This window comes from Rhizobacter sp. SG703 (genome assembly GCF_012275445.1).
GTDB lineage: Bacteria > Pseudomonadota > Gammaproteobacteria > Burkholderiales > Burkholderiaceae_C > Rhizobacter.
In genome coordinates, this window is the sequence record NZ_JAAZQK010000014.1 from 54,908 (window position 1) to 164,587 (window position 109,680).

The 109,680-nt window shown below is 69.4% G+C and carries 117 protein-coding genes, 1 tRNA gene, 1 pseudogene and 1 riboswitch (2 of these 120 only partly in view); of the genes and pseudogenes, 67 read left to right on the plus strand and 52 right to left on the minus strand.

Features of this window, described 5'->3' with window-relative positions:
• Positions 1-24, minus strand: the beginning of a protein-coding gene (locus FHT26_RS25520) for a class I SAM-dependent rRNA methyltransferase (RefSeq protein WP_168562916.1). Its footprint begins 1,158 nt before the window's first position; only the first 24 of its 1,182 coding nucleotides appear in the window; its start codon is at positions 22-24; the stop codon falls past the left edge of the window.
• 150 nt (positions 25-174) lie between these two features.
• On the opposite strand from FHT26_RS25520, the gene FHT26_RS25525 reads away from it, so the two are divergent.
• The gene (locus FHT26_RS25525; protein ID WP_168562917.1) at positions 175-1,704 is read left to right on the plus strand and encodes a hypothetical protein; all 1,530 of its coding nucleotides are present in this window, start codon (positions 175-177) and stop codon (positions 1,702-1,704) included.
• Here the strand turns inward: FHT26_RS25525 and FHT26_RS25530 are convergent, their stop codons facing one another.
• The 3 genes from FHT26_RS25530 to dapF are packed head-to-tail and all read right to left on the minus strand — an operon-like array spanning position 1,705 to position 4,221.
• Positions 1,705-2,646 carry a tyrosine recombinase XerC gene (locus FHT26_RS25530; protein WP_168562918.1) on the minus strand — a complete coding sequence of 314 codons (942 nt, stop codon included), beginning with the start codon at positions 2,644-2,646 and terminating at the stop codon, positions 1,705-1,707.
• A gap of 11 nt (positions 2,647-2,657) precedes the next feature.
• Positions 2,658-3,335: a DUF484 family protein gene (locus FHT26_RS25535; RefSeq protein ID WP_168562919.1), complete on the minus strand. Its 678-nt coding sequence runs from the start codon at positions 3,333-3,335 to the stop codon at positions 2,658-2,660.
• A gap of 19 nt (positions 3,336-3,354) precedes the next feature.
• Positions 3,355-4,221, minus strand: coding sequence for a diaminopimelate epimerase (gene dapF, locus FHT26_RS25540; RefSeq protein WP_168562920.1), 867 nt, complete (start codon positions 4,219-4,221; stop codon positions 3,355-3,357).
• Between the two features lie 194 nt (positions 4,222-4,415).
• Here dapF and FHT26_RS25545 point away from each other — a divergent pair, with 194 nt between their 5' ends.
• Both FHT26_RS25545 and FHT26_RS25550 read left to right on the plus strand, forming a co-directional pair.
• Positions 4,416-4,649, plus strand: coding sequence for a hypothetical protein (locus FHT26_RS25545; RefSeq protein WP_168562921.1), 234 nt, complete (start codon positions 4,416-4,418; stop codon positions 4,647-4,649).
• Positions 4,643-5,233 carry a DUF6630 family protein gene (locus FHT26_RS25550; protein WP_168562922.1) on the plus strand — a complete coding sequence of 197 codons (591 nt, stop codon included), beginning with the start codon at positions 4,643-4,645 and terminating at the stop codon, positions 5,231-5,233. Before FHT26_RS25545 ends, FHT26_RS25550 begins: the two co-directional genes overlap by 7 nt.
• 37 nt (positions 5,234-5,270) lie before the next feature.
• Here FHT26_RS25550 and FHT26_RS25555 read toward each other — a convergent pair whose 3' ends face one another.
• Together FHT26_RS25555 and FHT26_RS25560 are read right to left on the minus strand one after the other, a co-directional pair.
• Entirely contained in the window at positions 5,271-6,149 is an 879-nt protein-coding gene (locus FHT26_RS25555; RefSeq protein WP_168562923.1) for a lysophospholipid acyltransferase family protein, read from the minus strand.
• A 2-nt stretch (positions 6,150-6,151) separates the two neighbouring features.
• The gene (locus FHT26_RS25560; protein WP_168562924.1) at positions 6,152-7,015 is read right to left on the minus strand and encodes a lysophospholipid acyltransferase family protein; all 864 of its coding nucleotides are present in this window, start codon (positions 7,013-7,015) and stop codon (positions 6,152-6,154) included.
• Between the two features lie 133 nt (positions 7,016-7,148).
• Here FHT26_RS25560 and metK point away from each other — a divergent pair, with 133 nt between their 5' ends.
• The 3 genes from metK (at position 7,149) to FHT26_RS25575 (ending at position 10,674) form a co-directional block, all read left to right on the plus strand.
• Positions 7,149-8,330 carry a methionine adenosyltransferase gene (gene metK / locus FHT26_RS25565; protein WP_168562925.1) on the plus strand — a complete coding sequence of 394 codons (1,182 nt, stop codon included), beginning with the start codon at positions 7,149-7,151 and terminating at the stop codon, positions 8,328-8,330.
• Positions 8,331-8,476: 146 nt separating this feature from the next.
• Positions 8,477-9,478: a GGDEF domain-containing response regulator gene (locus FHT26_RS25570; RefSeq protein WP_168562926.1), complete on the plus strand. Its 1,002-nt coding sequence runs from the start codon at positions 8,477-8,479 to the stop codon at positions 9,476-9,478.
• Between the two features lie 92 nt (positions 9,479-9,570).
• On the plus strand, positions 9,571-10,674 hold the full coding sequence (locus FHT26_RS25575) for a DNA glycosylase AlkZ-like family protein (protein WP_168562927.1): 1,104 nt from the start codon (positions 9,571-9,573) through the stop codon (positions 10,672-10,674).
• Here FHT26_RS25575 and FHT26_RS25580 read toward each other — a convergent pair.
• On the minus strand, positions 10,660-11,838 hold the full coding sequence (locus tag FHT26_RS25580; protein ID WP_168562928.1) for a YbfB/YjiJ family MFS transporter: 1,179 nt from the start codon (positions 11,836-11,838) through the stop codon (positions 10,660-10,662). The genes FHT26_RS25575 and FHT26_RS25580 overlap by 15 nt on opposite strands.
• 102 nt (positions 11,839-11,940) lie before the next feature.
• On the opposite strand from FHT26_RS25580, the gene FHT26_RS25585 reads away from it, so the two are divergent.
• Complete coding sequence (locus FHT26_RS25585; RefSeq protein WP_168562929.1) at positions 11,941-12,741, plus strand: transglutaminase-like domain-containing protein; 801 nt, start codon at positions 11,941-11,943, stop codon at positions 12,739-12,741.
• Here the strand turns inward: FHT26_RS25585 and FHT26_RS25590 are convergent, their stop codons facing one another.
• Positions 12,742-13,677 (minus strand): AraC family transcriptional regulator, encoded by a 936-nt coding sequence (locus tag FHT26_RS25590; protein WP_168562930.1) that lies wholly within the window; start codon positions 13,675-13,677, stop codon positions 12,742-12,744.
• A gap of 201 nt (positions 13,678-13,878) precedes the next feature.
• Between FHT26_RS25590 and FHT26_RS25595 the strand changes: the two genes are divergently transcribed.
• A complete protein-coding gene (locus tag FHT26_RS25595; RefSeq protein ID WP_168562931.1) occupies positions 13,879-14,916 on the plus strand; it encodes an aldo/keto reductase in 1,038 nt (345 codons plus the stop codon).
• 208 nt (positions 14,917-15,124) lie between these two features.
• Positions 15,125-15,799, plus strand: coding sequence for a hypothetical protein (locus FHT26_RS25600; protein WP_168562932.1), 675 nt, complete (start codon positions 15,125-15,127; stop codon positions 15,797-15,799).
• On the opposite strand, the gene FHT26_RS25605 is transcribed toward FHT26_RS25600, so the two are convergent.
• Positions 15,754-16,560, minus strand: coding sequence for an HAD-IIB family hydrolase (locus tag FHT26_RS25605; protein WP_168562933.1), 807 nt, complete (start codon positions 16,558-16,560; stop codon positions 15,754-15,756). The genes FHT26_RS25600 and FHT26_RS25605 overlap by 46 nt on opposite strands.
• A 95-nt stretch (positions 16,561-16,655) precedes the next feature.
• Positions 16,656-16,740, plus strand: a riboswitch (S-adenosyl-L-homocysteine riboswitch).
• Between the two features lie 75 nt (positions 16,741-16,815).
• On the opposite strand from FHT26_RS25605, the gene ahcY reads away from it, so the two are divergent.
• From ahcY to metF, 3 genes are all read left to right on the plus strand, one after another.
• On the plus strand, positions 16,816-18,243 hold the full coding sequence (ahcY, locus tag FHT26_RS25610; protein WP_168562934.1) for an adenosylhomocysteinase: 1,428 nt from the start codon (positions 16,816-16,818) through the stop codon (positions 18,241-18,243).
• Between the two features lie 168 nt (positions 18,244-18,411).
• Entirely contained in the window at positions 18,412-19,182 is a 771-nt protein-coding gene (locus FHT26_RS25615) for a TlyA family RNA methyltransferase (protein WP_168562935.1), read from the plus strand.
• On the plus strand, positions 19,179-20,006 hold the full coding sequence (gene metF / locus FHT26_RS25620) for a methylenetetrahydrofolate reductase [NAD(P)H] (protein WP_168562936.1): 828 nt from the start codon (positions 19,179-19,181) through the stop codon (positions 20,004-20,006). The genes FHT26_RS25615 and metF overlap by 4 nt, the downstream gene beginning before the upstream one ends.
• Here metF and FHT26_RS25625 read toward each other — a convergent pair whose 3' ends face one another.
• A complete protein-coding gene (locus tag FHT26_RS25625; RefSeq protein WP_168562937.1) occupies positions 20,007-20,588 on the minus strand; it encodes a 5-formyltetrahydrofolate cyclo-ligase in 582 nt (193 codons plus the stop codon).
• Between the two features lie 56 nt (positions 20,589-20,644).
• On the opposite strand from FHT26_RS25625, the gene FHT26_RS25630 reads away from it, so the two are divergent.
• A complete protein-coding gene (locus FHT26_RS25630; protein ID WP_168562938.1) occupies positions 20,645-21,094 on the plus strand; it encodes a TfoX/Sxy family protein in 450 nt (149 codons plus the stop codon).
• Here FHT26_RS25630 and FHT26_RS25635 read toward each other — a convergent pair.
• Positions 21,036-21,404 (minus strand): DUF2917 domain-containing protein, encoded by a 369-nt coding sequence (locus FHT26_RS25635; protein WP_246868108.1) that lies wholly within the window; start codon positions 21,402-21,404, stop codon positions 21,036-21,038. The two genes, FHT26_RS25630 and FHT26_RS25635, sit on opposite strands and share 59 nt — an antisense overlap.
• A 92-nt stretch (positions 21,405-21,496) precedes the next feature.
• Between FHT26_RS25635 and FHT26_RS25640 the strand changes: the two genes are divergently transcribed.
• Entirely contained in the window at positions 21,497-22,531 is a 1,035-nt protein-coding gene (locus FHT26_RS25640; RefSeq protein WP_168562939.1) for a LysR family transcriptional regulator, read from the plus strand.
• Here FHT26_RS25640 and FHT26_RS25645 read toward each other — a convergent pair.
• Positions 22,497-23,099 (minus strand): 5-formyltetrahydrofolate cyclo-ligase, encoded by a 603-nt coding sequence (locus tag FHT26_RS25645; protein ID WP_168562940.1) that lies wholly within the window; start codon positions 23,097-23,099, stop codon positions 22,497-22,499. The two genes, FHT26_RS25640 and FHT26_RS25645, sit on opposite strands and share 35 nt — an antisense overlap.
• Here FHT26_RS25645 and FHT26_RS25650 point away from each other — a divergent pair.
• The 4 genes from FHT26_RS25650 (at position 23,092) to FHT26_RS25665 (ending at position 28,183) form a co-directional block, all read left to right on the plus strand.
• Positions 23,092-25,137 carry a transglycosylase SLT domain-containing protein gene (locus tag FHT26_RS25650; RefSeq protein WP_349238224.1) on the plus strand — a complete coding sequence of 682 codons (2,046 nt, stop codon included), beginning with the start codon at positions 23,092-23,094 and terminating at the stop codon, positions 25,135-25,137. The two genes, FHT26_RS25645 and FHT26_RS25650, sit on opposite strands and share 8 nt — an antisense overlap.
• A gap of 4 nt (positions 25,138-25,141) precedes the next feature.
• Positions 25,142-26,095: a complex I NDUFA9 subunit family protein gene (locus FHT26_RS25655; RefSeq protein WP_168562941.1), complete on the plus strand. Its 954-nt coding sequence runs from the start codon at positions 25,142-25,144 to the stop codon at positions 26,093-26,095.
• Positions 26,096-26,215: 120 nt separating this feature from the next.
• Complete coding sequence (locus FHT26_RS25660; protein WP_168562942.1) at positions 26,216-26,896, plus strand: glutathione S-transferase family protein; 681 nt, start codon at positions 26,216-26,218, stop codon at positions 26,894-26,896.
• Positions 26,897-26,932: 36 nt separating this feature from the next.
• Entirely contained in the window at positions 26,933-28,183 is a 1,251-nt protein-coding gene (locus FHT26_RS25665; RefSeq protein ID WP_168562943.1) for a multifunctional CCA addition/repair protein, read from the plus strand.
• Positions 28,184-28,195: 12 nt separating this feature from the next.
• Here the strand turns inward: FHT26_RS25665 and FHT26_RS30425 are convergent, their stop codons facing one another.
• The 4 genes from FHT26_RS30425 to FHT26_RS25680 all read right to left on the minus strand — a co-directional run bounded on the left by FHT26_RS30425 (position 28,196) and on the right by FHT26_RS25680 (position 30,007).
• The gene (locus tag FHT26_RS30425; protein ID WP_282597206.1) at positions 28,196-28,321 is read right to left on the minus strand and encodes a hypothetical protein; all 126 of its coding nucleotides are present in this window, start codon (positions 28,319-28,321) and stop codon (positions 28,196-28,198) included.
• Between the two features lie 58 nt (positions 28,322-28,379).
• A complete protein-coding gene (locus tag FHT26_RS25670; protein ID WP_168562944.1) occupies positions 28,380-28,574 on the minus strand; it encodes a hypothetical protein in 195 nt (64 codons plus the stop codon).
• Between the two features lie 104 nt (positions 28,575-28,678).
• Entirely contained in the window at positions 28,679-28,876 is a 198-nt protein-coding gene (locus FHT26_RS25675; protein WP_168562945.1) for a DUF2905 family protein, read from the minus strand.
• Positions 28,877-28,888: 12 nt separating this feature from the next.
• The gene (locus FHT26_RS25680) at positions 28,889-30,007 is read right to left on the minus strand and encodes a class I SAM-dependent methyltransferase (protein ID WP_168562946.1); all 1,119 of its coding nucleotides are present in this window, start codon (positions 30,005-30,007) and stop codon (positions 28,889-28,891) included.
• A gap of 19 nt (positions 30,008-30,026) precedes the next feature.
• On the opposite strand from FHT26_RS25680, the gene FHT26_RS25685 reads away from it, so the two are divergent.
• From FHT26_RS25685 to FHT26_RS25700, 4 genes are read left to right on the plus strand one after another with little or no spacing between them, the layout of a single operon-like run.
• Positions 30,027-30,806 carry an SDR family oxidoreductase gene (locus tag FHT26_RS25685; protein WP_168562947.1) on the plus strand — a complete coding sequence of 260 codons (780 nt, stop codon included), beginning with the start codon at positions 30,027-30,029 and terminating at the stop codon, positions 30,804-30,806.
• 1 nt (position 30,807) lies between these two features.
• Positions 30,808-31,206: a dihydroneopterin aldolase gene (locus FHT26_RS25690; protein ID WP_168562948.1), complete on the plus strand. Its 399-nt coding sequence runs from the start codon at positions 30,808-30,810 to the stop codon at positions 31,204-31,206.
• Positions 31,206-32,129: a tRNA 2-thiocytidine(32) synthetase TtcA gene (ttcA, locus tag FHT26_RS25695; RefSeq protein WP_168562949.1), complete on the plus strand. Its 924-nt coding sequence runs from the start codon at positions 31,206-31,208 to the stop codon at positions 32,127-32,129. Before FHT26_RS25690 ends, ttcA begins: the two co-directional genes overlap by 1 nt.
• Positions 32,130-32,146: 17 nt before the next feature.
• The gene (locus FHT26_RS25700; protein WP_168562950.1) at positions 32,147-32,767 is read left to right on the plus strand and encodes a DUF4136 domain-containing protein; all 621 of its coding nucleotides are present in this window, start codon (positions 32,147-32,149) and stop codon (positions 32,765-32,767) included.
• 52 nt (positions 32,768-32,819) lie between these two features.
• On the opposite strand, the gene FHT26_RS25705 is transcribed toward FHT26_RS25700, so the two are convergent.
• Positions 32,820-33,698 carry a DUF6279 family lipoprotein gene (locus FHT26_RS25705; protein ID WP_168562951.1) on the minus strand — a complete coding sequence of 293 codons (879 nt, stop codon included), beginning with the start codon at positions 33,696-33,698 and terminating at the stop codon, positions 32,820-32,822.
• Here FHT26_RS25705 and glmU point away from each other — a divergent pair.
• Positions 33,697-35,070 (plus strand): bifunctional UDP-N-acetylglucosamine diphosphorylase/glucosamine-1-phosphate N-acetyltransferase GlmU, encoded by a 1,374-nt coding sequence (gene glmU, locus FHT26_RS25710; protein WP_168562952.1) that lies wholly within the window; start codon positions 33,697-33,699, stop codon positions 35,068-35,070. The genes FHT26_RS25705 and glmU overlap by 2 nt on opposite strands.
• Positions 35,071-35,119: 49 nt before the next feature.
• On the opposite strand, the gene FHT26_RS25715 is transcribed toward glmU, so the two are convergent.
• From FHT26_RS25715 to tsaB, 5 genes are all read right to left on the minus strand, one after another.
• Positions 35,120-37,099 (minus strand): acyltransferase family protein, encoded by a 1,980-nt coding sequence (locus tag FHT26_RS25715; protein ID WP_168562953.1) that lies wholly within the window; start codon positions 37,097-37,099, stop codon positions 35,120-35,122.
• Positions 37,100-37,315: 216 nt separating this feature from the next.
• Entirely contained in the window at positions 37,316-39,724 is a 2,409-nt protein-coding gene (locus tag FHT26_RS25720) for a putative bifunctional diguanylate cyclase/phosphodiesterase (RefSeq protein ID WP_168562954.1), read from the minus strand.
• Positions 39,725-39,726: 2 nt separating this feature from the next.
• Positions 39,727-40,530, minus strand: a complete 804-nt coding sequence (locus FHT26_RS25725) for a uracil-DNA glycosylase (RefSeq protein ID WP_168562955.1) — start codon at positions 40,528-40,530, stop codon at positions 39,727-39,729.
• The gene (rimI, locus tag FHT26_RS25730) at positions 40,517-41,026 is read right to left on the minus strand and encodes a ribosomal protein S18-alanine N-acetyltransferase (RefSeq protein WP_168562956.1); all 510 of its coding nucleotides are present in this window, start codon (positions 41,024-41,026) and stop codon (positions 40,517-40,519) included. The genes FHT26_RS25725 and rimI overlap by 14 nt, the downstream gene beginning before the upstream one ends.
• Entirely contained in the window at positions 41,023-41,742 is a 720-nt protein-coding gene (tsaB, locus tag FHT26_RS25735) for a tRNA (adenosine(37)-N6)-threonylcarbamoyltransferase complex dimerization subunit type 1 TsaB (RefSeq protein ID WP_168562957.1), read from the minus strand. Before tsaB ends, rimI begins: the two co-directional genes overlap by 4 nt.
• 75 nt (positions 41,743-41,817) lie before the next feature.
• Between tsaB and dacB the strand changes: the two genes are divergently transcribed.
• Complete coding sequence (dacB, locus tag FHT26_RS25740) at positions 41,818-43,215, plus strand: D-alanyl-D-alanine carboxypeptidase/D-alanyl-D-alanine endopeptidase (RefSeq protein WP_246868109.1); 1,398 nt, start codon at positions 41,818-41,820, stop codon at positions 43,213-43,215.
• A 76-nt stretch (positions 43,216-43,291) separates the two neighbouring features.
• Here the strand turns inward: dacB and FHT26_RS25745 are convergent, their stop codons facing one another.
• From FHT26_RS25745 to purE, 6 genes are all read right to left on the minus strand, one after another.
• Positions 43,292-43,963 (minus strand): OmpW/AlkL family protein, encoded by a 672-nt coding sequence (locus FHT26_RS25745; RefSeq protein ID WP_168562959.1) that lies wholly within the window; start codon positions 43,961-43,963, stop codon positions 43,292-43,294.
• A 38-nt stretch (positions 43,964-44,001) separates the two neighbouring features.
• Complete coding sequence (locus tag FHT26_RS25750; protein WP_168562960.1) at positions 44,002-45,081, minus strand: SGNH/GDSL hydrolase family protein; 1,080 nt, start codon at positions 45,079-45,081, stop codon at positions 44,002-44,004.
• A 293-nt stretch (positions 45,082-45,374) separates the two neighbouring features.
• On the minus strand, positions 45,375-46,376 hold the full coding sequence (locus tag FHT26_RS25755) for an SGNH/GDSL hydrolase family protein (protein WP_168562961.1): 1,002 nt from the start codon (positions 46,374-46,376) through the stop codon (positions 45,375-45,377).
• Positions 46,377-46,426: 50 nt separating this feature from the next.
• Complete coding sequence (locus FHT26_RS25760; protein ID WP_168562962.1) at positions 46,427-47,425, minus strand: L-threonylcarbamoyladenylate synthase; 999 nt, start codon at positions 47,423-47,425, stop codon at positions 46,427-46,429.
• 31 nt (positions 47,426-47,456) lie between these two features.
• A complete protein-coding gene (locus tag FHT26_RS25765) occupies positions 47,457-48,632 on the minus strand; it encodes a 5-(carboxyamino)imidazole ribonucleotide synthase (protein ID WP_168562963.1) in 1,176 nt (391 codons plus the stop codon).
• Positions 48,629-49,093 (minus strand): 5-(carboxyamino)imidazole ribonucleotide mutase, encoded by a 465-nt coding sequence (gene purE / locus FHT26_RS25770; RefSeq protein ID WP_168563044.1) that lies wholly within the window; start codon positions 49,091-49,093, stop codon positions 48,629-48,631. Before purE ends, FHT26_RS25765 begins: the two co-directional genes overlap by 4 nt.
• Positions 49,094-49,221: 128 nt before the next feature.
• Here purE and FHT26_RS25775 point away from each other — a divergent pair, with 128 nt between their 5' ends.
• Positions 49,222-50,163 (plus strand): tetratricopeptide repeat protein, encoded by a 942-nt coding sequence (locus FHT26_RS25775; protein WP_168562964.1) that lies wholly within the window; start codon positions 49,222-49,224, stop codon positions 50,161-50,163.
• Between the two features lie 105 nt (positions 50,164-50,268).
• Here the strand turns inward: FHT26_RS25775 and FHT26_RS25780 are convergent, their stop codons facing one another.
• From FHT26_RS25780 to fba, 3 genes are all read right to left on the minus strand, one after another.
• Complete coding sequence (locus FHT26_RS25780) at positions 50,269-51,378, minus strand: tetratricopeptide repeat protein (RefSeq protein ID WP_168562965.1); 1,110 nt, start codon at positions 51,376-51,378, stop codon at positions 50,269-50,271.
• 5 nt (positions 51,379-51,383) lie between these two features.
• Positions 51,384-52,289: a phosphoribosylaminoimidazolesuccinocarboxamide synthase gene (locus FHT26_RS25785; protein WP_168562966.1), complete on the minus strand. Its 906-nt coding sequence runs from the start codon at positions 52,287-52,289 to the stop codon at positions 51,384-51,386.
• 101 nt (positions 52,290-52,390) lie between these two features.
• Entirely contained in the window at positions 52,391-53,455 is a 1,065-nt protein-coding gene (gene fba / locus FHT26_RS25790) for a class II fructose-bisphosphate aldolase (RefSeq protein ID WP_168562967.1), read from the minus strand.
• A gap of 283 nt (positions 53,456-53,738) precedes the next feature.
• Here fba and FHT26_RS25795 point away from each other — a divergent pair, with 283 nt between their 5' ends.
• Complete coding sequence (locus FHT26_RS25795) at positions 53,739-54,761, plus strand: ATP-binding protein (RefSeq protein WP_168562968.1); 1,023 nt, start codon at positions 53,739-53,741, stop codon at positions 54,759-54,761.
• A gap of 90 nt (positions 54,762-54,851) precedes the next feature.
• On the opposite strand, the gene FHT26_RS25800 is transcribed toward FHT26_RS25795, so the two are convergent.
• The 9 genes from FHT26_RS25800 to def all read right to left on the minus strand — a co-directional run bounded on the left by FHT26_RS25800 (position 54,852) and on the right by def (position 62,992).
• Complete coding sequence (locus tag FHT26_RS25800; RefSeq protein ID WP_168562969.1) at positions 54,852-56,057, minus strand: threonine ammonia-lyase; 1,206 nt, start codon at positions 56,055-56,057, stop codon at positions 54,852-54,854.
• 19 nt (positions 56,058-56,076) lie between these two features.
• A complete protein-coding gene (pyk, locus tag FHT26_RS25805; protein ID WP_168562970.1) occupies positions 56,077-57,507 on the minus strand; it encodes a pyruvate kinase in 1,431 nt (476 codons plus the stop codon).
• A 97-nt stretch (positions 57,508-57,604) separates the two neighbouring features.
• Entirely contained in the window at positions 57,605-58,798 is a 1,194-nt protein-coding gene (locus tag FHT26_RS25810; RefSeq protein WP_168562971.1) for a phosphoglycerate kinase, read from the minus strand.
• Between the two features lie 116 nt (positions 58,799-58,914).
• Positions 58,915-59,244 (minus strand): AzlD domain-containing protein, encoded by a 330-nt coding sequence (locus FHT26_RS25815; protein ID WP_168562972.1) that lies wholly within the window; start codon positions 59,242-59,244, stop codon positions 58,915-58,917.
• Positions 59,241-60,005, minus strand: coding sequence for an AzlC family ABC transporter permease (locus FHT26_RS25820; protein ID WP_168562973.1), 765 nt, complete (start codon positions 60,003-60,005; stop codon positions 59,241-59,243). Before FHT26_RS25820 ends, FHT26_RS25815 begins: the two co-directional genes overlap by 4 nt.
• A gap of 35 nt (positions 60,006-60,040) precedes the next feature.
• The gene (locus tag FHT26_RS30645; protein WP_168562974.1) at positions 60,041-60,502 is read right to left on the minus strand and encodes a hypothetical protein; all 462 of its coding nucleotides are present in this window, start codon (positions 60,500-60,502) and stop codon (positions 60,041-60,043) included.
• A 112-nt stretch (positions 60,503-60,614) separates the two neighbouring features.
• Entirely contained in the window at positions 60,615-61,460 is an 846-nt protein-coding gene (gene htpX, locus FHT26_RS25830; protein ID WP_168562975.1) for a zinc metalloprotease HtpX, read from the minus strand.
• Positions 61,461-61,514: 54 nt separating this feature from the next.
• Positions 61,515-62,471, minus strand: coding sequence for a methionyl-tRNA formyltransferase (gene fmt / locus FHT26_RS25835; RefSeq protein WP_168562976.1), 957 nt, complete (start codon positions 62,469-62,471; stop codon positions 61,515-61,517).
• An 8-nt stretch (positions 62,472-62,479) separates the two neighbouring features.
• Positions 62,480-62,992, minus strand: coding sequence for a peptide deformylase (gene def / locus FHT26_RS25840; protein ID WP_056805243.1), 513 nt, complete (start codon positions 62,990-62,992; stop codon positions 62,480-62,482).
• Positions 62,993-63,200: 208 nt separating this feature from the next.
• Here def and FHT26_RS25845 point away from each other — a divergent pair, with 208 nt between their 5' ends.
• The 3 genes from FHT26_RS25845 to FHT26_RS25855 all read left to right on the plus strand — a co-directional run bounded on the left by FHT26_RS25845 (position 63,201) and on the right by FHT26_RS25855 (position 66,099).
• Positions 63,201-64,370 (plus strand): LysM peptidoglycan-binding domain-containing protein, encoded by a 1,170-nt coding sequence (locus FHT26_RS25845; RefSeq protein WP_168562977.1) that lies wholly within the window; start codon positions 63,201-63,203, stop codon positions 64,368-64,370.
• Positions 64,371-64,437: 67 nt separating this feature from the next.
• Positions 64,438-65,583 carry a DNA-processing protein DprA gene (dprA, locus tag FHT26_RS25850; RefSeq protein ID WP_168562978.1) on the plus strand — a complete coding sequence of 382 codons (1,146 nt, stop codon included), beginning with the start codon at positions 64,438-64,440 and terminating at the stop codon, positions 65,581-65,583.
• A gap of 63 nt (positions 65,584-65,646) precedes the next feature.
• The gene (locus FHT26_RS25855) at positions 65,647-66,099 is read left to right on the plus strand and encodes a Smg family protein (RefSeq protein WP_056805253.1); all 453 of its coding nucleotides are present in this window, start codon (positions 65,647-65,649) and stop codon (positions 66,097-66,099) included.
• A 73-nt stretch (positions 66,100-66,172) separates the two neighbouring features.
• On the opposite strand, the gene FHT26_RS25860 is transcribed toward FHT26_RS25855, so the two are convergent.
• From FHT26_RS25860 to yajC, 4 genes are read right to left on the minus strand one after another with little or no spacing between them, the layout of a single operon-like run.
• Positions 66,173-68,452 (minus strand): DUF1631 family protein, encoded by a 2,280-nt coding sequence (locus FHT26_RS25860; RefSeq protein WP_168562979.1) that lies wholly within the window; start codon positions 68,450-68,452, stop codon positions 66,173-66,175.
• Positions 68,453-68,492: 40 nt separating this feature from the next.
• Positions 68,493-69,524, minus strand: a complete 1,032-nt coding sequence (secF, locus tag FHT26_RS25865; protein WP_168562980.1) for a protein translocase subunit SecF — start codon at positions 69,522-69,524, stop codon at positions 68,493-68,495.
• A 32-nt stretch (positions 69,525-69,556) separates the two neighbouring features.
• Positions 69,557-71,449, minus strand: a complete 1,893-nt coding sequence (secD, locus tag FHT26_RS25870; protein ID WP_168562981.1) for a protein translocase subunit SecD — start codon at positions 71,447-71,449, stop codon at positions 69,557-69,559.
• Between the two features lie 12 nt (positions 71,450-71,461).
• Positions 71,462-71,794 (minus strand): preprotein translocase subunit YajC, encoded by a 333-nt coding sequence (gene yajC / locus FHT26_RS25875; RefSeq protein WP_056805266.1) that lies wholly within the window; start codon positions 71,792-71,794, stop codon positions 71,462-71,464.
• A 332-nt stretch (positions 71,795-72,126) separates the two neighbouring features.
• Here yajC and rplN point away from each other — a divergent pair, with 332 nt between their 5' ends.
• The 27 genes and pseudogenes from rplN to FHT26_RS26005 all read left to right on the plus strand — a co-directional run bounded on the left by rplN (position 72,127) and on the right by FHT26_RS26005 (position 87,993).
• On the plus strand, positions 72,127-72,495 hold the full coding sequence (gene rplN / locus FHT26_RS25880; RefSeq protein ID WP_011831006.1) for a 50S ribosomal protein L14: 369 nt from the start codon (positions 72,127-72,129) through the stop codon (positions 72,493-72,495).
• A 25-nt stretch (positions 72,496-72,520) separates the two neighbouring features.
• The gene (gene rplX, locus FHT26_RS25885; protein ID WP_056805269.1) at positions 72,521-72,838 is read left to right on the plus strand and encodes a 50S ribosomal protein L24; all 318 of its coding nucleotides are present in this window, start codon (positions 72,521-72,523) and stop codon (positions 72,836-72,838) included.
• Between the two features lie 10 nt (positions 72,839-72,848).
• Complete coding sequence (rplE, locus tag FHT26_RS25890; RefSeq protein WP_168562982.1) at positions 72,849-73,388, plus strand: 50S ribosomal protein L5; 540 nt, start codon at positions 72,849-72,851, stop codon at positions 73,386-73,388.
• Positions 73,389-73,396: 8 nt separating this feature from the next.
• Positions 73,397-73,702 carry a 30S ribosomal protein S14 gene (gene rpsN, locus FHT26_RS25895; RefSeq protein ID WP_168562983.1) on the plus strand — a complete coding sequence of 102 codons (306 nt, stop codon included), beginning with the start codon at positions 73,397-73,399 and terminating at the stop codon, positions 73,700-73,702.
• Positions 73,703-73,729: 27 nt separating this feature from the next.
• Positions 73,730-74,125 (plus strand): 30S ribosomal protein S8, encoded by a 396-nt coding sequence (gene rpsH, locus FHT26_RS25900; RefSeq protein WP_056805276.1) that lies wholly within the window; start codon positions 73,730-73,732, stop codon positions 74,123-74,125.
• Positions 74,126-74,140: 15 nt separating this feature from the next.
• Positions 74,141-74,674 carry a 50S ribosomal protein L6 gene (rplF, locus tag FHT26_RS25905; protein ID WP_168562984.1) on the plus strand — a complete coding sequence of 178 codons (534 nt, stop codon included), beginning with the start codon at positions 74,141-74,143 and terminating at the stop codon, positions 74,672-74,674.
• A gap of 12 nt (positions 74,675-74,686) precedes the next feature.
• A complete protein-coding gene (gene rplR, locus FHT26_RS25910) occupies positions 74,687-75,052 on the plus strand; it encodes a 50S ribosomal protein L18 (protein WP_168562985.1) in 366 nt (121 codons plus the stop codon).
• 14 nt (positions 75,053-75,066) lie between these two features.
• Positions 75,067-75,585 (plus strand): 30S ribosomal protein S5, encoded by a 519-nt coding sequence (gene rpsE / locus FHT26_RS25915; protein WP_056805286.1) that lies wholly within the window; start codon positions 75,067-75,069, stop codon positions 75,583-75,585.
• Between the two features lie 20 nt (positions 75,586-75,605).
• The gene (rpmD, locus tag FHT26_RS25920) at positions 75,606-75,788 is read left to right on the plus strand and encodes a 50S ribosomal protein L30 (RefSeq protein WP_047507678.1); all 183 of its coding nucleotides are present in this window, start codon (positions 75,606-75,608) and stop codon (positions 75,786-75,788) included.
• Between the two features lie 14 nt (positions 75,789-75,802).
• On the plus strand, positions 75,803-76,234 hold the full coding sequence (gene rplO, locus FHT26_RS25925; protein ID WP_168562986.1) for a 50S ribosomal protein L15: 432 nt from the start codon (positions 75,803-75,805) through the stop codon (positions 76,232-76,234).
• A 44-nt stretch (positions 76,235-76,278) separates the two neighbouring features.
• A complete protein-coding gene (gene secY, locus FHT26_RS25930; RefSeq protein WP_168562987.1) occupies positions 76,279-77,589 on the plus strand; it encodes a preprotein translocase subunit SecY in 1,311 nt (436 codons plus the stop codon).
• Positions 77,590-77,631: 42 nt separating this feature from the next.
• On the plus strand, positions 77,632-77,850 hold the full coding sequence (gene infA / locus FHT26_RS25935) for a translation initiation factor IF-1 (RefSeq protein WP_047489367.1): 219 nt from the start codon (positions 77,632-77,634) through the stop codon (positions 77,848-77,850).
• Between the two features lie 59 nt (positions 77,851-77,909).
• Positions 77,910-78,023: a 50S ribosomal protein L36 gene (rpmJ, locus tag FHT26_RS25940; RefSeq protein ID WP_011830995.1), complete on the plus strand. Its 114-nt coding sequence runs from the start codon at positions 77,910-77,912 to the stop codon at positions 78,021-78,023.
• 36 nt (positions 78,024-78,059) lie between these two features.
• Complete coding sequence (gene rpsM, locus FHT26_RS25945; RefSeq protein WP_056805297.1) at positions 78,060-78,425, plus strand: 30S ribosomal protein S13; 366 nt, start codon at positions 78,060-78,062, stop codon at positions 78,423-78,425.
• A gap of 17 nt (positions 78,426-78,442) precedes the next feature.
• On the plus strand, positions 78,443-78,844 hold the full coding sequence (gene rpsK, locus FHT26_RS25950) for a 30S ribosomal protein S11 (RefSeq protein ID WP_168562988.1): 402 nt from the start codon (positions 78,443-78,445) through the stop codon (positions 78,842-78,844).
• 162 nt (positions 78,845-79,006) lie between these two features.
• Positions 79,007-79,630 (plus strand): 30S ribosomal protein S4, encoded by a 624-nt coding sequence (gene rpsD / locus FHT26_RS25955; RefSeq protein ID WP_056805461.1) that lies wholly within the window; start codon positions 79,007-79,009, stop codon positions 79,628-79,630.
• Positions 79,631-79,796: 166 nt separating this feature from the next.
• Positions 79,797-80,783, plus strand: a complete 987-nt coding sequence (locus FHT26_RS25960) for a DNA-directed RNA polymerase subunit alpha (RefSeq protein ID WP_056805299.1) — start codon at positions 79,797-79,799, stop codon at positions 80,781-80,783.
• Positions 80,784-80,855: 72 nt separating this feature from the next.
• Positions 80,856-81,245, plus strand: a complete 390-nt coding sequence (gene rplQ / locus FHT26_RS25965) for a 50S ribosomal protein L17 (protein ID WP_056805302.1) — start codon at positions 80,856-80,858, stop codon at positions 81,243-81,245.
• Between the two features lie 186 nt (positions 81,246-81,431).
• Positions 81,432-81,794 (plus strand): annotated as a pseudogene (locus FHT26_RS30650) (ATP-binding cassette domain-containing protein); the annotation flags it as partial.
• A 150-nt stretch (positions 81,795-81,944) separates the two neighbouring features.
• On the plus strand, positions 81,945-82,277 hold the full coding sequence (locus tag FHT26_RS30655; protein ID WP_490362812.1) for an ATP-binding cassette domain-containing protein: 333 nt from the start codon (positions 81,945-81,947) through the stop codon (positions 82,275-82,277).
• 32 nt (positions 82,278-82,309) lie between these two features.
• On the plus strand, positions 82,310-83,095 hold the full coding sequence (locus tag FHT26_RS25975; RefSeq protein ID WP_168562990.1) for an ABC transporter permease: 786 nt from the start codon (positions 82,310-82,312) through the stop codon (positions 83,093-83,095).
• Positions 83,096-83,134: 39 nt separating this feature from the next.
• Positions 83,135-85,027, plus strand: a complete 1,893-nt coding sequence (dsbD, locus tag FHT26_RS25980; protein ID WP_246868110.1) for a protein-disulfide reductase DsbD — start codon at positions 83,135-83,137, stop codon at positions 85,025-85,027.
• Positions 85,028-85,072: 45 nt separating this feature from the next.
• A tRNA-Met gene (locus FHT26_RS25985) sits at positions 85,073-85,149 on the plus strand.
• Positions 85,150-85,303: 154 nt separating this feature from the next.
• A complete protein-coding gene (locus FHT26_RS25990; protein WP_168562991.1) occupies positions 85,304-86,410 on the plus strand; it encodes a 6-carboxytetrahydropterin synthase in 1,107 nt (368 codons plus the stop codon).
• Between the two features lie 19 nt (positions 86,411-86,429).
• Positions 86,430-87,065, plus strand: coding sequence for a 7-carboxy-7-deazaguanine synthase (queE, locus tag FHT26_RS25995; RefSeq protein WP_168562992.1), 636 nt, complete (start codon positions 86,430-86,432; stop codon positions 87,063-87,065).
• 14 nt (positions 87,066-87,079) lie between these two features.
• Positions 87,080-87,625: a methylated-DNA--[protein]-cysteine S-methyltransferase gene (locus FHT26_RS26000; RefSeq protein WP_168562993.1), complete on the plus strand. Its 546-nt coding sequence runs from the start codon at positions 87,080-87,082 to the stop codon at positions 87,623-87,625.
• A gap of 38 nt (positions 87,626-87,663) precedes the next feature.
• Complete coding sequence (locus FHT26_RS26005; protein ID WP_168562994.1) at positions 87,664-87,993, plus strand: hypothetical protein; 330 nt, start codon at positions 87,664-87,666, stop codon at positions 87,991-87,993.
• A gap of 20 nt (positions 87,994-88,013) precedes the next feature.
• Here FHT26_RS26005 and FHT26_RS26010 read toward each other — a convergent pair whose 3' ends face one another.
• The 8 genes from FHT26_RS26010 to FHT26_RS26045 form a co-directional block, all read right to left on the minus strand.
• Complete coding sequence (locus tag FHT26_RS26010; protein WP_168562995.1) at positions 88,014-89,102, minus strand: hypothetical protein; 1,089 nt, start codon at positions 89,100-89,102, stop codon at positions 88,014-88,016.
• Between the two features lie 326 nt (positions 89,103-89,428).
• Positions 89,429-90,142 carry an ABC transporter ATP-binding protein gene (locus tag FHT26_RS26015; protein ID WP_168562996.1) on the minus strand — a complete coding sequence of 238 codons (714 nt, stop codon included), beginning with the start codon at positions 90,140-90,142 and terminating at the stop codon, positions 89,429-89,431.
• Positions 90,139-90,888 carry an ABC transporter ATP-binding protein gene (locus tag FHT26_RS26020; protein ID WP_168562997.1) on the minus strand — a complete coding sequence of 250 codons (750 nt, stop codon included), beginning with the start codon at positions 90,886-90,888 and terminating at the stop codon, positions 90,139-90,141. The genes FHT26_RS26015 and FHT26_RS26020 overlap by 4 nt, the downstream gene beginning before the upstream one ends.
• A complete protein-coding gene (locus FHT26_RS26025) occupies positions 90,885-91,853 on the minus strand; it encodes a branched-chain amino acid ABC transporter permease (RefSeq protein WP_168562998.1) in 969 nt (322 codons plus the stop codon). Before FHT26_RS26025 ends, FHT26_RS26020 begins: the two co-directional genes overlap by 4 nt.
• Positions 91,853-92,725 (minus strand): ABC transporter permease subunit, encoded by an 873-nt coding sequence (locus tag FHT26_RS26030; RefSeq protein WP_168562999.1) that lies wholly within the window; start codon positions 92,723-92,725, stop codon positions 91,853-91,855. The genes FHT26_RS26025 and FHT26_RS26030 overlap by 1 nt, the downstream gene beginning before the upstream one ends.
• 1 nt (position 92,726) lies before the next feature.
• Positions 92,727-93,848, minus strand: a complete 1,122-nt coding sequence (locus FHT26_RS26035; RefSeq protein WP_246868114.1) for an ABC transporter substrate-binding protein — start codon at positions 93,846-93,848, stop codon at positions 92,727-92,729.
• Between the two features lie 82 nt (positions 93,849-93,930).
• Entirely contained in the window at positions 93,931-94,746 is an 816-nt protein-coding gene (locus tag FHT26_RS26040) for an alpha/beta fold hydrolase (RefSeq protein WP_168563001.1), read from the minus strand.
• Between the two features lie 3 nt (positions 94,747-94,749).
• Positions 94,750-96,327 (minus strand): benzoate-CoA ligase family protein, encoded by a 1,578-nt coding sequence (locus FHT26_RS26045; protein ID WP_168563002.1) that lies wholly within the window; start codon positions 96,325-96,327, stop codon positions 94,750-94,752.
• Positions 96,328-96,659: 332 nt separating this feature from the next.
• Here FHT26_RS26045 and FHT26_RS26050 point away from each other — a divergent pair, with 332 nt between their 5' ends.
• From FHT26_RS26050 to FHT26_RS26100, 11 genes are all read left to right on the plus strand, one after another.
• Positions 96,660-97,565, plus strand: coding sequence for a helix-turn-helix transcriptional regulator (locus FHT26_RS26050; RefSeq protein WP_168563046.1), 906 nt, complete (start codon positions 96,660-96,662; stop codon positions 97,563-97,565).
• 75 nt (positions 97,566-97,640) lie between these two features.
• Complete coding sequence (gene boxC / locus FHT26_RS26055) at positions 97,641-99,323, plus strand: 2,3-epoxybenzoyl-CoA dihydrolase (protein ID WP_168563003.1); 1,683 nt, start codon at positions 97,641-97,643, stop codon at positions 99,321-99,323.
• 2 nt (positions 99,324-99,325) lie between these two features.
• A complete protein-coding gene (boxB, locus tag FHT26_RS26060) occupies positions 99,326-100,753 on the plus strand; it encodes a benzoyl-CoA 2,3-epoxidase subunit BoxB (protein WP_168563004.1) in 1,428 nt (475 codons plus the stop codon).
• A gap of 1 nt (position 100,754) precedes the next feature.
• Entirely contained in the window at positions 100,755-101,987 is a 1,233-nt protein-coding gene (gene boxA / locus FHT26_RS26065; RefSeq protein ID WP_168563005.1) for a benzoyl-CoA 2,3-epoxidase subunit BoxA, read from the plus strand.
• Between the two features lie 141 nt (positions 101,988-102,128).
• Positions 102,129-102,902: a crotonase/enoyl-CoA hydratase family protein gene (locus FHT26_RS26070; RefSeq protein WP_168563006.1), complete on the plus strand. Its 774-nt coding sequence runs from the start codon at positions 102,129-102,131 to the stop codon at positions 102,900-102,902.
• Positions 102,899-104,755, plus strand: coding sequence for a feruloyl-CoA synthase (locus FHT26_RS26075; RefSeq protein WP_168563007.1), 1,857 nt, complete (start codon positions 102,899-102,901; stop codon positions 104,753-104,755). The genes FHT26_RS26070 and FHT26_RS26075 overlap by 4 nt, the downstream gene beginning before the upstream one ends.
• A complete protein-coding gene (locus tag FHT26_RS26080; RefSeq protein ID WP_168563008.1) occupies positions 104,752-105,204 on the plus strand; it encodes an acyl-CoA thioesterase in 453 nt (150 codons plus the stop codon). The genes FHT26_RS26075 and FHT26_RS26080 overlap by 4 nt, the downstream gene beginning before the upstream one ends.
• Positions 105,201-106,340, plus strand: coding sequence for an ABC transporter substrate-binding protein (locus tag FHT26_RS26085; RefSeq protein ID WP_168563009.1), 1,140 nt, complete (start codon positions 105,201-105,203; stop codon positions 106,338-106,340). Before FHT26_RS26080 ends, FHT26_RS26085 begins: the two co-directional genes overlap by 4 nt.
• 20 nt (positions 106,341-106,360) lie before the next feature.
• Positions 106,361-107,398: a branched-chain amino acid ABC transporter permease gene (locus FHT26_RS26090; protein ID WP_168563010.1), complete on the plus strand. Its 1,038-nt coding sequence runs from the start codon at positions 106,361-106,363 to the stop codon at positions 107,396-107,398.
• Positions 107,388-109,154 (plus strand): branched-chain amino acid ABC transporter ATP-binding protein/permease, encoded by a 1,767-nt coding sequence (locus FHT26_RS26095; protein WP_168563011.1) that lies wholly within the window; start codon positions 107,388-107,390, stop codon positions 109,152-109,154. The genes FHT26_RS26090 and FHT26_RS26095 overlap by 11 nt, the downstream gene beginning before the upstream one ends.
• A gap of 2 nt (positions 109,155-109,156) precedes the next feature.
• Positions 109,157-109,680 carry the 5' portion of an ABC transporter ATP-binding protein gene (locus FHT26_RS26100; protein ID WP_168563012.1) on the plus strand. Its footprint extends 316 nt past the window's final position, so only the first 524 of its 840 coding nucleotides appear in the window; its start codon is at positions 109,157-109,159; its stop codon lies beyond the right edge, outside the window.

Genomic DNA, 109,680 nt, shown 5'->3' on the forward strand with positions numbered 1-109,680 from the left:
TTCACGCACTGTGATCGTCTTCATGCGGCGATTGTCGACGAGTTGATGGACCACCCCCGGGATGGGGGTGGCATCGACAGGCTAGGGATGTCGATGGCCGCGGGCGCCGCCTAACTTGGATCAGCGCGCCGATCGCGCACCGTTCCACCACCTGGCTGCCAAGGAGGCTCCGCCATGCCCACGCTCAAGAACCTGGCCGTGCTCGACTCGTTCATCCTCAAATGGTTTCGCGAATGCACGCCGAAGATCCTGGTCGTCACCGACGGGCTGAACTTCAGCGCCGTCGACGATTTCGGGCTGACCCGCTTCGTCGACGCGCTGCGCACCAGCACGGTCCACGCGATGACGCCGATCGTGCGCACCGCGCTGTACACGCCGGGCTCCGGCAGCGCGGCCTCGCTCGACGCCACGACCCAGCACATCAGCAACTTCCAGTTCACCGACGCATCGCACGGGCTGCTGAAGTCGCGCTACGACGTGGTGTTCCTGCTCGCGATCACCACCGAGGGCGGCCCCGGGCTCGCACAGGAACCGGGGGCGCAGGCGGCGATCGTGAACTTCATGCAGCAGGGCGGCGGGCTGTTCGCCACCGGCGACCACGAGGACCTGGGCGCCGCGATGTGCATGACGATCCCGCGCGTGCAGGGCATGCGCCGCTGGGCGGCGGCCGACACGCCGAGCGGCGGCGGCATCGACCGGCTGACCACCACCGGGCCGGGCGCCAACGACGTGTTCGAGTTCGCCGACCAGTCCGATGCGCTGCCGCAGCGGCTGTACGTCAACTTCCGCACCAGCTTCGGCGTCGGCGTCGCGCACCCGGTGCTGCAGGTGCCGGGCGCGGCCCCGGCGCGCGCGATCGAGGTGTTCCCCGACCACCCGCACGAAGGCGAGTGCCGCGTGCCGGCGCTGCTCACCGGCAAGCTGCCCGACGGCGTCACCGACGAATGGCCGCTCGCCACCGGCAGCACGCAGCGCGTCGTGCCGGAGGCGATCGCGCTGACGGTGTCCGAGGGCAATGCGTTCCCCGGCAAGGCCGCGGTCGCGCCGCGCTCGTTCATCCCGGTCTGCGCCTACGACGGGCAGCAGGCCGAGGTCGGGCGCGTCGTCACCGATTCGACCTGGCACCACTTCGTCAACGTCAACCTGGTCGGGCTGGCCGGCCGCAACCTCAGCGACGTGCACCAGTACTACCGCAACCTCGCGACCTGGCTGATGCCGAAGCACGTGCGGCACTGCTGGCGCTACCCGGTGCTGATCCGCGAGCTGGTGCGCTACCCGCTGTTCGAGGAGATCCGCCTGGAGCCGGTCGAGAAGTTCGACGGCCCGGCGCTGCATGCGCTGGGCGAGAAGGTCGAAGACGCGCTGCAGCGGCGTTTCACGCGCGGCGAGGTGGCGGCGATGGTCGACGATGCGCTCGACGAGATGCTGGATGCGCGCACGCGCCAGCTGCTCGACGGCTTCCACGGCCGCTACGGCGAGGTGTCGTCGCGCGACACCGGCCTGGCCGCGCTCGGCGCGCTGACGCTCGCGAGCGGCAACACCGCGTTGCAGCTGCAGGAAAAAGGCGACGACGTGAAGGACGCGATCGGGCTGTTCGACGAGGCCGCGGCGAAGGCGCTGCGGCTGGGCATCCAGCGCTACCTGGGCGATGCGCGCGAAGGGCTGCGCCGGCTCGACGAGGTGATCGGCGCGGTGCTCCGTTGATCAGGGCTTGCGCTTGGCGCGCGGGTGCGCCGCGTCGTACACCTTTGCCAGGTGCTGGAAGTCGAGCTTGGTGTAGACCTGCGTCGTCGAGATGTTGGCGTGGCCGAGCAGTTCCTGCACCGCGCGCAGGTCGCCACTGGACTGCAGCAGGTGCGACGCGAACGAATGCCGCAGCATGTGCGGGTGCACATGCGTCGGCAGCCCGGCCTGCAGCGCGCGCCGCTTCAGGCGCGAACGCACCTGGCTGTCGGTGAGCCGCGTGCCGCGCCGGCTGACGAACAGCGCCGGCTCGCCCGGATCGGCCAGCGTGCCGCGCAGCGCCAGCCATTGCCCGAGCGCCTGCAGCGCCGGTCCGCCGACCGGCACGCTGCGGCGCTTGCGGCCCTTGCCGAGCACCTGCGCCTCGGCCTCGGCGGCATCGATCCAGCCGGCCGCTTCGCCGCTGGCCCGCACATCCAGCCCCACCAGCTCGCCGACGCGCAGCCCGCAGCCGTACAGCAGCTCGACGATGCACTGGTCGCGGGCAGCGAGTGCCGGGTCGGTGTCGTCGTCCCCGCGCGGCTCGGCCAGCGCCACCGCCTGGTCGACCGGCAGCGCCTTCGGCAATGGTTTCGCGGCCTTCGGCGCACGCACGCCGTCGACCGGGTTCAGCGCCACCACGCCTTCGCGGCCGAGCCAGCGGAAGAAGCCGCGCCAGGCCGACAGCACCAGCGCAATGCTGCGCGAGCCGAGACCCTGCGAATGCAGCTGCGCCGCCCAGCGCCGCACGTGGTGCACCTGCGTCGCGCGCAGCGCCACCGGTTGCGCCTGCGCAAAGGCCTGCAAGCGCGCGAACGCATCGCGGTACAACACCAGGCTGCGCGGCGCGAGCCGGCGCTCGGACTCGAGGTGGACGAGGTGACGCTGCAGGTCCGCGTCGAGGGCGGCGGACGGTGCGGCCATCGCAGCGGCCTTCAGGCGACCGGCAGCAGCCGCGACAGCCCGGCGCTGGCGATGTCGCCGATGCGCGACAGGAACTCGGTGCCCATGTCGGCGCTGTAGCGCGTCGGGTCCGGCGAGGCCAGCACCAGCATGCCGAACGCCGGGTCGTCCTGGCGCACGCGCAGCGGGATCAGCGCGAGCGACATCACGGTCGCCACGTCGGCCAGCCACTGGGCGGCCTCGAAGCCGGAATTGACGCCGCAGTACGGCTGCGTGAGGCTGGCCGCGAAGCTGCGCGCGTCTTCGCTGACCGACTTCGCGAACGGCAGCACGTTGAACACCTCGGCCGCGCCCCAGATGCGGATCGCCGCCTGCGGGATCATGAACTGGTGCTTCAGCTCGGCCACCAGCACGTCGGGCAGGTCGCCCGGGTTGTGCGTCAGCATGATCGCGCGCGTCCAGCGGTGCAGCTTGTCGGCGATCGAGACGTTCTCGGTGCCGTGGCGGATCATCTCGATGATGCGCAGCTCGAGGCCCTTGTGCTTCTCGCGCAGCATTTCCATCTGCCGCTCCTGCAGCGACACCGCGCGCTGCCCGTGCGGGCTGGTCAGCTGGATCGCCGCCAGCAGTTCGGCATGGCGCTCGAAGAAACCGGGCGTGTTGGCCAGGTAGTTGGCGATGTCCTGCTCGGTGATGCCTTGGATGCTCACGGGGGGCCCTTCTACTTCTTTACAGATGGATCACGCCGTCGAAGACGGTCGTGGCGGGGCCGGTCATCAGCACGGGCTCGTGGAGCCTGCCTGCCGCGCCTCGCCATTCGATGGTGAGCCGGCCGCCGCGCGCATCGACGTCGACGCGCTCGTCGAGCAGGCCCATGCGGATGCCCGCGACCACCGCGGCGCAGGCGCCGGTGCCGCAGGCGAGCGTCTCGCCGGCATCGCGCTCGTGCACCCGCAGCCGGATGTGCGTGCGCGACAGCACCTGCATGAAGCCGGCATTCACCTTGCGCGGGAAGCGCGCGTGCTGCTCGATCAGCGGGCCCTGCGTCGCGACCGGCGCGGCGTCGACATCGGCCACCACCTGCACCGCATGCGGGTTGCCCATCGACAGCGCCGCCACCTCGACCGTCTCGGTGCCGACCGGCAGCGGCCACACCGCGAAGCCGTTGAGCTCGCGCGGCGCCAGGCCGCTGGCGTCGAAGGGCAGCGCGGGCAGGTCGAACACCGGGGCGCCCATGTCGACAGTGACGCGGCCGTCGTGCTGCAGCCGCAGCTCGAGCACCTGCCGGATCGTCTCGACGCGGATCGTCGTCTTGTCGCTCAGTTTCTTGTCGTGCACGAAGCGCACGAAACATCGCGCACCGTTGCCGCACTGTTCGACTTCGTCACCGGTGGCGCCGTTGAAGATGCGGTAGCGGAAGTCGATGCCGGGCGTGTCGCTGGCCTCGACCACCAGGATCTGGTCGGCGCCGACGCCGAAGCGCCGGTCGCCCAGCGCGCGCAGCTGCGCGGCATCCAGCGCCAGCGGCGCGGTGGTGGCATCGAGCACGACGAAGTCGTTGCCGGCCCCCTGCATCTTCGTGAACTGCACTCTCATGGGCGGGGATTATCGCTGCCGCGCCGTGACAGCAGTCCGGGCAGGGGCGGGGTTCCCTCGCGGCCATCTGCATCGCAGATCCCGGTTTCTGGAAAACATCTGGCCGCCTGCAAAAGGCCTGCACAAAGCCTGCACAGCATGCCGGACCATGCCGCGCGCGAATCGTCGCGCCGGCCTTTCCCCTGGGAGAAACGATGGACATGAACCCCCTCTTCGCAGTCAGTGCCGCAGCCGACGATGCCGGCACCTGTCGCCGGCCGCTGACGCGCGCGCCCGCCGTGCGGCTGAAACCCGCGCGGCGACGACCGCCGCGCGCCTGCACCTGCACCTGCGGCCGTGCCTGGGCGCATCCGTCGCGGGCCGACAAGCGCTGGCGCCTCGGCGGCGCGCCCTGCTTGATCCTTCGCCGGGAGCGCGTGCCATGCTGACCTTCCTGAAACGACTTCGCTGCCGCTTCGACGACCCGCAACCGCAGCGCGTGCAGGCCCCTGCCGAGACCGTGCACCCGCCAAGCCCGGCCGAGCCGGCCGTGCAGCCGGACGGCGTGACGGTCGTCGACTGGCTGCGCCTCGTGCTCGGCCACCTGCGCACCGAGGAGCGCCATCGGCTGCAGCAGCGCGTGCTGAACAACCTGCGCTTCGGCGACACCCTGCCGAAGGCGATGGTCCACGCGATGCTGAACGAAGGCGGCCAGCAGGACGGGCAATGGGCGCTGCTGCTGCTGGGCGTCGATGCGGTCGACGACGTCGAGCGGCAAGGACGGGAACTGGCGCGGTCGGCCGCCATTGCGGCGATCTACGGCTGGGACTGGAACGAGGGCCGCGGGCGCAGCACGCGTGCCGCGCTGTTCGCGCTGCACGCCTGGCTGCTCGGCTTCGGCTACTCGCTGCTGCAGATGGACACCGGCCGCCAGGAGCATTGCATGCTGATGACGAACACGGCCGACGCCGAGGCCGCGATCCGGCTCGGTTCCGCGCTCGGGTTGCGGCTGACGATGCCGCGCAGCGACTGACGGCGTGCCGGCGGGCGGGCCCCGGCGCGGCTGTCGCTCAGTACAGCGACGGTTCGCCCGCCGGCCGGGTCTTGAAGCGCTTGTGGACCCACAGGTACTGCGCCGGGTTCTTGCGGATCTCGTCCTCGATCCAGCGGTTCATCGCCGCGGTGTCGGAGACGGGGTCCTCGCTCGGGAAGTGCGTGAACGGTTCGCCGAAGCGCACCCGGTAGCCCTGGCCGCCGGGCAGCATCTCGGCGATCACCGGCTGCACCACCATGCCGAGCGCGCGCGCCATGCGCGACGGCGCCAGCAGCGTCGCGGCCGGCACGCCGAAGAACGGCACGAACGCGGCATCGCGGGCGCCGAAATCCATGTCGGGCAGGTTGAAGAAGGCGTGTCCCTTGCGGATCGCGCGAATCAGCGGCAGCGCCTTGTCGCTGCGCGGAAAGATCTCGGCATGGTCGCCGAAGCGCATGCGGCCCTTGCGGATCGCCGCATCCATCACCGGGTTGCTCTGCTGCTGGTACATCGAACAGGCCGGGTGCTGCTGGAACAGCAGCGTGGCCACGCCCGCCACGTCCAGCCCCATGAAGTGCGGCACCAGCCACATCACCGGCCGCGGGCTGTGCTCGGCGAGCTTGACGTCGCCCTCGACGTGGATGATCCGCTTCAGCTGCTCCATCGGTGCGTACCAGAGCAGGCTGCGCTCGAGGATGCTGCGCCCGAGCCAGCGGAAGTGCTCGCGGGCCAGCGCAAGCCGCTGCGCCGGGCTCCAGTCGGGGTAGCACAGCTCGAGGTTGCGCAGCGCGACGCGCCGCCGCGAGCGCGCGAGCGCGAACAGCAGCCGCCCGAGGCCGCGCCCCAGCGCGGCGAGCACCGGCAGCGGCAGCCAGTGCAGCAGCCACATCGTTCCCAGCAGGAGTCGGGTTCCCATCGTCAGTTCTTCTGAGCGGCATCCGCCGGATGTTCGCGCGGCACCTTGTATCGGTTGTAGCCCCACAGGTACTGGCCGGGGCACTGCAGTATCAGCTGTTCCATCGCCCGGTTGACGGCGGTGGCGGCCTCGGTCGGGTCGTCGGGCAGCGTGCCGGGGAATTCGAAGAAGCGCTGCAGGTAGCCGGCACCGGCCGGCAGGCGCTCGCCCCAGGTCAGCAGCAGCACGGCGCCGGTCTGCTGCGCGAGCCGCGCGGCCAGCGTCATCGTGTAGGCCGGCCTGCCGAAGAAGGGTGCCCACACGCCCATGCCGTCGGGCGGCACCTGGTCGGGCAGCAGGCCGACGATCTCGCCGCGGCGCAGCGCCCGGATCATCTGGCGCACACCCGACAAGGTGGCCGGCACCGCCTGCAGGTGCGGGCGATCGCGCGCGGTCTCTTCGAGGTGGCGCAGCCAGGCCTGGCGCGCCGGGCGGTACAGCACGGTGATCGGCTGCCGCGCGCCCCAGCGCTCGGCGATGGCCTGGGCGGTGATCTCGAAGCACCCCATGTGCGGCGTCAGCAGCAGCACGCCGCGGCCGGATTCGAGCGCCTGTGCCAGCAGCGGCTCGCCCTCGAAGCGCATCAGGCCGAGCACCGACCGGTCGACCGGTCGCAGCCACAGCTTGGGCAGTTCCATCACCATGCGGCCGGCCGATGCGATCGCCGGCCGCCACGCGGGCGGGGCGAGCCCCGCCTGCGCGGCGTTTTCGACCATGCGGCGCCGATAGCCGCTTGAGAGCCCGTAGCCCAGCCAGCCGAGCACGCTGCCCAGGTGATGCAAAAAGCCCAGCGAAAGCCCGGCAAACCAGCGCAGTAGGGTTGACATCTGTTCCTATAATCCCGCTATCGCCGAGTTATGAACTACTTGCGGGGCGATTCAAAAATTTCCGCTAAAGCGTTCGCCGCTCGATGAAATTCAAGTCCGGCAACGCGTTCCGCAACCTTGCTGGAGTTTAAGAGTGTCGAACGACTTCCTTTTCACATCCGAATCCGTCTCCGAAGGTCACCCCGACAAGGTGGCTGACCAGATCTCCGACGCCATCCTCGATGCGATCTTCAAGCAGGACCCCCGTTCGCGCGTGGCCGCCGAGACGCTGACGAACACCGGGTTGGTCGTGCTGGCCGGCGAGATCACCACCAACGCGCACGTCGACTACATCCAGGTCGCGCGCGACACCATCAAGCGCATCGGCTACGACAACACCGAGTACGGCATCGACTACAAGGGCTGCGCAGTGATGGTCTGCTACGACAAGCAGTCCAACGACATCGCCCAGGGCGTCGACCAGGCGAGCGACGACCACCTGAACACCGGTGCCGGCGACCAGGGCCTGATGTTCGGCTACGCGTGCGACGAGACGCCGGAGCTGATGCCCGCGCCCATCTATTACGCGCACCGCCTGGTCGAGCGCCAGGCCCAGCTGCGCAAGGACGGCCGCCTGCCGTTCCTGCGCCCCGACGCGAAGAGCCAGGTGACGATGCGCTACGTCGACGGCAAGCCGCACAGCATCGACACCGTCGTGCTGTCGACGCAGCACAGCCCCGACCAGAGCGAGACGCCGAAGAAGATGAAGGCCTCGTTCAACGAAGCCATCATCGAGGAGATCATCAAGCCGGTGCTGCCGAAGGAATGGCTGAAGGACACCAAGTACCTGATCAACCCGACCGGCCGCTTCGTCATCGGCGGCCCGCAGGGCGACTGCGGCCTGACCGGCCGCAAGATCATCGTCGACACCTACGGCGGTGCCTGCCCGCACGGCGGCGGCGCGTTCTCGGGCAAGGACCCGAGCAAGGTCGACCGCTCGGCCGCCTATGCGGCGCGCTACGTCGCGAAGAACGTGGTCGCGGCCGGCCTGGCGCGGCAGTGCCAGATCCAGGTGGCGTACGCGATCGGCGTGGCCCGTCCGATGAACGTGACGGTCTACACCGAAGGCACCGGCGTGATCTCCGACGACAAGATCGCCGCGCTGGTCAACGAGCACTTCGACCTGCGCCCGAAGGGCATCATCCAGATGCTCGACCTGCTGCGCCCGATCTACGAGAAGACGGCGGCTTACGGTCACTTCGGCCGTGAAGAGCCGGAGTTCAGCTGGGAAAAGACGGACAAGGCGGCGGCGCTGCGCGCAGCAGCCGGGTTGTAGGACCCGCGCGGCGGCGCGCCGCTTGCGTGCAGTAAGTCACCGCGGCCGCAACGGCATCCGGTGGGCGGCGGGCCGGCGCTACAAAGCGGGGGCCGTCCGTCGATAAACCGGGCGAAGGCATCCCGATGGATGCCGATGGCCCCGTCATGTCCAGCCTGCCCGCAGCACACCAGTCGCCCCTCACCATCCTCGTCGTCGACGACCAGCCCGCCGTGCGCGTGGCGCTCGTCGCGCAGCTCGATGCGCTGGGCCACCGCGTGCTCGAGGCCGGCGACGCGACCTGGGCGCTGGACCAGTTCCAGCGCCACAAGCCCGACCTGGTGCTGCTCGACGTGGTGATGCCCGGCCATGACGGCTACTGGCTGGCGCGCCAGATGCGCCAGGTGGAATCCGGCCGCTGGACCCCGATCATCTTCCTGTCCGCCCGCGACCAGGAGCAGGACCTGTGGAAGGGCATCGAGAGCGGCGGCGACGACTACCTGGTGAAGCCGGTGTCGACCGTGGTGCTCGCGGCCAAGCTGCGCGCGATGAGCCGCCTGCAGCAGATGCAGGCGCAGCTGATGCAGGTGTCGGCCGAGCTGCGCACCGCGAACCAGCGGCTGCAGCACCTGAGCGAACTCGACGAATTGACCGGCCTGATCAACCGCCGCGGCTTCGACCGCCTGCTGCATGCCGAGATCGGCGCGGCGCGGCGCGAGCAACAGCCGCTGACGCTGGTGTTCTGCGACCTCGATGCATTCAAGCCCTACAACGACACGCTCGGCCATGTGCAGGGCGACGACTGCCTGCGCCGCATCGGCGCGCTGCTGCGCGACGCCTGCCACCGGCCGCGCGACCGCGCGACGCGCTACGGCGGCGAGGAATTTGCGCTGATCCTGCCCAACACCCCGAAGTCCGGCGCGATGACCTTCGCGCGCGCGATCCGCCGCATGCTGGCCGGCGTGGCGTTGCCGCACCCGGCCTCGCCGGTCGGCGCGCTGGTCACGCTGACCGGCGGCATCACCACCTGCGTCCCCGACGCCGAGACCACCGCCGAAGGCATGGTGGTGCGCGCCGACCAGGCCTTGTACGCCGCGAAGGCGCAGGGGCGCGACCGCTTCTTCAGCTTCGAGATGCAGCTCGACACGGTGGAGCAACTGGAAAGGTAGGGCCTCCGGTCGCTTTGCTCCTGCCGGAATCCGCGGGGCGTGGCTTGATCTGGTGACATGAACAGGCACACCGATGCCGCATCATTGGTCCCATGCCGATCACCCTCGACCACCTGCGGCGCTACGCCGTCGCCCGCACGCTTTTCAAACCAACCACGCTGCTGCGCGCGATCCGCCGGCTGGGCTTCGTGCAGGCCGACCCGATCCGCTCGCCGGCGCGGGCGCAGGACCTGACGCTGCGCCACCGCGTCAAGGACTACCGCGCCGGCGACCTGGAGCGGCGCTATGCGACGCTGCCGGTCGAGGAGGACTGCCTCGTCAACTACGGCTTCCTGCCGCGCGAGCACCTGGCGCTGATGCATCCGCGCATTGCGAAGACCGAATGGGACCGCGCGACCCGGCGTCGCGCCGCCGATGTGCTGGCGTTCGTGCGCGAGCGCGGCCGTGTGCACCCGCGCGAGGTCGACGAGCATTTCGCGCACGGCCGCGTCACCAACTACTGGGGCGGCTCGTCGAATGCCAGCACGCACCTGCTGGACGGCATGCACTACCGCGGCATGCTGCGCGTCGTGCGGCGCGATGCCGGCATCCGCGTCTACGAGGCGGTCGAGCACGCGCCGGCCGACGAGAGCCCGGCCGAGCGGGCGCGCCGCGCCGCCGCGCTGCTGGCGTTGATCGTGCGCAAGTACGCGCCGTTGCCGGCGCGCAGCCTGACCCACCTGACCGGGTTGCTGAACTACGGCGCGCCGCACCTGAAGACGCAGACGCAGGCGGCGATGAAGCTGGCGCGCGAGCAGCTCGCGAGCCTGCAACTCGACGGCGTCACCTGGTACTGGCCGGCCGATGAAAACCCGGCCTCGCGCCGCCACGCGCCCGACGACGCGGTGCGCCTGCTCGCGCCGTTCGACCCGGTCGTCTGGGACCGCATCCGCTTCGAGCTGCTGTGGGACTGGGCATACCGTTTCGAGGCCTACACGCCGGCACCGAAGCGCAGGTTCGGCTACTACGCGCTGCCGCTGCTGTGGCACGACCGGGTGATCGGCTGGGGCAACCTGTCGATGGTGGGCGGGCAGCTGAAGCAGCAGTTCGGCTACGTGGACGGCCGGGCACCGCGCGATCCGGCGTTCAAGACGGCGCTGGCCGACGAGATCGCGCGGATGCGCAGCTTCCTCGGGGCCGATTCAACCGGCCGGTAGCGGCCGCTGCCGGGCCGCGAGCGACGCCGCCAGCGCCAGCACGCCGGCCGATGCGGCCAGCCCGGCGCGCAGGCCGCCCGGCCCGTCTGCCAGCCAGCCGACCAGGCTCGGGCCGACGATCTGCCCGGCCGCGAACACCGTCGTGAAGGCCGCGATGCCGGCCGGCCACGCGGCAGCCGGCAGGTTGTGCCGCACCAGCGCGGTGGTCGATGCGACGACCGACAGGAACACGCCGCCGAACAGCGCGCCCGAGGCGAAGCCGGCCAGCGGGTGCGCGCTGACGACCGGCAGCAGCGTCGCCACCGCGAGCAGCGCGTTCAGCAGTGCCATCGGCTGCCCGCCGCGCCAGCGCTGCAACAGCCCGGCCCACAACCATGACGACGCGATCACGCCGACGCCGAGCAGCGCATAGAACACGGTGATCAGTCCGCTGCCGAGTTGCTGCTCGCGCAGCAGCGTCACCGAGAACGTCATGTAGCCGATGTAGCCGAGGCCGAACAGCGTGTACGACGCGAGGCCGAACACGAAGTCGCGCGGCCGGAAGCCGGTGCGTGCCGACGCGGGGGCCGGCGCGGCGTCCAGGCTGCGCGTGCCGCGCGCGGTGATGGCGGTGGCCAGCAGGGCCGCGGCGCCCAGCGCGATCCACGCCCACTGCCAGGCGTGCGGCTGGGCCAGCGCCACCAGCGGCGGCACCAGCAGCGCCGACGCGACGATGCCGATCCCGGTGCCGCCGTAGTACAGCCCGAGGATCAGCCCGGCGCGGGCGGCGCCGTCGCTGCCGACCAGGCGCGCCGCCATCAGCCCGCCGGAGATGAAGACGGCGGCGCTGGCGATGCCGGTCGCGAGCCGCAGCGCGTACAGCGCCGCATCCGAGCCGACGAGGCCGTGCGCCGCCAGCATCAGCGCGGCCGACACGCTGCCCGCCAGCAGCACGCGGCGCACGCCGACGCGCGCCAGCGCCAGCGGCGTGGCCAGCGCGCCGAGCAGGTAGCCGGCCGCGTTGACGGTGTTCATCGCGCCGGCGGTCAGGTAGCTCCAGCCGAGGTCGGTGCGCATCGCCGGCAACAGCAGCGCATAGGAGAAGCGCGCCAGCCCGAGCGACACCGCGGCCGCGAGGGCGAGCGCGGCTGCGGTGCGCAGCGTCGATGGGGTGGAGGAGCTCATCGCGGCGCATTGTGCCCACCCGCGCGATCGGGCGCGCTTGTCCTACAGCGCCGCGGCCCTCCTGCCGATGGGCGCCGTGCCGGCGCCGGGTTGCAATGCCGCATGTCCAGGCACTTCGACGTCGATTGCGAGCTGAGCTACCAACTGGCGGGCCCGGCGGATTTCCTGTTCCAGCTGCATGCGCTGGACGGCATGGACCAGCGCGTGCTGAGCGAATCGCTGGAGGTCGAGCCGGCGGTGCGGGTGCATGTCTACGAGGACCCGGCGGTCGGCCACCGTTTTGCACGGCTGTCGGCCGGCGAAGGCAGCTTGCGGCTGCAGTACCGTGCGCGGGTGGAACGCCGGCCGGTGCCGCTGGACCTGGGCGCGGCCGAGATGGCGATCACCGAGCTGCCCGACGAGGTGCTGCACAACCTGATGCCGACGCGCTACTGCGAATCCGACCTGCTGTCGCATGCGGCGATCAAGCTGTTCGGCGAGCTGCCGCGCGGTGCGATGCGGGTGCAGGCGATCTGCGACTGGCTGCACGACAACGTCGACTACCAGCTCGGTTCGAGCACCGCGACGACGACCGCCTGCGACGTGTTCCGCAACCGGGCCGGCGTGTGCCGCGATTTCGCGCACCTCGGCGTGACCTTCTGCCGCGCGCTCAACATCCCGGCGCGGCTGGTGGTCGGGTATGCGGTGTTCGACGAGCCGCCGCCCGATTTCCACGCGGTGTTCGAGGCCTACCTCGGCGGGCGCTGGATGATGTTCGACCCGACCCGGATGTCGCCGGTGGACGACCTGGTGCGCATCGCGATGGGCCGCGATGCGAAGGACGTGGCCTTCGCGACCATCTTCGGCCCGGCGACGATGACGGCGATGCGGCCGGACGTGTCGCCGGTGCCGGCCGCGGGCTGATCAGGCGGCCTCGCCGACCTCGCGGACCTCGTTCTCGGCCCGCCAGCGCCGCCGGTCGCGCGCCGGCGGCGTGCCGAACAGGCGCGCGTACTCGCGGGCGAACTGCGACGCGCTCTCGTAGCCGACGCTGTGCGCCGCGGTCGACGCATCGGTGCCGCCGGTCAGCAGCAGCCGCCGCGCCTCCTGCAGCCGCAGCTGCTTCTGGAACTGCAGCGGGCTCATCGCGGTGACCGCCTTGAAGTGGTGTTGGAACGACGACACGCTCATGTGCACGCCGCTGGCGATCTCGTCGATGCGCAGCGCCTGCGCGTAGTTCGTGCGCAGCAGCGCGATGGCCTTCGCGATGCGCTGCGTCTGGCTGTCCTGCAGCGCGAGCTGCCTCAGGCGCGCACCTTCGCCGTTCATCAGCAGCCGGTACAGGATCTCGCGCTTGACCAGCGGCGCGACGATCGCGATGTCGGCCGGCGCATCGAGCAGCCGCAGCAGCCGCAGCACCGGCTCGAGCACCGGCAGCGCGATGCGGTTCACGTAGATGCCGCGTGCCGGGCCGGTGTGCGCGGCCGGCGGCAGGCGCTCGTCGCGGATCAGCTCGCCGACCTCGGCGATGTCCAGCGACAGCCGCAGCCCGAGGTAGGGCAGCGTGTCGCTCGCGACCCGCACCTGCCCGACCACCGGCAGGTCGACCGAGGTCACCAGGTAGTGCAGCGCGTCGTAGGTGTGGATGTCGTCGCCGACCATCACCTGCTTGGCGCCCTGCGCGATCAGCGCGAGCGCCGGCTCGTAGACGTGGTGCTTGGGTCCGCCGGGGTTCGCAATGCGATAGACGCTGAGCCCGGCCACCGGCGTCTGCACGATGCCTTCGACGCCGTCGGTCGCGCGGTTCAGCATGCCGACCAGCGAGCGGCGGGCGTCGTCGAGTTCGAGGAGGTCGTCCATGGGTGGTGTTGCGCCGGGCAGGGCGTGGAGGATCGGGCGCGTCGCAGCTTAGCGCCGTCAGTGCGCCCGTGCATCGCCGGCCGCAGCGGTCTGGAGAAATGGGCAAGAACTCTGCAGGAACGCGCTGGCGGGGCGGCCTGCTGCGGCCGGACACTGCCGGCCTGGCCCCGCTTCCCGGGGCATCGTCACAAGGAGCTGGACATGCAACACCGCAAACTGGGCCGCACCGGCCTGTTCGTTTCGGAACTGTGCCTGGGCACGATGACCTTCGGCGGCTCGGGCGGCATCTGGAGCCAGATCGGCAGGCTGCAGCAGGACGAGGCCGATGCGCTGGTGGGCCGCGCGCTCGATGCCGGCATCAACTTCATCGACACCGCCGATGTCTATTCGGAAGGCCTGTCGGAGCAGATCACCGGCCAGGCGCTGCGGAACCTGAAGGTGCCGCGCGACAAGGTGGTCGTCGCGACCAAGGTGTTCGGCGAGACCGGCGCGAAGGGCGTCAATTCCTCCGGCATGTCGCGCTTCCACATCATGGACGGCGTGAAGGCGAGCCTGAAGCGGCTGCAGCTGGAGCACATCGACCTGTACCAGATCCACGGCTTCGACCCGTCGACGCCGATCGACGAGGCGGTGCATGCGATGGACACGCTGGTGCAGCAGGGGTATGTGCGCTATGTCGGCGTGTCGAACTGGGCGGCGTGGCAGATCGCGAAGGCGCTGGGGATTGCCGAACGCGACGGCAAGGCGCGTTTCGAATCGCTGCAGGCCTACTACACGATCGCCGGGCGCGACCTGGAGCGCGAGATCGTGCCGATGCTTCGCAGCGAGCAGGTCGGCCTGATGGTGTGGAGCCCGCTGGCCGGCGGCCTGCTGAGCGGCAAGTACGGGCGCGACGGGCGGGGCGCCGAGCAGGGCGCGCGGCGCACCGGCTTCGACTTCCCGCCGGTGAACCGCGCACGGGCCGACGACTGCATCGACGCGATGCGCGGCATCGCCGAGGCGCACGGGGTATCGATCGCGCGGGTGGCGCTCGCCTGGGTGCTGCACCAGCCGGCGGTCAGCACGGTGATCATCGGCGCGAAGCGGGTCGAACAGCTGGACGACAACATCGAGGCGACGTCGCTGAAGCTGGGCGCCGATGAATTGGCGGCGCTCGACAAGGTCAGCGCATTGCCGGCGGAGTACCCGGGGTGGATGCTGGCGCGGCAGAGCGGGCAGAGAGCGGCGCGACTGGGGTGAGGCAGAGCAATGTCCATCTGTACAGGTCTCAAAACGCGGGGGAACTCCTACAGGCCGAGTTTCGAGAATCTTCTCGGGTGCATGATCGGCAGCGTCGAGGCCTGCTTCAATTGGTAGCCTGAGCCGGCTTTCGTCAACATTCAAGAGCCTGCTGTTGTCCGCAGTTTTGGGCGCTCCGCCGGCTTTCCGTTGGACGACTTGAACGAAGATGGGCGACAGGCCGATTCGTGTCAACCTGCTCTGCGCAGTGTCGTCTCTGGGGTGGCTCGTCGGCTTTCTTGTTGCGAGCTACCTCTGGGGATGGGGCGTTCACCTCTTGGTGCGCTGGGCAGGCATCGACTTGCCCGCGATCCGGCATGTCTCGGTCGGCTTCATGGCTGTGCTCGGCTACGCATGGATCCTGAAGCAGTCGGCTGTGCATCGGATCGCCGGACTTCGCTTGGGCGCCCCAGTGCGCTGGGGTCTCGCCGCAAGTGTCATTGGCCTCAGCTACGTGGCTTGTGTTGTCGCGTCAATGGCTTGCCTCGCACCTCCCGTGGCGCTGCGAACGGCCTCTCATTGGTCCTTCGACAGCCTGACCCTGCTGCTGGCGGGAAGCCTGTGCCTCGCGTCGCGCAGCCTGTTGCCCGGCACGCTGTTCCACATCGTTTCGAACCTCGTCGTCGTATCGCTTCCATTTGCTGACGCCAGCGCGTTGGGCGGTTGGGGCGTTGCCAGCGGGTGGCAGATGGACGTGGGTCCTGCAGGACCTGCGTGGATGAACTGGATCGAAGCGGCGTTTTGCCTGGCCGTGATCGGCGTGCTGGTGCTGAGTCGCGGCAGAGCGCGGCACCGGCTTCAGCGACGGGGCCTCAGCGCCGCGACGAATTCCGCGAACCCTTGACCGCGCTGGCCCGCGCTGAGATACGCGGGCCACGTGTGCAGCCGATCCGCGAACTGCATCAGGTTCGCGACCCCCACGCTGATCGGGAAGTGCCCGAACATCGCCTGGTCGTTCGTCGAATCGCCGACGTAGGCCCAGGCGGCGGTCTCGGCGTCGAGCGAACGCCCGAGCAGCCGCTGCACGATCCAGCGCGCGCCGCTCAGCTTGTCGTGCTCGCCGTACCAGCCGTTGATGTGGATCGAGCTGACGGTCGCGGTCATGCCTTCGCTGCGCATCACCGCCAGCACCGCGTCGATCTGCGGCTGCGCCAGGTGGGCGAACTCGGCGTGGTCGATCGCGATGTCGGTGACGCGGCCGGCGCTGTCCTGTGCGAGCGTCGCCCCGGGCACTTCGGCCAGCACGCGCTCGGCGGTGCGGCGCAGCCGCAGCGTGTTGCGCGCGCGGGTCGCCTCGTCCTGCGCGTACTCGATGCGCAGGCCCTGCGCATCGCGGAACAGCGCGACCGCGCCGTTCTCGGCGACGATGGCATCGATCGGCCAGTCGCGCGCGAACGGCTCGCTCCAGCCCATCGGCCGGCCGGTGATCGCGATCACCGGGATGGCGGCGTCGCGCAGCGCCTGCAGCGCAGCCAGTGCCTCGGGCTCGATCGCGCCGTCGCGCGTCAGCGTGTCGTCGATGTCGGTCAGCACGCCGCGCACGCTGCGGGCCAGTGCGGGGCTCAGGTCAGAAAGGGGGCGGGGACGGCGGGCGGTGTCAGGCATGCCGCGCAGTCTTGCACGAGCGTCGCACACGACCCGCGGCCATAACGCACGCAACGCACTGGAATCCGCCGGTTCCCGCGACTACAATCCCTGCACTTTCCGAGGAGCGTTGCAAGGCCGCCTGTCGCCACGACAGCCGCCCCAGGCTCGGGATTTCAACTGCAACCGCGCTCACCCGCACGATCGTCCCTCGTGGGTGAGCCTCTGAGCTTCCAACGGCGGTGCGCGTGCGGGTTTCATTCAACGGAGCCCGACATGAACGCTGTTCTCAAGCCTTCCCAAGACCACGCCATCGCCGACATCTCGCTTGCCGCCTGGGGCCGCAAGGAGATCAAGATCGCCGAGACCGAGATGCCCGGCCTGATGGCCATCCGCGAAGAGTTCGCGAAGTCGCAGCCGCTGAAGGGCGCGCGCGTCACCGGCTCGCTGCACATGACGATCCAGACCGCCGTGCTGGTCGAGACGCTGCAGGCGCTCGGCGCCCAGGTGCGGTGGGCCTCGTGCAACATCTTCTCGACGCAGGACCATGCCGCCGCGGCGCTGGTCGAGCGCGGCACGCCGGTGTTCGCCTACAAGGGCGAGAACCTGACCGACTACTGGGACTACACCCACCGCATCTTCGACTTCGGCCCGAAGGGCTCGGACGGCGAAGGCCCGAACATGATCCTCGACGACGGCGGCGACGCGACGCTGCTGATGCACCTGGGCCAGCGCGCCGAGAAAGACATCAGCGTGCTCGACAAGCCCGGCAGCGAAGAAGAGACCTGCCTGTTCGCGAGCATCAAGGCCAAGCTGGCGCAGGACCCGACCTGGTACACCCGCAAGAGCGCGCAGATCCAGGGCGTGACCGAAGAGACCACCACCGGCGTGCACCGCCTGAAGGAAATGAGCGCGAAGGGCACGCTGCTGTTCCGCGCGATCAACGTGAACGACTCGGTCACGAAGAGCAAGTTCGACAACCTGTACGGCTGCCGCGAATCGCTGGTCGACGGCATCAAGCGCGCGACCGACGTGATGATCGCCGGCAAGGTGGCCCTGGTGGCCGGCTACGGCGACGTGGGCAAGGGCTCGGCCCAGGCGCTGCGCGCGCTGAGCGCCCAGGTGTGGGTGACCGAGATCGACCCGATCAACGCGCTGCAGGCCGCGATGGAAGGCTACAAGGTCGTGACGATGGAGTACGCCGCCGACAAGGCCGACATCTTCGTGACGACCACCGGCAACAAGGGCGTGATCCGCCACGAGCACATGCTCGCGATGAAGGACCAGGCGATCGTCTGCAACATCGGCCACTTCGACAACGAGATCGACATCGCGGCGATCGAGAAGTACGAATGGGAAGAAATCAAGCCGCAGGTCGATCACGTGATCTTCCCGGACGGCAAGCGCATCATCCTGCTGGCCAAGGGCCGCCTGGTGAACCTGGGCTGCGGCACCGGCCACCCGAGCTTCGTGATGAGCTCGAGCTTCGCCAACCAGACGATCGCGCAGATCGAGCTGTTCACGCGGCCCGAGAAGTACGAGGTGGGCCAGGTCTACGTGCTGCCGAAGCACCTCGACGAGAAGGTCGCCCGCCTGCACCTGAAGAAGGTCGGCGCGATGCTGACCGAGCTGACGGACGAGCAGGCCGCCTACATCGGCGTGCCGAAGAACGGCCCGTACAAGCCCGACACCTACAGGTATTGAGCCCCCCAGTCGCTTCGCTCCTGCCTTGCAGGCCGCGCCGGGCCGGAGGCCCGACTCCTCGCCAGGCACGAACAGTCCTCAGGACTGTTCATGTCCGGGCTCGGCCCCCAAGGGGCGCCACCCTGCGGCCCGGCAAAGCCGGTTCCGCGGGCGTTGCTTGATCATCCGATGCGCATTGACCAGTTGCTAGTTCAAGAAGGTCTTGCACCGACACGGTCGGCCGCGCAGCGGCTGATCGAGCGTGGCGCCGTCCGCTGGCTCGGCCCCAAGGGCTGGGCGGTGCCGAAGAAGGCCGGCGAAGACGTGCCCGAAGGCTGCGAGCTCGAGGTCACCGACGACGCCGAGCTGCGCTTCGTCTCGCGCGGCGGGCTGAAGCTCGAAGGCGCGCTGAAGCACTGTGCGATCGACGTGACCGGCCTTGCCTGCCTCGACGCCGGCCAGAGCACCGGCGGCTTCACCGATGCGCTGCTGCAAGGCGGCGCGTCGCGCGTGGTCGGCATCGACGTCGGCCATGGCCAGCTTCATCCGAAGCTGCAGGCCGATGCGCGGGTGCAGTGCTTCGAAGGCGTCAATGCGCGCGACGTGACCGGCTCGGCCTTCGAGGCCGCATCGACGCCGCACAGCTTCGGCTTCGTCACCGGTGACCTGTCGTTCATCACGTCGACGCACGTGCTGCCGACGCTGGCGCACTACCTGGCGCCCGAGGGGCAGCTGCTGCTGCTGATCAAGCCGCAGTTCGAGCTGCAGCCGGCGCAGATCGGCAAGGGCGGCATCGTCAAGGACGAACGGCATTTCGCCGAGGTCGAGACACGCATCCGCAAGGCCTGCAGGGAGCAGTTCCTGCAGGTGCGCGCCTATTTCCAAAGCCCGATCAAGGGCGGCAACGGCAACACCGAGTTCTTCGTGTGGGCCGTGCCTGTCGAGGAGTCTTCTTCATGACACCGATCAGCCTGGAGTTCTTCCCGCCGAAGACCCCCGAGGGCGTCACCAAGCTCGCGGCGGTGCGCCAGCAGTTGTATGCGCTGAAGCCGAGCTTCTGCTCCGTCACCTATGGCGCTGGCGGCTCGACGCAGGACGGCACGCTCGCCGCGGTGCAGGCGATCCTGGCCGAGGGTGTCGAGGCAGCCTCGCACTTCACCTGCGTCGGTGCCGATCGCGCGTCGGTGCTGGCCAAGCTGGAGCAGTTCAAGGCCGCCGGCATCCGCCGGCTGGTGGCGCTGCGCGGCGACCTGCCGAGCGGCTACGGCGGCTTCGGCGAGTTCCGCTATGCGAGCGAGCTGATCGCGTTCATCCGCGAGGCCACCGGCAGGCAGTTCCACATCGAGGTCGCTGCGTACCCCGAGATGCACCCGCAGGCGAAGTCGCCGCAGGCCGACCTGCAGGCGTATGTCGAGAAGGTGAAGGCGGGTGCCGATTCGGCGATCACGCAGTTCTTCTTCAATGCCGATGCGTACGAGCGCTTCGTGAACGACACGCGCAAGCTGGGTGCCGACATTCCGGTGGTGCCCGGCATCATGCCGATCACCAATGCGAGCGGCATCATCCGCTTCGCCGATTCGTCGGGCGCCGAGATCCCGCGCTGGATCCGGCTGCGGCTGCAGAGCTTCGGCGACGACACCGCGTCGATCAAGGCCTTCGGGCTCGATGTGGTGAGCGAGCTGTGCGAGCGGCTGCTGCGCGTCGGCGCGCCGGGTCTGCACCTCTACACGATGAATGCCGCGACGGCGCCGCTCGAGATCTGCCGGCGCCTCAAGCTGGATTGATCAGCTGTCGCGCTGCCACATGACGCCTTCTTCGGTGATGACGGCGTCGAGCGGGTTGTCGCCTTCTTTCGGACGCAGCATCGGCAGAAAGCCGTGCGCATAGCAAAGCCCGACGGTGACCGGTCGCGGCGTCAGCGCGGCCACCGATCGGTCGTAGAACCCGCCGCCATAACCCAGGCGCGCGCCTTCGGTGCCGTAGCCGACGCACGGCAGCAGCAGCAACTCCGGCTGGAACTGCTCGGTGCCCTTGGGCTTCGGGATGTCGTGCGCATCGAGCTCGGTCGGGCAGCCGGGGTACCAGACGTGGAAGCGCAAGGTGCCGTCGGTGCGGTCCATCACCGGCAGGCCGATGCGCCGGCCCGGACCGCCTTCGCTCCAGCGGAACAGCGCCGGCAGCGGATCGAACTCGCCCTTGATCGGCCAGTAGCCGCCGATCAGCGATTCGCGCCGGCTGACCAGCCAGATGCGCAGCATGCTCTGCAGCTGCACCGCGAGCTCCAGCCGGTCGGGCAGGGCCTGGCGGTCGGCGATCAGCTTCTTGCGCAGCACCGCAATCGTGGAGGACGTGTCGGGAGTGGCCATGCCGGCGATTGTGACCGAGGCATGGCCGGGGTGGCCAGCGCGCCTACCATCGGCCCATGGCCACGATCAACTCACCGAAAGATGAATTCGCCCGCTACTGCGTCGAGCTGCTCGGCGCGCTCGGGCCGACGCGCTCGCGGCGCATGTTCGGCGGGCACGGCTTCTATGTCGACGATGTGTTCGTCGCACTGATCTTCGAGGAGCGCCTGTACCTGAAGGCCGATGACGCGACGCGGGCGCGCTTCGAGGAGGCCGGCGGCCAGCCGTTCGTCTACGAAGGCGGCGACGGCAAGTCGGTGTCGATCAGCTACTACACCGCGCCCGATGACGCGATGGAATCGCCGGCGCTGATGCGCCCGTGGGCGCGGCTCGCGATGGAAGCAGGCCTGCGCGCCGCCGCGGCCAAGGCCCGCAAGCCCACCAAAGCGTCGAAAGCGGCGAAAGCGATCAAGCCGCGTGCAGCGCCGGCGAAGAAGCGCCCAGCCGCGAAGCGAGCTGCTCGCTGAGCCGCTGCGCCAGCGACTTGCCGCGCTGGCAGGCGTCGGGCGGCACCAGCAGCTGGAACTGCGCGCTCGGCCACGCTTCGAGCACCGCCTGGGCGCCGGCCGGCAGCGCGACGCTGTCGCCGCTTTCCAGCCACACGTCCTGCGCCGGCTCGTCGGCCGTGCCCGGCACCGTCAGCCACAGCCGGCCTTCGGTGACGCGCAGCCAGCGCGACCCCGGACCGATCTCCAGCGGGCGGGCCTCGCCGGGCGCCACGGTCCAGCTCGCGGCCTGGGATTGTTGAAAATTGCTCATCACCATCGGGTTTGCCATGTCGTTCTCCTTGCAGGGCATGGAGTGAACTTTAGGGGCCTGCAGGCCGGTGGTCCAATGACTTAAGCGGCGCGGATTGATACCATTAGTGCATGAATCAACCGCGTCATCGACCGCTCTCGATCGGGCCGATCCGGGCCTTCGAGGCGGTGGCCCGCCACCTCAGCTTCAGTGCCGCCGCCGAGGAGCTGCACCTGACCCAGTCGGCCGTCAGCCGGCAGATCAAGGGGCTGGAAGACGAACTCGGCGCACCGCTGTTCAACCGCGGCACCCGCTCGGTCGAACTCACCGGCGACGGCCAGGTGCTGCTGCGGGCGGTCGCGCCGTCGCTCGACCGGCTCGACACCGCGGTGCGCCAGATCCGCACCTCGCGCGGGCGGCGCCGCGTCACGGTCAACACCTTCGCGTCGTTCGTGTCGCTGTGGCTGCTGCCGCGGCTCGAGGCCTTCCAGCGCGCGAACCCCGACATCGACATCCGCGTCTCCGCCACCGACATGGTGGTCGACCTCGACGACCCGGAGATCGACATCGTGCTGCGCTACGGCGGCGACCACCTGGTGCCGGCGGGCACGCCGCGGCTGTTCGGCGAGACGCTGACGCCGGCCATCAGCCCGTGGCTGGCCGAGCAGATCGCGCGCGGCCAGGCGCCGCCGCTGTCGACGCCGGCCGACCTGGCCGGCCACACGCTGGCCGAAGAGGACGACAACCGCCCGACCGCCGAGTTCCTCAGCTGGCGGCGCTGGCTGACGCAGCACGGGCAGGCCGGGCTGCAGCCGCGCCGGTGGATGTACCTCAACTTCACCTACCAGCAGGTGCAGACCGCGCTGGCCGGGCAGGCGATCGCGCTGGCCCGCATGGCCCTGGTGGCCGATTCGCTCGAGCGCGGCGACCTGGTCGAGCCGTTCGGGCCGGCCGGGCGCATCGATGCGCCGCATGCCTACTGGATGGTGGTCTCGCCGCAGTCGGTCGCGCGGCCCGAGGTGCAGCGCTTTCGCGACTGGCTGATCGAGCAGGGCGAGCGCACGAACGCGACGCTGACCGCGCAGTCCGCCCGCAGCGTGCAGCAGCTGGCGCAGGCGGTGCCCGAGCCGGTCAGCCCTGCGCCACCCCGTTCTCGGTCACGATGAGCGCGAGCGGCAGGTCATGGGCCTGCGGCGCGAGCTCCGCCTCGCTCAAGCGCCCGATCTCCCACGCGACGCCGACGGCGGTGACGTGCGGATGCAGCGCCAGCCAGCGGTCGAAGAAGCCGCCGCCATAGCCGAGCCGCCAGCCGCTGCCGGTGAAGCCGACGCAGGGCACCAGCACCACGTCGGGCACCACCGCGGCGCCGTTCGCGACCGGAATGCCGCATTCGTCCTTCTGCGTCGGCGCGCTGCCATCCCACAGCCGGTAGTGCATCTGCGGCGGCACGCGCTGCGTGAATGGCAATGCGCGCGGCAAGGAAGCATGCGATCCGTCGCCATCCCACAGGCCTGCTGCGTTAAATTCGGATCGCATCGGCCAATAGACCCCGAGGCACTCGGGTTCGAGTTGATCGAGGACAAGGCCGAGGTGACGCGCGAGCGACGTGGCTGCAACTTTTCCGGTGGGCGAAGAGACAAACGCTGTGCGCGCGGCCAGCAGGCGCTGACGCAGGGGATGGCGGACGTCGGAATCTGATGGCAAGGTCGGCACCATGAAGGACAGCGTGAACAAAGACAAATCATATGGCTCGGTGATGGTGGTGCGATCGGCGAGGTGGGTGCTGAAGGGCCTGGCCGCCGCCGTGCTGCTGAACGCGATGCCCGCCTGCGCGCAGACCGGCAACGACGCCGTGCTCGAAGCCCGCGAGGCGCTGCGCAAGAAAGACCGGGCCCGGCTCGCCGCGTTGCGCGACAGCGCGATCGCCGAGCGCAACCCGCTCGCGATGTGGATCGACTACTGGGAGATCGGCCAGCGCCTGCAGTTCGTGCAGGCCGACGAGATCGCGGCCTTCTACCAGCGCTGGCGCGGCACCTACGTCGAAGACCGGCTGCGCAACGACTGGCTGCTCGAGCTCGGCCGGCGGCGCGATTTCAGGACCCTGGCCGCCGATTTCCCGAGCTTCCGGATGAACGACGACCGCGAGGTCTCGTGCTACGCGCTGCTGGCCGACCACCTCGCCGGCAAGGACGTGCGCAGCGCGGCGCGCAGCGCCTGGTTCGCGCAGCGCGAGGCCGACGACGGCTGCGCGCTGCTGGCCGCGACGCTGTACGACGCGAAGCAGCTCACCGAAGCCGACGCCTGGCGCAAGGCGCGCCTCGCGATCGACGGCAACAAGCCGCGCGCGGCGCGCCAGGCGGCGCTGATGGTCAACACCCGGTCCGCCAGCGATGTCGACGAGCTGGCCGACAACCCGGCGCGCTACCTGACCCGCGCGCTCGGCGGGCGCCAGGCCAACCAGCTGAACACGCTGGCGCTGATGCGCCTCGCGTCGACCGACCCCGAACTCGCCGCCAACCTGCTGAATGGCAAGTGGGAGGCCGCGCTGCCGCCCGAGCTGGCGGCCTGGGCCTGGGCCGCGGTCGGCAAGCAGGCGGCGCTGAAGCTGTTGCCGGAGGCCTCCGGCTACTTCACGCGGGCGGCGCTGCTGTCGGCGAAGTCGGGGGTGACGATCGACTGGGCCGACGAGACGCTCGCCTGGAAGGCGCGGGCCGCGCTGCGCGCCGGCGAGAACGCGCCACGCTGGCAGCAGGTGGTGCAGGCGATCGATGCGATGAACCCGGTCGAGCAGCGCGATGCGACCTGGGTCTACTGGAAGGCTCGCGCGCTGCGGGCGCTGGCCAAGGATTCGACCGAGGGCGACGGGCTGCGCGCGCAGGCGACCGAGCTGTTCGAAGGCATCGCGTCGCAGTTCAGCTTCTACGGCATGCTCGCCGCCGAAGAACTCGGCCGGCCGATCACGCTGCCGGTCGCGCCGCAGCCGCTGACGCAGGACGAGCGCGACGCCGCTGCGCGCCAGCCGGGCCTCGGGCGGGCGCTGACGCTGGTGGCGATCGGGCTGCGCAGCGAAGGCGTGCGCGAATGGAACTTCACGCTGCGTGGCATGGACGAGCGCGAGCTGCTCGCGTCGGCGCAGCTGGCCTGCGACCGGCACGTCTGGGACCGCTGCGTCAACACCAGCGACCGCACGCGCAGCGAGATCGACATCGCGCAGCGCTACCCGACACCGTTCCGCGCCGAGGTGATGGCCGCGTCGAAGACGACCGCGGTCGACCCGGCGCTGATCTACGGCGTGATGCGCCAGGAGTCGCGCTTCCAGCCCGACATCCGCTCCAGCGCGAACGCCTACGGGCTGATGCAGGTGATCCAGCCGACCGCGAAGAACGTCGCCAGGCGCATCGGCATGGCCTACGACCCGGCGCAGATCATGGACGTGCCGACCAACGTGCAGCTCGGGTCGAGCTACCTGCGGCTGCTGCTCGACGACTTCGGCGGCTCGCAGGTGCTGAGCGCCACCGCGTACAACGCCGGCCCCGGGCGGCCGCGGCGCTGGCGCGAGGGCCCGAAGCTGGAGCCGGCGATCTGGATCGAGAACATCCCGTTCAACGAGACGCGCGACTACGTGAAGAAGGTGATGTCGAATACCTTGCTCTACGCGACGCTGCTGAACGACCCGACGGCGCTGCAGACCGCGTCGCTGAAGGCCCGGCTCGGCAAGCCGGTCGGCCCGCGCGAGGTCACCGCACCGCCGCCCGACACCAACCTGCCCTGATCCCATGAACCTGCTGATCATCGGTGGCACCGGTTTCCTCGGCCGCGCCGTGTGTGCCGAACTGGTCGAGCGCAGCGGCGCGGCCGGCGGACGCTTGACCGTCGTGAGCCGGCAGCCGCAGCGCGCGAAGGCGCTGCAGATGCTGCCGACCGTCGAGCTGCTCGGCGCCGACGTGCACGACGACGTGCAGCTCGCGGGCCTGGTCGCCGGGCGCGATGCGGTGGTCAACCTGGTCGGCATCCTGCACGGCCGCGAGGCGGCGTTCCAGCGTGCCCATGCCGAGCTGCCGAACCGCATCGCGCATGCGTGCCGCCAGGCCGGCGTGCGCCGGCTGGTGCACGTCAGCGCGCTCGGCGCGCAGGCCGGTGCGCCGAGCATGTACCTGCGATCGAAGGCGGCCGGCGAGGCGGTGCTGCAAACCTCGGGGCTCGACGTGACGGTGCTGCGGCCGTCGGTGATGTTCGGCGCCGACGACCGCTTCATGAACCTGTTCGCCCGGCTGCAGCGGGTGCTGCCGGTGCTGCCGCTGGCCGGTGCCGACGCGCGCTTCCAGCCGGTATGGGTGCAGGACGTCGCGGCGGCGGTGGCCCAGGCGCTGGTGCGCGGCGCCGCCGCGGCGCGTTCGTACGAATGCGCCGGGCCGAAGGTCTTCACGCTGGAGCAGCTGGTGCGGCTGGCCGGGCGCTGGTCGGGCCACCCGCGGCCGGTGGTCGCGCTGCCCGATGGCCTGGCGCGGCTGCAGGCCGGGCTGATGGAATGGCTGCCGGGCACGCCGCTGATGTCGCGCGACAACCTCGATTCGATGAAGGTGCCGAACGTCGCGAACGAGGCCTTGCCAGGGCTCGATGCGCTCGGCGTGCGCCGCACCGGGCTTGAGGCGGTGGTGCCGGACTACCTCGGCGGCGTCGCCGGGCCGGCGCGGCTCGAAGGCTGGCGGCGCCAGGCCGGGCGCGGCTGAGCGCGCCGCGGCCGGATGCGCGCCGGTCATCGATGTCATTCGCAACTCTCATCGGCTGGGGTGCCGAGCTCGCCTACGATGGGCGGCCCTGTCACGACCGACTCGCCCCCCGAGGACTCCATGCAGCTCTACATCGGCAACAAGAATTACTCCTCCTGGTCCATGCGCCCGTGGGTGCTGCTGAAGCAGGCCGGCATCCCGTTCGACGAGGTGATGGTGCGCTTCGATTCATTCGAGCCCGATTCGAAGTTCAAGGCCGAGCTGGCGCGCCATGCGCCGACCGGCCGCGTGCCGCTGCTGGTCGATGACGGCTTCGCGGTCTGGGACACGCTGGCGATCGCCGAGTACCTGGCCGAGCGCTTCCCCGCCAAGCCACTGTGGCCGGCTGACGTGAAGGCGCGGGCGCGCGCCCGCAGCATCTGCGCCGAGATGCATGCCGGCTTCGGCGCGCTGCGCAGCCATTTCCCGATGAACATCGAGGCCGCATTGCCCGAGGTCGGCGAACGCGTGCTGCGCGAGCAGCCGGCGGTGCGTGCCGACCTCGACCGCCTGGTGCAGATGTGGAGCGAGCTGCTGCAGCAGCACGGCGGCCCGCTGCTGTTCGGCGAGTTCACGATCGCCGATGCGTATTTCGCGCCGGTGGCGATGCGCCTGCTGACCTACCGGCCGCCGCTGCCGCCGCAGATCGCCGCCTATGTGCAGCGGGTGCGCGCACTGCCCGGTGTGGAGGCCTGGTGCCGCGATGCGCTGGCCGAGGAGGACTTCCTTCCATTCGAGGAGCCGTACCGCACTGCGCGCTGAGCCGTTCGGTCGCGTTCGCGCCCCTACACTGGCGCGATGAAGAAGTGGATGGTGGGCGGCGCGGTCCGCGATGCGTTGTTGGGGCGGCCGGTCAACGACCGCGACTGGGTGGTCGTCGGTGCCTCGCCGCTGCAGTTGCTCGAGGCCGGCTACCTGCCGGTCGGCAAGGACTTCCCGGTGTTCCTGCACCCGGAAACCCACGACGAGGTGGCGCTCGCGCGCACCGAGCGCAAGACCGCGCCGGGCTACCACGGCTTCGCGTTCCATGCGGACCCGAGCGTCACGCTCGAAGAAGACCTGCAGCGCCGCGACCTGACGATCAACGCGATGGCGCAGGACGAAGACGGTCGCATCGTCGACCCGTGGGGTGGCCGGCGCGACCTGCAGGACAAGCTGCTGCGCCACGTGTCGCCGGCCTTCGCAGAAGACCCGGTGCGCATCCTGCGGCTCGCGCGCTTCGCGGCGCGCTTCGACGATTTCAGCGTCGCGCCGGAGACCGAGGCGCTGATGCGCCACATGGTCGAGATCGGCGAGGTCGATGCGCTGGTGCCCGAGCGGGTCTGGCAGGAGCTGTCGCGCGGGCTGATGGAGGCGCGGCCGTCGCGCATGTTCGAGGTGCTGCGTCGCTGCGGCGCGCTGGCGCGGCTGCTGCCCGAGGTCGACCGGCTGTGGGGCGTGCCGCAGCCGCCGGCCCACCACCCCGAGGTCGACACCGGGCTGCACCTGATGCTGGTGCTCGACATGGCGGCGCGGCTCGACACCTCGCTCGAGGTGCGTTTCGCCTGCCTCGGGCACGACCTCGGCAAGGGCACGACGCCGGTCGACGAGCTGCCGCGCCACATCGCGCACGAGGCGCGCAGCGTGCAGCTGGTGCAGGAACTGGCGCAACGCCTGAAGGTGCCGACCGACTGCCGCGAGCTGGCCGAAGCGGTCGCGCGCGAGCACGGCAACATCCACCGCAGCCTGCAGCTGGATGGGTCGGCGGTGATGCGCCTGTTCGACCGCTGCGACGTGTGGCGGCGGCCGGCGCGGTTTTCGGAACTGCTGCTGGCCTGCGAATGCGATGCGCGCGGGCGCACCGGCTTCGAGGAGCGGCCCTATCCGCAGCGGCCGCGGCTGCAGGGGGCGCTGGACGCGGCCCTGTCGGTCGACACCGCGAAGGTGTCGTCCGATGCGCTGGGCCGTGGCTGGAAAGGCACCGCGATCGGCGCGGCGATCCGGCATGCACGCTACGTGGCGGTGGCGGAGTTCCTCGCGACGCAGCCGCAACCCCAACTCGACCCGTAGCGTCGCCGGCTTTCAGCCTTCGACCGGCAGCTGGCGGTTGCGGGCGTGCAGCGCGATCCGGCGGCGCGCCCGGTCGTCGAGCATCAGCAGCCAGCGCACCGCGCGCAGCTCATGCGCGACGAACACAGGCACCGCCAAGCGCAGTACGCCGGGCAGGTTGTGTACGCCGGCGGGGCACCCTGTGCGACGCATCGCCTCAGGTGGCGAAGTAGCGCGATTCGAGCGCCCGGGCGTCGGTCAGGTGCAGCCGCAGCTTCACCCGGTCGAGCCAGCTGAGCGGATGCACGCGGCCATCGGGCATCGCGAGCACCGGGCCGAGGATCGGCTCTTCCTCGATGCGGGATTCCTGATAGTCCTGCTGCGTCGTTGGCGTTTTCAGAGCTTCAGTCATGCGGGCCTCCTTGGACCCCCTGAACAGGGGGGCGCGCCCGTTGTAACCAGTTGTAGGAGGCGGCGCAAGTCTGGTTTGTCCGTGCCCCTGCTGCCGACCTGCCTTCAGATCAGCCGCGTGATCAGCAGCGCCACCAGGCTCAGCAGCACGCTGCTGGTGATCGGGATGAAGAACTCGCGCCCGAACAGGCGAAAGCGGAAGTCGCCGGGCAGCCGCCCGAGGCCGAGTTTCAGCAGCCAGCGTTGCAGCCCGCTGAACAGCAGCAGCGCGATCAGGATCACCAGCAGCCAGCGCAAGCCCATGGTCGGCCCGGATCAGAGGGTGTGGCTGCGGTCGCCGTGCACGAAGCCGAGCGGCGCGTCGGTGAACGACGCATCGCAGCCGCGCGCCAGCGCGATCACCTTGAACAACTCGCCCATCTCGTGCTCCAGCAACAGCTTCTGCGCATTCGCGCGGGTCTTCAGGTCGGCGTCGGCCAGCCGCTCGACGAGCCCGCAGTTGATCAGGAAATGGGCCTGCGTGGTGTAACCGACGACCTCCAGCCCGGCATCCTGCGCGGCCAGCGCGATGCCGGTGAAGTCGACATGGGCGGTGATGTCCTTGCGGCCGATGTCGACCAGCGGATCGCCGTCGGCCTGGTGCCCCTGGTGGCACATCAGCGTGCCGCCGTGGCGCTGCGGCAGGTAGTACTCGGCCTCGGGGAAGCCATAGTCGATGAAGAAGGCCGCGCCGCGCTGCAGCCGGTCGGCCAGCGTCGCGATGAAGGCCCGCGCCTGCGGGTGGATCTCGGTGACGGTGCCGGGCACGAAGGGGGCGTCCAGCGGCGGCCGCAGCGTGGTCGGCCGGTCGCTCCACGCGAAGCCTTCATCGTTCACGACGACGCCGCGCTCCAGCCACTGCGTGCCGTCGAAGTGCAGCAGTTGCACCGGCATCGCGTCGAGCACCTCGTTGCCGACGATCACGCCGTGCATCGTGTCGGGCAGCTCCGACACCCAGCGCACCTGCGCGCCGAAGCGCGCGAGCCGCGCCTGCTGGCGCTGCCGCAGCGCGCCCGACAGGTCGACGATGGTGTAGCGCTCGGGCGCGAGCCCGTCGGCGGTCAGCGCGTCGAGCAGCTGCTCGGCCAGCGCGCCGGAGCCGGCGCCGAATTCCCACAGCTCGCGGCTGTCGCAGGCCCGAAGCGCCTGCGCGACCTGGCGCGCGAGCGCGGCGCCGAACAGCGGCGTCAGTTCGGGCGCGGTGACGAAATCGCTGCCGGACGACGGCAGCAGGCCGAACTGGCGGTCGCCCGCCGCGTAGTAGCCGAGCCCGGGGGCGTACAACGCGAGCGCCATGAAGCGGTCGAAAGGCAGCCAATCGCCGTGGCGGGCGATGGCCTGGCGGATCAGCGACGAAAGCGGCGCCGATACACTGCCGGCTGGTGGGGTTTGCATGCCCCGATTGTAGAAAGCCATGTCCGCACGTCCCGTCACCCTGGTCACCGGCGCGGCCCGCCGCCTGGGCCGGGCGATCGCGCTCGAACTCGCCGCGCACGGCCACGACCTCGCGGTCCACTGCCGCGGCTCGCGCGACGACGCGCAGGCCACCGCCGACGAGGCCGTGCGGCTCGGCGCCCGCGCCATGGTGTTCGCGGCCGACCTCGCCGACGAGCCGGCCTGCCGGGCGCTGGTGCCGGCCGTCTGCGAGCGGCTGGGCCGCCTCGACGCGGTCGTCAACAACGCGTCGACCTTCGCCTACGACAATGCCGAGAGCTTCAGCTACGCGTCGATGGAGGCGCACTGGCGCGCCAACACCGGCCCGGCGGTGCTGCTGGCGCAGGCGCTGCACGCGCACCTGGCGGCCCGCGACGGCCGCGGCTGCGTCGTCAACCTGCTCGACCAGAAGCTGTGGAATCCGAACCCCGACTATCTGTCCTACACCTTGTCGAAGGCGGCGCTGCAGTCGGCCACCGTGCTGCTGGCGCAGGCGCTGGCGCCGCGGCTGCGGGTGTGCGGCGTCGCGCCGGGCGTCACGCTGCTGTCGGGCGCGATGACCGAGGCAGAATTCGCGCAGGCGCACGGCCTGACGCCGCTGCAGCGCTCATCGACTCCCGCCGACATCGCGAATGCGGTGCGTTTCCTGATCGAGTCGCCGGCCGTCACCGGCAGCACGCTGCTGGTCGACGGCGGCCAGCACCTGGCGGGCCAGCCGCGCGACGTGATGTTCATCGCCAATCCCGAGAAGAAGACCTGACATGCACTCCCTGCTCATCCACCCCGCCCTGATGGACTGCCGCCGGCTGTTCCTGCGCGACTACGAGGTGTGGATCAACATCGGCGTGCACGACTTCGAGAAGAAGGGCGAGCAGCGGGTGCTGATCAACGTCGACCTCTACATCCCGCTGGCGATGTCGACGCCGAAGGCCGACGAGCTCGACGAGGTGGTCGACTACGACTTCATCCGCCGCACCATTGCGCAGCGCGTGAAGCAGGGCCACATCCACCTGCAGGAAACGCTGTGCGACGACGTGCTGGCGATGATGCTCGCGCACCCGCGCGTGCGGGCGGCGCGCGTGTCGACCGAGAAACCTGATGTATACCCGGACTGCGAAGCCGTCGGCTGCGAAGTGTTCGGCATGAAGAAGGACCTGTGATGAGTGCGGTACTGGACAAGCAACAAGACACCAAGGACGACGCGAAGCAGGCCTTCGAGGTCAACAAGCTGAGCAAGCGCCTGCACCGGCAGGTGGGCCAGGCGATCGCCGACTTCAACATGATCGAGGACGGCGACAAGGTGATGGTCTGCGTGTCCGGCGGCAAGGACAGCTATGCGCTGCTCGACATCCTGCTGAACCTCCAGCAGCGTGCGCCGATCCGTTTCACGCTGGTCGCGGTGAACCTCGACCAGAAGCAGCCGGGCTTTCCCGACCATGTGCTGCCGGAGTACCTGAAGTCGCGCGGCGTGCCCTTCCACATCGAGAACCAGGACACCTACTCGATCGTCAAGCGGCTGATCCCCGAGGGCAAGACGATGTGCAGCCTGTGCTCGCGGCTGCGCCGCGGCATCCTGTACCGCGTGGCCGGCGAGCTCGGTGCGACCAAGGTGGCGCTCGGCCACCACCGCGACGACATGCTGCAGACGCTGTTCATGAACATGTTCTTCGGCAGCCGGCTGAAGGGCATGCCGCCGAAGCTGGTCAGCGACGACGGCAGGAACATCGTGATCCGCCCGCTCGCCTACGTGGCCGAGACCGACCTGGAGCGCTGGGCGGCGCACCGGCAGTTCCCGATCATCCCGTGCACGCTGTGCGGCAGCCAGGAGAACCTGCAGCGGGTGCAGACGAAGCAGATGCTGCGCGACTGGGACAAGCGCTTCCCCGGCCGCATCGAGAACATGTTCACCGCGATGGGCAACATCGTGCCGTCGCACCTGATGGATCGGAACCTCTACCCGTTCACGACGCTCAAAACCACCGGCGTGCCCGATGCCGGTGGCGATCGGGCCTTCGACGACGACGAGAGCTGCGCCCCGGCCGAACCCGCCAGGGACGCGGTGCCCATCAAGCTGCACGTTTGACCTGACGGAGGCTGACCATGTGGAAACCTGCCCTGACCACCACCTTGCTGGCCGGCGCCTTGCTCGGGCTGGGCGGGTGCGCCGCGATGAACGCGGTCGACAGCAATGTCTCCACCTACAGCCAGTGGCCCGCCGGGCGCAGCGCATCGACCTACGCCTTCGAGCGCCTGCCGTCGCAGCAGGCGCGGGCGATGGAGCAGGAAAAGCTGGAATCGATGGCCCGGCACTCGCTGCAGGTGGCCGGTTTCAACGAAGCGGCCGACGCGAAGTCCGCCGATTTCACGGTGCAGGTCGGTGCGCGGATCAATCGCTACGACGTCTCGCCGTACGACGATCCGTTCTGGTGGCATGGTGGGCTGTACCGTTCGCGCTTCGGCTACGGCCGGGGGCCGTTCTGGGGGCCGCCGGGATACTTCGGTCCACGCTACTACGACACGACCTACTACGACCGCGAGGTGGCGGTGCTGATCCGGGACCGGCAGTCCGGGCAGGTGGTGTACGAGGCGCGAGCCTCCAACGACGGCACGACGATGGGCAGCGATGCGCTGATTGCCGCGATGTTCGAAGCGGCGCTGAAGGACTTCCCGCAGACCGGCATCAACCCGCGGCGGGTCACCATTCAGCTGCCGCCCTCGTAGTCCGGATGCCGTTCCGGGATTCGTGACGAGGTAACCCGGATTGGCATCCGGGCTACCGGCCGTCCGCCGCCAGCGCGCGGAAATCGTCTGCCCAGCCGGCCAGCTTCTTCGCAGCGAACTTCCGCTGCGCCGCTGTCGTCGCGTTGTGCAGCTGCGCACCGAACTCGCAGTTGTAGCGCGTCAGCTTTTCCTGGTAGCTGCGAAAGTTCTCGCGCGGCGAATGCTGCACCCGCTCGGCGATCGCGCGCAGCGCGGCCTGCGCCTGGGCCTGCGGCGGCCGCTCGGCCAGCAGTTTGCGCAGCGTCTGCAGCACGTCCTGCTGGCGCGCCTTGCGCTCGGCCAGCCACAGCTCCGGGTCGAACGGCGACGCCGCCATCGCCCGCTTCACCCGCTCGGTCTGCGCATCGTCGAGGTCGCCGTACAGCATCTCGGCGCGCTCCATCGTGCGCTTCAGCGTGGCCTTCAGGCGGTCCTGCGGATCGGGCTGCAGGTAGTCGTCGGCATAGTCGTCGTTGACCTTCGCATAGCGCTTCTCGATGTGCCTGAGCTGCTCCGGCTTCAGCGACAGCGCCGTTTCGGCCAGTGCCGGCAACGCCTGGTCGAGGCCGGTGAACATGCGCGCCTCGACCTCGTCGGTCCAGCGGCACACCTGGGCCGCGGCGACCGGCTGCTGCAGGTCGCCGGCCAGCTTGTCCAGCCACTGCGCGTAGTCGGGCAGCTGGGTGCGGCGGTTCCAGCGGAACCACGACGCGATTGCATCGCGCACCCGCGGCGTCTGCTCGTCGTTGAAGTCGATGTACTTGTCCAGCCACCAATACCCCAGGTCGGGGGCCTGGTTGTAGGCCAGCCGCATCGCGCCACACCCTGAAAGCAGGGTGGTCAACGCCAGCGCGACACCGATAATCACCGACCTGAAAGAAGGACGTTGCATGGCTCTCGACATCGTGATCATGGCCGCGGGCAAAGGCACCCGCATGAAATCCGGCCTGCCCAAGGTCTTGCACAAGCTGGCCGGGCAAAGCCTATTGCAGCATGTTCTGGGTACCGCAGCATCCTTGGGGGCGACCCGCATCATCACGATCACCGGCCACGGCGCCGAGCAGGTCGAGGCGGCGGTGCAGGCACCCGGATTGCTCTTCGTGCGGCAGATGCCGCAGCTGGGCACCGGCCATGCCGTGCAGCAGGCGGTGCCGCAGCTGCATGACGAGGGCACCACGCTGATCCTGAACGGCGACACGCCGCTGATCGACGCGTCCACCGTGCGCGCGCTGGTCGACGCCTGCGGCGGCGAGCGCTTCGCGCTGCTGACGATCACGCTGCCCGATGCCACCGGCTACGGCCGCATCGTGCGCGACGGCGAGCAGGTGCGCGCGGTCGTCGAGCACAAGGACGCGAGCCCGGCGCAGCGCGAGATCCGCGAGGTCAACACCGGCGTGATGGCGGTGCCGACGAAGCGGCTGAAGGGCTGGCTGACGAAGCTGGACAACCAGAACGCCCAGGGCGAGTACTACCTGACCGACATCATCGCGATGGCGGTGGCCGACGGCGTGCCGGTCGTCACCGCGCAGCCGAAGAGCGAGACCGAGGTGCTGGGCGTCAACAGCCCGATGCAGCTGGCCGACCTGGAGCGCCGCTACCAGCGCGGCCGCGCCGAGGCGCTGATGGAGGCCGGCGTGCGGCTGGCCGACCCGGCGCGCTTCGACGTGCGCGGCACGCTGCAGTGCGGCAGCGATGTCGAGATCGACGTCAACTGCGTGTTCGACGGCGCGGTCGAACTCGGCGACGGCGTGCGCATCGGCGCGAACTGCGTGATCCGCAATGCGCGCATCGGGGCCGGCACGGTGATCCACCCGTTCACCCACATCGACGGCGAGGCGCAGGGCGTGACGGTCGGCCGCGGCGCGCTGATCGGTCCGTTCGCGCGGCTGCGCCCCGGCGCGCAGCTGGGCGACGAGGTGCACATCGGCAATTTCGTCGAGGTGAAGAACTCGACGCTCGCGAAGGGCGCGAAGGCCAACCACCTGGCCTACCTGGGCGATGCGACGGTCGGCGAGCGGGTGAACTACGGCGCCGGCAGCATCACCGCCAACTACGACGGCGCGAACAAGCACCGCACCGTGATCGGCGACGACGTGCACGTCGGCAGCAACTGCGTGCTGATCGCGCCGATCGTGATCGGCGCCGGCGCGACCATCGGCGGCGGCTCGACGATCTCGAAGGACGCGCCGGCCGGCCAGCTGACGGTGTCGCGCGCGAAGCAGGTGTCGCTTGAAGGCTGGACGCGGCCGGTGAAGAAGAAGTAGGCGCTGGCGACAAGCCGGCGGGGCGTCGACCGCGTCGAGCGGAACTCCGTCAGCGCAGCTCCGGATGCTCGGAGACGATGCGCTCGCCGATGAACCGGCTGCCCAGGATGTTCAGGTGGTTGCTGTCGCGGTAGAGCAGGTCGCCGCCGCGCACCATGCTGCAACGCATTGCGTCGCAGAAGTGCCGGCGCGTGTGGATCAGGCGGATCCGCGGGTCGCGCCGGACCACGTCCGCCAGCGCCGCATCCATCGCCGCGTTCCGGGCATCCACCGCCGCCCGCGCGGTCTCGCAGGGCAAGCGGGGGAAAGGCCCACGCTGGACCGCGCAGCGCTGCAGGTCGAAGTCGTGGCTCGGTACGTCATCGGTCAGGTACACCTGCTTGCCTGCGTCGGCCAGCCGCGAGGCGGCCCGCAAGGTCTCCTCTTCCATCGAACTGCCTGCCGGCACCTGTGATGCGCGGTTGGTCCAGAACATGGTCAGCACGACGCTGCGGATGCCGGGGGAGGCCAGCACATGCGCATGGATCGCGTCGAAGTCGCTGCGGCCGACGAAGGGTGGGGCGCTCTGGATGTAGAAGGCCAGGTTGCGCGTCGGCAGTTGTTCGGCGAGGCCGATGAACAGGTGTTCGGCATGGCTGTCGCCGAGCAGAACGATGTCGACCGGCTCGCTCGGCTTCGATTGCAGGCAGCGCACGTAGCCCTCCCAACGCGGCGCCTGGTCCGCCAGGGCTTTCGGCGTGCAGACCGTGTAGCGTTCGAGCGGCCAGCGATGGAACTCGAGATGACCGATGTCGCCGCGCAGCACCTGGGTCGCCAGCGGCGGGTGCCCGAACCATCGCCCACCGCTCGCGGACAGCGCCCACCCGGCGGCGCCCACCAGCACCATCGCGATGACCAGCCCGACGGCCTTGAGGCCGGGTCGCCCACCGAAGCGCAGCGGCCGTTCCACCCATCGCCAGCTTGCCCACGCGAGCGCGAATGCGGTCACGACCGCAACGGCGCGCACCCACGCCGGCGGCGTCTCGCCGACGATGACCCGGGCGAAGCTCAGCAGCGGCCAATGCCACAGGTAGAGCGGGAAGCTGATGAGCCCGACCATCACCAGGATTCGGTTCGACAGCAGTACGCGGTTGACCCAGGCCTGAGGCCCTGCCGCGATCAGCAGGACCGTCCCCAGCACCGGCCCGAGCGCCACGAGGCCGGGAAAGTGAACCTTCTTCGTGGTCCAGCAGCTGACGAGGAGCAGCACGACGCCCAGGGCCGAGCCGGCGTTGCGAAAACCTGGCGCGGCGAGCACCCGCTCCAGTCGGGCGGGCGGTGGACGCCGTGCCAGGCTCGCCACCAAAGCCCCCGCCAGCAGCTCCCAGAAGCGCGTCTGCGGTGAATAGAAATCCGCGATCACGTCGACGTGCGACTGCCGCAGGTTGAGCCAGAACGAGCCAGTGAACACCACCACGATGACCAGGCGCGCGTCCAGGCGCAGCCGCCACGCCAGACCCAGCATCAGCGGCCAGACCAGGTAGAACTGTTCCTCGATGCCCAGGCTCCACAGGTGCAGCAGCGGTTTGGTCTCGCCCGCGTTGTCGAAGTAGCCGCTTTCGCCCCACAGCACCAGGTTCGACACGAAGCCGGCACCTGCCGCGACGTGCTTGCCGATCTGCTGCAATTCGTGGCTCAGCAGCAACCAGATGCCCCAGCACAGGCAGGCGACCAGCATCGCCAGCAGTGCCGGAAAGATGCGACGCATGCGCCGGGCGTAGAAATCGACCAGGCTGAAGCTGCCGCGTTCCAGGTCGTTGAACAGGATGCCCGAAATCAGGAAGCCTGAGATGACGAAGAAGACATCGACGCCGATGAATCCGCTGCGAATGAACGCCGGGAAGGCATGGAAGGCGACAACGAAAGACACCGCGATGCCGCGCAGCCCGTCGATGTCCGGGCGGTAAGAGGTGTGCGCAAGGGCAGTTGGGGCCTCGGCGGGAGCGTTGGCGAGGGCGGTCCGTGCAAGACCGCTCGTCGTGTCGTTCATCTTCTTCGAGAGGCAAGGGTGCTGGTGATGGCGGGACAGCCACCGCGCCGCAGTCTACCAATGCTGCGTGCCGCGCCGCGAACCGATCGCCGTCGACGGCCACTCAGGCCGGGTCAATGCACACAGCCCCGAAGGACCGACGTGCCTCCCCTTTTGAAGTGGGCGCGATGGGGCTCGCCGACGACGACATCGTCGCAAAGCCGTGACCTGCGGGCGTCACACCAGCGCCGGCCCCGCCAGCGCGATCGCCCAGGCCTCGAAGGCGGCGGCCGGCAGCGGCGCGCTGACCAGCTCGCCCTGCAGTTCGTCGCAGCCGAGCCGGGTCAGGAACTCCTGCTGCGCGATCGTCTCGACGCCTTCGGCGATCACCGTGATGTCCAGGCTGCGCGCCAGCTGCACGATCGCGCGCGCGATCGCCGCCGAGTCGTGCTCGTCCGGCAGGTCCTTCACGAACGAGCGGTCGATCTTCATCTTGTCGATCGGCAGCTCCTTCAGGTGGCCGAGCGACGAGTAGCCGGTGCCGAAGTCGTCGACCGAGATCCGGATGCCCATCGCCTTCAGCTCGCCGAGCCGGGTCTTCACTTCGCCGAGGTCGTCCATCAGCATGCGCTCGGTCAGCTCCAGCTCGAGGCAGTCGCCCGGCACGCCTTCTTCCTGCAGCATGTCGGCGATCAGCTGGATGAAGCCCACGGTCTGGAACTGCACGCTCGACAAGTTCACCGCCACCGGCACGCTGCTGATGCCGGATTCGTGCCAGCGGCGCGCGCAGCGCAGTGCGTCTCGCAGCACCCACTGGCCGATCGGCAGCATCAGCCGCTGCTGCTCGGCGAGCGGGATGAAGTGGTCGGGCATCAGCAGCCCGCGCTCCGGGTGATTCCAGCGGATCAGCGCCTCGACGCCGACCAGCACGCCGTCGTGCGAGCGCACCTGCGGCTGGAAATGCAGCACGAACTCGCTGCGCTCCAGCGCCTGCGTCATCTGGCTTTCCATCACCAGCGCGGCATAGGCCGAACGCGCCATCGCCGGCGTGAAGAACTGGTAGTTCGCACGGCCGCGCGCCTTCGCGAGGTACATCGCGGTGTCGGCGTTCTTGATCAGCTCGTCGGCGGTCTGGCCGTCGTGCGGGAACATCGAGATGCCGACCGACGGCGTCACCGAGATCAGCCGCCCGTCGGCGTTCACCGGCACCTCGATCGCCGCCAGCAGCTTCTGCGTGGCCTCCTCGACGTCGGCGCGCTGCAGCACGCCGGGCAGCAGCACGATGAACTCGTCGCCGCCGAAGCGCGCGACCAGGTCGGTCGAGCGCAGGCTCTGGATGATGCGCTGCGCGACCGTCTGCAGCAGCGTGTCGCCGATCAGGTGGCCGAGCGAGTCGTTGACCCGCTTGAAGTGGTCGAGGTCGATGAACAGCAGCGCGAGCTGCGAGTCGCTGCTGCGTGCGCCGGTGATGCGGTGCTCCAGCGTCTCCATGAAGCTCATCCGGTTCGGCAGCTGCGTCAGCGCGTCGTGGTGGGCCAGGTGGTGGATGCGGTCCTGCGCCGCCAGCCGGTCGCGCAGGTCGCGCACCAGCGTCATGCGCATGCGCTCGCCGTTGCGCAGCATCGTGCGCACGGTGAATTCGACCGGGATGCGCCCGCCGTCCTTGTGCAGCGCGACGCTCTCGTAGGTGATCTCGGCGCCGGCCGACTGCGTCGCGGCGGCGCGGGCGAGCTGGTCGGGCGCGATGAAGTCCAGCGTCTTGCGGCCCTTCAGCTCGTCGAGCGTGTAGCCGATCAGCGCGAGCGCCGGCGGATTGGCGTCGGTGATCACGCCGTCCTTGTGGAAAACGATGCCCTCGGCGCTGGCCTGCATGAACTTCGCGAGCCGCTCCTCCGATTCGCGCACCGACTGCTCGGCCAACCGGTGCTTGGTGATGTCGGAGATCAGCACGAACGCGGCGGTCGCGTCGCCTTCGTTGACGACGTGCGGCAGCAGGTTCACCTCGATCCAGCGGCGCTCGCCGTCGGGGCCGATCAGCTCGCGCTCGTACGACGCGCCGCGCCGTTCGCGCAGCACCCGGTCGACCTGCGGCTGGATCAGCCGCGCGGCCGGCTCGCCGATGATCTCGGACACGGTGTGGCCGACGATCGACTGCTCGTCCCAGCCGAAGGTCTGCGCGTAGCGCTTGTTCGCGAACAGGCAGCGCAGCGTGCTGGCCTGGTAGTAGGCGATCAGCACCGGCACGTTGTCGGCCAGCAGCTGGAACTGGTCGGCGCGGGCGCGGGCCGACAGCTCGGCACGCCGGCTGTCGGTGACGTCGTGCAGCACGCACAGGTAGTGGCCGGGCGCCGGCAGCCAGCGCGCCTCCAGGTCGAGCCAGCAGGGGCCACCGGTCGACTGCGGCGCGCACTGCATGCGCAGGTTCAGCGCGAAGTCCTCGCGGCCGATCAGCCGCGTCGCGAGCGTGGCGCGCGATTCGGGGCCGAGCAGCGCCTGCCACAGCAGCCCGGCGTCGCGCGCCGAGCCGGCGCCGCTGAAGTCGACGAAGGCGCGGTTGCCCTGCAGCACGACGCATTCGGGCGTCAGCCGCAGCACCATGCACGGCAGCTCCTCGAGATCGGGCCAGGCGTGCGGGGCGGTGTCCATCGTCAGGCGGCCGCCGTCGTCGTCCGCTCGAGCTGTTCGACCGCCAGGCACAGGTCGTCCCACGCCCGGGCCTTGTCCTCCGGGTTGCGCAGCAGGTAGGCCGGGTGGTAGGTCACGACCAGCGGCACGCCCTGGTACTGGTGGACGCGGCCGCGCAGCCGGCCGACCGGCTCGTTGCTGCGCAGCAGGCTCTGCACCGCGAAACGGCCCATCGCGAGGATCATGCGCGGCTTCACCAGCTCGATCTGGCGGATCAGGAAGGGCTCGCACTGCGCCAGCTCGTCGGGCTCGGGGTTGCGGTTGCCGGGCGGGCGGCACTTCAGCGTGTTCGCGATGAAGACCTGGCGCGCCGGCTCGGCCTCGCCGCGCGTCAGCCCGAGCGCGCGCAACATGCTGTCGAGCAGCTGGCCCGATTTGCCGACGAAGGGCTCGCCTTGCCGGTCTTCCTGTTCGCCGGGCGCTTCGCCGACGACCATCCAGTGCGCCTGCGGGTTGCCGACGCCGAACACCGTCTGCGTGCGGCCGCTGCACAGCTTGCAGGCCGTGCAGCCCGCGACGGCGTCGCGCAGCGCGGGCCAGTCCATCGCGTCGACGCCGGTCGCGCGCGGGCCGCGCACGGCGACGCCAGCGGGTTCGGCCACGGAGGCGGGCGAGGGCGCGGCCGGCGCCGACGCGGGCCGCGACGTGCCGGTCTCGACCTCGGGCTGCGCCTCGGCGAGCGCCACCGCATCGCCCTGCGACGGCGTGTTCCACACGCGGATGCCCATTTCCTGCAGCATCGCGACCTGGCGTTCACTCCAGCGCATCGCCACCCTCCGCCAGGTCCACCTGCAGGCTCATCACCGCCGCATCCTCGCGCCCGCTCGGGTGCGTGGCGCGCGACGCCGGGTAGTAGCCGCGGCGCGTGCCGATCGACTTGAAGCCGTAGCGCAGGTACAGCGCCCGCGCGCGTTCGTTGCTCTGCCGCACCTCCAGCCACAGCTGCGCGGCGCGGCGCTCGCGGCACACCGCAACCAGCTCGTCGAGCAGGAAGCGCGCATGGCCCTGGCGCTGGAAGGCCGGCGCGACGGTCAGGTTCAGCAGGTGCATCTCGTCGACGCCGGGCATCGCGATGAAATAGCCCAGCATCTCGCCGCGCTCGCCGTAGATCACGCGGGCCACGTAGCCGGCGGCCAGCGAGTCGATGAAATTGCCATGGGTCCACGGGAATTCGTAGGCCTGGCGCTCGATCTCGAGCACCGCGTCGAGCTGCGTGACGCCGAGCGGCAGCAGCAGGCGCTTGTCCCTCAGCACGGCACTCATGCGACGGCCTTCGCTTTCATCGCCTTGTCGTGTGCGCGCTCGACGGTCGTCTGCGCCACCTTGTCGCGCAGGTACACCGGCAGCGCGTGCGCCGCATCGACGCGAACGCCTTGCGACCACAGCTGCGCGGCGACGCGCGCCAGCGCCTCGGCGCGCGAGCGTGGCTGCGGCACGCGCTGCACCGAGGCGGACAGCGCGAGCCGCTCGCCGAAGGCATCGAGCGCCGAGCCGGCGACCACCGCGCCGGGGCGCGCCCGCTGCAGTGCCTGGAACGCGTCGAGGCGCAGCAGCGCGGGCGCGTCGGTCGCCGTCCAGCGGCCGTCGGCCCAGCGGTAGCCACCGGCATAGATCTCGTCCATGCGCGCGTCCATCGCGACGCAGACCTCGGTTGCACCGGTCTGCGCGCGTGCATCGTCGGCCACCAGCAGCAAGCTGTCGACCGGGATCACCGGCTTGCTCGCGCCGAACGCCAGGCCCTGCGCCACCGAGCAGGCGGTGCGCAGCCCGGTGAAGGCGCCGGGGCCGCAGCCGAACGCGATCGCGTCGACGCCGGCCAGCGCCAGCCCGTGCGCGGCCAGCAAGGCCATCAGTTCGGGCACCAGCGTCGCCGAGGCCTGCGCGCCGCCGGCGCGGTCGTGCGCCGCCTGCCACCCGGGCGCGACCAGCGCGATGCCCATCGCGTCGGTGGAGGTGTCGAAAGCCAGCAGCGTGCCCATGGGCGACAGTCTAAAGCCCGGGCTGCGTGCGATCATCGACGGATGGGGAATGTAGGGAGGCGACTCCTGTCGCGCATGGCCGGCCTGGCGACCGCCGCACTCGTGCTGCCGGCGGCAGCGGCACCGCTGCCGATCGAGGCCGAGGTCGCGCTCGACGCCGCCAGGGTGCCGCGCGAGGCGATGGTCGCCTGGGTGCAGGAGGTCGGCGCCAGCGCGCCGCGGCTCGACTGGCAGGCGCGCCAGCCGGTCAACCCGGCCTCGCTGATGAAGCTGCTGACCACCTCGGCCGCGCTCGAACTGCTGGGACCGGCCTGGACCTGGTCGACACCGGTCTGGCTGCAGGGCACCGTGCGCCGGCCGGGCCCCCATGGCGTGCTCGACGGCGACTTGGTGATCCGCGGCACCGGCGACCCCAAGCTCGTGCCCGAGCGGCTGTGGATGATGCTGCGCCGCGTGCAGCAGTTCGGCGTGCACGAGATCCGCGGCGACATCGTGCTCGACCGCAGCGCGTTCCGCCCGTCGTTGCAGAACCCGGCCGATTTCGACGGCGATCCGCTGCGGCCGTACAACGTGCAGCCCGATGCGCTGATGCTGAACTTCAAGTCGCTGACGCTCAGCTTCGTGCCCGACGCGCCGGCCGGCGTCGCCCGCATCACCGCCGACGTGCCGCTGTCCGGGCTGCAGCTCGACGACAGCGTGCCGCTGATCGCCGGCCCGTGCGACGACTGGCGCGCTCCGCTGATGCTCGACGTCGCCGACCCGGCCCGGCTGAAGGTGGTCGGCGGCTTCCGCACGCTGTGCGGCGAGAAGGCGTGGTCGATCGCGTGGCCCGAGCCGCAGCGCTACAGCGAGCGGCTGCTGCGCGGGCTGTGGAGCGAGATGGGCGGCAAGCTGGGCGGCAAGGTGCGCGACGGCACGGCGCCGAGCACGCCGCCGAGTTTCGAGCTGGTATCGCCGCCGCTGGCCGAGGTGATCCGCGACATCAACAAGTTCAGCAACAACGTGATGGCGCAGCAGCTGTTCCTGACGCTCGGGCTGACGCAGCGCGGCCTCGGCTCTCCGGAACTCGCGCGCGAGGTGCTGCGCCAGTGGGTGGCCGAGCGCTGGCCCGATGCGGCGCCGTCGGTCGCCGTCGACAACGGTTCGGGGCTGTCGCGCGATTCGCGCGTCACCGCGCAGCTGCTCGGCCGCGTGCTGCAGGCCGACTGGGCCGGGCCGGCGATGCCGGAGCTGATGAGCTCGCTGCCGGTCAGCGGGCTCGACGGCACGATGAAGCGCTCGCGCGCGACGCTCGGGCGGGCGCACCTGAAGACCGGGTCTTTGAAGGACGTCGCCGGGATCGCCGGCTACGTGCTGGGCCAGAGCGGCCGGCGCTACATCGTGGTGGCGATCATCAACCACCCGAATGCGAACGCCGCCCGGCCGGCCCTCGACGCGATGACTCAATGGGTCATCAACGACACGATGAATTGAGATCAAGCAACGCCCGCGGAACCGGCTTTGCCGGGCCGCAGGGTGGCGCCCCTTGGAGCAAAGCGACTGGGGGGGCCTAGAACCTGTAGCCGATCGACAGGTTGGTCGAGATCGGGTCCAGCTTCGTGTCGATCGATTGCCCGGTCGACAGCTTGGTCGTCGTCTTCAGGTAGGTCTTGATGACCGAGCCGTCGATGAACCAGTGCTCGTCGAACCGGTAGCTCGCGCCGAGCTGGAACGACGGTCCGAAGGCCGAATCCGCCGACATCGAGGTCGGCGGGCCGCCCGGGTTGGTCAGCGCGGTCAGCGCGCCCGAGCCTTCCTCGCCGTAGAAGTGCGCATAGGTCAGGCCGGCGCCGACGAAGGGGCGAAATGGCGAGTTCGCCTCCAGGAAGCGGTACTGCGCGAACAGCGTCGGCGACACCTGCTTGATCGTGCCCAGCTTGCCGACGCCCGACAGCGCGCCGTCGCCGACCACCTCGTGCTTGTAGGGCAGGCCGGCGAAGAACTCCAGCGAGACGTTGTCGGTCAGCATGTAGCCGAGCGTGAAGATCGCCTGCGTGTCGCTCTTCACGTCGATCTTGCTGTTGGGCAGGCTGGAGGCGCTCAGGTCGTCGCTCTTCACCTGCGGCGCGATCTGGTTGACGCCGGTCTTCACCATCCAGGTGCCGGCCGATTGCGCGAGCGCCGCGGTGCTGCCGCACAGGGCCAGCGCCGCGATCGCAAGGGTCTTGATGCCATGGGTCATGGGAATGTCCTTTGATGGGCAGGTCGATGGGCGCGGGCTCACAGCCAGCCGCTTTCGACCATGCGCTTGGCGACGAACCGCGCGAGCAGCTGGTAGGCGAACGGCGTCGGGTGCACCGTGTCGGCGAACTCGTAGTGCGAGATGTCGCCGGCGATCACCGTGTTGGCCGAGCAGACCAGCGAGCTGGCGAACAGCGTCGCGGCCAGCTTCGTGAGGTCGCAGGCCGGCGTCGTCACGTTGGTCAGGCCATAGAGCTGCGGTTGGGCGACCTGGTCGCGGCCCTGCGTGTAGGCGTCGACCTCGAGCACGCCGGCGGTGCCGGCCAGGCCGGCGTGCAACTGGGCGTTGAACTGCACCACCATCGTGTTGATCAGCGTCTGCACGTCCGCGCTCTGTGCGTAGGCAAGCGGTGTCTGGCTGACGTCGGGCAGGTTCACGACGACGACGTGCGTCGCACCCTTCGCGAGGATCAGCGTCTTGATGTAGGCGGCCAGTTCGCCGCCGGCCGTGGCCATCGCGGTGACAGCCTGCGTCGGCGTGGCCTGCGCCGCACTCACTGCCGCGAGGTTGATGAACACGTCGTTGCCGCCGGCCATCACGGTGACCAGCTCGGTGCCGCTGAAGCTGCCGCCGACGGCCGCCAGGTGGTTGCCGATCTGCGTGACGACCGGCACGGTGAGCTGGCCGACGTAGCCGCTGGTGTCGCCGGCGGCAATGAGGGCCTTGTTGCCGGGGCCGACCGGGTTGGTCACCCGCGCGCCGCCCTGGGCATAGCCATAGCAGCCGGCATGGGCCGCGGCGGCCTGCGCGAACGCGGCCAGCGGACCCGACGATTCGAGCCCGGTCTGCGCGGCGCACGGTGCGCCGGTGCCGGCCTGCACGGACAGCAGTTCGGTCCAGTTCTTGCCGGCCGGGCCATTGACCGTGTACTTGCCGCCGCCCGAAGCCGCCACGAGCGTCGGCGTCGCGTACGTCCCGACGTCGCTCAGGCTGTCACCGAACGACACCATCGCGCTGTACTTCACGCGCGGCGACTGGTCGCCATCGCCACCGCCGCCACACGCGGCGAGCAGCAGCGACGCCAGCGTCACCGCACCCCAGGAACGGACGTTCTTCATGCAGACCCCTTGGTTGAGCGGCGCGCGCGCGCTGAAGCACCCGCCCGTCGCGATGGAAAGCTGCGGCCGACTATAGAGAGGCCCGTCGGCGATGACCCGTCGGAGAAACCCCGCCCGTTGTGTAAAGAAGCGTGGCGGAGAGCGGCGGGCCGCCTCGAGCCGGCCCCCGCAAGCCGCGAGACGCGGCTTGCGCTCTGGCCGTCCAAGCCCGCGCAGGCGGGCTTGGAGCCGCGGACATCGGTCCCCGCGGGGGATCCGGTCGACGTGCTCGTCGGCCGAGGGGCCGTCATTCCTCAGAACGGGTTGTTGACGGCGCGGCTGGCGGCCATCGAGCCGAGCTGGCTGTGCGCGGCCGGGCTGAAGTGCAGGTCGTCGGCCCACAGCCAGGTGTAGGCGGCCGCGTCGAGGGTGCCCGATTCCGGCACCTTCTTCAGCGTCGTCACGGTGCAGTTCGGCAGCGCGGCCGTCGTCAGGCAGGCAGCGGTGTTGGTGTTCACCAGCGAGTAGTTCGGGTAGTTGCGCACCATGTCCTGCAGGCGTTCGTCGAACACCACCAGGCCGACGGACTTGCCGCCGTCCTTCACCTCTTCGAGCTTCAGCCGCAGCGCGGCATTGAACTGGAAGCTGAGCGCCGACAGGAAGGCCGCGCGGCCGGGGTTCGTCAGGTCTTCCTTCGCCGCATAGGGCGTCAGGCCCTGGTCGGCTGCGGTCGACACGATCACCTTCGCGCCGAGATCGGACAGCCGGATGATCTGCGCACCCAGTGCATTGCCGGCCGCGGCGGCGGCGGCCTGCAGCTCGCTCGCGCCCTGCCCGGGGTACTGCTGGTACAGCGCGATGATGTCGTTGGCGCCGGCCATCACCGTGACGAGGTCGGTGGACGACAGCGAATCCCCGGAGGTGAACTGCGTGATCTGCGACGCGACGTCGTTGACGCCGGCGCCGACCGTCGCGAAGGTGCGCGCGGTGACGGCGGCGCCGCTCGCGCTGCATTCGCCGAAGACCAGGCCGAAGGTGCCGGCCACCATCTGGATCCAGATCGGGTTGGTGCTGCAGTCCAGCTGCGTGGTGGGCGTGGCCGGGTTGGTGGTGGTGTCGTAGACCACCGCATTGATGCTGTACTTGTTGCTGGTGCTCGTCATCACGCTGGCCTCGTCGCCGAACGAGAGCAGCCGCCGCGGCACGAAGCGCTCGACCTGCGTGCCGCCGCCGCACGAGGCGAGCAGCGCGGCCGCCAGCAGTGCCGCGCCGAGACGCACCCAGCCGTTTTGCTTCGGATCAGCCTTGAAAATCATGAACACTCCAGACGGGAAACGGTGAGGGTGGGTTGGGATGGGGCGTCGCCTCAGGCGGCGGCAGCCCGTTGCAGGCGGTCGCGCACGCCGTCCCATTCGGGCTCGGCGGGCGGCTCTTCCACCCAGATCAGATGCACGCCCTCGGCATCGAGTTCGCGCAGCGCGGAAAAAAGTTCGTGGGCTGCCTGCGAGGCCTGCGACGGCATCGCGCGGTGGCGCAGCCCGCGCACCGCCTTGGCGGGCACGGTGCGCGAATATACCGCCAGCTTCAATGTCGAGCCTTCGAGCATCTGCAACGCCGTATTCAGCATCGGACCGGGCATCAGCCGCAGCTTGGCGCGCGGCGCGTAATGCGCCTCGAGCGTGCCCGACGCGCGCGGCGCCGCGTCGTCGCGGTCGGCCAGCGGCTGGCCGGCGGCGGCTTCGAGCTGCTGGCGCGTCAGCACACCGGGGCGCAGCAGCACCGGCCGACCGCGCGAGCAGTCGACGATGCTCGATTCGATGCCGACCTGGCAATCGCCGCCGTCGAGCACCGGCAGCGCGTCGCCGAATTCCTCGACGACGTGCGCCGCGCGCGTCGGGCTGATGCGCCCGAAGCGGTTCGCGCTCGGCGCCGCGAGGCCCGGCACGCCCAGCGCCTTGGCCTCGCGCAGCAGCGCCTGCGCCACCGGGTGCGACGGGCAGCGCAGGCCGATGCTGTCCTGCCCGCCGGCCGACGCGGCGGCGATGCCGGGCGCGCGCGGCACGATCAGCGTCAGCGGCCCCGGCCAGAAGCGGGCCGCCAGCTGCTGCGCGACGGCCGGCCAGTCGGCGGCGAACACCTGCGCCGACCCGACGTCGCCGACGTGCACGATCAGCGGGTGGTCGGCCGGCCGGCCCTTGGCGGCGAAGATCTTCGCGACCGCGGCATCGTCGTCGGCACGCGCGGCCAGCCCGTAGACCGTCTCGGTCGGCATGCCGACCAGCTCGCCGTCGGCCAGCGTGCGGGCGGCCTGCCGCACCGCGGCCGCGGTGCGGGCGTCGGAAGGATCTCGGGCATCGAGCAGCACGGCGGGTCCTCGGCTCAGTCGGTCGCGAGGCTCACCAAGCCGCGAGGCCCAGGTGCTCCGCGGCCTGCAGTGCGACCGCGTTGGCGAACTCGGCCGTCGCGGCGGTGACGGTCAGGTGGCCCATCTTGCGGCCCGGGCGGGCGCTGGCCTTGCCGTACAGGTGCAGGTGCACGCCCGGCAGCGCGAGCACGGCGGCCCAGTCGGGCTCCGTTTCGGCCGGGTTTGCGGTCGCCGTGTCGCGGAACCACAGGTCACCCAGCAGGTTCAGCATCACCGCCGGCGAATGCAGCCGCGGCGCGGCCAGCGGGGCGCCGGTCAGCGTGCGCACCTGCAGGTCGAACTGCGACTGGTCGCAGGCGTCCAGCGTGTAGTGGCCGGAGTTGTGCGGGCGCGGCGCCATTTCGTTGGCGACCAGCCGGCCGTCCTTCAGCACGAAGAACTCGACGCACAGCACGCCGACGTAGCCGAGCGTCGCGGCGATGCGGCCGGCATGCGCGATGGCCTGCTGCTGCACGTCGGGCGTCACGTCGGGCGAGGGCACGCGCGTCACCGCGAGGATGCCATCGCGGTGCAGGTTCTGCTGCAGCGGGAAGTGCACGCTCGCACCGTCGGCGCCGCGCGCGACGATGACGCTGACCTCGTAGGCCAGCGGCAGCATCTGCTCGAGCACGCACGGCACCTGCTTCAGCGCGTCCCATGCGGCGGCCAGCGCCGCGCGGTCGGCCACCCGCACCTGGCCCTTGCCGTCGTAGCCGAGGCGCGCGGTCTTCAGGATGCCGGGCAGCAGCGCGGCGTCGACGGCATCGAGCTGGTCCCGGGTCTCGATCAGCACGAACGGCGCGCACGGCACGTGGCAGCGGCCGAAGTGCGCCTTCTCGGCGGCCCGGTCCTGGCACACCGCGACCGCATCGCCCGATGGCGCCACCGGCCGCATCGCGGCCAGCGTGCGCAGCGCGGCGGCGGGCACGTTCTCGAATTCGGTGGTGACGGCGGCGCTGACGGCGCCCAGGTGCGCGAGACCGGTCGCGTCGAGGTAGTCGGCCTGCACGTGGTGGTGCGCGACCAGGCCGGCCGGGCTCGCCGCATCGGGGTCCAGCACCGCGGTGGCGTAGCCCATCTGCTGCGCGGCATGCACGAACATGCGGCCGAGCTGGCCGCCGCCCATCACGCCGAGCGTCTGGCCGGGGGGAATGAAGCGCAGCGTCATTTCAACTCGGCACTCATGGCGCGCGCGACCTCGGTCTGGCGGGCGCGCCAGGCCTCGAGCTGGCTGCGCAGCGCGGGCTGGTCGCAGGCCAGCATCGCGACCGCGAACAACGCGGCATTGGCCGCGCCGGCGCTGCCGATCGCAAACGTCGCGACCGGGATGCCTTTGGGCATCTGCACGATGGAATGCAGCGAATCGACGCCCTGCAGGTGGCGGCTCGCGACCGGCACGCCAAGCACCGGCACCGTGGTCTTCGCGGCCAGCATGCCGGGCAGGTGGGCGGCGCCGCCGGCGCCGGCGATGATGGCCCGCAGCCCGCGCGGGGCGGCCGATTCGGCGTAGGCGAACATGTCGTCGGGCATGCGGTGGGCAGAGACCACGCGCGCCTCGTAGGGCACACCGAACTCGGCGAGAATCTCGGTTGCGAGGCGCAGGGTCTCCCAGTCGCTGCTGGAACCCATCACCACGCCAACCACGGGGGCGCTGCTCACGGCTCGCTCCAAGGGCTGAACAACCTTGAATTGTAGGCGGCGCGGCCCATCTGACTGAACGACCTCACTGCAGCACCGCCTGCCATTGCCGGAACACGATGGACATCACGATTCAGAACTTCGAAGCCGACCTGATCAACGCCTCGGTCGAGCAGCCGGTGCTGCTGGACATCTGGGCGCCGTGGTGCGGCCCCTGCAAGGCGCTGACGCCGGTGCTCGAGAAGATCGAGGTCGCCTATGCCGGGCGCTTCAAGCTGGCCAAGCTGAATGCCGACGAGCAGCCCGAGATCTCCAGCCAGCTGTCGCAGATGTTCGGCGTGCGCAGCATCCCGTTCTGCGTGCTCTTCAAGGGCGGCCAGCCGGTCGACGGCTTCGTCGGCGCGCTGCCCGAGGCGCAGGTGCGCGAATTCCTCGACCGGCACGTGCCGAGCGCCGAAGAAGCGGCGGCCGAGGAAGACCTGGCCGCGGCCGAGGAACTGCTCGCCGAGGGCGATGCCGACAGCGCGCTGGAGCGGCTGCAGGAGGCGGTGGCGATCGACCCGGGCAACGACGTCGCGCGCTACGACTACCTGCGCGCGCTGCTGACGATGGGGCGGGTCGACGATGCGCGGCGCGCGTTCGACCCGGTGGCGAGCAAGGTGATGCTGGATGCGCGGCTGGCCGCGGCCGGCCACTGGCTGGCGGCCTGCGAGAAGGCCGCCTCGGCTCGCAGCCCCGAGCAGCTGGCGGCGGCGATCGCGGCCAGCAAGCGCGATTTCGACGCGCGCTTCGAGCTGGCGCAGACGCATTTCGCCGCGCAGCGGTTCACGCAGGCGATGGACGAGCTGCTCGAGATCGTGATGCGCGACAAGGCCTGGAACGGCGAGCTCGCGCGCAAGACCTACGTCGCGATCCTCGAGCTGATGAGCAAGCCGGCACCGGCCAAGGCCGAAGCGGCGGCCCCGAAGGGCGCGGTCGAGGTGGCCGGCAAGGTCAACACCGCACCGGCCGATCCGGTGGTCGACCAGTACCGGCGCAAGCTGAGCATGGCGCTGTTCTGAGCAAGCCGCCGTTCTGAGCAGACCGGCGTTCGCCCTGAGCCTGTCGAAGGGCCGGGCTGAGCTGGCCGAAGCCCTGGCGCTGCGCGCGCAGACCCTTCGACAGGCTCAGGGCGAACGGTGTTCGCGGAGCGCGGCGTCGATCAGGCGCAGCACTTCGGCCTGCTCGTCGGCAAAGGCGCGCCAGGCGGCCTCGGCCTGCTGCGAGTGCTTCCTGGCGGCATCCGGCTGCCCGAGCGCCGCGTAGACCTGCGCGAGCCGGCTGTGCGTCGCGGCCCGGTCGTCGAGGTCGCAGTCGTCGCGGTTCGCGGCCTCGGCGGCCTGCGCTTCTTCGCGCGCCAGCTCGTGCTGCTTCAGCTGGACCCGGCACCATGCCAGGTCGGCCCGCAGCCAGTTCGCCATGTGGGCTGCGCCCTGCGTCAATGCGGGGTCGAGGTGCTGCTCGTACAACGGCAGCGCATCGGCATGCCGGCCCTGCAGCGACAGCAGCTGCGCCCGCAGGATCGGCGCCAGCGCCTCCAGCGCCGCAGTGCCGACCAGCGCATCGAAGTTCTGCGACGACTCGGCGCCGAGCATCGCCTGCCGCGTGGCCTGCGCTTCGCCGGGGCCGCTCAGCACGTTCTGGCGCGCCTGGCTCGTGTTCAGCCAGGCCATGTTGGCCAGCAGCGCCGCGAGCGTCGCTTCGTCGCCCTCGGCGGTGCCGTGCTGGCGGGTCAGCGCGTACCAGGGCTGGGCGCGGTCGTAGCGGCCGGCGAAGTGGTAGGTCTGCGCGATCACCAGGCCGATGCGCGAACGGGCCGCGTGGTGCTTCGCGTCCGCCAGCTCCAGCGTCTCGGCGACGCGGCGCGCCATCGACACGAAATCGTGCTTCACGTAATCGAGGTGGGCCAGCCAGGCGCAGCACAGCGCATGCAGCGCCGGCTCGCGCGCGGCGCCGCTCATCGCATAGGCGCGGTGGATCTTGTCGACCGCCTCGGCCGCGCCGAGCTTGCCGTAGTGCGCGATCAGCCCTTCGGCCAGGCTGATCCACGCGCTCAGCACCATGTTCGGTTGCCGCGCGTACTGCTGCTGCAGGCCGGTCAGCGTCTTGCGCGCGTCGTCGAAGTGGCCATGGCGCGCCACCAGGCAGGCGCGCTCGGCGCGCAGGCAATCGGCCTTGACCGGGTTGCTTGCGGCAGCGATCGCGGCATCGAGCTGCTTCAGCAGGCGGGACTGCATGACGCTTAGGAGGTCAGGCGTTGCAGGGCTTCGCGGTACTTGGCGGCGGTCTTCTCGACCACCTCGGCGGGCAGCGCCGGGGCCGGCGCGCGCTTGCCCCAGGGCTGGCCGTCGACGCGGGCCTGCTCCAGCCAGTCGCGCACGAACTGCTTGTCGTAGCTCGGCGGGTTGCGGCCCTCGCGGAATGCGGCGTCGTAGCCTTCGACCGGCCAGAAGCGCGACGAGTCGGGCGTCAGCACCTCGTCCATCAGCGTCAGCGTGCCGTCGCGGTCGAGGCCGAACTCGAACTTGGTGTCGGCGATGATGATGCCCTTCTTCAGCGCGATGCCGGCGGCGCGGGTGTAGAGCTGGATCGCGGTGTCGCGCACGCGGGCGGCGAGTTCGGCGCCGATGATCTGCGCCATGCGGTCGAACGAGATGTTCTCGTCGTGGTCGCCCATCTCGGCCTTGGTGGCCGGCGTGAAGATCGGCGCGGGCAGCGGGCTCGCGTTCTTCAGCCCGGCCGGCAGCGCGACGCCGCACACCGACTGGCTCTGCTGGTATTCGGTCCAGCCGCTGCCGGCCAGGTAGCCGCGCACGACGGCCTCGACTGGCAGCGGCTTCAGGCGCTTCACGAGCATCGAGCGGCCGCGCACCTGCGGGCGTTCGGCGGCGGTCACGACGCTCTCGGGATCGTCGCCGGTCAGGTGGTTCGGAACGATCCCTTCGAGGTGGGCGAACCAGAACAGCGCCATCTGCGTCAGCAGCTCGCCCTTGCCGGGGATCGGCTCGCCCATGATCACGTCGAACGCGCTGAGGCGGTCGCTCGCGAGCATCAGGATGCGGTCTTCGCCCACCGCGTAGTTGTCGCGGACCTTGCCGCGCGCGAGCAGGGGCAGGGAGGTGAGGGTGGAGTTCAGCACGGCGTTCATGGGCTCTTTCGGCGCAGGGGCAGGACAGCGCCGGATTGTAGTGAGCCGGGACCGACGAAGCCCGGCGCGGCCGGGCTTCATCAACCGTGAGGATGCGGGTTTCAGACCACCATCTGCGCCAGCTCGCCCTTCGCATAGCGCTGCGCCACCTGTTGCAGACTCTGCGCCTTGATCTTGCCCGCCTGCCCCTCGCAGCCGAACTCCAGGTAGCGCTGCCTGCAGATCGCCTTGGCGGCTTCGCGCGCCGGCTTCAGGTATTCGCGCGGGTCGAACTTCTCGGGGTGCTGCACGAAGAACTTGCGGATGGCCGCCGTCATCGCGAGGCGGATGTCGGTGTCGATGTTGATCTTGCGCACGCCGTGCTTGATGGCTTCCTGGATCTCGCTGACCGGCACGCCGTAGGTTTCCTTCATGTCGCCGCCGAACTCGCGGATCGCGGCCAGCAGCTCCTGCGGCACGCTCGAACTGCCGTGCATCACCAGGTGGGTGTTCGGGATGCGGGCGTGGATTTCCTTGATGCGGCCGATCGCGAGGATGTCGCCGGTCGGCTTGCGGGTGAACTTGTAGGCGCCGTGGCTGGTGCCGATCGCGATGGCCAGCGCGTCGAGCTGGGTGCGCTTGACGAAGTCGGCGGCCTGCTCCGGGTCGGTCAGCAGCTGGTCCAGCGTCATCGTCGCGTCGGTACCGTGGCCGTCTTCCTTGTCGCCCTTCATCGTCTCGAGCGAACCGAGCACGCCGAGCTCGCCTTCGACGGTGACGCCGACCCGGTGCGCCATGTCGACCACCTTGCGCGTCACGTCGACGTTGTAGTCGTAGCTGGCGATGGTCTTGCCGTCGGCCTGCAGCGAGCCGTCCATCATCACCGAGCTGAAGCCGAGGGCGATCGCGCCCTGGCAGACGTCCGGGTTCTGGCCGTGGTCCTGGTGCATCACCAATGGAACCCGGGGGTAACTTTCAACCGCCGCAAGGATCAGGTGCTTGATGAACGGCTCGCCGGCGTACTTGCGGGCGCCGGCGCTGGCCTGCAGGATGACCGGGGCGCCGACCTCGTCGGCGGCGCTCATCACGGCCTGCACCTGTTCGAGGTTGTTGACGTTGAAGGCCGGAATTCCGTAGCCGTTCTCGGCGGCATGGTCCAGCAGCTGGCGCATTGAAACGAGTGGCATGGCGATGACCCAGGAAGTGAAGAAACCCTTCAGCCGGCATGAAACCGCGCTGTAACTCCGGGCGATTGTACTGACGGGCCCCGCGGGAAAACCCCGCCGGCATGAGGACCTCCCATGACCGCGGGGTGCCCGGGGGGGCCGCGGGCTTTTGCAGGAAACGGGCCGGCCCGCCGGCTGCGGAACTGGGCCGGCTTTGCCTTGCTTTTCCGGCTCAAGCCGGCGCGGACGCGGCGGACACTGGACGCCAACATCCGACCGCTCGCCCCGCTGGAGGGAACCCGCCATGGCCCGACTCGACCTGAATGCACTCACCCTGTGGATCACCGCTGCCGCGCAGCAGCAGCCGACCGAACTCGCGTCGCAGCTGATGCAGCGCGCCGGGGTGTCGCGCGCCACTGCCAACAAGGCCTTGCGGCGGCTGACCGAGATGGGCTGGCTGGTGCGCGAAGGCGCCGTCTCGCGACCGAGCTACCGGCCGGGCGTGATGCGCCAGGTGGTGCAGCGCTACCCGCTCGACGGCCTGTCGGAAGACCTGCCATGGGCGCGCGACTTCGCACCGTTCTTCGCCTTCCCCGATGCGGTGCGTCGCATGGTGCACCACGCGTTCACCGAGCTGCTGAACAACGCGATCGACCACAGCGCCGGCCGCCAGGTCACGGTGTCGCTGCGCCAGACCGCGAGCCATGCGCAGCTGCTGGTGTCGGACGACGGTCGCGGCGTGTTCGACAAGATCAATGAAGCCTTCGCGCTCGACGAGCCGCACCTCGCGATGCTCGAGCTCAGCAAGGGCAAGCTGACCAGCGCGCCGGACCGTCACTGCGGCCGCGGGCTGTTCTTCACGTCGAAGCTGGCCGACGTGTTCGACCTGCATGCGAACGAATCGGCCTTCCAGCACCGCGGCTGGGAAGCCGGCCGCTGGCGCGAAGGCAAGCCGCTGAAGTGCCACGGCACCTCGGTCTACGCCGCGTTCGCGCTCGACAGCACGCGCTCGCTGGAAGCGGTGCTGCAGGCGCACAGCGCCGACGGCGCTGGCTACGACTTCGAGCGCACCGTGGTGCCGCTGCGCCTGCTGACGACGACGCAATCGGGGTTGGAGTCGCGCTCGCAGGCGCGCCGTGTCGGCGCCCGGCTGAACCAGTTCCGCCGCGCCGAGGTGGATTTCAGCGGGATCAGCAGCGTCGGGCACAGTTTTGCGGACGAGCTGTTCCGCGTGCTCGCCACGGAGCAGCAGGGGCTGGAGCTGGTGCCGATCAACATGCTGCCGGCGGTGGCGGCGATGGTCGGCAGCATTCGGAGCGCCGCCTGAGGCGCAGCGGGCCGAGCGCCGGGCCGCCCCAAGCCGGCCCGCATCCCTCCGGGGGATCGGTCTGCGTACTCGCCGACCGAGGGGTCGTCATCACCCGATTCTTTCGGCGCGGTAACCCTGCGCCCGCATCGCCGCCAGGATCTCCTCGATGTGGGCCACGCCGCGCGTGTGCACCACCACCTCGATCTCCGCGCGTTCCACCGACAGCGAGCTGAACGCCCGCTGGTGCTGCACCTCGTCGATGTTGGCGCCCAGCTTGCCGAGCAGCGTCGCGACGTCGGCCAGCGCGCCCGGCACGTCGCGCACGTCCATGCGCAGGCGCGCGAGCCGGCCCGACTTCACCATGCCGCGCTGGATGATCTCGCCCAGCACCAGCGGCTCGATGTTGCCGCCGCACAGGATCAGCCCGACCTTGCGGCCGGCGAAGCGTGCCCGATGCTTCATCAAGGCCGCGAGGCCGACGGCGCCGGCGCCTTCGACCACCGTCTTCTCGATCTCCAGCAGCATCAGGATCGCCTGCTCGATGTCGTCCTCGCCGACCAGCAGCACGTCGTCGACATGCTGCTTGATCAGCGGCACGGTGGCGGCACCGGGCACCTTGACGCCGATGCCGTCGGCGATGGTGGCCTGCGCGCTCTCGCGCTGCTGGCCGTGCACCGCATTCCAGACGGCCGGGAAGCGCTCGGTCTGCACGCCGATCACCTGGATGCCGGGCTTCAGCGCCTTGGCCGCGGTGGCCACGCCGCCGATCAAGCCGCCGCCGCCGATCGCGACCACCAGCGTGTCGAGCGTCGGCTGCTGCGCGAGCATCTCCAGGCCGAGCGTGCCCTGGCCGGCCGCCACCTGCAGGTCGTCGTAGGGGTGCACCAGCGTCAGGGCGCGCTCCTGCGCCAGCCGCAGGCCGTGCGCGCGCGCATCGTCGAAGGTATCGCCTTCGAGCACCACGGTGGCGCCGAAGCCGCGCGTGCGTTCGACCTTCACCGCCGGCGCGAAGCGCGGCATCACGATGGTGGCGGGAATGCCCAACCGCTGCGCGTGGTACGCGACGCCCTGGGCATGGTTGCCGGCCGACACGGCGAGCACCCCACGCGCGCGCTCGATGTCGCTCAGCTGGGCGATCTTGTTGAGGGCGCCGCGCTCCTTGAACGAGGCGGTGAACTGCAGGTTCTCGAATTTCAGGAACACCTCGCAGCCGGCGATGGCCGAGAGGGTTCGCGAGGGAACGCAGGGGGTGTCGAGCACCTGGCCGTGCAGGCGCTCGGCGGCGGCACGGATATCAGCGAGGGCGAGCGTCATCCCGCCATTGTGCTTGGGCTCAGCCGACTCGGCATACCTTCAGCATGTTGGTGCCGCCGGGGTAGCCCATCGGCTCGCCGCAGGTGATCGCGTAGGTGTCGCCCGGCTTCAGCACGCCCTTCTCGATCAGCAGCATCTCGGCGCGCTTCAGCGCCTCGTCGCGGTCGCTGAAGTTCGGCATCAGCAGCGGGCGCACGTTGCGGTACAGCATCATCTTGCGCTGCGTGACGACCTGCGAGGTCAGGCCGTAGATCGGCACGTGGATCTTGTGGCGGCTCATCCACAGCGAGGTCGAACCCGATTCGGTCAACGCGAGGATCGCCTTGCAGCCCAGGTGGTACGCGGTGAACAGCGCGCCCATCGCGATCGACTGGTCGATGCGGCCGAACTTCTTGTTGGTGAAGCCGGCATCGAGCGAGATCTCCTCGGCGCGCTCGGCCTCGATGCAGATGGTCGACATCATCTCGACCGTCTCGACCGGGTACCGGCCGGCGGCCGTCTCGGCGCTGAGCATCACCGCATCGGTGCCGTCGAGCACCGCATTGGCGACGTCGCTCACCTCGGCGCGCGTGGGCACCGGGTTGACGATCATCGATTCCATCATCTGCGTCGCGGTGATGACGACGCGGTCCATCTCGCGCGCCATCTTGATCATGCGTTTCTGCAGTGCCGGCACCGCGGCATTGCCGACCTCGACCGCCAGGTCGCCGCGCGCGACCATGATGCCGTCGCTCGCGCGCAGGATGCTCTCGAGCGCGGGAATCGCTTCGGTGCGCTCGATCTTCGCGATCAGCGCCGGCTTGTGGCGCCACGGCTCGCCGGCCACGTTCGCCAGCTGGCGCGCCATCTCCATGTCGGTCGCGTTCTTCGGGAAGCTCACCGCCAGGTACTCGCACTGGAAGCTCATCGCGGTCTTGATGTCCTCCATGTCCTTGGCGGTCAGCGCCGGGGCCGTCAGGCCGCCACCGGCCTTGTTGATGCCCTTGTTGTTCGACAGCTCGCCGCCGATCACCACGGTGGTGTGCACCTGGTCGCCGCGCACCGCGTCGACGGTCAGCTTCAGCAGCCCGTCGTTCAGCAGCAGCGTGTCGCCCGGCTTCACGTCGCGCGGCAGCTCCTTGTAGTCGAGGCTCACCAGTTCGTTGGTGCCGAGCGCGGTGCTGCTGGCGTCGAGCACGAACTTCTGGCCCGGCTCGAGCATCGTCTTGCCGCCTTCGAACTTGCCGACGCGGATCTTCGGGCCCTGCAGGTCGGCCATGATGGCCACTTCCTTGCCGACGGCGCGGGCGACCTCGCGCACCAGGTTGGCACGGTCGATGTGGTCCTGCGCCTTGCCGTGCGAGAAGTTGAGCCGCACCACGTCGACGCCGGCGCGGATCATCTGCGCCAGCACCTCCGGCGAGCTCGAAGCGGGGCCGAGGGTGGCGACGATCTTGGTGGCGCGTGGCATGGTGAGGGTCTCCGGTCTTGTCGTTGTGGGTGCTGCGATCAGCGGTGCTGCAAAGAGCGGTGCCGGCACGCGGTGGGCCGGCACGTGGCCGGAACGGTCAGCCTTGGGCACGGCGCTGAAGAATTTCGAAGGCCGGCAGCGTCTTGCCTTCCAGCACTTCCAGGAACGCGCCGCCGCCGGTCGAGATGTAGCCGACATCCTTCTCGATGCCGTATTTCGCGATCGCGGCCAGCGTGTCGCCGCCGCCGGCGATGCTGAACGCGTCCGACGCAGCGATCGCGCGTGCCAGCGTTTCGGTGCCATGCGCGAACGCGTCGAACTCGAACACGCCGACCGGGCCGTTCCAGACGATGGTGCCGGCGGCCTTCAGCTGGGCGGCGAGCCTGGCCGACGTCTCCGGGCCGATGTCGAGGATCAGGTCGTCGGGTTCGACGGCCGCTGCCGCCTTCACGGTGGCCGGCGCGTCGGCCGCGAAGGCCTTCGCGGTGACGACGTCGGTCGGGATCGGCACCGCAGCGCCGCGCGCCTTCATCGCGTCGATCACGGCCCGGGCCTCGCCGACCAGGTCGGCCTCGACCAGCGACTTGCCGATCGGCAGGCCGGCGGCCAGCAGGAAGGTGTTGGCGATGCCGCCGCCGACGATCAACTGGTCGACGTTCTTCGCGAGCGATTGCAGGATCGTCAGCTTGGTGCTGACCTTGCTGCCGGCGACGATCGCCACCAGCGGCCGCTTCGGGTTGGCCAGCGCCTTCGTGATCGCGTCGATCTCGGCGGCCAGCAGCGGGCCGGCGCAGGCGATCTTCGCGAACTGGGCGATGCCGTAGGTCGAGGCCTCGGCGCGGTGCGCGGTGCCGAAGGCGTCGTGCACGAAAATGTCGCACAGCGCGGCCATCTTGCGCGAGAGCTCTTCGCTGTTCTTCTTCTCGCCCTTGTTGACTCGGCAGTTCTCGAGCAGCACCACCTGGCCGGGCGCGACCTGCACGCCGTCGGTCCAGTTCGCGATCACCGGCACCTCGCGGCCGAGCAGCTCGGAGAGCCGCTTCGCAACCGGCGCCAGCGAGTCCGCCGGCTTGAACTCGCCCTCGGTCGGGCGGCCCAGGTGCGAGGTCACCATCACCGCCGCGCCGGCTTTCAGGGCCAGTTCGATGCAGGGGACGGAGGCGCGGATGCGGGTGTCTTCGGTGATGCGGCCGGTGTCGTCCAGCGGCACATTCAGGTCGGCGCGGATGAACACGCGCTGGCCTGCAGCTTTGCCTTGGGCTGCAAGGTCTTCAAAACGGAGAACGTTCATGGGCGGGCAAAGTTTAGAGGGGGAATTCTAGGGATGCCGCGGCCGTAAAAGTTACGAAGCGGTTTCCAGATCCAGCGGGCATTGGACACCAGCCGGGCCATCCCGCGCCAGCGCATCTACCAGCCCGCCAGCAGTTTCAGCGGCACCAGCACGGCCATGCCGACGAGGATCGTGCCGAGGATGCCGCGGCGCCAGAAGAAATACACCGTCGCGGCCAGCACGGACCACAGCCGCGCGTCCTGCCAGGTGGCGATCAGCTGGCCCTGGCTCATCAAGACCTCGGGCGCGACGACGGCCGCCAGTGCGGCCAGCGGCGCGTACCGCAAGCCGCGCTGCACCCAGCCGGGCAGGCGCAGTTCGCGGTCGGAGACCAGGAAGAAGCAGCGCGTGACCACGGTGATCGCGGTCAGGCCGATGATCGTGATGAGGGATTCGAGTTCGCTCATGACGCGACCCCGTCGCGTGGCTTGCTGCGCATCAGCGATGCCAGCACGCGCCGCCCGGCATCGCCGCCGCCGTCGATCATCAGCCCGATGCACACCGCCGCAGCGATCGCGACCACCATGTTCAGCCGGTACGGCAGCGCGAACGCGGCCACCGCGGCCGCGCCGGCCACCACGGCCGCAAAGCTGGTCGCCTTGTCGGACATCAGCGCGTAGCCCAGCCCGAGCAGCGCCAGCACGCCGGCGAAACCGAGCCCCCAATGGGTCGGCACCACGTCGGCCAGCACGATGCCGAGCACCGACGGCAGCTGCCAGGCCAGCCAGCTCATCGCACTGCTGCCGAGGAAGTACTCGATCTGGCCTTCGTCGTCGCGCGGTTCCTTGAACTTCTTCATGAACAGCACATAGTTCAGGTCGGCGGTCAGGTAGCCGAGCAGCATGCGCTGGCCGCGCGGGAAGCGCATGAAGAAGGGCCGCCAGTGGGCGCTGAAGATCACGAAGCGCAGGTTGATGCACAGCGCGGTGGCCCAGACCACCCAGGCCGGCGAGCCGGCGCCCATCAACGGGATCGCGGCCAGCTGCGCGCTGCCGGCGAACACCGCGAAGGTCATCAGCAGCGACAGCGGGATCGACAGGCCGGCCTTCACCATCGCGACGCCGGTCACCAGGCCCCAGGCGGCGATGCCCAGGCTGACGCCGGACATCTCGCGCACCCCGGCGGCGAACTGGGGGTGGCGGAGGAGGGCGCGCAGCGATGAACTCATGCGGGCATTGTCACCGCATGCGGGTATTCCCGCTGTCAGGTGTCGCTGTGCCTGGCGGGCTTCGCGCCCGATGCCTTGGGACGCTTCTCGGGTGCCGGGGCAGCTTCGGCCGGGGCCTCGCCGTCGGCGGCCTTCTCGGGCTTCACGTCGGCGCGCATCTCGGTCTTGCCTTCCGATCTGGCTTCGGACTTGGCCTCGCTGCGCGATTCGGCCGACTTGGCGCCGCCGATCTGCGGCGCCACCGGCTCGATCTTGTTCTCGCGCATGTAGTCGTTCATGTCGCGCCAGCCGGCGAACACCGAGGCCTTGTCGGCCTTCTTGTTCAGTGCATAGCAATCCTCGATGGCCCGGTTGGCGTGGCGGCAGGCGCCGCCGATCGCGCGGCCGTCGGCTTCGCGCGCCGCGGCCAGCTTCTCGGCCGAATCGACGCCCAGCATGTCGCAGCCGGCGACGGCGGCGGTGCAGAGCAGGAGCGCAGGGATCAGGTGGCGTGGCATGGCGGGCGGTGGTCGGGACGGGTCGTTGTTGCAGTGTCCACTGGTTCGCACGCGGGCCAGATGCGAAAAAGCCCCTCGAAGAGGGGCCAGTTCCAGGCTTTGGCGGTGCGGCTCAGGCGGCCTGCATCGCGAGCAGCCGCGCGACGCGCTCCTCGGTCGACGGGTGTGTCGAGAACAGCCCGCGCAAGCCTCCGCCGGACAGCGGGTTCATGATCATCATCTGTGCCGTCTCCGGGTGGCGCTCGGCGGCCTCGAGCGGCATGCCCTGCGCGTAGCGGTGGATCTTCTGCAGCGCGCTGGCCAGCGCCTGCGGGTCGCCGGAGATCTCGGCGCCGCCGCGGTCGGCCTCGAACTCGCGGGCCCGGCTGATCGCCATCTGGATCAGGCTGGCCGCCAGCGGCGCGAGCAGCATCACCAGCAGCCCGACGATCGGGTTCTGCGGCCGGCCTTCGCTGTCGCGGCCGCCGAAGAACATCGCGAAGTTCGCGAGCATCGAGATCGCGCCGGCCATCGTCGCGCTGATCGTGCTGATCAGGATGTCGCGGTGGCGCACGTGGGCCAGTTCATGGGCCATCACGCCGCGCAGCTCGCGCTCGCTCAGCACGCGCAGGATGCCGGTGGTGGCGGCCACCGCCGCATGCTCCGGGTTGCGGCCGGTCGCGAACGCGTTCGGGGCGTCTTCGTTGATCAGGTAGACGCGCGGCATCGGCAGCTGCGCACGTTGCGCGAGATCGTGCACCATCCGGTAGAACTGCGGCGCCGAGCGCTCGTCGACTTCCTGCGCGTTGTACATGCGCAGCACCATCTTGTCGGAGAACCAGTAGCTGAAGAAGTTCATGCCGACGGCCACGACCAGCGCGACCATCATGCCGGCGCGGCCGCCGATCAGCGCGCCGATGGCCATGAACAGCGCCGTGATGGCAGCCATCAGCACCGCGGTCTTCAACAGGTTGAACATGGGGGAGCCCTTTCTCTTGCAACAGGGCCTCAGATGAGGTCCCGCCGCCCAAGTTCAATCGGCGTGGCTGAATGCGCTGCCCGGGGCGACCGGCCGCGATTGCAGCCAGGCCGCGGCCGGCAGCCGCTTGCCGCCGGGGCGCTGCAGCTCGGTCAGCAGCAGCGAGCCGCGGCCGCAGGCGACCTCCAGCCCGTCAGGGCCGCTCGACAGCACGGCGCCTGGCCGGCCGCTGCCGGTGCGCACGGTGCCGCGCCACAGCTTCACGGTCTCGCCGTCGAGCAGGCCGGTCGCGCCGGGGAACGGGTCGAAGGCGCGCAGCCGGCGCTCGACCTGCTCGGCCGGCAGCGCCCAGTCGACTGCCGCCTCCGCCTTGTCGATCTTGTGCGCATACGTGATGCCCTCGGCCGGCTGCGGCGTGCGGGGCATGCCGCCGCAGGCCGCCAGCTCGAGTGCCTCGACGATCAGGCGCCCGCCGAGCGGCGCCAGCCGGTCGTGCAGGCTGGCGGTGGTGTCGGTCGGCAGGATGGGCAGCGCCTCGACCAGCAGCATGTCGCCGGTGTCGAGCCCGGCATCCATCTGCATGATCGTGATGCCGGTCTGCGCGTCGCCGGCCTCGATCGCGCGGTGGATCGGCGCCGCGCCGCGCCAGCGCGGCAGCAGCGACGCGTGGATGTTCAGGCAGCCGCGCGCCGGCAGGTCGAGCACCCACTGCGGCAGGATCAGCCCGTAGGCGGCCACGACCATCGCGTCCGGGCGGGCCGCCTGCAACGCGGCCTGGGCGGCGGCCGCGTCGGCGGGGTACTTGCCGTCGAGGCGCAGGCTGCGCGGCTGGGCCACCGCGATGCCGTGGCTGTCGGCGAAGGCCTTCACCGGCGACGGCTGCAGCTTCAGGCCGCGCCCGGCGGGGCGATCCGGCTGCGTCAGCACCAGAGGAATCTCGAAACCGGCGGCCTGCAGCCGGGCCAGCGCGACCTGCGCGAACTCGGGGGTGCCGGCGAAGACGACGCGCATCGACGGCATCAGGGGCGCTGCTCGTCGCGGGTCCGCTTCAGCATCTTGGTCTTGATGCGGTCGCGCTTCATCGGGCTCAGGTATTCGACGAAGACCTTGCCGAGCAGGTGGTCCATCTCGTGCTGCACGCACACCGCCAGCAGCCCTTCGGCGTCGAACTCGTAGCTTTCGCCGGCGCGATTCAACGCGCGCACGCTGACGCGCGCGTGGCGCGGCACCTTGTCGTAGACCTGCGGTACCGACAGGCAGCCTTCGTCGCCGGTCAGCATCTCGTCGCTGCGCGCCGTCAGTTCGGGGTTGATCAGCACGTGCGGTTCGTCGCGGCGTTCCGACGTGTCGATCACGATCACGCGTTCGTGGACATCGACCTGCGTCGCGGCCAGGCCGACGCCATCGGCCTGGTACATGGTCTCCAGCATGTCGTCGACGAGCTGTCGGATGCGTGCGTCCACTTGCGTGACAGGCTTGGCAACGGTGTGCAGGCGCGGATCGGGGTAACGAAGGATCGAGAGCTTGGCCATGTGGGAAACGCGCAACGCCGGAGGGCGTGACAGGACTCACGCGAGGTGTGTCCGGAAGTCAATTTCGTTGCGATATCAAGGGTTTAGGGGCAGAATCTGTGAAACTGAATGAAGATTTTCGCCGAGTCGCAGGCGTCGTGCCGCGGCCCGGTTCAGTTAACCGCACAACGCAGCATTGTGCTGCCTGAGCGCCCGGAGACTTACCTTCATGACCCGAAGCCACCGTATCGCCCTGTCGTTCCCCCGGGCTGCTGCCATCACCGTTGCGCTGGGCGTTTGCTTCGGTTCCGCGACCGCGAACGCGGAAGCCGGCAACTACCCGATCACGCCCAAGCAGCGCAGCACCGCCAAGCAGGTGGCCGAGGCCGGCGTCGCACTGTCCGAGCTGTCGCCGAACGCCCCCGATTCCTACACCGTGAAGACCGGCGACACGCTGTGGGGCATCTCCAGCATGTTCCTCGTCAGCCCGTGGCGCTGGCCCGAGCTGTGGGGCATGAACCTCGACCAGATCCGCAATCCCCACCTGATCTACCCGGGCCAGGTGCTGTTCCTCGACAAGGCCAACGGCCGTGCCCGCCTGCGCGTCGGCAGCGGCGAGCAGGGCGGCGTCGTCAAGCTGTCGCCGCGCGTGCGTGAAGGCGACCTGTCGCGCGACGGCATCCCGGCAATCGCGCTGAACCTGATCGAGCCGTTCCTGAACGAGGCGCTGATCCTCGACGAGAACGAACTCGCGAAGGCGCCGCGCGTCGTCGCGACGCCCGAAGGCCGCGTGCTGCTGGCCCGTGGCGACAAGGCCTACGTGCGGGGCGACCTGGGCGGCCTGCGCAACTTCCGTTTCTTCCGCGAACCGCAGCCGCTGCGCGACCCGACCACCAACGAGGTGCTGGGCTACGAAGCGTTCTACCTCGGCACCGGCGAGCTGATCCGCCAGGGCGACACCAGCGGCACCGCCCGTGCCGACGACATCGTCCCCGACACGTTCATGCTGAACAACATCCGCCAGGAAGTGCGCGTCGGCGACAAGCTGTCGCCGGTGCCTCCGCGCGAGTTCCAGAATTACGTGCCGCGCGCGCCGCAATCGCCGATCGCCGGGCAGATCGTGTCGGTGTACGGCGAGGCGGTGGCCGCCGGCCAGAACCAGATCGTGTCGCTGAACAAGGGCGCGCGCGACGGCCTCGAGAAGGGCAACGTGCTGGCGCTGTGGAAAGACGGCGCCCGCACCACCGACAAGACCGTGGCCGGTTCGCCGGCGATCAAGCTGCCGGACGAGCGTCATGGCTTCCTGTTCGTCTTCCGCGTGTTCGACCGCATGTCGTACGCGCTGATCCTGTCGGTGCAGGAACCGGTTCGCCGCGGCGACCGCTTCACGCAGCCCTGAACGCCTCTGCGCCGACCGCGACTGCCTCGTTGTTCGTTGTCGGGCGGTCGCTGTTCGGACGACCGGCATGGGTGCCTCTTCCGCGTTCCATGGTGCCGCCCCGATCGATGACTGGGCGGACTGGGTTCGGCTGACCGAAACGCCCGGCGTCGGGCGAGAAGCAGCGCGCAGGCTGCTGGCCGCGTTCGGCTCGCCCCGCGCGGTGCTGCAGGCGGGGTCCGCCGCGCGCCGGCAGGTCGTCGCCCCGTCCATCGCGGAGGCGCTGGAGGCGTTGCCGGACGAACTGGCCGATCTGCTGGTCACCACGCGCCGCTGGCTGGCGGCGGCCTCGGCCGAGGTGCCGCGTCACATCGTGACGCTGGGCGATTCCCACTATCCGGCGGCGTTGTTGCAGACCGCCGATCCACCGCTGATGTTCTATGCCGAAGGGCGCATCGAGCAACTGGCCGCGCCGTGCGTGGCCATCGTCGGCAGCCGGCAGGCGACGCCCGCGGGGCTGGCGAACGCGAAGGCCTTTGCCCGCGCGTTGAGCGAGGCCGGCATGACGGTGGTGTCCGGGCTCGCCCAGGGCATCGACGGCGCGGCGCACGAAGGTGCGCTGCAAGGGCCGGCCAGCACGATCGCGGTGGTCGGCACCGGGCTCGACCAGGTGTTCCCGAAGCGCCATGCCGCACTGGCGGCGCGCATCGGCGTCGAGGGGCTGGTGCTCAGCGAATACGCGCTCGGCATGCCGCCGCTGCCGCACAACTTTCCGCAGCGCAATCGCATCATCGCCGGGCTGTCGCGTGGCACGCTGGTCGTCGAGGCGGCATTGCAATCGGGTTCGCTGATCAGCGCCCGGCTGGCCAGCGAGGCCGGGCGCGAGGTGTTCGCGATTCCCGGATCGATCCACTCGCCGCAGTCGCGCGGCTGCCATGGGCTCATCAAGCAGGGCGCGAAGCTGGTCGAGAGCGCGGCCGATGTGCTGGAAGAAATCCAGTTCCCGCAGCGGGCGGCCGCCGTCGCCGATACCGAGGTGGGTGCTCACGCGGACGCCGCCGTCGAGGACGCGGTGCTGGCCGCTCTCGGCTTCGAACCCGCCAACCTGGATGCGCTGGTCGCACGCACCGGGTGGTCGGCGCAGCAGCTCAACATCCACCTGCTGGAGCTGGAACTGGAAGGGCGCGTCAGCCGCCTCCCGGGCCAGCTGTTCCAGAGGGTTTCGACCGGCTGAGCCACCCCGAACGCAGGGCTTTTTGCCGCTCATCCGGCAGTGACCCTGCGGTATAGTCGGTTCATGTTCGACGTGCTTGTCTACCTGTACGAAAACTACTGGCGGCCGGACGCGTGTCCCGACCACGCCCAGTTGACGCGCAAGCTGTCGGCGATGGGTTTCGAGTCGGACGAAATCGAAGAAGCCTTGTCCTGGCTCGACGGCCTGGCCACCGCAGCGCAGTCGTATGCCGGCGAGCAAAGCGCGGACAGCCTGCGCGTCTATTCGCCGGCCGAGCAGGAGCACCTGGGCGAGGCATCGATCGGTTTCGTCAGCTTCCTCGAATCCGCCGGCGTGCTGCCGCCGCCGATGCGCGAAATGGTCATCGACCGCGCGACGGCCATTTCCGGCGGGCCGGTCGACCTCGAAGACCTGAAGATCATCGTGCTGATGGTGTTCTGGAGCCTGGGCGAGGAACCCGACGCGCTGATCCTCGATGAGCTGTTCGTCGACGAAGCGGACCGCTTGATCCACTGAACACCGCTTTCGCACCAGCAAAAAGGCCACCGGATGCGGTGGCCTTTTTGCTGGTGCGAGACGCGTCGCCGGCTCAGTTCAGCAGGCGGGTCGGATCGACGTCGAGCTTCGCCAGTGCGCTGCGCGTGGCCCGCACGGTCAGCGATTCGTCCTGCGCCGGCACCAGCAGCCCGGCCTGCAGGAAGGCGGCCAGGCGGTGCTGCTGGAACAGGATGCCTCGCCCATGCGGCGACACGAACAGCGCCAGCTGGCGCCGCAGCCCCTGCCACGCAAGCTGCACCGCTTCATTGCGGTTGCGGTAGTCGAGCATGTACCAGCCGCCGACCTGGAGTTCGCGCGCCCAGGTCAGCATCGCCGGCGTCGGCATCGAGCCGCCTTCGCCGACCACCTCGAGTTCGGCGCTCTCGTGACCGGACAGGTCGAGCACCATTGCTTCGTCGATGTCGACGTCGGCCGATTCGGGCAGCATCTCCTCGAGCGTCTCGAGCCGGACCATCAGTTCCTCGAGCCGCTCCTGCGGGATCGCGGCGGTCTTGGCGGTGAAGGCCGCGGCGAGCGAGTTGTTCAGCCGCTGGATGTGTTCGTCCTGGCGCTCCGGCGAGACGCCGGCATGGTCCATGCCTTCGCGCAGCGTCTTCAGCAGCGGCGGCAGGCGGCGGATCACCTCGGCGCGTTCCTCGCGCGACACCTTCGCGCTCGCCGACCAGATCAGGTCGGCCGCGGCGCGCTTCATCGTCTTCGTCTCGGGGCCCTGCGCGCCGCTCTTGACGGCCGTCATCGCCATCACGTCGGCCCAGACCTGGAACAGGAAGTCGCGCACGCCTTCCTGCACCGGAACCTCGTTGAGCATCTTGCGCAGCTCGATCGTGTACTGGATCGCGAGCGTCTCGCGTTGCTCGACCTGCTGGGCCAGCGAGACGCCCTTGCGCGTTGCCTCGTTCTCGTTCTGGAAATAGTTCTCGAGGAACTTCTCGAACTCGGTCAGCACCGTCTGGAACACGCGGCGCCCGGTATCGGGGTAGGCCTCGACGACCTGCACGACGCGCTTGATCTCGCGTTCGAGTGCATCGCCGACGGCGCGGCTGGTCGAGTCGAAGCCCATCACGCAGGCGCCCATGCGGTCGATGAGCCGGCGCGCCGGATGGTCGACGGTCGCGAAGAAATCGGGCTCGCTGACGGCCACGCGCAGCACCGGCATCTGCAGCCGGGCGAACCAGACTCGCACGACGGCCGGAATGCGTTCTTCGGTCAGGATGCTCTGGAACAGCAATGCGACGATCTCGATCGTCGCGCGCTCGACCGGCGTCGATGCGGCCTTCTTCAGCGCCTGTTTGCGCTGGTGCAGTTCTTCGAGCAGCGCCGGCGTGCTGACCTGGCCCGGTGCGGTGCGCGGGGAATCCTGCGCGCCCAGCCGGCGCTGGATGCCCTGCTGCGCATCCGAGATCGCGGCTTTCAGCTCGGGCGAGGTCGAATTCATCGGCGCCGTGCGGCTGAAGTCCGGCAGCTGACGTCCAATCAGCCGGTTCAGCCGCCCGAGCACCGCCTCGGCGTGGTCGGACCCGCGGGCGAAGCCGCCGGCCCGGGTCATCATGCGGGTTTCTTCGCCGACCCCGGTGCGACCGAAGCCGGTGGCCGGTGGCGCGGCAGTGGCCGGTGCGCCGCCCGATCCGCCACCCGCAGTGCCCTGCGCATTGCGCGAACGGCGGATGAACGGGCGCAGGTCGACATCGGGCAGCACGCCCTTCTGCACGAGCCAGCGGTTGGTCTCGTGGTAGGCCTCTTCGGCGAAATGGGCGAATTCTTCGTGGATCACGCCTTGCAGCGTGCGCCACAGGTCATGGTTCAGCGAGGCGCCGCGCCAGGCGGCAGTGACGATGCGCGCGAGCACATGCGGGCGCAGCACGTCGTTGGTGTCGAGCTCGTCGCGGCGCTCCATCGCCGACATGCGCGAGCGCAGGTCGGTGAACTCCCATGACGACTTGTCCATCATCGCGAGCGCCAGCCGCGAGCTGAGGATCTCGACCTCGATGGTGTCGTCGTCGACCAGCGTCATGCTGGCGGCACGCCCCGGCGGCGGCAGGTCGCCCGGTCGGGACGCCGACACCATGCCGCTGCCGAGCGATGCGCGCAGCGCCGTCGTCATGCCGCTGACCCACAACGGCGCGGCGCGGCGCAGGTCTGCCGCGGCGTCGCGGCGCTTGTACTGGATGCCGTGCTCGGCCGTCTGGGCGGCCAGCAAGCGCGCGCCTTCCTCGACGGCCTGGACGATGCCGGGCACGCCGTAGAGCAGTCGCTCGACGTAGGAGCGGCGCGCCTGGGCGGCCAGGGCCAACGAATCGGCGGCGGTCGCCATGAAGGTGTCGGATAGCGCTCTGGTGGGGGAAGTCCTTACTCTACACCACCGCCCCGGCGTTCGGATCGTCCGGATCGGTCTCTTTGGCGGTCGCTTTCATCAGGTCTTCACGCTTCACGCCGAGCCACATCGCGATCGCGGCGGCGACGAAAACCGACGAGTAGATGCCGAACAGGATGCCGATCGTCAGCGCCACCGCGAAGTAGTGCAGCGTCTGGCCGCCGAAGATCAGCATCGACAGCACCATCATCTGCGTGCTGCCGTGCGTGATGATGGTGCGGCTCATCGTGCTGGTGATCGCGTGGTCGATGACCTCGGGCGTCGTCATCTTGCGGTACTTGCGGAAGGCCTCGCGGATCCGGTCGAACACCACGACCGATTCGTTGACGGAATACCCCAGCACCGCGAGCACGGCCGCCAGCACCGACAGGCTGAACTCCCATTGGAAGAACGCGAAGAAACCCAGGATGATGATCACGTCGTGCAGGTTGGCGACGATCGCGGCGACCGAGAATTTCCATTCGAAGCGGAACGCGAGGTACAGCATGATCCCGGCGATCACGAAGACCAGCGCCTTGGCGCCGTCCTCGGCCAGTTCGCGGCCGACCTGCGGGCCGACGAATTCGTTGCGGCGCAGCGCCAGCGGTTCGGCGTCGCCGGCGGTGCAGACTGGCCGCGAGACGGCCTCGCCCTTGTCGCTGACGAACTGCTTGACCGACACGGTGCCCTTCTCGGCCTGGCACAGCGCGCCGAACACCCGCTCGACGACCACGTCCTGCTTGACGTCCGGGCGCACTGGCAGGCGGATCAGCACGTCGCGCGCGCTGCCGAAGTTCTGCACCTGGGCCTCGCCGAGCTGCAACGTCTCGACGATGCCGCGCACGCGATTGATGTCGGCCGACTGCGAATAGGCCGTCTCGATCAGCGTGCCGCCGGTGAACTCGACCGACAGGTGCAGGCCGCGGGTCACGAGGAAGAATACCGCGGCCAGGAAGGTCAGCAGCGACACGACGTTGAACACCAGCGCGTGCCGCATGAACGGGATGTCGCGCTTGATCCGGAAGAATTCCATGGAGATGCCTGCTTGTTCTGGTGTTGCGTGGATCAGCCTTGCGGCGCCTGGTCGCCCGGCGCGGCCGGTGCCGCTTGCGGACGCCAGACCTGGCCGATCGACACGCCCTTGAGCTTCTTCTTGCCGCCGTACCAGAGGTTCACGAGACCGCGCGAGAACATCACCGCCGAGAACATCGAGGTCAGGATGCCCAGGCAGTGCACGACCGCGAAGCCCTTGATCGGCCCGGAGCCGAAGGCCAGCAGCGCGACGCCGGCGATCAGCGTCGTGACGTTCGAGTCGAGGATGGTCGCGAACGCCCGCTCGTAGCCGGCGTTGATCGCCGTCTGCGGAGCCGCGCCGTTGCGCAGCTCTTCGCGCACCCGCTCGTTGATCAGCACGTTGGCGTCGATCGCCATGCCCAGCGTCAGCGCGATGGCGGCGACGCCGGGCAGCGTCAGCGTGGCCTGCAGCATCGACAGCACCGCCACCAGCAGCAGCAGGTTGAAGGCGAGCGCCAGTGTCGAGAACACGCCGAACAGCATGTAGTAGCAGCACATGAACAGCGCGATTGCCGCGAAGCCGCCCATCACGCTGTGGAAGCCCTTGGCGATGTTGTCGGCACCGAGCGTCGGGCCGATCGTGCTCTCCTCGATGATGTCCATCGGCGCGGCCAGCGAGCCGGCGCGCAGCAGCAGCGCGGTGTCGGTGGCCTCGGACGGCGTCATCGAGCCGGAGATCTGGAAGCGGTTGCCGAGCTCGCCCTGGATCACCGGCGCGGTCACGACCTCGCCCTTGCCCTTCTCGAACAGGATGATCGCCATGCGCTTGCCGATGTTGTCGCGCGAGGTGTCGCGCATGATGCGCGCGCCCTTCGCGTCGACGGTCAGGTCGACCTTCGGCTGCTGGGTCTGGCTGTCGAAGCCGGGTTGCGCATCGGTCAGGCTGTCGCCGGTCAGGACCACGTTGCGCTTGACGATGATCAAGCGGCCGCCGCGTTCGACGAAGCGCTCGGTGCCGAACGGCACCGGCCCACTGCCATTGGCCGCGGCGTTCGCTTCGGCGCTGTCGTCGACCATGCGCAGTTCGAGCGTCGCGGTGCGGCCGAGCGTCTGCTTCGCGCGCGCCGTGTCCTGCACCCCCGGCAGCTCGACGACGACGCGGTCGATGCCTTGTTGCTGGATCACCGGTTCGGCGACGCCCAGTTCGTTGACGCGGTTGTGCAGCGTCGTGATGTTCTGCTTGATCGCGGCGTCCTGCACGCGGCGGGCGGCCTCGGGCTTCAGCGCGCCGGACAGGCGGATCTCGGTGCCGTCGGGCGTCTCGGTCCACTGCAGGTCCGGCAACTGGTCGGTCAGCAGCGCGCGCGCCGCGTTCACCGTCTCGCGGTCGCGAAAGCGCACGTCGACGGTGTTGCCGTCGCGCGAGATGCCGGCGTGGCGCAGGTTCTTGTCGCGCAGCAGCGTGCGGATGTCGCCGGTCAGCGCCTCGGCCTTCTTGGTCAGCGCCGACTTCATGTCGACCTGCATCAGGAAGTGGACGCCGCCGCGCAGGTCCAGGCCGAGGTACATCGGCAGCGCATGGATCGCGCTCAGCCAGTGCGGCGAGCGCGACAGCAGGTTCAGCGCGACGATGTAGCTCGGGTCGTTCTCGTTCGGGTTCAGCGCGCGGCTGATCGCATCCTTGGCCTTGGCCTGGGTGTCGAGGTCGCCGAAGCGTGCGCGCACCGAGCTGCCGTCGAACTCGACGAAGTCGGGCTGGATGCCGGCGGTGGCCAGCACCTGCGAGACGCGCTGCGTCATCGAGGAATCCAGCTTCAGCGTCGGCTTGCCGCTGCTGATCTGCACCGCCGGTGCTTCACCGAACACATTGGGCAGCGTGTACAGCAGGCCGACCACCAGGGCGATCGCGAGGATCGCGTATTTCCACAACGGATAGCGATTCATGGCACGCGCGGCTTACTTGACCGTGCCCTTGGGCAGCACCTGCACGATGGAGCTGCGCTGCACCTGCACCTCGACGCCGTTGGCGATCTCGACGTGGATGAAGGTCTCGCCCAGCTTGGCGACCTTGCCGAGCAGCCCGCCGGCGATCACGACCTCGTCGCCCTTGACGACGGCCTCGATCATCGCCTTGTGTTCCTTCTGCCGCTTCATCTGCGGGCGGATCATCACGAAGTACATCACCACGAACAGCAGCACGAACGGCAGCATGCCGGTGATGCCGCCGCCAAACGGCGACTGGGCGCCTGCAGCGGGAGCGGCCTGGGCAAAAGCTTCGGAAATGAACACGTGAGAATCCTCAGTGGGCGCCCCGGCGCGCCAGACGGCGCGGGGCAGAAAAAATGAAAAGTCCGCGATTGTAGGTTCTGCCGCGCAGGCAAAGTTCTGGCGCTGCACCCGGTTTCTTTTGGCGGGCTGTGTTGACAGGGCTCCAGGAACTCCCCCATAATCCGCAGCTTCGCCGAAACGCCCGTTCGGTTTCGCATCAGATCTCGAAGAAAGTCTTGATGCGCCGGCATACCGGATTACCGGTCAGCCCGGACACCGAACAGGCAGCGGCTCCGCCCAAACCACGGGCCCAAGACTGACTGCGCTTGCGCAGTACAAGTTGGGGACTGAACATGATTCAAATGCAATCGCGGCTCGATGTCGCGGACAACACTGGCGCGAAATCCGTCATGTGCATCAAGGTGCTCGGCGGCTCGAAGCGTCGTTACGCCGGCATCGGTGACGTGATCAAGGTCAGCATCAAGGAAGCTGCGCCGCGTGGTCGCGTGAAGAAGGGCGAGGTCTACAGCGCCGTCGTCGTTCGCACCGCCAAGGGCGTTCGCCGCCAGGACGGCTCGCTGGTCAAGTTCGACGGCAATGCCGCCGTGCTGCTGAACGCCAAGCTCGAGCCCATCGGCACCCGCATCTTCGGCCCGGTCACGCGTGAACTGCGTACCGAGCGCTTCATGAAGATCGTTTCGCTCGCACCTGAAGTGCTCTGAGCTGAGACAAGTCAAAGGACGAGCCATGAACAAGATTCGTACAGGCGACGAGGTCATCGTGTTGACCGGTCGCGACAAGGGCAAGCGCGGCAAGGTCGTCGCGCGCATCGATGCTGACCACCTGACGGTCGACGGCGTGAACGTCGTCAAGAAGCATGTCAAGCCGAACCCGATGAAGGGCGCCACCGGCGGCATCGTCGACAAGGTCATGCCGATCCATCAGTCGAACATCGCCATCTTCAATGCGGCGACCGGCAAGGGTGATCGCGTGGGCATCAAGTTGCTGTCTGACGGCAAGAAGGTCCGCGTGTTCAAGTCCAGCGGCGAAGAAATCAAGGCATAAGAGGTTAGCCATGGCTCGTTTGCAAGCGTTTTACCGCGAAAAGGTCGTTCCCGACCTCGTGAAGAAGTTCGGCTACACCTCGACGATGCAGGTTCCCCGCATCACGAAGATCACGCTCAACATGGGTGTGAGCGAGGCCGTCTCCGACAAGAAGGTCATGGAGCACGCCGTCGGCGACCTGACCAAGATCGCCGGCCAGAAGCCGGTGGTCACCAAGTCGAAGAAGGCGATTGCCGGCTTCAAGATCCGTGACGGCGTGCCCATCGGCTGCATGGTCACGCTGCGCGGCATCCAGATGTATGAATTCCTGGACCGCTTCGTGACGATCGCGCTGCCGCGCGTCCGTGACTTCCGCGGCATCTCGGGTCGTTCGTTCGATGGCCGTGGCAACTACAACATCGGCGTCAAGGAACAGATCATCTTCCCCGAGATCGAGTACGACAAGGTCGATGCGCTGCGTGGGCTGAACATCAGCATCACGACGACTGCCAAGAGCGACGATGAAGCCAAGGCGCTCCTCGCTTCGTTCAAATTCCCGTTCAAGAACTGAGGTGGCCTGTGGCTAAGACATCCCTCATCCAGCGCGAACTGAAGCGCGAGCAACTGGTTGCCAAGTTCGCCAAGAAGTACGCCGAGCTGAAGGCCACGGCGAACGATGCGAAGAAGACCGACGAAGAGCGCTACGCCGCGCGCCTGGAGCTGCAGAAGCTGCCGCGCAACGCGTACCCGACCCGTCAACGCAACCGTTGCGAGTTGACCGGTCGCCCGCGTGGCACCTTCCGCAAGTTCGGCCTGGGCCGCAACAAGATCCGCGAACTCGCGTTCAAGGGCGACATCCCCGGTGTCGTCAAGGCCAGCTGGTAATCGGCAGGACGATCAGGAGATATTCGAATGAGCATGAGTGATCCTATCGCCGATCTGCTGACGCGAATCCGCAACGCACAGATGGTCCAGAAGACCTCCGTGACGATGCCGGCGTCGAAGCTGAAAGTGGCGATCACGCAAGTCCTGAAGGACGAGGGCTACATCGAGAGCTTTGCAGTGGTGGGCGACAAGTCCAAGCTGCAGCTCGAGATCACGCTGAAGTACTACGCCGGCCGCCCGGTGATCGAGCACATCGAGCGCGTCAGCCGCCCGGGTCTTCGGATCTACAAGGGCCGCCACGACATTCCGAGCGTGATGAACGGCCTCGGTGTCGCCATCGTGACCACGCCGAAGGGCGTGATGACGGATCGCAAGGCTCGCCAGGCCGGTATCGGCGGCGAAGTGCTTTGCTACGTCGCCTAAGGAACGGAGAAGCGAATGTCCCGCGTAGGAAAAATGCCGATCGCCGTCCCGCAAGGCGTGGATGTGTCGATCACCGCTGAGAAGATCAGCGTCAAGGGTTCGCTCGGCACGCTGGTGCGTCCGGTGAACGGGCTGGTGGCCGTCAAGAACGAAGGCGGCAAGCTGCTGTTCACGCCGGCCAACGACAGCGTCGAAGCCGATGCGATGTCGGGCACGATGCGCGCGCTGGTGGCCAACATGGTCAACGGCGTCAGCAAGGGCTTCGAGAAGAAGCTGACGCTGGTGGGCGTGGGCTTCCGTGCCCAGGCCGCCGGTGCCAAGTTGAACCTGCAGATCGGTTTCTCGCATCCGGTCGCCAAGGACATGCCGGCCGGCATCACGGTCACCTGCCCGACGCAGACCGAGATCTTGATCAAGGGATCCGACCGCCAGGTCGTCGGACAGATCGCCGCCGAAGTGCGCGCGATCCGGCCGCCCGAGCCCTACAAGGGCAAGGGCATCCGGTATGCCGACGAAAAGGTCAGCCTCAAAGAGACCAAGAAGAAGTAAGGAGCGAATGACATGTTGAACAAAAAAGATCAGCGCATTCGTCGCTCCCGCCAGACCCGTGCGCGCATTGCGGTGCAACGGGTGGCGCGCCTGACGGTCTTCCGCACCAACCTGCACATCTACGCCAGCGTCATCTCCGACGACGGCCAGAAGGTGCTGGCCAGCGCCTCGACCGCCGAAGCCGAGGTCCGCAAGGAACTTGGCGCTGCCGGCAAGGGCGGCAACGTGGCCGCGGCCACCGTCATCGGCAAGCGCATCGCCGAGAAGGCGAAGGCCGCCGGTGTCGAGAAGGTCGCATTCGACCGCGCCGGTTTTGCATACCACGGCCGCATCAAGGCGCTGGCAGACGCGGCTCGTGAAGCCGGCCTGCAGTTCTGACGAGGAATTCGAAAATGGCAAAGTTTCAACCCCGCGCGCAAACCGAAGGCAACGACGACGGCCTGAAGGAAAAGATGATCGCGGTCAACCGCGTCACCAAGGTCGTCAAGGGTGGTCGCACGCTGAGCTTCGCGGCACTGACCGTGGTCGGCGACGGCGACGGCCGCATCGGCATGGGCAAGGGCAAGGCGAAGGAAGTTCCGGTCGCCGTGCAGAAGGCGATGGAATCCGCCCGTCGCAACATGGTCAAGGTCTCGCTGAAGAACGGCTCGATCCACCACAAGGTGATCGGCGAGCACGGTGCTTCGCGCGTCCTGATGGCGCCGGCGAAGCCGGGTGACGGCATCATCGCCGGCGGCCCGATGCGCGCGGTGTTCGAAGTGATGGGCGTGACCGACATCGTCTGCAAGAGCCTCGGTTCGACCAACCCGTACAACCTCGTTCGCGCCACGCTGAATGCCCTGAAGCATGTCAGCACGCCGGCTGAGATCGCCGCCAAGCGTGGCCTGTCCGTCGAGCAGATCCTCGGCTGAACGGCACGCGGAGAAACATCATGGCTGACAAGAAAACCGTCAAGATCAAGCTGGTCCGCAGCATCGCCGGCACGCGCGAGTCGCACCGCGCGACCGTGCGCGGCCTGGGCCTGCGCAAGCTGAACAGCGAATCGACGCTGGAAGACACGCCGGCAGTGCGCGGCATGATCACCAAGGTCCAGTACCTGGTCAAAGTGCTCTGAGCCGAGGAACCATCATGGAACTGAACAACATCAAGCCCGCCACGGGTGCCAAGCATGCCAAGCGCCGTGTCGGCCGTGGCATCGGCTCCGGCCTGGGCAAGACGGCCGGTCGCGGCCACAAGGGCCAGAAGTCGCGTTCGGGCGGCTACCACAAGGTCGGCTTCGAAGGCGGCCAGATGCCGCTGCAGCGTCGCCTGCCGAAGCGCGGCTTCAAGTCGGCGCAGCTGAAGTACAACGCCGAGATCACGCTGTCCGACCTCGAGGTGCTCGCCACCAATGAAGTCGACATGCTGACGCTGAAGCAGGCTGGCCTCGTCGGCCAGCTGGCCAAGGTGGTCAAGGTCATCAAGACCGGCGAGCTGACCAAGAAGGTCGTGCTCAAGGGGATTGGCGCGACCGCCGGTGCGAAGGCCGTGATCGAAGCCGCTGGCGGCTCGGTGGCGTAAGCCTTTTCGAACAGACTCCACCCACTCACTCGGGACGCGCTTCAGTGGCAACCAACGCGAATCAGCTGGCCAAGAGCGGCAAGTTCGGCGACCTCCGTCGTCGGCTGGTCTTCCTGGTGTTGGCGCTCGTCGTGTACCGCATCGGCGCGCACATCCCGGTGCCGGGCATCGATCCGAACCAATTGCAGGCCCTGTTCAAGGGCCAGCAGGGCGGGATCCTGAGCCTGTTCAACATGTTCTCGGGCGGAGCCTTGTCCCGCTTCACCGTCTTCGCGCTCGGCATCATGCCGTACATCTCGGCGTCGATCATCATGCAACTGATGACCTACGTGGTGCCGAGCCTGGAAGCGCTGAAGAAGGAAGGCGAGTCGGGCCGCCGCAAGATCACGCAGTACACGCGCTACGGCACGCTGGGTCTCGCGGTGTTCCAGTCGCTGAGCATCGCGCTCGCCCTGGAAGGCTCGCCGGGCCTGGTGGTGTCGCCTGGTTTCGGCTTCCGCATGACGGCGGTCGTCAGCCTGGTGGCCGGCACGATGTTCCTGATGTGGCTGGGTGAGCAGATCACCGAGCGCGGCCTGGGCAACGGCATCTCAATCCTGATCTTCGGCGGCATCGCGGCGGGTCTGCCGAATGCGATCGGCGGCCTGCTCGAGCTGGTGCGCACCGGTGCGATGGGTGTTCCGGTGATGCTGTTCATCCTGGTCGTGATCGCCGCGGTGACCTATGCCGTCGTGTTCGTCGAGCGGGGTCAGCGCAAGATCCTCGTGAACTACGCGAAGCGCCAGGTCGGCAACAAGGTCTACGGCGGGCAGTCGTCGCACCTGCCGCTGAAGCTGAACATGTCGGGCGTGATCCCGCCGATCTTCGCGTCGTCGATCATCCTGCTGCCGGCCACCGTGGTGAGCTGGTTCGCGACGGGCGAAAGCCTGCGCTGGCTGAAGGACCTGGCCGGCTTGCTGTCCCCGGGCCAGCCGATCTACGTGATGCTGTATGCCGCGGCGATCGTGTTCTTCTGCTTCTTCTACACGGCGCTGGTGTTCAACAGCCGCGAGACGGCAGACAACCTGAAGAAGAGCGGCGCGTTCATCCCGGGCATCCGTCCGGGGGACCAGACGGCGAAGCACATCGACCGCATCCTGTCCCGCCTGACGCTGGCCGGTGCGATCTACATCACGCTGGTCTGCCTGCTCCCCGAATTCCTGGTGCTGAAGTACAACGTTCCGTTCTACTTCGGTGGAACCTCGCTGCTGATCATCGTGGTTGTCACGATGGACTTCTGGGCGCAGGTGCAGTCTTATGTGATGAGCCAGCAGTACGAGTCGCTGCTCAAGAAGGCGAATTTCAAGGCCAGCTGACGAAGCTGGTGATCGACGAAGACAGACACGAAACAGGCACGCATGGCGAAAGACGACGTCATTCAGATGCAAGGCGAGATTCTGGAGAATCTGCCGAATGCCACGTTTCGTGTGAAGTTGGAGAACGGGCACATCGTGCTGGGCCACATCTCCGGAAAAATGCGGATGCACTACATCCGCATCCTGCCCGGCGACAAGGTGACAGTCGAGTTGACGCCCTACGATTTGACGCGGGCCCGCATCGTGTTCCGGGCCAAGTGATAGTTCGGAACACGACGAGTTTGAATCAGGAAGCGCTCTGAAAGGGCCTAGGAGAAAGTATGAAAGTTGCAGCATCGGTCAAGAAGATGTGCCGGAATTGCAAGGTCATCCGTCGCAAGGGCGTTGTGCGCGTGATCTGCACTGATCCGCGCCACAAGCAGCGCCAAGGCTGAACCTGGCCTTCGACGACAAGCGAATAGAGGAAGCACATGGCACGTATTGCTGGTATCAACATTCCGCCGCAAAAACACGCGGAGATCGGCCTGACGGCGATTTACGGCATCGGTCGCAGCACCGCGCAGAAGATTTGCGCCGTCTGCAATGTTCCGTTCGATCGCAAGATCAAGGACCTGACCGACACCGACCTGGAGAAGATCCGGGAAGAAATCGGCCGCATGACGATCGAAGGCGACCTGCGCCGCGAGATGTCCATCAACATCAAGCGACTGATGGACCTCGGCTGCTACCGTGGCTTCCGTCATCGCCGTGGCCTGCCGGTTCGCGGCCAGCGCACGAAGACGAATGCGCGCACTCGCAAGGGCCCGCGCAAGTCCGGCGCCCTGGTCAAGAAGTGATTTGAGAGAAGGTCGATATGGCTAAAGCACCGAATACCGCTGCCCAGCGCGTGCGCAAGAAGATCCGCAAGAATGTTGCGGACGGCATTGCCCACGTTCACGCATCGTTCAACAACACGATCATCACGATCACCGATCGTCAGGGCGGCGCGCTGTCCTGGGCTTCGAGCGGCGGCCAAGGCTTCAAGGGCTCGCGCAAGTCGACCCCCTTCGCAGCCCAGGTGGCGGCTGAAGTCGCCGGCCGTGCTGCCCAGGAACAAGGCATCAAGAACCTCGACGTGCGGATCAAGGGCCCTGGCCCCGGTCGTGAATCGTCGGTGCGCGCCCTGGCTTCGCTGGGCATCCGCATCAATTCGATTTCCGACGTGACGCCGGTGCCGCACAACGGTTGCCGTCCGCAGAAGCGTCGTCGCATCTGATCGCTGAAGTTTTTCTCGTCGCCGGCGGGTGCCCAGCACCGCGCCGGCGCATTCGTTAGGCCGCCAGGCCTGAAGCCCACCGTCCGAGCGCCCAGAACAACACTCGCCGGACTCGCATGAGCTTCCCGAGAAGCCCATGTCAGATTGACCAAAGGAAGCAACGTGGCACGTTATCTTGGCCCGAAGGGCAAACTTTCCCGCCGTGAAGGCACCGACCTGTTCCTGAAGAGCGCCCGTCGCGCCATCGGTGACAAGGTCAAGTTCGACAGCAAGCCCGGCCAGCACGGCCGCACCTCCGGCTCGCGCACCTCCGACTTCGGCCTGCAACTGCGCGAGAAGCAGAAGGTCAAGCGCATGTACGGCGTGCTGGAGCGCCAGTTCCGCCGCTATTTCGCCGAAGCCGAGCGCCGCAAGGGCAACACCGGTGCCAACCTGCTGCTGCTGCTGGAATCGCGCCTGGACAACGTCGTCTACCGCATGGGCTTCGGCTCGACCCGCGCCGAAGCGCGCCAGCTGGTGTCGCACAAGGCGATCACGGTGAACGGCGCCACGGTCAACATCGCGTCGTACCTGGTCAAGGCCGGCGACACGGTGGCCGTGCGCGAGAAGTCGAAGAAGCAGCTGCGCATCACCGACTCGGTCAAGCTGGCCGAATCGCAAGGCATGCCGAACTGGGTGCAGGTCGATGCGAGCAAGCTCGAAGGCGTGTTCAAGAAGGCGCCGGACCGCGACGAATTCGGCGCGGACATCAAGGAAGCGCTGATCGTTGAACTGTATTCGCGTTGATGCCCGCACCGGCCACGCCGACGCCGCCCCCGTGGGCGGCGCGGGGTGGCCCGTCCGCGTTTCGCGAGTCTCTCGATTTCCCTGGTGCGGCCGTGGCACCCGCCGTGGCCGTTGGTCCCTCAGCCTTATCGGTGTAACGAACCGAGGGTATTGAAAGAAAGACCTCATGCAAACAAATCTGCTCAAACCCAAAGCCATCAATGTGGAGCCGCTGGGCGGCAACCGCGCCAAGGTCACGCTGGAACCGTTCGAGCGCGGCTACGGCCACACGCTGGGCAATGCGCTGCGTCGCGTGCTGCTGTCGTCGATGGTGGGGTATGCGCCGACCGAAGTGACGATCGCCGGCGTGCTCCACGAGTACTCGACGGTCGACGGCGTCCAGGAAGACGTGGTTCACATCATGCTGAACCTGAAGGGCGTCGTGTTCCGCCTGCACAACCGCGACGAAGTGACGCTGGTGCTGCGCAAGGAAGGTGAAGGCCCCGTCACCGCCGGCGACATCCAGACGCCGCACGACGTGGAAATCATCAACCCGGATCACGTCATCGCCCACCTGTCGCAAGGCGGCAAGCTGGACATGCAGATCAAGGTCGAGAAGGGCCGCGGCTACGTGCCGGGCACGTTGCGCCGCTACGGCGACGAGCCGACCAAGTCGATCGGCCGCATCGTGCTGGACGCGTCGTTCTCGCCGGTCGCCCGCGTCAGCTACACGGTCGAGAGCGCCCGCGTCGAGCAGCGCACCGACCTGGACAAGCTGGTGATGGAGATCATCACGAACGGCGCGATCACGCCCGAAGAAGCGATCCGCGCGTCGGCGAAGATCCTGGTGGAACAGCTGGCGGTGTTCGCGCAGCTGGAAGGCAGCGAGATCGCCGCGTTCGACCAGCCGGCCCAGCGCAGCACGCAGTTCGACCCGATCCTGCTGCGCCCGGTCGACGAGCTCGAGCTGACGGTGCGTTCGGCCAACTGCCTGAAGGCCGAGAACATCTACTACATCGGCGACCTGATCCAGCGCACCGAGACCGAGCTGCTGAAGACCCCGAACCTGGGTCGCAAGTCGCTGAACGAAATCAAGGAAGTGCTCGCCTCGCGTGGTCTGACGCTGGGTGCACGCCTCGAGAACTGGCCGCCCCAGGGCCTGGACAAGCGCTAACGCGTTTGATCGTGCAACCCCCAGTACCTGATACGGCTGGGGTTCATAAGTTAGTCAACAAGGAACAGCACCATGCGTCACCGCAACGGACTTCGAAAACTCAACCGCACGTCGGAGCACCGCGCCGCGATGCTGCGCAACATGTGCAACTCGCTGCTGCAACACGAAGCGATCAAGACCACGGTCCCGAAGGCCAAGGAACTGCGCCGCGTCGTCGAGCCGCTGATCACGCTGGCCAAGGAGCCGACGCTGGCGAACCGCCGCCTCGCCTTCGATCGCACGCGCGACCGCGACATCGTCACGAAGCTCTTCAACGAACTGGGCCCGCGCTACAAGGCGCGCCCGGGCGGCTACACCCGCATCCTGAAGATGGGTTTCCGCATCGGCGACAACGCACCGATGGCCTTCGTCGAGCTGGTCGACCGCCCGGACGTGGCTGAAGAGACGACCGCCGAAGCCTGAGCTTGCGCGGGTTGAATCGAGAAGGGCTGGCGATGCGAATCGCCGGCCCTTTTTCATTGGGGCCACCGGCCGGCGCCCGCCCGCGAACGGCGGGGCTTTGGCACACTGCGGTCCATGCCCGAGCCGATCTTCCGCATCTCCCACCTGTTCAAGAAGTTCGGCGACAACCAGGTCGTCGATGACCTGTCGCTGGAGATCCGCCCGGGCGAATGCCTGGGCGTGATCGGCCCCAACGGCGCCGGCAAGACCACGACGATCCGCATGTGCCTCGGGCTGGTCGGGCCCGATGCGGGCGAGGTCGAGGCCTTCGGGCTGCCGATCCCGCAGGCGGTGCGCGAGGCGAAGAAGCGCATCGGCGTCGTCACGCAGTTCGACAGTCTCGACCCCGATTTCAGCTGTGCCGAGAACCTGCGCGTGTACGGCCGCTACTTCGGGCTGCCGAAGGCGACCATCGAGGCGCGCATCCCGAAGCTGCTGGAGTTCTCGGCATTGCAGGCCAAGGCCGATGCGAAGCCCGGCGAGCTGTCCGGCGGCATGCGGCGGCGCCTGAGCCTCGGCCGCGCGCTGATCAACGACCCCGACCTGCTGCTGCTCGACGAGCCCACCACCGGGCTCGATCCGCAGGCGCGGCACCTGATGTGGGAGCGGCTGCAGAACCTGCTGCAGCAGGGCAAGGCCATCCTGCTGACGACGCACTTCATGGACGAGGCCGAGCGACTGTGCGACCGCCTGCTGGTGCTCGACCACGGCCGGAAGATCGCCGAGGGCACGCCGCGCGGGCTGATCGGCGAGCACCTGGAGAGTGACGTCGTCGAGGTGTTCGGTGACGGGGCGCTCGCGACGGCGCAACGGCATGGCGCGCTGGCCGAACGGGTCGAGACGAGCGGCGAGACGGTGTTCTTCTACCTGAGCCAGCCGCAGCCATTGCTGCAGGCGCTGGCGCAGCACCACGACATCCGCACGCTGCACCGCCCGGCCAACCTCGAGGACCTGTTCCTGAAGCTCACTGGCCGGCAGATCCGCGATGAATGATGACCGCCGCCTCTCGGCACCGGAGCTTTGACATGCTGATCTCGTTCTATGCCGCGCCGCGCATCACCGCGCGCTTCTGGCCGGTGGTGCTGCGCAACCTGCTGGTGTGGCGCAAGCTGGCGGTGCCGAGCGTGCTCGGCAACATCGCCGAGCCTCTGATCACGCTGGTCGCCTTCGGCTACGGGCTCGGCTCGATGATCGGCCAGGTGCAGGGGCTGCCGTACATCCAGTACCTCGCGTCGGGCAGCATTGCGGTCAGCGGCGCGCTGGCCGCGACCTTCGAGGCGCTGTATTCGGCGTACTCGCGCATGCAGGTGCAGCGCACCTGGGACAGCATCATGAACGCGCCGATCGCGCTCGACGACATCGTGTTCGCCGAGATGCTGTGGGCCGCGATGAAGTCGGTGTTCACGGTGGCGGCGATCATGGCGGTGATCTTCGTGCTGGGCATCAGCCGGGCGCCGACGATGCTGCTGGCCCTGCCGCTGCTGTGCTTCGTCGGTGTGACCTTCGCGTCGATCGCGCTGGTGTTCAACGCGCTGGCCCAGGGTTACGACTTCTTCACCTACTACTTCACACTGGTGATGACGCCGATGACCTTCCTGTCGGGCGTGTACTTCCCGATCGAGCAGATGCCCGGCTGGCTGCAGGTGATCGCGCACGTGCTGCCGCTGACCGCGGCGGTCGACCTGGTGCGGCCGCTGATCCTCGGGCAATGGCCGCAGCAGGTGTGGCTGCCGGTGCTGGTGCTGGCGGCCTATGCACTCGGCGGCTATTACCTGGCATTGGTGCTCACCCGCCGCCGATTCTTCAAGTAGCGGCACGGAACCTGTCGCGTGCCTTCGACTCACCACCCCATGCGTGCATTGAACCTCTTCACCCCCTGGCAACGACTCGCGGCCGCGCTGATGGTGGCCGCAGCGCTCTGGACGGCGTCCGGCCCGGCGCGTGCCGCGGACGACTTCCTCGATCCGGAGGTGGCGTTCCGCTTCGATGCGAAGGCGCTCGATGCGAAGCGTGTCGAGGTCAGCTTCGCGATCGTGCCGGGCTACTACCTCTACCGCGAGCAGTTCAGGTTCGCCGCCGAAGGCGCGACGCTCGGCGAGCCGGTGATCCCCGCCGGCAAGGTGAAGTTCGACGAGACCTTCCAGAAGAACGTCGAGACCTACCGCGGCGTGATCCGCATCGTCGTGCCGGTGCAGCAGGCGTCGCCGCGCTTCACGCTGGCGGTGACGAGCCAGGGCTGCGCCGACAAGGGGCTGTGCTACCCGCCGCGCGAGTCGCGTGCGGAGGTCGGGTTGAGCGGCTTCGGCGGCGACGGCTCGGTCCGCCTGGTGGCAGCCAGTGGTGGCGGCGCGCTGCCGTCGAGTGCAGTGTCGTCGACCAGCGCGGCGACGGCCGCCGTGGCATCGACGGGCAACGCGTCGCCGGACACCGTGCCGACGGCATCGACCGGCACCGACAGCGCCGGCATCGATGCCGCCTTGCGCGGCGGCCGGTTCTGGACCATCGTCGGCGTGTTCTTCGTGGCGGGCGTGCTGTTGTCGCTGACGCCGTGCGTGCTGCCGATGCTGCCGATCCTGTCGTCGATCATCGTCGGGCAAGGGCACAGCGTGACGCGCTCGAGAGGCCTGGCGCTGGCCGCGAGCTACTCGCTCGGCATGGCGCTGGTCTACACCGCGTTCGGCGTGGCGGCGGGGCTCGCGGGTGTCGGGTTGGCCGCGGCGCTGCAGAACCCGTGGGTGCTGGGCGTGTTCGCGCTCGGGCTGGTGGCGCTCGCGGTGTCGATGTTCGGTGTCTACGAACTGCAGTTGCCGGCGGCGTTGACCGGCCGCCTCACCGAGGCCTCGCAGCAGTTGCCGGCCGGGCGCCTGCTCAGCGTGTTCGCGATGGGCGGCGTGTCGGCGTTGATCGTCAGCCCGTGCGTTGCAGCGCCGCTGGCCGGTGCGTTGGTGTACCTGAGCCAGACGCGCGACGTGCTGCTGGGCGGCACCGCACTGTTCTCGCTGGCAGCCGGCATGAGCATCCCGCTGCTGTTGGTCGGAGCGTCGGCGGGCACGCTGCTGCCGCGGGCCGGCGCGTGGATGGATGGCGTGAAGCGCCTGTTCGGGCTGATGCTGCTGGCGGTAGCGCTGTACACGGTGCAGCCGGTGCTGCCGTCGACGCTGGCACTCGCGTCGTGGGGTGCGTTGCTGATCGGCGCCGCGGTGGTGGCGCTGGCCGGCGGTGCACATGCGGCTCCGACGGCACCCGGCATGCTGCTGCGCAAATCGGGCGCGGCGGTGCTGGCGTTGCTGGGCACCTTGCAGCTGGTCGGCGCGGCCTCGGGTGGCACGGATCCGCTGCAGCCGCTCGGGCACCTGCGCGGCGGCGGCACGGTCGCCACGTCGCACGGACCGGTGTTCGGCTCGGTGCGCAGCGTGGCCGAGCTCGATGCGGCGTTGCGCGGCGCGGGTCGGCCGGTGATGCTCGATTTCTATGCCGACTGGTGCGTGTCGTGCAAGGAGATGGAGCGGTTCACGTTCACCGACGCGGCGGTGCAGGCGAAGCTGTCGAACGCGCTGCTGCTGAAGGCCGACGTGACGAAGAACAACGACGACGATCGCGCGCTGCTGAAGCGCTTCAGCCTGTTTGGCCCGCCCGGCACGATCTTCTTCGGCACCGACGGGCGCGAACTGCAAGGCACCCGCGTGATCGGCTTTCAGAAGGCCGAAGAGTTTCTCGTGACATTGCAGCGGGCCGGCTTGTAAACCTCGCAATGCGCACATCTCTTGTGCTATAGTCACAGGCTCAGTCGCGGGGTGGAGCAGTCTGGTAGCTCGTTGGGCTCATAACCCAAAGGTCGTTGGTTCAAATCCAGCCCCCGCAACCAAAATCAGGTCAGGTCGTCATGCATGCGTTGTGCATGTGGTCATAGACGCAGCGACGACCAAGCCGCCCCAAAACGCCCACGCCATGTGGGCGTTTTGCTTTGCGTGCGCGCTTTCCTGCGGGTTGGCGACAATCGCAGGCCGAGCAGGAACAACATGCCGATCAAGACCCTTCACTGTGCCGCCAGCGGCTTCGAATCCGCCTGCGAGGTGAGCCTGCTGCCGGCCGGCCACCGCTCGCGGCGACTGCACGGCCACAGCTTTCTCGCAACGCTGCGCGCCGAGCTGCCGGCCGGTTGGGCCGCGTTCGAAGGCGGCGAGGTCGAACGCCTGCGCGCCGATCTCGAATCGCGCACTGCCCAGCTCGACTACCGCCTGCTGAACGACATCGTCGCGCAGCCGACCGACGAGAACCTCGCCCGCTGGATCCGCTCGCAGCTCGATGCCCCCGGCATCACGCAGCTCGGCATCCAGAGCACCGCGCACGGTGGGGTCGACCTCGATGCCGCCGGCCAGGCGCACGTGTGGCGGCGCTACCTCTTCCAGGCCGCCCACCGGCTGCCGAACGTGCCGCTCGGCCACAAGTGCGGCCGCATGCACGGCCACGGCTTCGAGGTCATCGTGCATGCCAACCAGGACCTCGGCGCGCGCGACCTCAGCATCGACTACGACCACCTCGACGATTGCTGGGCGCCGCTGCACCATGAGCTGAACTACGGCTGCCTGAACGACCTGCCCGGCCTGCAGAACCCGACCAGCGAGTTGATGTCGAGCTGGATCTGGGAGCGCCTGAAGCCGACGCTGCCCGAGCTCTCGTGGATCACCGTCTACGAGACCGCGTCGTGCGGCGCCAACTTCGACGGCCGCCACCACCGCATCTGGAAAGAGTTCACGCTCGACAGCGCGCTGCAGCTCAGGCACGCGCCCGACGGCAGCCCGCTGCGCCGCATCCATGGCCACACCTACACGCTGCGGCTGCACCTCGCCGCGCCGCTCGACACGCTGATGGGCTGGACGGTCGATTTCGGCGACGTGAAGACGCTCTTCGATCCGATCTTCAAGGCGCTCGACCACCGCCCGCTGCACGAGATCGAAGGCCTGGCCGACTGCGACACCGCAACGCTTGCCGCATGGATCCTGAAGCAGGCCCGCGCCGTGCTGCCGATGGTCGACCGCGTCGACCTCTATGAAACGCGCGGCTGCGGCGCGATCGTGATCGCCGACCGGGCCGAGGCGCAAGCCGGACTCGCGATCCCGATCTGAACCCACGGAAGGAAGCGGCATGACCTACGCGGTCAAGGAAATGTTCTACACGCTGCAAGGCGAGGGCGCGCAAGCCGGCCGCCCGGCGGTGTTCTGCCGCTTCGCCGGCTGCAACCTGTGGTCCGGCCGCGAGCAGGACCGCGCCGCCGCCGTCTGCCAGTTCTGCGACACCGACTTCGTCGGCACCAACGGCGTCGGCGGCGGCAAGTTCGACAGCGCGCTCGCGCTGGCACAGGCGGTCGCGTCGCTCTGGCCGCTGCCGCGCACCGGCCGCCCGTTCGTCGTCTGCACCGGCGGCGAACCGCTGCTGCAGCTCGACGACGCGCTGGTCGACGCCCTCCACGCGCAGGGCTTCGAGGTCGCCGTCGAGACCAACGGCACGCAGCCGGCGCCGAAGGGCCTCGACTGGATCTGCGTCAGCCCGAAGGCCGACGCCGAGCTGGTGCTGACGAAGGGCCACGAGTTGAAACTCGTCTTCCCACAGGCGAAGGCGATGCCCGAGCGCTTCACCGCGCTGCAGTTCGACCACTTCTTCCTGCAGCCGATGGATGGTCTGGAGCGCAAGCGCCACACCGAGCAGGCGGTCGCGTACTGCCTGGCGCACCCGCTGTGGCACCTGAGCGTGCAGACGCACAAGTACATCGGCATCGCGTGACCTGAGCCAATGCGATGACCCCGCGCCACGCCGTCTTCGCCACCGCCATCGGCCCGTGCGCGATCGCGTGGGGCGAGCAGGGCATCGTCGGCGCGTGGCTGCCCGATGCCGACGAGGCGGCCCTGCGCCGGCGCATCCGGCGGCGGTGGGCCGCATCGGTCGAAGACACCGCGCCCGCGGCGATCCAGGCCGTCATCCACCGCCTGCAGGCCTTGATGACCGGCGAGCGCGTCGACCTGTCGCACTCTCCGTTGGACCTGGACGGGCTACCCGATTTCCATCGCCGCGCGTATGCGATCGCGCTCGCGATCCCGCCGGGCGAGACGCGCAGCTACGGCGAGATCGCGCAGCAGCTCGGCGAACCCGGCAGCGCCCGCGCAGTCGGCCAGGCGATGGGCAGCAACCCGTTCCCGCCGATCGTGCCGTGCCACCGGGTGCTGGCGGCCGGCGGGCGTTCGGGCGGCTTCTCGTCGCCGGGCGGGCTCGACATGAAGCGCCGCCTGCTCGGCATCGAACGCGCCCGCATCGGCAACGAGCCGGGCCTGTTCGACGGCCTGTAGCGGCAACGGCCGTCGCGAACGCTGGCATCATCCACGCGATGTCCGACGAGTACCAGATCCACGTTCCGCCGTCTTTCTACGCGCTGTACACCGACGCGCGCCAGCGCCTGACGGTGCCGCTCGCCGAATTGCGCCAGCGCTCCGAGCTGTGCGAAGACCTGGCCCAGCACCTGAGCGAGCGCGCGGCTGCGCAGCACTTCGGCACCGGTGCCTCGCCTGGATCGGTGCTCGCCGACTGCCTGCGCGGCTTGCAGGCGGGTCCGGTGGTCACGCCGGCCGAAGCGGTGTGGGTGGTGCATCGCCTCGCCGAACTGCTCGGCTGGCCGTTCCTCGAGCCTGACGACGGCCAGGCGAGCGCAGGCGACTGAGCCGTCCCTTCGCGACCAGGCTATTCCGCTTGGCCGCCGGCCAGCGCGCTGTTGGCGACCACGGTCGTCGATGCGGGCGCCACCTTCGGCGCCTCCAGCAGCGCAAGCGTCGGGCTCTTCAGGGTCTTCGCGAAGCCGATCACCGTCTGGTTCGGCTGGTACGGCAGCGCCTGCCATGGGTTCGCGCCGTGGCTCATCAGGAACGTCACCATCTGGGCCTGTGCGCGCTCGTCGTTCATGAACGACGGGACGACGACACGGGCCAGCGGAATCCACGGCAGCTGCTGGCCTTGCGTCGACGGCACCTTGTCGACCAGCTTCGGTTCGCGCTTGAACCACCATTCGAGCGCCGCGTAGTCGGAGGTGCGCAGCGCCTCTTCGAAACCGGCGGTCAGCTTGCCCTGGAACGGGCCGAGGCCGGCCTTCGCGGTGTGGCCGGCCGCTTCGAGCTTGCTTGCCAGCGGCGTCTGCAGCGCGCTCGGGTGCAACGCACTCAGCGGGCTGAAGGCCAGCTGGCCGACGGCCAGGCCGCCCTGGTCGGCCCACTGCGAGATCACCTCGTCGAGCCCGGCGGCGCGTGCGCTCGGCGAGCTCAGCAGCCGGACGACGTCGTGGTTGACCGCGCGCGAATCGGCCTCGGCCAGGAAGCGCAGCGAACGCAGCGCCTGCGGCGTCGCCTTCGAGAAATCGACCGGGTTCGGCGACCGCGCCAGCGCGACCATCGGCGGCATGTAGCAGGTCTCGGGCTGCGCGCCCTTGTCGAGCAGCTCCGGCAGCACCGGCCAGAACTGCGGGTCGCGGGCCGCAAGCGTCAGCACGCACTCCTGGAAGCCGCTGGCACGGATGTCGGCCACCTGCAGGCTGCCCGGCTGGAACGGCAGGCAGCGCGCGGTCAGTGCGCGCTGTGCGGAATTCAGCGACGCGCACGACTGCGGATCGCCTTCGGTCAGCTTGGCGTGGATGTGCTTGATGATTTCCCAGGTCGGGCTGGTGTCGGTGGCGACGCCGGTGACGCTCATGATCGCGCTCGCGGTCGTGGTGCAGCCGCCGGTCGACAGCAAGCCCGAAATCGTGGCACCGAGCAGCACCAGGCGTGGCAGAAAGTTCATGAGGTGGCGCTCCCAACGCACAGCCGCCCGGCTCGTGGCCGGAATGCCTTGTCCAGCGCAAAAAACACGCCACCGCCGGATCGCGCGTCCAGGGCGGTGCGCGAGCGGATCGCGAAGTGGTGCATGGCGGCACGAAGCTTGAATCGGCGCGGGTTGCGCGCGATGTTGGGAAGCACTCGCCCGGCCGCCGCCGATGAAACGGATGCTGACGCAGCTGACACAAATGGGAAGCCCGCGCCGGCGCCGGGGTCAAGCCGGGCAAAAAACGGCAGGCCCGCGACAGCCGGTAACGCCGCGTGTCGACGCGTTCGAAGCCTGACGAAATGTCAGACGCCGAGCCAGCGCGTCAGCGCCGCATCGTCGGCGGCGAGTGTCGCCGATGCCGCCGCGCAAACGATCCGCCCCTTCTCCAGCACCACCGCCTGGTCGGTGTGCGCCAGCACGCGCCGCACGTTGCGGTCGACGATCAGCGTGCCGATGCCGGTGGCGCGGATCTGCGCGATCACGCGCCAGATCTCGGCCACCACCAGCGGCGCGAGGCCTTCGGTCGCTTCGTCGAGGATCAGCAGCCGCGGGCTGGTCATCAGCGCGCGACCGATCGCCAGCATCTGCTGCTCGCCGCCCGACAGCTGGTGGCCGCCGTGGGCCAGCCGTTCGGCCAGGCGTGGAAACGTTTCCAGAACACGCTCCAGCGGCCACGGCCGCTGCCCGTCGGCCGCGGCCCGCGCGGCCATCACGAGGTTCTCCCGCACCGAGAGGTTCGGGAAGATGCCGCGTCCTTCCGGCACGTAGCCGACGCCGAGCCGCGCGATGCGCTCCGGCGGCCAGCCGGTCACGTCGCGGCCCTGCCAGCGCAGCCGGCCGGCGCTCGGCCGCAGGTAGCCCATCAGCGTGCGGATCAGCGTCGTCTTGCCCATGCCGTTGCGCCCGAGCAGGCCGAGGGCGCAGCCGGGCGGCAACGCGAACGACACGCCGTGCAGCACGCGGCTGTCGCCGTAGCCGGCGTGCAGCGCGTCGATCTCCGCCAAGGGCGTGCTCATGCCTGCGCCTCGCCCAGGTAGGCCGTCACCACCAGCGGATGCGCGCGGATGCGCTGCGGCACGTCGCAGGCGATCACCGCGCCGTTGACCATCACCGTGATGCGGTCGGCGATGCGGAACACCGCGTCCATGTCGTGCTCGACCAGCAGGATCGCGTGGCCCGCCTTCAGCGATTGCAGCAGCGCCAGCATGCGCTCGGTCTCTTCGGCGCCCATGCCGGCCAGCGGCTCGTCGAGCAGCAGCACGCGCGGCCGGGTCGCCAGGCACATCGCGATCTCGAGCTGGCGCTTCTCGCCATGGCTCAGCGTGCCGGCGATGCGCTCGGCACTGTCGCCGAGCCCTGTCGCCTGCAGCGCCTGCATCGCCAACGCGCGGCTGGCGGCGCAGCGCTGTGCCGATTGCCACACCTGCCACGGCCGCTGCAGCACGGCCTGCGCGCTGAGCCGGCAGTTCTCGTGCACGCTGAAGCTGTCGAAGATCGTCGTGCGCTGGTAGCTGCGGCCGATGCCGGCGTGGGCACGGCGCGGCTGCGACCAGCCGGTGATGTCGTCGTCGCCGAAACGAATGCGCCCCGACGTGGCCGGCAGCTCGCCCGACAGCAGGTTGACCAGCGTCGACTTGCCGGCACCGTTGGTGCCGATCACCGCATGCACCTCGCCGAGCTGCAGGTCGAGCGACACCGCGTCGACGGCCGTCAGCCCGCCGAAACTGCGCGACAGCGCCGTGGCCTCGATCAACGCGCTCATGCGGTCGCCCTGCGCAGCGGCAGCCGCAGCCCGACGATGCCGCGCGGCAGCAGCGCGACGAACGCGATGATCGTCAGGCCGAGCGTCATCTGCCAGTGCGCCGCCAGCGGGCCGACCAGGCCTTCGCTCGCGAACAGCTCCTTCAGCAGCGTGAACGCGACCGCGCCGACGATCGCCCCGCGCAGCGGGCCGAGGCCGCCGAGGATGATCATCAGCAGCACCGCGCCCGACTCGTGCCACGACAGCAGCTCCGGGTTGACGACGCCGTCCTGGATCGCGAGCAGCGCACCGGCCAGCCCGGCCAGCGCGCCGGCGATCACGAAGGCGGCCAGCTTGTAGCCGTAGGTGCGGAAGCCGACCGCCCGCATGCGCGCCTCGTTGACGCGGATGCCCTGCAGCGCATGGCCGAAGCGCGAGCGCAGCAGCAGCGCCAGAAGTCCCCAGGTGAACGCCAGCGAGGCCACCACCAGGCCGTAGACCTGGCGCTTGTCCTCCAGGTCGAGCAGCAGCGTGTCGCCGAGCCGCAGCACCGGGCGCACGTACAGGTAGATGCCGTCGCTGCCGCCGCCGAGCTTGGTGTCGTGGAACACGAAGTACGCCATCTGCGCGAACGCGAGCGTGACCATGATGAAGTAGACGCCGCGGGTGCGCAGGCTGAGCGCGCCGACGAACAGCGCATAGGCCGCCGCGCCGGCCATCGCTGCCGGCAGCAGCCACCACAGCGACGCGCCTTCGCCCTGAGGCGACGCCAGCACCGCCACGTAGGCGCCGATGCCGAGGAAGGCCGCATGACCGAGGCTCACCAGCCCGGTCGCGCCGACCAGCAGCTGCAGGCTCAGCGCGAAGATCGCCGAGATCAGGATCTTCACCGTCAGGTCCACCAGGTACGGCGACAGCACCGCCGGCAGCAGCGCCAATGCGAGCAGCACGGCCAACGGCAGCCAGAGCGGGCGGAACGCGCGCATCAATGCCCCCGCCGCATCAGGCCTTCGGGCCGCCACACCAGCACGACGGCCATCAGCAGGTAGATGCCGATGCCGCTCAACGCCGGGAAGAACACCTTGCCGAAGGTGTCGACCACGCCGACCAGCAGCGACGCGATCAATGCGCCGGTGATCGAGCCGATGCCGCCGATCACGACGATCACGAAGCTGACGATCAGCACGCTGCCGCCCATGCCCGGGTACACCGACGACATCGGCGCGGCGATCATGCCGGCCAGCGCGGCCAGCGCGACGCCGGCGGCGAACACGCCGCGGTACAGCAGCCGGACATCGATGCCGAGCCCGCGCACCATCTCGCGGTTGCTGGCGCCGGCGCGCACCATCATGCCGAGCCGCGTGCGGTGGACCACCAGGTACAGCAGCGCAGCGACCACCAGGCAGGCCGCCGACGCGAACAGCCGGTACACCGGGTACGACATCAGCTCGCCGAGCGCGATGCTGCCCGCGAGCCACGCCGGCGGCTGCACGCCGTGCACGTCGTTGCCGAGCAGCAGGCTGCGCGACTCCTCGAACACCAGGATCAGCGCATACGTCATCAGCACCTGCTGCAGGTGTTCGCGCCGGTACAGGAAGCTGAAGAACACCCACTCCAGCACGAAGCCGAACAGCGCGGCCAGCAGCGTGCCGGCCAGCAGCATCGGCAGGAACTGGCCGACGAAGTACGGCGCCAGCGCGAACGCCAGGTAGGCGCCGATCATGTAGAAGCTGCCGTGCGCCAGGTTGATCACGCCCATGATCCCGAAGATCAGCGTCAGCCCGCTGGCCACCAGGAACAGCAGCAGGCCGTACTGGACGGCGTTCAGGCACTGGACGAGGAAGGTGGTGGCATCCACCTCAGAGTTTGCAGCCGCGGGCCGGGTCGGCGAGCGCCTTCACCGCGACTGCCTTGAACTCGTTGTTCGTGCCCTTCGCCTCGCGCAGGTACATGTCCTGCACCGGGTTGCCGGCCGCCGACAGCGTGAACCTGCCGCGCGGGCTGTCGACCGTCGTCTTGCGCATCGCGGTGGTCAGCGCCTCGCGCTTCGACAGGTCGCCCTTCACCGCGGCGAGGCCGGCCGCGAGGATCTGCGCCGCGTCGTAGCCCTGCACCGCATAGACGTCGGCGTTCGCCTTGTAGGCCAGCGCGAAGCTCTTGCGGAATGCGTTGTTGCGCGGCGTGTCGAGGTTGTCGGCGTAATGCAGTGTGGTCTGCAGGCCCTGCGCGGCGGCGCCCTGCGCCTCGAGCGTGCCGTCTGTCAGGAAGCCCGAGCCGTACAGCGGGATCGTCTTGTCGAGCCCGGCGGCCGCATAGTCCTTGACGAACTTCACCGCACCGCCGCCGGCGAAGAACGCGAACACCGCGTCGGGCTTCTGCGCCGCGATCTCGGTCAGCAGGGCCTGGAACTCGACGTTCGGGAACGGCAGGTTCAGGTCTTTCACGACCTTGCCGCCGGCCTTCTCGAAGGCCTCGGTGAAGCCCTTCACCGTCTCGCTGCCGGCCGCGTAGTTCCAGGTGATCGTCATCGCGCGCTTGTGGCCCTTCTGCGCCACCACGACGCCGGTGGAATAGCCCGGCTGCCAGTTCGAGAACGAGCTGCGCACGATGTTCGGCGAGCACAGCGGGCCGGTGATCGCGTCGGCGCCGGCGTTCGGCACGATCAGCAGCGTGTTGCTCTCCTTCGCGGCCTTCGCCATGCCGAGCGCGACGCCGGAGTGCACCGTGCCGACCAGCACGTCGACCTGGTCGCGCTTGATCAGCTTGTTGACGTTGTCGGTCGCCTTCGACGGCTCGGACTCGTCGTCGACCTTGAAGTACTGGATCTCGCGGCCGCCGAGCTTGCCGCCCTGCTCCTGCACGTAGAGCTTGAAGCCCGCCTCGATCATGTTGCCCAGGCTCGCGTAGGTGCCGGTGTAGGGCAGCATGAAGCCCACCTTGACCGGCCCGGCGGCGGCCTGCGCATGGGCCTCGCCCGACATCGCCGTCGACAGGGCCAGCGTCGTCGCCAGGGCGGCCGTGGCCGACAGTTTGATCAGGTGCATGCCAATCTCCGTTTGAGGTTCAGGATTCGGGGGTGCCAGCCGATCCGGTGATGAAGCGGCCGGTCTCGCGGATCACGAGGTCGGCCTGGTCGCGGTGCGGCGAATGGCCGCACTGCGCCAGCTCCAGCAGCCGGGTCTGCGGCGCGCGCCGAGCGATGCCGCGGATCTGTTCCAGCGTGCCGTATTCGTCGTCGACGCCCTGCACCGCCAGCACCGGGCAGGCGATCGCGGGCAGCTCGTCCTCGATCGTCCAGCCGCGGAACTCCGGCGCCAGCCAGATGTCGTTCCACCCGCGAAAGGCCGACTCCGCGTCCGCATGGTAGCGCCCGAGGCGCTGCGGCAAATCGGTGGTTTCATAGGTGCGGCGGGCCTGCTCGATGCTCGCGATGCTCAGCTCCTCGACCCGGATGTGCGGCGCCATCGCGACCACGCCGGCGGTCGGGTGCGACGCCGCATGCAGCAACGCGATGCTGCCGCCGTCGCTGTGGCCGAACAGCCAGGGCTGCGCGACGCCGAGCTGCTGCAGCAGGGCCGGCAGCACCTCGCGCGCCTGGATGTGCATGAAGTCGACCGGCCAACGCTCGTCGCGCGGCTTCGGCGTCGACTGGCCGTAGCCGCAGCGCGAATACACCAGCCCGCGCAGGCCGTGGGCCTGGCACAGCTGGCGCGGGAAGTTCTTCCACATCGCGACCGAGCCCAGCCCTTCGTGCAGGAACACGACGACCGGCAGTGTCGATGCGGCATCGCCGACCCACTGGTATTCGAGGCGCAGCGGCCGGCCGCGCCCGTCGAGTTCGGCGAACTGGATCGGTTCGGCGTAACGGCGTCCGACCATGCGTCAGGCGGGCGTGTCGCCCAGCGCGCGCAGCTTGAAACGCTGGATCTTGCCGGTCGCTGTCTTCGGCAGCTCGGTCGTGAAGACGATGTCGCGCGGCGTCTTGTGCGGCGCGAGCCGGGTCTTCACGAAGGCCTTCAGCGCGGCCTCGAGCGCAGGGCCGGCGTCGTGGCCGGGGTTCGGCACGACGTAGGCGCGCGTCTTCGTCAGCCCGGTCGCATCGGCCAGGCCGATCACCGCGCACTCCATCACCGCCGCGTGGCCCATCAGCGCCGATTCGACCTCGATCGGCGACACGTACTGGCCGCTGACCTTCAGCATGTCGTCGCTGCGGCCGGCGTAGGTGTACCAGCCGTCGGCGTCGACCGCGTACTTGTCGCCGCTGCGCACCCACTCGCCCTGGAAGGTGGCGCGCGTCTTGTCGCGGTTGTTCCAGTAGAGCAGCGCGGCGCTCGGCCCGCGGATGAACAGGTCGCCGATCTCGCCGGGCGCGACCGGGCCGCCGTCGTCGCTGCGCAGCTCGAGCTCGTAGCCCGGCACCGGCTTGCCGGTGCTGCCGTAGCGCAGCGCGCCCTCGCGGTTGGACAGGAAGATGTGCAGCATCTCGGTCGAGCCGATGCCGTCGAGCACGTCGCAGCCGAAGTGCGCGCTGAAGCGCTCGCCGACCTCGCGCGGCAGCGCCTCGCCGGCCGACGCGCAGATGCGCAGCGCGACCGCATCGCGCGCCGGCAGCGCGTCGTTCGCGAGCAGCGCGACGTACAGGGTCGGCACGCCGCAGAACACGGTCGGGCGGTGCCGGGTCAAGCGCTTGAAGACGGCGGCCGGCGTCGGCCGCTCGGCCATCAGCACGACGGTCGCGCCGACGCTCAGCGGAAAGCTCAGTGCATTGCCCAGCCCGTACGCGAAGAACAGCTTGGCGGCCGAGAACACCGTGTCGTCCTCGCGCACGCCGAGCACCGGCTGGCCGTACAGCGCGGCGGTCCAGTACAGGTTGGCATGGCTGTGCACCGTGCCCTTGGGCTTGCCGGTGGAGCCGGACGAATACAGCCAGAACGCGAAGTCGTCGGCCTGCGTGTCGGCGGGCGCGGCGAGCGGCGGGGTGTCGAGCAGCGCGGCGAACGCCGTCGTGCCGTCCGCGCCCGGTGCGGCGGATCCGCCGGCGATGACGGCGGCCGGCGGTTCGTCGAGGCCTGCCAACGCCTGCTGCGCCACCGGCCACAGCGCGCCCGACACGATCAGCGCGCGAGCCCGGCTGTGCGCCAGCATGTAGGTGTAGTCGCCGGCCGGCAGCAGCGTGTTGACCGGCACCGGCACGATGCCGGCATACAGCGCGCCGAGGAACGCGACCGGCATGTCCACCGTGTCGAGCATCAGCAGCAGCACGCGGTCTTCGCGGCGCAGGCCGAGCCGCAGCAGGCCGGCGGCGCAGCGTTTCACCCGGTCGGCCAGCTCGCCGTAGCTGAGGCGGGTGTCGTCGTCGATGTAGGCGGTCTTCGCGGCGCGGCCAGCGTTGCGCTGCAGCAGGTGGGCGGCGACGTTGAATCGTTCGGGCGGCGCCTCCACGGCGAGGTTCGGGGCCATGCTGTTCTCCTGACGGTCAATCGGCCCGGATGCCGGGGCGGACCTGAAGGGCCACCCGCGTCGCGACAGCTCGGACCGCCGGGACGGCCGGCCGCGTTTGTACCTCAAGCGCGTCGGGGCCGAACCATTCGCGCCGCAACTTCGTCCCAATGGACCTCCGGGTGGGTTCGCACTGGCGTCTCACGGCGATCTCCGCATAATGCATTCACGGACGGTGCGATGACCAATTAATGCAATATGTTGCACTGAAACCAGTATAGCCAGCAGTCCTGATCGACCTCGTTACGGACATACCCTTGGACCGATTCCCGACTTCGCCGCCCACGCCATCCCTGCCACCCACGCCGGAGGGCGATCCCGACCCGAACGCCGACAAAGACCCGTTCCTCTCGTCGCTGGGCGAGCGAACGCGCGCACTGCGCTCGCGGCGGGGGCTGACACGCAAGAGCCTGGCCAAGGTGGCCGACGTGTCGGAGCGGCACCTGGCGAATGTCGAGATGGGGGTCGGCAATGCGTCGATCCAGTTCCTGCGGCAGCTGGCGCAGGCGCTGAACTGCACGCTGGCCGAGCTGGTCGGCGACGAGACCGCCAGCTCGCCGGAGTGGCTGATGATCCGCGAGATCCTGCGAGGCCGCAGCGAATCCGAGCTGGCGCAGGCGCGCTCGACACTGGCTTCGGTGTTCGGCGCGCCGGCCAGCCAGGCGGCCCGGCGCCAGCGGGTCGCGCTGGTCGGCCTGCGCGGGGCCGGCAAGAGCACGCTCGGGCGCCTGCTGGCCGACAGCTGGGCCGTGCCCTTCGTCGAGCTGAACCGCCACATCGAGGCGGTGGCCGGCTGCAGCGTCTCCGAGATCCATTCGCTGTACGGGCCGGCGGCCTACCGCCGCTACGAGCGGCGCGCACTCGAGGAATGCATCCAGCGCTGCCCGCGCGCGGTGATCGCGACGCCCGGCGGCATCGTCTCCGACCCGGCCACGTTCAACATGCTGCTGGCGCACTGCTACACCGTGTGGGTGCGCGCCTCGCCCGAAGAGCACATGAACCGCGTGCTGGCCCAGGGCGACACCCGCCCGATGTCGGGCAACGCCGAAGCGATGAACGACCTGCGGCGCATCCTCGAGAGCCGCGCGGCCTTCTACTCGAAAGCCGACGAGGTGTTCGACACCAGCGACAAGACCCTGGAGGCCGCGTTCGTGTCGCTGCAGGACCAATTGCGAGGCACGATCCGGTTGGCGGGTTGACGCTCGGCGCGACATGCACTAAATTGCATTTCTATTGCCGGGCGTGCAGCATACTGCCGCCGGCTGGAGATGCCCATGATTGCTGCTGCCATTGACTCGGTCGACGCCGCCGGCCCGGTCGACTACGAAACCCATCCCGACCGCTACCGCCACTGGCGCCTCGGCGTCGAAGGCGAGGTCGCGACGCTGGTGCTGGCCGTCAGCGAGGACGGCGGGCTGCGGCCGGGCTACAAGCTGAAGCTCAACAGCTACGACCTCGGCGTCGACATCGAGCTGCACGACGCGGTGCAGCGCATCCGCTTCGAGCACCCGGCGGTGCGCACGGTGATCATCACCAGCGGCCGCGAGCGGGTGTTCTGCTCGGGCGCCAACATCTTCATGCTCGGCCTTTCGAGCCATGGCTGGAAGGTCAACTTCTGCAAGTTCACGAACGAGACGCGCAACGGGCTGGAAGACAGCAGCCGGCACGGCGGCCTGAAGTTCCTCGCGGCCGTCAACGGTGCCTGTGCCGGCGGCGGCTACGAGCTGGCCGCCGCCTGCGACGAGATCATCCTGGTCGACGACCGCTCGTCGGCCGTCAGCCTGCCCGAGGTGCCGCTGCTCGGCGTGCTGCCCGGCACCGGCGGGCTGACGCGGCTGACCGACAAGCGCCGCGTGCGCCACGACCATGCCGACATCTTCTGCACCACCAGCGAAGGCGTGCGCGGCAGGAAGGCGGTGGACTGGCGGCTGGTCGACGAGGCGGTGAAGACGCAGGGTTTCGCCCAGCGCGTGCAGGAGCGGGCGCGCGAACTGGCCAGGCGGAGCGACCGGCCGTCCGGCGCGCGCGGCGTGCCGTTGCCGCGGCTCGCGAAGCAGCGCTCCGCCGACGCGCTGGCCTATGGCCATGTCGAGGTGCAGATCGACCGCGCCGCGCGCCATGCGACGCTGACGGTGCGTGCCCCGACCGGCGCGCAGCCGACGGACGTCGCCGGCATCGAAGCCGCCGGCGCCGCCTGGTACCCGCTGCAGATGGCACGCGAGCTCGACGACGCGATCCTGCACCTGCGCACCAACGAGCCGGAGATCGGCACCTGGCTGCTGAAAACGCAGGGCAGTGTCGACGCGGTGCTCGCGATGGACGCGACGCTGCATGCGCGGCAGGCGCACTGGCTGGTGCGCGAGACCATCGGCCTGCTGCGCCGCACGCTGGCGCGGCTCGACGTGTCGTCGCGCTCGCTGTTCGCGCTGGTCGACCGCGGCTCGTGCTTCGCCGGCTCGCTGCTGGAGATCGCGCTAGCGGCCGACCGCATCTACATGCTGGCCTTGCCCGACGAGCCCGCCGCGGCGCCGAAGATCGCGCTGTCGCCGTTCAACTTCGACGCGCTGCCGATGGTCAGCCGCGAGACGCGGCTGCAGCGCCGCTTCCACCGCGATGCCGGCGAGATCGCCGCGGTGCAGGCCACGCAGGGCCGGGCGCTGGATGCCGACCAGGCGCTCGCGCTCGGGCTCGTCACCGCGGCGCCCGACGACATCGACTGGCCCGACGAGATCCGCATCGCGCTCGAAGAGCGGGCCAGCCTGTCGCCCGACGCGCTGACCGGCATGGAAGCCAACCTGCGCTTCGCCGGCACCGAGAGCATGGAGACCCGCATCTTCGGCCGCCTCAGCGCCTGGCAGAACTGGATCTTCAACCGCCCGAATGCCGTCGGCGAGGCCGGCGCGCTGAAGCTGTACGGCACCGGCCACAAACCGCAGTTCGACCGCAAGCGCGTCTGACCATGTCCACCATCGACTACACCGACAAGATCCCCAACAACGTCAACCTGTCGGAAGACAGGACGCTGCAGCGCGCGCTGGAGCACTGGCAGCCGAACTACCTGAACTGGTGGCAGGACATGGGCCCCGACGGCTCGCACGGCTTCGACGTCTACCTGCGCACCGCCACCAGCACCACGCCCGACGGCTGGGCGCAGTTCGGCCACGTGAAGATGCCCGACTACCGCTGGGGCATCTTCCTCGCGCAGCCCGAGGCCGACCGCCGCATCGGCTTCGGCGACCACCGGGGCGAGGCCGCGTGGCAGGACGTGCCCGGCGAGCACCGCGCCAACCTGCGCCGCATCATCGTCACGCAGGGCGACACCGAGCCGGCCTCGGTCGAGCAGCAGCGCCACCTCGGCAAGACGGCGCCCAGCCAGTACGACCTGCGCAACCTGTTCCAGGTGAACGTCGAGGAAGGCCGCCACCTGTGGGCGATGGTCTACCTGCTGCACAAGCACTTCGGCCGCGACGGCCGCGAAGAGGCCGAGGCGCTGCTCGAACGCCGCTCCGGCGACCAGGACAACCCGCGCATCCTCGGCGCCTTCAATGAAGAGACGCCCGACTGGCTGGCGTTCTACATGTTCACCTACTTCACCGACCGCGACGGCAAGTTCCAGCTGTGCGCGCTGGCCGAGAGCGCGTTCGATCCGCTGTCGCGCACCACGCGCTTCATGCTGACCGAAGAGGCGCACCACATGTTCGTCGGCGAATCCGGCGTGTCGCGCGTGATCCAGCGCACCTGCGAGGTGATGAAGCAGACCGGTCTCGAAGACCCGGCCGAGCTGCGCCGCCACGGCGTGATCGACCTGCCGACGATCCAGCGCTACCTGAACTTCCACTACAGCGTGACCATCGACCTGTTCGGTGCCGACCAGTCGAGCAATGCGGCGATCTTCTACAGCTCGGGGCTGAAGGGCCGCTACGAAGAAGGCAAGCGCGCGGACGACCACGTGCTGAAGGGCGCGCACTACAAGATCCTCGACGTGCGCGACGGCGTGCTGGTCGAGAAAGAGGTGCCGATGCTGAACGCGCTGAACGAGGTGCTGCGCGACGACTACATCCGCGATTCGTCGGCCGGCGTGAACCGCTGGAACAAGGTGATCGAGAAGGCCGGCCTCCCGTTCCGGTTGAGCGTGCCGCACAAGGCCTTCAACCGCCACATCGGCAGCTTCGCCGGGCTGCGCGTCAGCCCCGACGGCCGGGTGATCGGCGAGATCGAATGGCAGGCGAACGTGCCGCGGTGGCTCGCGAGCGAGGAAGACCGCGCCTACGTCGCGTCGCTGATGGGCCGCGTCGTCGAGCCCGGCCGGTACGCGAACTGGATCGCGCCGCCGCCGATCGGCATCAACAAGCAGCCCGTCGACTTCGAATACGTTCGCTTCAATTGAGATGGACCCCGTCGTCTTCATCCAGCAGCACCTGATCGACCCCGAGGTCTGCATCCGCTGCAACACCTGCGAGGAGACCTGCCCGGTCGACGCGATCACGCACGACGACCGCAACTATGTGGTCGATGCATCGATCTGCAACGGCTGCCAGGCCTGCGTGTCGCCATGCCCGACCGGCAGCATCGACCACTGGCACCCGGTGCCGAAGGCGGCGGCCTATTCGATCGAGGCGCAGTTCGGCTGGGACGAGCTGCCGCCGAAGCAGCCGATGCCGGCGCTCGCGCAGCCGCTGGCCGACGCGGGTGCCGCGCCGGTCGACGACGCGCCGCCGCAGGCGAACGCGGCGCTGTCGCCGTCGTCGGCGCGGCCGCCGTGGTCGGCCGCGCACCCGTACCTGAACCTGCACACGCTGAAGAAGCCGGTGCAGGCGACGGTGGCCGGCAACTTCCGGCTGACCGCGCCCGATGCCGAAGGCGACATCCACCACCTGGTGCTCGATTTCGGCACGCAGTTCTTTCCGCTGCTCGAAGGCCAGGCCATCGGCATCGCGCCGCCGGGGCTCGATGCGGGCGGCAAGCCGCACTACTTGCGCATGTACTCGGTCGCGAGCCCGCGAAGCGGCGAGCGCGAGGGCTACAACAACGTCTCGCTGACGGTGAAGCGCGTGACCAGCGACCACGACGGGCAGCCGGTGCGCGGCGTCGCGTCGAACTACCTGTGCGACCTGCGCAAGGGCGACACGGTGCAGGTCTGCGGGCCGTTCGGCGACCGCTTCCTGATGCCCAACCACGACGGGTCGAACCTGCTGATGATCTGCACCGGCACCGGCGCGGCGCCGATGCGCGCGATGACCGAGCACCGGCGGCGCCTGATGGTTGCGGGCAAGCCGGTCTATGCGCGGCTGATGCTGTTCTTCGGCGCGCGGCGGCCCGAGGAGCTGCCGTACTTCGGGCCGTTGACCAAGCTGCCGGCGTCGTTCATCGACACCTCGCTCGCGTTCTCGCGCGTGCCGGGGCAGCCGCGGCGCTATGTGCAGGACCTGCTGCGCGAGCGCGCGGCCGACGTCGTCGAGCTGCTGCGCGGCGACACCTGCGTCTACCTGTGCGGGCTGAAGGGGATGGAAACCGGTGTGCTGCAGGCGCTGGCCGACGTGTGCGCGGCGGCCGGGCTGGAGTGGCCGCTGCTCCACCGGCGCCTGGTCGACGAAGGCCGCTTCCACGTCGAAACCTATTAGCAGTCCGGATGCCGATCCGGGGTGCGGCCGTGCAAGGGAAGCACGACCCCGGATTGGCGTCCGGGCTACGGGTATTTGCTGCTGTGAGTCGCCGGAATTTGCTTAAGACTCATAACCATCCAGGCTTCAAGCACCCCTGTCGTGAGCACCTCCTTGTTGACCGTGACGAGCGATGGCCCGGTCACCCATGTGCGCCTGACCCGCCCGGCCAAGCGCAACGCGCTGAACGACGCGCTGATCGCCGAACTGCACCGCAGCTTCGCCGCCTTCGACGCGAGCGTGCGCGCCGTCGTGCTGAGCGGCGAGGGCCCGCATTTCTGCGCCGGCCTGGACCTGTCCGAACTCGACGAGCGCAGCGCCGCCGACGGCATCCTGCATTCGCGCGCCTGGCATGCGGCCTTCGAACAGGTCCAGTTCGGCCGCGTGCCGGTGGTCGCGGTGCTGCACGGCGCGGTGGTTGGCGGCGGGCTCGAACTCGCCAGCGCGGCCCACATCCGCGTCGCCGAGCGCAGCGCCTTCTACGGCCTGCCCGAAGGCCAGCGCGGGCTGTTCGTCGGCGGTGGCGGCTCGGCCCGCATCCCGCGGCTGATCGGAATCGCCCGCATGAGCGACATGATGCTGACCGGCCGCGTGCACGACGCCGAGGAAGGCCAGCGCATCGGGCTGTCGCAGTACCTGGTCGACGACGGGCAGGGCCTCGCGACCGCGTTCGAGCTCGCGCGCAAGATCGCGTCGAACGCGCCGCTGTCGAACTTCGCGGTGATGCATGCGCTGCCGCGCATCGCCGAGCAGGGCCAGGCCGCCGGGCTGTTCACCGAATCGCTGATGGCCGCGATCACGCAGGCCGACGACGCGGCCAAGCAGCGCATGCGCGCCTTCCTCGACGGCCAGGCCGGCAAGGTCGGCAAGGCATGAGCGCAGCGGCGCCACGCTATCGGCCAGTGGCGCTGGGCGGCTCGCTCGACGCACGCTTCACGCCGCAGCCCGACGGCAGCCTGTGGATCGAGTCGACCGAGTCGCTGCAGGCTCACCCGCTGCGGCTGACCGACCGCCTGCAGCACTGGGCGGCACGCGCTCCCGAACGCACGCTGGCCGCCCGGCGCGACGCCACCGGCAGCTGGCGCCACCTGAGCTACCGCGACGCGGTGCATGGCGCGCGCAGCATCGCGCAGGCGCTGCTCGACCTCGGCCTCGGCCCCGAGCGGCCACTCGCGATCCTGTCCGACAACGACCTGGAGCACCTGCTGCTGACGCTCGGCGCGATGTGGGCCGGCGTGCCGTGTGCGCCGGTCTCGCCGGCGTACTCGCTGCTGTCGCAGGACCACGCGAAGCTGCGCCACATCCTCGGCCTGCTGGCGCCCGGGTTGGTGTTCGCCGCGAACGGCCCCGCCTACGCGCGGGCGATCGGTGCGGCCCTGCCGCCCGGCACGCCGCTCGCGCTGGCCGGCGGCACGGTCGAAGGCCGGCACGCGCTGCGCTTCGCCGACCTGCTCGCGACGACGCCGACCGACGCGGTCGAGGCGGCGCATGCCATGGTCGGCCCCGACACAGTCGCGAAGATCCTGTTCACCTCCGGCTCGACGCAGGCGCCGAAAGGCGTGATCAACACGCAGCGCATGCTGTGCAGCAACCAGCAGATGATCCTGCAGTGCTTCCCGTGCCTGGGCGAGACGCCGCCGGTGCTGGTCGACTGGCTGCCGTGGAACCACACCTTCGGCGGCAACCACAACGTCGGGCTGACGATCTGGAACGGCGGCACGCTGTACATCGACGATGGCAAGCCGACGCCGGCACTCATCGATACCACGCTGCGCAACCTGCGCGAGATCGCGCCGACCGTCTACTTCAACGTGCCGAAGGGCTTCGAGGAGATCGCCAACGCGCTGGAGCACGACACCGTGCTGCGCGACCGGCTGTTCAGCCGCGTGCAGATGTTCTTCTTCGCCGGCGCGGGGCTGTCGCAGCCGGTGTGGGACCAGCTCGACCGGCTGGCCGAAGCCACCTGCGGCGAGCGCATCCGCATGCTGACCGGGCTCGGCATGACCGAGACCGCGCCGTTCGCGATCTGCGCCAATGGCGACGACGTGCGCTCCGGCCACATCGGCCTGCCGGCCCCCGGGCTGCAGCTGAAGCTGGTGCCGAGCGGCGACAAGATGGAGCTGCGCTACCGCGGCCCGAACGTCACGCCGGGGTACTGGAGGCAGGCGGGCACCGGCAGCTTCGACGCCGACGGCTTCTACGCCAGCGGCGATGCGGTGCGGCTGGTCGACCCGGCCGATCCGCAGCGCGGCCTGGCCTTCGACGGCCGCATCGCCGAGGACTTCAAGCTCGCGACCGGCACCTTCGTGTCGGTGGGGCCGTTGCGCGCACGGGCCATCACGGTCGGCGACCCTTGCGTGCAGGACGTGGTCGTCACCGGGCTGAACCGCAGCGAGATCGGCCTGCTGGTGTTCCCGCGCGCCGACCGCTGCCGCGCGCTCGCCGGCCTCGCGGCCGACGCGCCGCTGGCCGAGGTGCTGGCCGCGGCGCCGGTGCGCGCGTTCTTCCAGCGCTGGATCGACCTGCTGCACGACGCCGGCACCGGCAGTGCGACACGCGTCGCGCGCGCGCTGCTGCTGGCCGAGCCGCCGGCGATCGACCGCGGTGAAGTCACCGACAAGGGCTCGATCAACCAGCGCGCGGTGCTGGCCTGCCGGGCCGCGCTGGTCGAGCAGCTGCACGACGGCAGCGCGCCCGGCCTGTTCCTTCCGGGCCGCAGATCGTCATGAGCGACTCCCGCACCACCACGCACACGGTCGCCGTGAACTTCGGCGACTGCGACCCGGCCGGCATCGTCTTCTTCCCGAACTTCTCGCGCTGGATGGATGCGGCCTCGCTGTCGTTCTTCATGCAGTGCGGCGTGCCGCCCTGGCGCGAGCTGGAGCGCACGCGCGGCATCGTCGGCACGCCGCTGCTGGAGATCCACACCCGCTTCCTGCAGTCGGTCACCTACGGCGAGACGATCACCATCGAGACCTGCGTCGACGAATGGCGCGGCAAGGTCTTCGTGCAGCATCACCGCGTGCTGCGCGACGGCGAACTGGTCTGCGAAGGCCGCGAGACGCGCATCTTCGTGACCCGCGACGCCAGCGGAACACTGAAATCCATCGCGGTGCCGGACGACATCCGCGCGCTGTGCCGGACAAATTCGCGACCCCGAACGGAGACCTCCCCATGAAGCACCTGAAGACCTGGCTGGCCGCGGCGGCCCTGGCCGCGCTGGCCACCGGCGCACATGCCGACGTGACCATCGGCGTCAGCGTCCCGCTGACCGGACCGACCTCGGCACTCGGCATCCCGAGCAAGAACGGCATCAGCCTGTGGCCGAGCACGATCGCCGGCGAGAAGCTGAACGTGATCGTGCTCGACGACGCGACCGACCCGACCGTCGGCGTCAAGAACGCGCGTCGCTTCGTCACCGAAGACAAGGTCGACCTGATCGTCGGCTCGGCGGCCACGCCGATCGCGATCGCGATGTCGGACGTCGCGGCCGAGGCGCAGACGGTGCAGCTGGCGCTGTCGCCGATCCCGCTGCCCGAAGGCAAGGGCGCGTGGACCTTCCGGCTGCCGCAGTCGACCGCGGTGATGTCGATCCCGATCGTCGAGCACTGGAAGAAGACCGGCGTCAAGACCTTCGGCTTCGTCGGGTATGCCGATGCGTACGGCGAGGCCTGGCTGAAGGACATCACCGCGCTCGCGACCGCGGCCGGCATCAGGAGTGTCGGTGTCGAGCGCTTCGCACGCGCCGACACCAGCATCACCGGCCAGGCGCTGAAGCTGGTCGGCGCGAACCCGGATGCGATCCTGATCGCCGCCTCGGGCAGCGGCGCGGCGATGCCGCACAAGGGCCTGGTCGAGCGCGGCTACCCGAAGGGGAAGATCTACCAGACGCACGGCGCGGCGACGCTCGACCTGATCCGCGTCGGCGGCAAGGACGTCGAAGGCTCGTTCGTCTCGTCGGGGCCGGCGCTGGTGGCGCCGAAGCTGCCCGACAGCAACCCGAGCAAGGCGCTCGGCGTGCGCTTCATCGAGCAGTACGAGAAGGCGTTCGGGCCGAAGAGCGCGAACCAGTTCGGCGCGCATGCGTTCGATGCGGCGATCGTGCTCGAGAAGATCATCCCGATGGCGCTGAAGAAGGCCCGGCCCGGCACGAAGGAGTTCCGCGCCGCGCTGAAAGAGGCGCTCGAGACGGCCGGCCGCATCCCGGTGTCGCAGGGCGTGCTGAACTACACCGCCACGGATCACTTCGGCTTCACGCCGGACACCGGCGTCTTGTTGAAAGTGACGAACGGCGACTGGGAAGTGGTCAAGTGATCGGCTGACCTGCCGCGCGCATGGACCTCTCGATCGCGGGCATCCTGCTGCTCGACGGCGCGACCAGCGGCGCGGTCTACGCGCTGCTGGCGCTCGCGCTGGTGCTGGTGTTCGCGGTCACGCGGGTGATCTTCATTCCGCAGGGCGAGTTCGTCGCCTACGGCGCGCTGACGCTCGCGATGCTGCAGATGGGCAAGCTGCCCGGCACGGTGTGGCTGCTCGCGGTGCTGGCCATGCTGGCGACGCTGCGCGATGCGTTCGCGGCGGTCCGCGCCGGCCAGCCCGCCGGCCGCATCGCGCGCGATGCCGCGCGGTCGCTGGCCGGCCCGGCGGTGGTCGCGCTGCTCGCGCTGTGGGCCGCGCCGCGCCAGTTGCCGCTGGTGTTGCAAAGCCTGCTGGCGCTCGCGATCGTCACGCCGCTCGGGCCGCTGGTGTACCGGCTCGCATACCGGCCGCTGGCCGATGCGCCGGTGCTGGTGCTGCTGATCGTCTCGGTCGGCGTGCATTTCGCGCTGACCGGGCTCGGGCTGTTGTTCTTCGGCGCCGAAGGCTTTCGCAATCCGAGCTTCTGGGACGAGCGCTTTCGCGCCGGGCCGCTGGTGCTGTCGGGGCAGGCGCTGATCATCTTCCTCGTGTCGGCCGCGCTGATCGTCGGGCTGGGGCTGTTCTTCGGCCGCACGCTGCGCGGCAAGGCCTTGCGCGCGACCGCGGTGAACCGGCTCGGCGCGCGGCTGATGGGCATCTCGACCGACGGCGCCGGCCGCTGGAGCATGGGGCTCGCTGCCTTCATCGGCGCGCTGTCGGGCCTGCTGATCGGGCCGACCACGACGATGTTCTACGACACCGGCTTCCTGATCGGGCTGAAGGGCTTCGTCGCGGCGATCTTCGGCGGGCTCGCAAGCTACCCGGGCGCCGCGGCCGGCGCGCTGTTCGTCGGCTGGCTCGAATCCTTCGGCTCGTTCTGGGCCAGCGCCTACAAGGAGGTGATCGTCTTCACGATGATCCTGCCGGTGCTGCTGTGGCGCAGCGTCACGCACGGCCAGACCGATGACGAGTAGCCGCTGGTTCCTGCTCGCGTTCGCCGCCGCGCTGGCGCTGCTGCCGCAGTTGCCGGTGCCGGAGTTCTGGGTCACGCAGCTGAACTACATCGGGCTGTATGCGCTGGTCGTGATCGGCCTGGTGCTGCTGACCGGCATCGCCGGGCTGACCTCGTTCGGCCAGGCCGCGTTCGTCGGCATCGGCGCCTACAGCAGCGCGTGGCTGACGCTGAACCTCGGGCTGTCGCCGTGGCTCGCGGTGTTCGGCGGTCTCGCGCTGACGGCGCTCGCGGCGCTGCTGCTCGGCTGGATCACGCTGCGCATGTCGGGCCACTACCTGCCGCTCGCGACCATCGCGTGGTGCCTGAGCCTGTACTACCTGTTCGGCAACCTGGAGGCGCTCGGCCGCTACGACGGCCTGCTCGGCATCGCGCCGCTCAGCGTCTTCGGCCTGCCGCTGAACACCGGCCGCAGCTTCTTCTACCTGCTGTGGGCGCTGGTGATGCTGGCGGCGCTGGCCGCGACGCAGCTGCTCGATTCCCGCAGCGGCCGCGCGCTGCGGGCGCTGAAGGGCGGCAGCACGATGCCCGAGGCGATGGGCATCGACACCTTCCGGGCCAAGGTCACGGTGTTCGTGCTGGCGGCGCTGCTGGCCGGCATGTCGGGCTGGTTGTTCGCGCATTTCCAGCGCAGCGTCAACCCGTCGCCCTTCGGGCTGAAGATGGGCATCGAGTACCTGTTCATGGCGGTGATCGGCGGGGTCGGCCAGGTGTGGGGGGCGCTCGCCGGTGCGGCGGTCGTCAAGCTGCTGGAAGACCAGCTGCAGGTGCTGCTGCCGCGGCTGCTCGGCGGCAGCGGCAGCTACGAGGTGATCGTGTTCGGCGTGCTGCTGGTGGGGGTGCTGCAGTACGCGCGCGACGGGCTGTGGGCGGCGGTCGTCGCGCGCCTGCCGCGGCGCGCGCGGCGTCGCGACTGGGCCGATGCGGCGCCGCTGCCGGAGGCCGCCCGGCCGCCGCACGGCGAGCTGGTGCTCGACGTGCACTCGGTGCGCAAGGAATTCGGCGGGCTGGTCGCGGTGAACGACGTCAGCTTCCAGGTGCGGGCCGGCGAGATCGTCGGGCTGATCGGGCCGAACGGCGCCGGCAAGTCGACCACCTTCAACCTGGTCAGCGGCGTGCTGCCGCTGACGCGCGGCGAGGTGCGGCTGCGCGGCGAGCGCATCGACGGGCTGCCGTCGCGCGGCATCGCGCGGCGCGGGGTATCGCGCACCTTCCAGCACGTGAAGATGGTGCCGGAGATGACGGTGCTCGAGAACGTCGCGCTCGGCGCGCACCGGCGCGGGCGGCGCGGCGTGCTGCCGGCAATGCTGCGGCTGGAGCGCGATGAGGAGCGCCGGCTGCTGCGCGAGGCCGAGCGGCAGCTGCAGCGCGTCGGCATGGCCGACCGCCTGGACGAGCTGGCCGGCAACCTGGCGCTCGGCCCGCAGCGCCTGATGGAGATCGCCCGCGCGCTGAGCGCCGATCCGTCGCTGCTGCTGCTCGACGAGCCGGCCGCCGGGCTGCGCCACCAGGAGAAGCGGGCGCTGGCCGGGGTGCTGCGGCAACTGCGCGCCGAGGGGCTGTCGATCCTGCTGGTCGAGCACGACATGGACCTGGTGATGGACGTCAGCGACCGCATCGTCGTGATGGAGTTCGGCACGCAGCTGATGCAGGGCACGCCGGCCGAGGTGCAGGCAAGCGCGGCGGTGCGAGCTGCGTACCTCGGGACGGAGCACTGAGCATGGGCAGCCCGACCCCCACACCTCCGTTCGCCCTGGGCCTGTCGAAGGGTCGCGCCGAGCCCACCCCTGTTCAGGCCGCGCCCGACCCCGTTCGGGCTGAGCCTGTCGAAGCCCTGGCCGTCAGCGAGCTCCACGCCGGCTACGGCCGCGCCGAAGTCCTGCGCGGTCTCCACCTGCAGGCCGCCGCCGGCAGCGTCGTCACCGTGATCGGCCCGAACGGCGCCGGCAAGTCGACGCTGCTGAACGCGTTGATGGGCGTGCTGCCGTCGCGCGGTGCGATCTGCTGGCAGGGCCGGGCGGTCGACGCGCTGCCGCTCGAAGCCCGTGTCGACGCCGGCATCGCGCTGGTCCCCGAAACCCGCGCGCTGTTCGGCAGCATGCCGGTCGAAGACAACCTGCGGCTCGGCGCCTGGCGGCTGCGGCAGCGCGGGCCGCGGGCCGCGCTGCAGGCGATGGAGCGCGTCTACGCGCTGTTCCCGCGCCTGCACGAGCGGCGTGCGCAGCTCGCCGGCACGCTGTCGGG

Coding starts and splice junctions, on each gene's coding strand:
- def (WP_056805243.1), bottom strand. CDS start 62,992: ATGGCCAAGCTCTCGATCCTTCGTTACCCCGATCCGCGCCTGCACACC.
- FHT26_RS26010 (WP_168562995.1), bottom strand. CDS start 89,102: ATGAACTTTCTGCCACGCCTGGTGCTGCTCGGTGCCACGATTTCGGGC.
- boxB (WP_168563004.1), top strand. CDS start 99,326: ATGTCCACCATCGACTACACCGACAAGATCCCCAACAACGTCAACCTG.
- FHT26_RS25755 (WP_168562961.1), bottom strand. CDS start 46,376: ATGATTTTCAAGGCTGATCCGAAGCAAAACGGCTGGGTGCGTCTCGGC.
- FHT26_RS25975 (WP_168562990.1), top strand. CDS start 82,310: ATGCTGATCTCGTTCTATGCCGCGCCGCGCATCACCGCGCGCTTCTGG.
- FHT26_RS25570 (WP_168562926.1), top strand. CDS start 8,477: ATGTCCAGCCTGCCCGCAGCACACCAGTCGCCCCTCACCATCCTCGTC.
- FHT26_RS26095 (WP_168563011.1), top strand. CDS start 107,388: ATGACGAGTAGCCGCTGGTTCCTGCTCGCGTTCGCCGCCGCGCTGGCG.
- dacB (WP_246868109.1), top strand. CDS start 41,818: ATGGCCGGCCTGGCGACCGCCGCACTCGTGCTGCCGGCGGCAGCGGCA.
- FHT26_RS25990 (WP_168562991.1), top strand. CDS start 85,304: ATGCCGATCAAGACCCTTCACTGTGCCGCCAGCGGCTTCGAATCCGCC.
- FHT26_RS26000 (WP_168562993.1), top strand. CDS start 87,080: ATGACCCCGCGCCACGCCGTCTTCGCCACCGCCATCGGCCCGTGCGCG.
- FHT26_RS25525 (WP_168562917.1), top strand. CDS start 175: ATGCCCACGCTCAAGAACCTGGCCGTGCTCGACTCGTTCATCCTCAAA.
- FHT26_RS25675 (WP_168562945.1), bottom strand. CDS start 28,876: ATGGGCTTGCGCTGGCTGCTGGTGATCCTGATCGCGCTGCTGCTGTTC.
- rplE (WP_168562982.1), top strand. CDS start 72,849: ATGGCTCGTTTGCAAGCGTTTTACCGCGAAAAGGTCGTTCCCGACCTC.
- FHT26_RS25715 (WP_168562953.1), bottom strand. CDS start 37,099: ATGAACGACACGACGAGCGGTCTTGCACGGACCGCCCTCGCCAACGCT.
- queE (WP_168562992.1), top strand. CDS start 86,430: ATGACCTACGCGGTCAAGGAAATGTTCTACACGCTGCAAGGCGAGGGC.
- FHT26_RS30645 (WP_168562974.1), bottom strand. CDS start 60,502: ATGCCACGCCACCTGATCCCTGCGCTCCTGCTCTGCACCGCCGCCGTC.
- FHT26_RS25725 (WP_168562955.1), bottom strand. CDS start 40,530: ATGCGCTGGAGTGAACGCCAGGTCGCGATGCTGCAGGAAATGGGCATC.
- dprA (WP_168562978.1), top strand. CDS start 64,438: ATGGGTGCCTCTTCCGCGTTCCATGGTGCCGCCCCGATCGATGACTGG.
- FHT26_RS25690 (WP_168562948.1), top strand. CDS start 30,808: ATGCACTCCCTGCTCATCCACCCCGCCCTGATGGACTGCCGCCGGCTG.
- FHT26_RS25560 (WP_168562924.1), bottom strand. CDS start 7,015: ATGTCAACCCTACTGCGCTGGTTTGCCGGGCTTTCGCTGGGCTTTTTG.
- FHT26_RS25640 (WP_168562939.1), top strand. CDS start 21,497: ATGAATCAACCGCGTCATCGACCGCTCTCGATCGGGCCGATCCGGGCC.
- fba (WP_168562967.1), bottom strand. CDS start 53,455: ATGCCACTCGTTTCAATGCGCCAGCTGCTGGACCATGCCGCCGAGAAC.
- FHT26_RS25700 (WP_168562950.1), top strand. CDS start 32,147: ATGTGGAAACCTGCCCTGACCACCACCTTGCTGGCCGGCGCCTTGCTC.
- FHT26_RS25795 (WP_168562968.1), top strand. CDS start 53,739: ATGGCCCGACTCGACCTGAATGCACTCACCCTGTGGATCACCGCTGCC.
- FHT26_RS25605 (WP_168562933.1), bottom strand. CDS start 16,560: ATGCCTGACACCGCCCGCCGTCCCCGCCCCCTTTCTGACCTGAGCCCC.
- FHT26_RS25815 (WP_168562972.1), bottom strand. CDS start 59,244: ATGAGCGAACTCGAATCCCTCATCACGATCATCGGCCTGACCGCGATC.
- rplQ (WP_056805302.1), top strand. CDS start 80,856: ATGCGTCACCGCAACGGACTTCGAAAACTCAACCGCACGTCGGAGCAC.
- FHT26_RS25720 (WP_168562954.1), bottom strand. CDS start 39,724: ATGGACACCGCCCCGCACGCCTGGCCCGATCTCGAGGAGCTGCCGTGC.
- FHT26_RS25660 (WP_168562942.1), top strand. CDS start 26,216: ATGCAGCTCTACATCGGCAACAAGAATTACTCCTCCTGGTCCATGCGC.
- ahcY (WP_168562934.1), top strand. CDS start 16,816: ATGAACGCTGTTCTCAAGCCTTCCCAAGACCACGCCATCGCCGACATC.
- FHT26_RS25530 (WP_168562918.1), bottom strand. CDS start 2,646: ATGGCCGCACCGTCCGCCGCCCTCGACGCGGACCTGCAGCGTCACCTC.
- rplN (WP_011831006.1), top strand. CDS start 72,127: ATGATTCAAATGCAATCGCGGCTCGATGTCGCGGACAACACTGGCGCG.
- purE (WP_168563044.1), bottom strand. CDS start 49,093: ATGGGTTCCAGCAGCGACTGGGAGACCCTGCGCCTCGCAACCGAGATT.
- FHT26_RS26035 (WP_246868114.1), bottom strand. CDS start 93,848: ATGTCGGGCGAGGCCCATGCGCAGGCCGCCGCCGGGCCGGTCAAGGTG.
- metF (WP_168562936.1), top strand. CDS start 19,179: ATGACACCGATCAGCCTGGAGTTCTTCCCGCCGAAGACCCCCGAGGGC.
- secD (WP_168562981.1), bottom strand. CDS start 71,449: ATGAATCGCTATCCGTTGTGGAAATACGCGATCCTCGCGATCGCCCTG.
- dsbD (WP_246868110.1), top strand. CDS start 83,135: ATGCGTGCATTGAACCTCTTCACCCCCTGGCAACGACTCGCGGCCGCG.
- tsaB (WP_168562957.1), bottom strand. CDS start 41,742: ATGGGCACGCTGCTGGCTTTCGACACCTCCACCGACGCGATGGGCATC.
- rpmJ (WP_011830995.1), top strand. CDS start 77,910: ATGAAAGTTGCAGCATCGGTCAAGAAGATGTGCCGGAATTGCAAGGTC.
- rplO (WP_168562986.1), top strand. CDS start 75,803: ATGGAACTGAACAACATCAAGCCCGCCACGGGTGCCAAGCATGCCAAG.
- FHT26_RS25750 (WP_168562960.1), bottom strand. CDS start 45,081: ATGAAGAACGTCCGTTCCTGGGGTGCGGTGACGCTGGCGTCGCTGCTG.
- FHT26_RS26020 (WP_168562997.1), bottom strand. CDS start 90,888: ATGAGCGCGTTGATCGAGGCCACGGCGCTGTCGCGCAGTTTCGGCGGG.
- htpX (WP_168562975.1), bottom strand. CDS start 61,460: ATGTTCAACCTGTTGAAGACCGCGGTGCTGATGGCTGCCATCACGGCG.
- FHT26_RS25845 (WP_168562977.1), top strand. CDS start 63,201: ATGACCCGAAGCCACCGTATCGCCCTGTCGTTCCCCCGGGCTGCTGCC.
- FHT26_RS25550 (WP_168562922.1), top strand. CDS start 4,643: ATGCTGACCTTCCTGAAACGACTTCGCTGCCGCTTCGACGACCCGCAA.
- secF (WP_168562980.1), bottom strand. CDS start 69,524: ATGGAATTCTTCCGGATCAAGCGCGACATCCCGTTCATGCGGCACGCG.
- FHT26_RS25655 (WP_168562941.1), top strand. CDS start 25,142: ATGAACCTGCTGATCATCGGTGGCACCGGTTTCCTCGGCCGCGCCGTG.
- FHT26_RS25860 (WP_168562979.1), bottom strand. CDS start 68,452: ATGGCGACCGCCGCCGATTCGTTGGCCCTGGCCGCCCAGGCGCGCCGC.
- FHT26_RS25780 (WP_168562965.1), bottom strand. CDS start 51,378: ATGCAGTCCCGCCTGCTGAAGCAGCTCGATGCCGCGATCGCTGCCGCA.
- FHT26_RS26040 (WP_168563001.1), bottom strand. CDS start 94,746: ATGGTCGGACGCCGTTACGCCGAACCGATCCAGTTCGCCGAACTCGAC.
- FHT26_RS25575 (WP_168562927.1), top strand. CDS start 9,571: ATGCCGATCACCCTCGACCACCTGCGGCGCTACGCCGTCGCCCGCACG.
- FHT26_RS25765 (WP_168562963.1), bottom strand. CDS start 48,632: ATGACGCTGCGCTTCATTCCCCCCGGCCAGACGCTCGGCGTGATGGGC.
- rpsK (WP_168562988.1), top strand. CDS start 78,443: ATGGCTAAAGCACCGAATACCGCTGCCCAGCGCGTGCGCAAGAAGATC.
- FHT26_RS25590 (WP_168562930.1), bottom strand. CDS start 13,677: ATGGACGACCTCCTCGAACTCGACGACGCCCGCCGCTCGCTGGTCGGC.
- FHT26_RS25705 (WP_168562951.1), bottom strand. CDS start 33,698: ATGCAACGTCCTTCTTTCAGGTCGGTGATTATCGGTGTCGCGCTGGCG.
- FHT26_RS25855 (WP_056805253.1), top strand. CDS start 65,647: ATGTTCGACGTGCTTGTCTACCTGTACGAAAACTACTGGCGGCCGGAC.
- FHT26_RS25800 (WP_168562969.1), bottom strand. CDS start 56,057: ATGACGCTCGCCCTCGCTGATATCCGTGCCGCCGCCGAGCGCCTGCAC.
- rplX (WP_056805269.1), top strand. CDS start 72,521: ATGAACAAGATTCGTACAGGCGACGAGGTCATCGTGTTGACCGGTCGC.
- FHT26_RS26025 (WP_168562998.1), bottom strand. CDS start 91,853: ATGCGCGCGTTCCGCCCGCTCTGGCTGCCGTTGGCCGTGCTGCTCGCA.
- FHT26_RS26085 (WP_168563009.1), top strand. CDS start 105,201: ATGAAGCACCTGAAGACCTGGCTGGCCGCGGCGGCCCTGGCCGCGCTG.
- FHT26_RS25685 (WP_168562947.1), top strand. CDS start 30,027: ATGTCCGCACGTCCCGTCACCCTGGTCACCGGCGCGGCCCGCCGCCTG.
- dapF (WP_168562920.1), bottom strand. CDS start 4,221: ATGAGAGTGCAGTTCACGAAGATGCAGGGGGCCGGCAACGACTTCGTC.
- infA (WP_047489367.1), top strand. CDS start 77,632: ATGGCGAAAGACGACGTCATTCAGATGCAAGGCGAGATTCTGGAGAAT.
- FHT26_RS26045 (WP_168563002.1), bottom strand. CDS start 96,327: ATGGCCCCGAACCTCGCCGTGGAGGCGCCGCCCGAACGATTCAACGTC.
- FHT26_RS25595 (WP_168562931.1), top strand. CDS start 13,879: ATGCAACACCGCAAACTGGGCCGCACCGGCCTGTTCGTTTCGGAACTG.
- boxC (WP_168563003.1), top strand. CDS start 97,641: ATGATTGCTGCTGCCATTGACTCGGTCGACGCCGCCGGCCCGGTCGAC.
- rpsH (WP_056805276.1), top strand. CDS start 73,730: ATGAGCATGAGTGATCCTATCGCCGATCTGCTGACGCGAATCCGCAAC.
- pyk (WP_168562970.1), bottom strand. CDS start 57,507: ATGCCACGCGCCACCAAGATCGTCGCCACCCTCGGCCCCGCTTCGAGC.
- FHT26_RS25630 (WP_168562938.1), top strand. CDS start 20,645: ATGGCCACGATCAACTCACCGAAAGATGAATTCGCCCGCTACTGCGTC.
- FHT26_RS25585 (WP_168562929.1), top strand. CDS start 11,941: ATGTCCAGGCACTTCGACGTCGATTGCGAGCTGAGCTACCAACTGGCG.
- rpsM (WP_056805297.1), top strand. CDS start 78,060: ATGGCACGTATTGCTGGTATCAACATTCCGCCGCAAAAACACGCGGAG.
- FHT26_RS26005 (WP_168562994.1), top strand. CDS start 87,664: ATGTCCGACGAGTACCAGATCCACGTTCCGCCGTCTTTCTACGCGCTG.
- FHT26_RS30655 (WP_490362812.1), top strand. CDS start 81,945: ATGGACGAGGCCGAGCGACTGTGCGACCGCCTGCTGGTGCTCGACCAC.
- FHT26_RS25615 (WP_168562935.1), top strand. CDS start 18,412: ATGCGCATTGACCAGTTGCTAGTTCAAGAAGGTCTTGCACCGACACGG.
- FHT26_RS25555 (WP_168562923.1), bottom strand. CDS start 6,149: ATGGGAACCCGACTCCTGCTGGGAACGATGTGGCTGCTGCACTGGCTG.
- rpsE (WP_056805286.1), top strand. CDS start 75,067: ATGGCAAAGTTTCAACCCCGCGCGCAAACCGAAGGCAACGACGACGGC.
- FHT26_RS25545 (WP_168562921.1), top strand. CDS start 4,416: ATGGACATGAACCCCCTCTTCGCAGTCAGTGCCGCAGCCGACGATGCC.
- glmU (WP_168562952.1), top strand. CDS start 33,697: ATGGCTCTCGACATCGTGATCATGGCCGCGGGCAAAGGCACCCGCATG.
- FHT26_RS25785 (WP_168562966.1), bottom strand. CDS start 52,289: ATGAACGCCGTGCTGAACTCCACCCTCACCTCCCTGCCCCTGCTCGCG.
- FHT26_RS25775 (WP_168562964.1), top strand. CDS start 49,222: ATGGACATCACGATTCAGAACTTCGAAGCCGACCTGATCAACGCCTCG.
- FHT26_RS26090 (WP_168563010.1), top strand. CDS start 106,361: ATGGACCTCTCGATCGCGGGCATCCTGCTGCTCGACGGCGCGACCAGC.
- FHT26_RS25810 (WP_168562971.1), bottom strand. CDS start 58,798: ATGAACGTTCTCCGTTTTGAAGACCTTGCAGCCCAAGGCAAAGCTGCA.
- FHT26_RS26080 (WP_168563008.1), top strand. CDS start 104,752: ATGAGCGACTCCCGCACCACCACGCACACGGTCGCCGTGAACTTCGGC.
- boxA (WP_168563005.1), top strand. CDS start 100,755: ATGGACCCCGTCGTCTTCATCCAGCAGCACCTGATCGACCCCGAGGTC.
- rplR (WP_168562985.1), top strand. CDS start 74,687: ATGTTGAACAAAAAAGATCAGCGCATTCGTCGCTCCCGCCAGACCCGT.
- FHT26_RS25680 (WP_168562946.1), bottom strand. CDS start 30,007: ATGCAAACCCCACCAGCCGGCAGTGTATCGGCGCCGCTTTCGTCGCTG.
- FHT26_RS25960 (WP_056805299.1), top strand. CDS start 79,797: ATGCAAACAAATCTGCTCAAACCCAAAGCCATCAATGTGGAGCCGCTG.
- rimI (WP_168562956.1), bottom strand. CDS start 41,026: ATGAGTGCCGTGCTGAGGGACAAGCGCCTGCTGCTGCCGCTCGGCGTC.
- FHT26_RS25745 (WP_168562959.1), bottom strand. CDS start 43,963: ATGACCCATGGCATCAAGACCCTTGCGATCGCGGCGCTGGCCCTGTGC.
- ttcA (WP_168562949.1), top strand. CDS start 31,206: ATGAGTGCGGTACTGGACAAGCAACAAGACACCAAGGACGACGCGAAG.
- FHT26_RS25580 (WP_168562928.1), bottom strand. CDS start 11,838: ATGAGCTCCTCCACCCCATCGACGCTGCGCACCGCAGCCGCGCTCGCC.
- FHT26_RS25820 (WP_168562973.1), bottom strand. CDS start 60,005: ATGAGTTCATCGCTGCGCGCCCTCCTCCGCCACCCCCAGTTCGCCGCC.
- fmt (WP_168562976.1), bottom strand. CDS start 62,471: ATGCGCGTCGTCTTCGCCGGCACCCCCGAGTTCGCGCAGGTCGCGCTG.
- FHT26_RS25665 (WP_168562943.1), top strand. CDS start 26,933: ATGAAGAAGTGGATGGTGGGCGGCGCGGTCCGCGATGCGTTGTTGGGG.
- rplF (WP_168562984.1), top strand. CDS start 74,141: ATGTCCCGCGTAGGAAAAATGCCGATCGCCGTCCCGCAAGGCGTGGAT.
- FHT26_RS25635 (WP_246868108.1), bottom strand. CDS start 21,404: ATGGCAAACCCGATGGTGATGAGCAATTTTCAACAATCCCAGGCCGCG.
- FHT26_RS25625 (WP_168562937.1), bottom strand. CDS start 20,588: ATGGCCACTCCCGACACGTCCTCCACGATTGCGGTGCTGCGCAAGAAG.
- FHT26_RS25670 (WP_168562944.1), bottom strand. CDS start 28,574: ATGACTGAAGCTCTGAAAACGCCAACGACGCAGCAGGACTATCAGGAA.
- FHT26_RS26075 (WP_168563007.1), top strand. CDS start 102,899: ATGAGCGCAGCGGCGCCACGCTATCGGCCAGTGGCGCTGGGCGGCTCG.
- FHT26_RS25600 (WP_168562932.1), top strand. CDS start 15,125: ATGGGCGACAGGCCGATTCGTGTCAACCTGCTCTGCGCAGTGTCGTCT.
- rpmD (WP_047507678.1), top strand. CDS start 75,606: ATGGCTGACAAGAAAACCGTCAAGATCAAGCTGGTCCGCAGCATCGCC.
- FHT26_RS26015 (WP_168562996.1), bottom strand. CDS start 90,142: ATGAGCACGCCCTTGGCGGAGATCGACGCGCTGCACGCCGGCTACGGC.